Source organism: Symbiopectobacterium sp., assembly GCF_047692315.1.
Taxonomy (GTDB): domain Bacteria; phylum Pseudomonadota; class Gammaproteobacteria; order Enterobacterales; family Enterobacteriaceae; genus Symbiopectobacterium.
This window is the reverse complement of the sequence record NZ_JBLLJS010000005.1, coordinates 1-115,343: the sequence shown is the minus strand read 5'-3', so window position 1 is coordinate 115,343 and position 115,343 is coordinate 1. Positions and strand designations below refer to the sequence as shown.

The 115,343-nt window shown below is 53.6% G+C and carries 74 protein-coding genes, 34 pseudogenes, 1 riboswitch and 1 other annotated feature (1 of these 110 running past the window's edge); of the genes and pseudogenes, 36 read left to right on the top strand and 72 right to left on the bottom strand.

The window, feature by feature from the left end; genetic code table 11:
- The 8 genes and pseudogenes from murD to mraZ form a co-directional block, all read right to left on the bottom strand.
- Positions 1-521: the 5' portion of a UDP-N-acetylmuramoyl-L-alanine--D-glutamate ligase gene (murD, locus tag ACMZI0_RS02085; protein WP_415671762.1), read on the bottom strand. Its footprint begins 790 nt before the window's first position; the window shows 521 of its 1,311 coding nt (coding positions 1-521); its start codon is at positions 519-521; its stop codon lies off the left edge, out of view.
- Positions 522-525: 4 nt separating this feature from the next.
- Positions 526-1,608: a phospho-N-acetylmuramoyl-pentapeptide-transferase gene (mraY, locus tag ACMZI0_RS02080; RefSeq protein WP_415671761.1), complete on the bottom strand. Its 1,083-nt coding sequence runs from the start codon at positions 1,606-1,608 to the stop codon at positions 526-528.
- Positions 1,602-2,963, bottom strand: a complete 1,362-nt coding sequence (murF, locus tag ACMZI0_RS02075) for a UDP-N-acetylmuramoyl-tripeptide--D-alanyl-D-alanine ligase (protein ID WP_415671760.1) — start codon at positions 2,961-2,963, stop codon at positions 1,602-1,604. The genes mraY and murF overlap by 7 nt, the downstream gene beginning before the upstream one ends.
- On the bottom strand, positions 2,960-4,447 hold the full coding sequence (murE, locus tag ACMZI0_RS02070; RefSeq protein ID WP_415671759.1) for a UDP-N-acetylmuramoyl-L-alanyl-D-glutamate--2,6-diaminopimelate ligase: 1,488 nt from the start codon (positions 4,445-4,447) through the stop codon (positions 2,960-2,962). The genes murF and murE overlap by 4 nt, the downstream gene beginning before the upstream one ends.
- Positions 4,434-6,196, bottom strand: a pseudogene (locus ACMZI0_RS02065) (peptidoglycan glycosyltransferase FtsI). The gene murE and the pseudogene ACMZI0_RS02065 overlap by 14 nt, the downstream one beginning before the upstream one ends.
- Before the next feature lie 37 nt (positions 6,197-6,233).
- Positions 6,234-6,554 (bottom strand): cell division protein FtsL, encoded by a 321-nt coding sequence (ftsL, locus tag ACMZI0_RS02060; RefSeq protein WP_415671758.1) that lies wholly within the window; start codon positions 6,552-6,554, stop codon positions 6,234-6,236.
- Positions 6,551-7,492 (bottom strand): 16S rRNA (cytosine(1402)-N(4))-methyltransferase RsmH, encoded by a 942-nt coding sequence (gene rsmH / locus ACMZI0_RS02055; RefSeq protein ID WP_415671757.1) that lies wholly within the window; start codon positions 7,490-7,492, stop codon positions 6,551-6,553. The genes ftsL and rsmH overlap by 4 nt, the downstream gene beginning before the upstream one ends.
- Before the next feature lie 18 nt (positions 7,493-7,510).
- Positions 7,511-7,969, bottom strand: a complete 459-nt coding sequence (gene mraZ / locus ACMZI0_RS02050; RefSeq protein ID WP_415671756.1) for a division/cell wall cluster transcriptional repressor MraZ — start codon at positions 7,967-7,969, stop codon at positions 7,511-7,513.
- Between the two features lie 871 nt (positions 7,970-8,840).
- Between mraZ and ACMZI0_RS02045 the strand changes: the two genes are divergently transcribed.
- Positions 8,841-9,281, top strand: coding sequence for an L-alanine exporter AlaE (locus tag ACMZI0_RS02045; protein ID WP_415671794.1), 441 nt, complete (start codon positions 8,841-8,843; stop codon positions 9,279-9,281).
- 92 nt (positions 9,282-9,373) lie between these two features.
- Here the strand turns inward: ACMZI0_RS02045 and cra are convergent, their stop codons facing one another.
- The 4 genes and pseudogenes from cra to ACMZI0_RS02025 form a co-directional block, all read right to left on the bottom strand.
- Positions 9,374-10,378, bottom strand: a complete 1,005-nt coding sequence (gene cra, locus ACMZI0_RS02040) for a catabolite repressor/activator (RefSeq protein WP_415671755.1) — start codon at positions 10,376-10,378, stop codon at positions 9,374-9,376.
- Positions 10,379-10,568: 190 nt separating this feature from the next.
- Positions 10,569-11,060 carry an acetolactate synthase small subunit gene (ilvN, locus tag ACMZI0_RS02035; protein WP_415671754.1) on the bottom strand — a complete coding sequence of 164 codons (492 nt, stop codon included), beginning with the start codon at positions 11,058-11,060 and terminating at the stop codon, positions 10,569-10,571.
- A gap of 2 nt (positions 11,061-11,062) precedes the next feature.
- Positions 11,063-11,910, bottom strand: a pseudogene (locus ACMZI0_RS02030) (thiamine pyrophosphate-binding protein).
- A 317-nt stretch (positions 11,911-12,227) separates the two neighbouring features.
- Positions 12,228-14,001, bottom strand: a pseudogene (locus ACMZI0_RS02025) (AMP-dependent synthetase/ligase).
- Between the two features lie 522 nt (positions 14,002-14,523).
- On the opposite strand from ACMZI0_RS02025, the gene leuA reads away from it, so the two are divergent.
- The 4 genes from leuA to leuD are packed head-to-tail and all read left to right on the top strand — an operon-like array spanning position 14,524 to position 19,227.
- Positions 14,524-16,101 (top strand): 2-isopropylmalate synthase, encoded by a 1,578-nt coding sequence (gene leuA, locus ACMZI0_RS02020; RefSeq protein ID WP_415671753.1) that lies wholly within the window; start codon positions 14,524-14,526, stop codon positions 16,099-16,101.
- Entirely contained in the window at positions 16,101-17,195 is a 1,095-nt protein-coding gene (gene leuB / locus ACMZI0_RS02015) for a 3-isopropylmalate dehydrogenase (protein ID WP_415671752.1), read from the top strand. The genes leuA and leuB overlap by 1 nt, the downstream gene beginning before the upstream one ends.
- Before the next feature lie 2 nt (positions 17,196-17,197).
- The gene (leuC, locus tag ACMZI0_RS02010; protein ID WP_415671751.1) at positions 17,198-18,610 is read left to right on the top strand and encodes a 3-isopropylmalate dehydratase large subunit; all 1,413 of its coding nucleotides are present in this window, start codon (positions 17,198-17,200) and stop codon (positions 18,608-18,610) included.
- Between the two features lie 14 nt (positions 18,611-18,624).
- Positions 18,625-19,227, top strand: coding sequence for a 3-isopropylmalate dehydratase small subunit (gene leuD / locus ACMZI0_RS02005; protein ID WP_415671750.1), 603 nt, complete (start codon positions 18,625-18,627; stop codon positions 19,225-19,227).
- 48 nt (positions 19,228-19,275) lie between these two features.
- Here leuD and ACMZI0_RS02000 read toward each other — a convergent pair.
- Positions 19,276-20,178 (bottom strand): annotated as a pseudogene (locus tag ACMZI0_RS02000) (LysR family transcriptional regulator).
- Between the two features lie 104 nt (positions 20,179-20,282).
- On the opposite strand from ACMZI0_RS02000, the pseudogene ACMZI0_RS01995 reads away from it, so the two are divergent.
- A pseudogene (locus tag ACMZI0_RS01995) lies at positions 20,283-20,908 on the top strand (NADPH-dependent F420 reductase).
- A gap of 84 nt (positions 20,909-20,992) precedes the next feature.
- Here the strand turns inward: ACMZI0_RS01995 and sgrT are convergent.
- Entirely contained in the window at positions 20,993-21,157 is a 165-nt protein-coding gene (gene sgrT, locus ACMZI0_RS01990) for a glucose uptake inhibitor SgrT (RefSeq protein WP_264651531.1), read from the bottom strand.
- Positions 21,158-21,247: 90 nt separating this feature from the next.
- Between sgrT and sgrR the strand changes: the two are divergent.
- The 5 genes and pseudogenes from sgrR to ACMZI0_RS01965 form a co-directional block, all read left to right on the top strand.
- A pseudogene (sgrR, locus tag ACMZI0_RS01985) lies at positions 21,248-22,929 on the top strand (HTH-type transcriptional regulator SgrR).
- A gap of 24 nt (positions 22,930-22,953) precedes the next feature.
- A riboswitch (TPP riboswitch) is annotated at positions 22,954-23,083 on the top strand.
- Positions 23,084-23,163: 80 nt separating this feature from the next.
- Positions 23,164-24,141, top strand: coding sequence for a thiamine ABC transporter substrate binding subunit (thiB, locus tag ACMZI0_RS01980; protein ID WP_415671793.1), 978 nt, complete (start codon positions 23,164-23,166; stop codon positions 24,139-24,141).
- Positions 24,117-25,751 (top strand): thiamine/thiamine pyrophosphate ABC transporter permease ThiP, encoded by a 1,635-nt coding sequence (gene thiP / locus ACMZI0_RS01975; RefSeq protein ID WP_415671749.1) that lies wholly within the window; start codon positions 24,117-24,119, stop codon positions 25,749-25,751. The genes thiB and thiP overlap by 25 nt, the downstream gene beginning before the upstream one ends.
- On the top strand, positions 25,735-26,442 hold the full coding sequence (gene thiQ / locus ACMZI0_RS01970; protein WP_415671748.1) for a thiamine ABC transporter ATP-binding protein ThiQ: 708 nt from the start codon (positions 25,735-25,737) through the stop codon (positions 26,440-26,442). The genes thiP and thiQ overlap by 17 nt, the downstream gene beginning before the upstream one ends.
- A gap of 367 nt (positions 26,443-26,809) precedes the next feature.
- Positions 26,810-27,682: pseudogene (locus ACMZI0_RS01965) on the top strand (thiamine pyrophosphate-binding protein); the annotation flags it as partial.
- Here the strand turns inward: ACMZI0_RS01965 and ACMZI0_RS01960 are convergent.
- The 10 genes and pseudogenes from ACMZI0_RS01960 to ACMZI0_RS01915 all read right to left on the bottom strand — a co-directional run.
- Positions 27,643-28,095, bottom strand: a pseudogene (locus tag ACMZI0_RS01960) (ABC transporter ATP-binding protein); the annotation flags it as partial. The pseudogenes ACMZI0_RS01965 and ACMZI0_RS01960 overlap by 40 nt on opposite strands.
- Complete coding sequence (locus ACMZI0_RS01955) at positions 28,088-28,864, bottom strand: ABC transporter ATP-binding protein (RefSeq protein ID WP_415671747.1); 777 nt, start codon at positions 28,862-28,864, stop codon at positions 28,088-28,090. The gene ACMZI0_RS01955 and the pseudogene ACMZI0_RS01960, both read right to left, overlap by 8 nt.
- Complete coding sequence (locus ACMZI0_RS01950; protein WP_415671746.1) at positions 28,854-29,897, bottom strand: branched-chain amino acid ABC transporter permease; 1,044 nt, start codon at positions 29,895-29,897, stop codon at positions 28,854-28,856. The genes ACMZI0_RS01955 and ACMZI0_RS01950 overlap by 11 nt, the downstream gene beginning before the upstream one ends.
- Positions 29,897-30,652, bottom strand: coding sequence for a branched-chain amino acid ABC transporter permease (locus ACMZI0_RS01945; RefSeq protein WP_415671745.1), 756 nt, complete (start codon positions 30,650-30,652; stop codon positions 29,897-29,899). The genes ACMZI0_RS01950 and ACMZI0_RS01945 overlap by 1 nt, the downstream gene beginning before the upstream one ends.
- Positions 30,648-31,166: pseudogene (locus ACMZI0_RS01940) on the bottom strand (ABC transporter substrate-binding protein); the annotation flags it as partial. The pseudogene ACMZI0_RS01940 and the gene ACMZI0_RS01945, both read right to left, overlap by 5 nt.
- A 508-nt stretch (positions 31,167-31,674) precedes the next feature.
- Positions 31,675-32,696: pseudogene (locus ACMZI0_RS01935) on the bottom strand (substrate-binding domain-containing protein).
- Between the two features lie 29 nt (positions 32,697-32,725).
- Positions 32,726-34,119 (bottom strand): annotated as a pseudogene (locus tag ACMZI0_RS01930) (sucrose-6-phosphate hydrolase).
- A pseudogene (locus ACMZI0_RS01925) lies at positions 34,119-35,494 on the bottom strand (sucrose-specific PTS transporter subunit IIBC). The pseudogenes ACMZI0_RS01930 and ACMZI0_RS01925 overlap by 1 nt, the downstream one beginning before the upstream one ends.
- 72 nt (positions 35,495-35,566) lie before the next feature.
- Positions 35,567-36,932 (bottom strand): annotated as a pseudogene (locus ACMZI0_RS01920) (carbohydrate porin).
- Positions 36,933-37,036: 104 nt separating this feature from the next.
- The gene (locus tag ACMZI0_RS01915; protein WP_415671744.1) at positions 37,037-37,963 is read right to left on the bottom strand and encodes an aminoimidazole riboside kinase; all 927 of its coding nucleotides are present in this window, start codon (positions 37,961-37,963) and stop codon (positions 37,037-37,039) included.
- A gap of 490 nt (positions 37,964-38,453) precedes the next feature.
- Between ACMZI0_RS01915 and ACMZI0_RS01910 the strand changes: the two are divergent.
- From ACMZI0_RS01910 to rluA, 4 genes and pseudogenes are all read left to right on the top strand, one after another.
- A pseudogene (locus tag ACMZI0_RS01910) lies at positions 38,454-40,027 on the top strand (sensor domain-containing diguanylate cyclase).
- Between the two features lie 86 nt (positions 40,028-40,113).
- Positions 40,114-42,490, top strand: a pseudogene (locus ACMZI0_RS01905) (DNA polymerase II).
- Between the two features lie 172 nt (positions 42,491-42,662).
- Positions 42,663-45,564 (top strand): annotated as a pseudogene (gene rapA / locus ACMZI0_RS01900) (RNA polymerase-associated protein RapA).
- 50 nt (positions 45,565-45,614) lie between these two features.
- Positions 45,615-46,268, top strand: a complete 654-nt coding sequence (rluA, locus tag ACMZI0_RS01895; protein WP_415671743.1) for a bifunctional tRNA pseudouridine(32) synthase/23S rRNA pseudouridine(746) synthase RluA — start codon at positions 45,615-45,617, stop codon at positions 46,266-46,268.
- Positions 46,269-46,307: 39 nt separating this feature from the next.
- Here the strand turns inward: rluA and djlA are convergent, their stop codons facing one another.
- Entirely contained in the window at positions 46,308-47,225 is a 918-nt protein-coding gene (djlA, locus tag ACMZI0_RS01890) for a co-chaperone DjlA (RefSeq protein ID WP_415671742.1), read from the bottom strand.
- A 185-nt stretch (positions 47,226-47,410) separates the two neighbouring features.
- On the opposite strand from djlA, the gene lptD reads away from it, so the two are divergent.
- From lptD to apaH, 6 genes are all read left to right on the top strand, one after another.
- The gene (lptD, locus tag ACMZI0_RS01885; protein ID WP_415671741.1) at positions 47,411-49,777 is read left to right on the top strand and encodes an LPS assembly protein LptD; all 2,367 of its coding nucleotides are present in this window, start codon (positions 47,411-47,413) and stop codon (positions 49,775-49,777) included.
- 78 nt (positions 49,778-49,855) lie between these two features.
- Positions 49,856-51,163 carry a peptidylprolyl isomerase SurA gene (surA, locus tag ACMZI0_RS01880; protein WP_415671740.1) on the top strand — a complete coding sequence of 436 codons (1,308 nt, stop codon included), beginning with the start codon at positions 49,856-49,858 and terminating at the stop codon, positions 51,161-51,163.
- Positions 51,164-51,165: 2 nt separating this feature from the next.
- Complete coding sequence (gene pdxA, locus ACMZI0_RS01875) at positions 51,166-52,161, top strand: 4-hydroxythreonine-4-phosphate dehydrogenase PdxA (protein WP_415671739.1); 996 nt, start codon at positions 51,166-51,168, stop codon at positions 52,159-52,161.
- Positions 52,161-52,979 (top strand): 16S rRNA (adenine(1518)-N(6)/adenine(1519)-N(6))-dimethyltransferase RsmA, encoded by an 819-nt coding sequence (gene rsmA, locus ACMZI0_RS01870; RefSeq protein ID WP_415671738.1) that lies wholly within the window; start codon positions 52,161-52,163, stop codon positions 52,977-52,979. The genes pdxA and rsmA overlap by 1 nt, the downstream gene beginning before the upstream one ends.
- A gap of 14 nt (positions 52,980-52,993) precedes the next feature.
- A complete protein-coding gene (gene apaG, locus ACMZI0_RS01865; RefSeq protein ID WP_415671737.1) occupies positions 52,994-53,371 on the top strand; it encodes a Co2+/Mg2+ efflux protein ApaG in 378 nt (125 codons plus the stop codon).
- Between the two features lie 2 nt (positions 53,372-53,373).
- Positions 53,374-54,231: a bis(5'-nucleosyl)-tetraphosphatase (symmetrical) ApaH gene (gene apaH, locus ACMZI0_RS01860; RefSeq protein ID WP_415671736.1), complete on the top strand. Its 858-nt coding sequence runs from the start codon at positions 53,374-53,376 to the stop codon at positions 54,229-54,231.
- A gap of 47 nt (positions 54,232-54,278) precedes the next feature.
- Here apaH and folA read toward each other — a convergent pair whose 3' ends face one another.
- From folA to ACMZI0_RS01840, 4 genes and pseudogenes are all read right to left on the bottom strand, one after another.
- Complete coding sequence (gene folA, locus ACMZI0_RS01855; RefSeq protein ID WP_415671792.1) at positions 54,279-54,758, bottom strand: type 3 dihydrofolate reductase; 480 nt, start codon at positions 54,756-54,758, stop codon at positions 54,279-54,281.
- A gap of 108 nt (positions 54,759-54,866) precedes the next feature.
- On the bottom strand, positions 54,867-55,229 hold the full coding sequence (locus ACMZI0_RS01850; RefSeq protein ID WP_415671735.1) for a threonine/serine exporter family protein: 363 nt from the start codon (positions 55,227-55,229) through the stop codon (positions 54,867-54,869).
- Positions 55,133-55,336 (bottom strand): threonine/serine exporter family protein, encoded by a 204-nt coding sequence (locus ACMZI0_RS01845; RefSeq protein WP_415671734.1) that lies wholly within the window; start codon positions 55,334-55,336, stop codon positions 55,133-55,135. The genes ACMZI0_RS01850 and ACMZI0_RS01845 overlap by 97 nt, the downstream gene beginning before the upstream one ends.
- A gap of 80 nt (positions 55,337-55,416) precedes the next feature.
- Positions 55,417-55,542: pseudogene (locus ACMZI0_RS01840) on the bottom strand (threonine/serine exporter); the annotation flags it as partial.
- Between the two features lie 185 nt (positions 55,543-55,727).
- On the opposite strand from ACMZI0_RS01840, the pseudogene ACMZI0_RS01835 reads away from it, so the two are divergent.
- Positions 55,728-56,341 (top strand): annotated as a pseudogene (locus ACMZI0_RS01835) (LysE family translocator).
- 114 nt (positions 56,342-56,455) lie between these two features.
- Here ACMZI0_RS01835 and carB read toward each other — a convergent pair.
- The 8 genes from carB to ribF form a co-directional block, all read right to left on the bottom strand.
- Positions 56,456-59,680, bottom strand: coding sequence for a carbamoyl-phosphate synthase large subunit (gene carB / locus ACMZI0_RS01830; protein ID WP_415671733.1), 3,225 nt, complete (start codon positions 59,678-59,680; stop codon positions 56,456-56,458).
- Between the two features lie 14 nt (positions 59,681-59,694).
- A complete protein-coding gene (carA, locus tag ACMZI0_RS01825; protein WP_415671732.1) occupies positions 59,695-60,843 on the bottom strand; it encodes a glutamine-hydrolyzing carbamoyl-phosphate synthase small subunit in 1,149 nt (382 codons plus the stop codon).
- 431 nt (positions 60,844-61,274) lie between these two features.
- The gene (gene dapB / locus ACMZI0_RS01820) at positions 61,275-62,093 is read right to left on the bottom strand and encodes a 4-hydroxy-tetrahydrodipicolinate reductase (RefSeq protein ID WP_415671731.1); all 819 of its coding nucleotides are present in this window, start codon (positions 62,091-62,093) and stop codon (positions 61,275-61,277) included.
- A 298-nt stretch (positions 62,094-62,391) separates the two neighbouring features.
- Positions 62,392-63,342 carry a 4-hydroxy-3-methylbut-2-enyl diphosphate reductase gene (gene ispH, locus ACMZI0_RS01815; RefSeq protein ID WP_415671730.1) on the bottom strand — a complete coding sequence of 317 codons (951 nt, stop codon included), beginning with the start codon at positions 63,340-63,342 and terminating at the stop codon, positions 62,392-62,394.
- The gene (gene fkpB, locus ACMZI0_RS01810) at positions 63,323-63,796 is read right to left on the bottom strand and encodes an FKBP-type peptidyl-prolyl cis-trans isomerase (protein ID WP_415671729.1); all 474 of its coding nucleotides are present in this window, start codon (positions 63,794-63,796) and stop codon (positions 63,323-63,325) included. Before fkpB ends, ispH begins: the two co-directional genes overlap by 20 nt.
- On the bottom strand, positions 63,793-64,305 hold the full coding sequence (lspA, locus tag ACMZI0_RS01805) for a signal peptidase II (RefSeq protein ID WP_415671728.1): 513 nt from the start codon (positions 64,303-64,305) through the stop codon (positions 63,793-63,795). The genes fkpB and lspA overlap by 4 nt, the downstream gene beginning before the upstream one ends.
- Positions 64,305-67,118, bottom strand: coding sequence for an isoleucine--tRNA ligase (ileS, locus tag ACMZI0_RS01800; RefSeq protein ID WP_415671727.1), 2,814 nt, complete (start codon positions 67,116-67,118; stop codon positions 64,305-64,307). Before ileS ends, lspA begins: the two co-directional genes overlap by 1 nt.
- A 43-nt stretch (positions 67,119-67,161) precedes the next feature.
- Positions 67,162-68,103: a bifunctional riboflavin kinase/FAD synthetase gene (ribF, locus tag ACMZI0_RS01795; RefSeq protein WP_415671726.1), complete on the bottom strand. Its 942-nt coding sequence runs from the start codon at positions 68,101-68,103 to the stop codon at positions 67,162-67,164.
- A gap of 389 nt (positions 68,104-68,492) precedes the next feature.
- Between ribF and rpsT the strand changes: the two genes are divergently transcribed.
- From rpsT to ACMZI0_RS01775, 4 genes are all read left to right on the top strand, one after another.
- The gene (rpsT, locus tag ACMZI0_RS01790; RefSeq protein WP_415671725.1) at positions 68,493-68,756 is read left to right on the top strand and encodes a 30S ribosomal protein S20; all 264 of its coding nucleotides are present in this window, start codon (positions 68,493-68,495) and stop codon (positions 68,754-68,756) included.
- 231 nt (positions 68,757-68,987) lie between these two features.
- Complete coding sequence (locus ACMZI0_RS01785) at positions 68,988-69,182, top strand: hypothetical protein (RefSeq protein ID WP_415671724.1); 195 nt, start codon at positions 68,988-68,990, stop codon at positions 69,180-69,182.
- A 59-nt stretch (positions 69,183-69,241) separates the two neighbouring features.
- Positions 69,242-70,618: a hypothetical protein gene (locus tag ACMZI0_RS01780; protein WP_415671723.1), complete on the top strand. Its 1,377-nt coding sequence runs from the start codon at positions 69,242-69,244 to the stop codon at positions 70,616-70,618.
- An 81-nt stretch (positions 70,619-70,699) separates the two neighbouring features.
- Complete coding sequence (locus ACMZI0_RS01775) at positions 70,700-71,290, top strand: hypothetical protein (RefSeq protein ID WP_415671722.1); 591 nt, start codon at positions 70,700-70,702, stop codon at positions 71,288-71,290.
- Between the two features lie 325 nt (positions 71,291-71,615).
- Here the strand turns inward: ACMZI0_RS01775 and ACMZI0_RS01770 are convergent, their stop codons facing one another.
- The 3 genes from ACMZI0_RS01770 to dnaK form a co-directional block, all read right to left on the bottom strand.
- A complete protein-coding gene (locus ACMZI0_RS01770; RefSeq protein WP_415671721.1) occupies positions 71,616-72,410 on the bottom strand; it encodes a hypothetical protein in 795 nt (264 codons plus the stop codon).
- A gap of 390 nt (positions 72,411-72,800) precedes the next feature.
- Positions 72,801-73,934, bottom strand: coding sequence for a molecular chaperone DnaJ (dnaJ, locus tag ACMZI0_RS01765; RefSeq protein ID WP_415671720.1), 1,134 nt, complete (start codon positions 73,932-73,934; stop codon positions 72,801-72,803).
- A 108-nt stretch (positions 73,935-74,042) separates the two neighbouring features.
- Complete coding sequence (dnaK, locus tag ACMZI0_RS01760) at positions 74,043-75,968, bottom strand: molecular chaperone DnaK (protein WP_415671719.1); 1,926 nt, start codon at positions 75,966-75,968, stop codon at positions 74,043-74,045.
- Between the two features lie 522 nt (positions 75,969-76,490).
- Between dnaK and ACMZI0_RS01755 the strand changes: the two are divergent.
- A pseudogene (locus tag ACMZI0_RS01755) lies at positions 76,491-76,668 on the top strand (acetate uptake transporter); the annotation flags it as partial.
- Here the strand turns inward: ACMZI0_RS01755 and ACMZI0_RS01750 are convergent.
- Together ACMZI0_RS01750 and mog are read right to left on the bottom strand one after the other, a co-directional pair.
- A pseudogene (locus ACMZI0_RS01750) lies at positions 76,636-76,887 on the bottom strand (MFS transporter); the annotation flags it as partial. The pseudogenes ACMZI0_RS01755 and ACMZI0_RS01750 sit on opposite strands and share 33 nt — an antisense overlap.
- 188 nt (positions 76,888-77,075) lie before the next feature.
- Positions 77,076-77,663 carry a molybdopterin adenylyltransferase gene (mog, locus tag ACMZI0_RS01745; RefSeq protein WP_415671718.1) on the bottom strand — a complete coding sequence of 196 codons (588 nt, stop codon included), beginning with the start codon at positions 77,661-77,663 and terminating at the stop codon, positions 77,076-77,078.
- A 233-nt stretch (positions 77,664-77,896) separates the two neighbouring features.
- Between mog and ACMZI0_RS01740 the strand changes: the two genes are divergently transcribed.
- On the top strand, positions 77,897-78,523 hold the full coding sequence (locus ACMZI0_RS01740; RefSeq protein WP_415671717.1) for a GGDEF domain-containing protein: 627 nt from the start codon (positions 77,897-77,899) through the stop codon (positions 78,521-78,523).
- 58 nt (positions 78,524-78,581) lie between these two features.
- On the opposite strand, the gene tal is transcribed toward ACMZI0_RS01740, so the two are convergent.
- Positions 78,582-79,535, bottom strand: a complete 954-nt coding sequence (gene tal / locus ACMZI0_RS01735; protein WP_415671716.1) for a transaldolase — start codon at positions 79,533-79,535, stop codon at positions 78,582-78,584.
- Between the two features lie 183 nt (positions 79,536-79,718).
- Between tal and yaaA the strand changes: the two genes are divergently transcribed.
- Positions 79,719-80,492, top strand: coding sequence for a peroxide stress protein YaaA (yaaA, locus tag ACMZI0_RS01730; protein ID WP_415671715.1), 774 nt, complete (start codon positions 79,719-79,721; stop codon positions 80,490-80,492).
- 46 nt (positions 80,493-80,538) lie between these two features.
- On the opposite strand, the gene thrC is transcribed toward yaaA, so the two are convergent.
- The 4 genes and pseudogenes from thrC to ACMZI0_RS01710 form a co-directional block, all read right to left on the bottom strand.
- Entirely contained in the window at positions 80,539-81,828 is a 1,290-nt protein-coding gene (thrC, locus tag ACMZI0_RS01725) for a threonine synthase (RefSeq protein WP_415671714.1), read from the bottom strand.
- Between the two features lie 3 nt (positions 81,829-81,831).
- Positions 81,832-82,761 (bottom strand): homoserine kinase, encoded by a 930-nt coding sequence (thrB, locus tag ACMZI0_RS01720; protein WP_415671713.1) that lies wholly within the window; start codon positions 82,759-82,761, stop codon positions 81,832-81,834.
- A gap of 2 nt (positions 82,762-82,763) precedes the next feature.
- Positions 82,764-85,223, bottom strand: a complete 2,460-nt coding sequence (gene thrA, locus ACMZI0_RS01715; RefSeq protein ID WP_415671712.1) for a bifunctional aspartate kinase/homoserine dehydrogenase I — start codon at positions 85,221-85,223, stop codon at positions 82,764-82,766.
- A 97-nt stretch (positions 85,224-85,320) separates the two neighbouring features.
- Positions 85,321-85,422 (bottom strand) — a sequence feature (Thr leader region).
- A gap of 98 nt (positions 85,423-85,520) precedes the next feature.
- Positions 85,521-86,170: pseudogene (locus ACMZI0_RS01710) on the bottom strand (tRNA/rRNA methyltransferase).
- Positions 86,171-86,950: 780 nt separating this feature from the next.
- Here ACMZI0_RS01710 and arcA point away from each other — a divergent pair.
- A complete protein-coding gene (gene arcA / locus ACMZI0_RS01705) occupies positions 86,951-87,667 on the top strand; it encodes a two-component system response regulator ArcA (RefSeq protein WP_415671711.1) in 717 nt (238 codons plus the stop codon).
- Positions 87,668-87,752: 85 nt separating this feature from the next.
- On the opposite strand, the pseudogene creA reads toward arcA, so the two are convergent.
- Positions 87,753-88,218, bottom strand: a pseudogene (gene creA / locus ACMZI0_RS01700) (protein CreA).
- Between the two features lie 226 nt (positions 88,219-88,444).
- Here creA and robA point away from each other — a divergent pair.
- Positions 88,445-89,310: pseudogene (gene robA / locus ACMZI0_RS01695) on the top strand (MDR efflux pump AcrAB transcriptional activator RobA).
- Between the two features lie 12 nt (positions 89,311-89,322).
- Here the strand turns inward: robA and gpmB are convergent.
- A complete protein-coding gene (gpmB, locus tag ACMZI0_RS01690) occupies positions 89,323-89,973 on the bottom strand; it encodes a 2,3-diphosphoglycerate-dependent phosphoglycerate mutase GpmB (protein ID WP_415671710.1) in 651 nt (216 codons plus the stop codon).
- 51 nt (positions 89,974-90,024) lie between these two features.
- On the opposite strand from gpmB, the gene yjjX reads away from it, so the two are divergent.
- Positions 90,025-90,549: an inosine/xanthosine triphosphatase gene (gene yjjX, locus ACMZI0_RS01685; protein WP_415671709.1), complete on the top strand. Its 525-nt coding sequence runs from the start codon at positions 90,025-90,027 to the stop codon at positions 90,547-90,549.
- Positions 90,550-90,598: 49 nt separating this feature from the next.
- Here the strand turns inward: yjjX and trpR are convergent, their stop codons facing one another.
- A complete protein-coding gene (trpR, locus tag ACMZI0_RS01680) occupies positions 90,599-90,928 on the bottom strand; it encodes a trp operon repressor (RefSeq protein WP_415671708.1) in 330 nt (109 codons plus the stop codon).
- 98 nt (positions 90,929-91,026) lie between these two features.
- Positions 91,027-92,932: pseudogene (sltY, locus tag ACMZI0_RS01675) on the bottom strand (murein transglycosylase).
- 404 nt (positions 92,933-93,336) lie between these two features.
- Here sltY and ettA point away from each other — a divergent pair.
- Positions 93,337-94,894, top strand: a pseudogene (gene ettA / locus ACMZI0_RS01670) (energy-dependent translational throttle protein EttA); the annotation flags it as partial.
- Here ettA and ACMZI0_RS01665 read toward each other — a convergent pair.
- From ACMZI0_RS01665 to ACMZI0_RS01655, 3 genes and pseudogenes are all read right to left on the bottom strand, one after another.
- Entirely contained in the window at positions 94,796-95,134 is a 339-nt protein-coding gene (locus ACMZI0_RS01665; RefSeq protein ID WP_415671797.1) for a hypothetical protein, read from the bottom strand. The pseudogene ettA and the gene ACMZI0_RS01665 overlap by 99 nt on opposite strands.
- A 12-nt stretch (positions 95,135-95,146) precedes the next feature.
- Positions 95,147-95,872 carry a Tar ligand binding domain-containing protein gene (locus ACMZI0_RS01660; RefSeq protein ID WP_415671707.1) on the bottom strand — a complete coding sequence of 242 codons (726 nt, stop codon included), beginning with the start codon at positions 95,870-95,872 and terminating at the stop codon, positions 95,147-95,149.
- Between the two features lie 225 nt (positions 95,873-96,097).
- Positions 96,098-97,010, bottom strand: a pseudogene (locus ACMZI0_RS01655) (LysR family transcriptional regulator).
- Between the two features lie 116 nt (positions 97,011-97,126).
- On the opposite strand from ACMZI0_RS01655, the pseudogene ACMZI0_RS01650 reads away from it, so the two are divergent.
- Positions 97,127-98,117 (top strand): annotated as a pseudogene (locus ACMZI0_RS01650) (zinc-binding alcohol dehydrogenase family protein).
- Positions 98,118-98,182: 65 nt separating this feature from the next.
- Here ACMZI0_RS01650 and serA read toward each other — a convergent pair.
- Together serA and rpiA are read right to left on the bottom strand one after the other, a co-directional pair.
- Positions 98,183-99,412, bottom strand: a complete 1,230-nt coding sequence (serA, locus tag ACMZI0_RS01645; RefSeq protein WP_415671706.1) for a phosphoglycerate dehydrogenase — start codon at positions 99,410-99,412, stop codon at positions 98,183-98,185.
- A 310-nt stretch (positions 99,413-99,722) separates the two neighbouring features.
- Positions 99,723-100,379 carry a ribose-5-phosphate isomerase RpiA gene (gene rpiA / locus ACMZI0_RS01640; RefSeq protein WP_415671705.1) on the bottom strand — a complete coding sequence of 219 codons (657 nt, stop codon included), beginning with the start codon at positions 100,377-100,379 and terminating at the stop codon, positions 99,723-99,725.
- 203 nt (positions 100,380-100,582) lie between these two features.
- On the opposite strand from rpiA, the gene ACMZI0_RS01635 reads away from it, so the two are divergent.
- Positions 100,583-101,476, top strand: coding sequence for a LysR family transcriptional regulator ArgP (locus ACMZI0_RS01635; RefSeq protein WP_415671704.1), 894 nt, complete (start codon positions 100,583-100,585; stop codon positions 101,474-101,476).
- Between the two features lie 17 nt (positions 101,477-101,493).
- On the opposite strand, the gene ACMZI0_RS01630 is transcribed toward ACMZI0_RS01635, so the two are convergent.
- The 15 genes and pseudogenes from ACMZI0_RS01630 to ACMZI0_RS01560 all read right to left on the bottom strand — a co-directional run.
- Positions 101,494-102,204 (bottom strand): oxidative stress defense protein, encoded by a 711-nt coding sequence (locus tag ACMZI0_RS01630; RefSeq protein WP_415671791.1) that lies wholly within the window; start codon positions 102,202-102,204, stop codon positions 101,494-101,496.
- Positions 102,205-102,392: 188 nt separating this feature from the next.
- A pseudogene (gene argO / locus ACMZI0_RS01625) lies at positions 102,393-102,951 on the bottom strand (arginine exporter ArgO); the annotation flags it as partial.
- A 40-nt stretch (positions 102,952-102,991) separates the two neighbouring features.
- Positions 102,992-103,855 (bottom strand): annotated as a pseudogene (gene mscS, locus ACMZI0_RS01620) (small-conductance mechanosensitive channel MscS).
- A 137-nt stretch (positions 103,856-103,992) separates the two neighbouring features.
- Complete coding sequence (gene fbaA / locus ACMZI0_RS01615) at positions 103,993-105,069, bottom strand: class II fructose-bisphosphate aldolase (protein WP_415671703.1); 1,077 nt, start codon at positions 105,067-105,069, stop codon at positions 103,993-103,995.
- A gap of 135 nt (positions 105,070-105,204) precedes the next feature.
- The gene (gene pgk / locus ACMZI0_RS01610) at positions 105,205-106,362 is read right to left on the bottom strand and encodes a phosphoglycerate kinase (RefSeq protein WP_415671702.1); all 1,158 of its coding nucleotides are present in this window, start codon (positions 106,360-106,362) and stop codon (positions 105,205-105,207) included.
- Positions 106,363-106,438: 76 nt separating this feature from the next.
- Positions 106,439-107,455 carry an erythrose-4-phosphate dehydrogenase gene (gene epd / locus ACMZI0_RS01605; RefSeq protein WP_415671701.1) on the bottom strand — a complete coding sequence of 339 codons (1,017 nt, stop codon included), beginning with the start codon at positions 107,453-107,455 and terminating at the stop codon, positions 106,439-106,441.
- 317 nt (positions 107,456-107,772) lie between these two features.
- On the bottom strand, positions 107,773-108,564 hold the full coding sequence (locus ACMZI0_RS01600; protein WP_415671790.1) for a glycoside hydrolase family 88 protein: 792 nt from the start codon (positions 108,562-108,564) through the stop codon (positions 107,773-107,775).
- A 190-nt stretch (positions 108,565-108,754) separates the two neighbouring features.
- Positions 108,755-109,654: a dihydrodipicolinate synthase family protein gene (locus ACMZI0_RS01595; protein ID WP_415671700.1), complete on the bottom strand. Its 900-nt coding sequence runs from the start codon at positions 109,652-109,654 to the stop codon at positions 108,755-108,757.
- 89 nt (positions 109,655-109,743) lie between these two features.
- A pseudogene (locus tag ACMZI0_RS01590) lies at positions 109,744-111,729 on the bottom strand (YjhG/YagF family D-xylonate dehydratase).
- Positions 111,730-111,842: 113 nt separating this feature from the next.
- Positions 111,843-112,977: pseudogene (locus ACMZI0_RS01585) on the bottom strand (ABC transporter ATP-binding protein).
- 13 nt (positions 112,978-112,990) lie between these two features.
- Positions 112,991-113,562 (bottom strand): annotated as a pseudogene (locus tag ACMZI0_RS01580) (carbohydrate ABC transporter permease); the annotation flags it as partial.
- A pseudogene (locus ACMZI0_RS01575) lies at positions 113,537-113,839 on the bottom strand (sugar ABC transporter permease); the annotation flags it as partial. The pseudogenes ACMZI0_RS01580 and ACMZI0_RS01575, both read right to left, overlap by 26 nt.
- Positions 113,840-114,059: 220 nt before the next feature.
- Positions 114,060-114,230, bottom strand: a complete 171-nt coding sequence (locus tag ACMZI0_RS01570; RefSeq protein WP_415671699.1) for a hypothetical protein — start codon at positions 114,228-114,230, stop codon at positions 114,060-114,062.
- 35 nt (positions 114,231-114,265) lie between these two features.
- Positions 114,266-114,472 carry a hypothetical protein gene (locus ACMZI0_RS01565; RefSeq protein ID WP_415671698.1) on the bottom strand — a complete coding sequence of 69 codons (207 nt, stop codon included), beginning with the start codon at positions 114,470-114,472 and terminating at the stop codon, positions 114,266-114,268.
- 235 nt (positions 114,473-114,707) lie between these two features.
- Positions 114,708-114,821, bottom strand: a pseudogene (locus ACMZI0_RS01560) (Gfo/Idh/MocA family oxidoreductase); the annotation flags it as partial.
- On the opposite strand from ACMZI0_RS01560, the gene ACMZI0_RS01555 reads away from it, so the two are divergent.
- A complete protein-coding gene (locus tag ACMZI0_RS01555) occupies positions 114,789-115,034 on the top strand; it encodes an IclR family transcriptional regulator C-terminal domain-containing protein (protein WP_415671789.1) in 246 nt (81 codons plus the stop codon). The pseudogene ACMZI0_RS01560 and the gene ACMZI0_RS01555 overlap by 33 nt on opposite strands.
- Before the next feature lie 142 nt (positions 115,035-115,176).
- Here ACMZI0_RS01555 and ACMZI0_RS01550 read toward each other — a convergent pair.
- Positions 115,177-115,343 (bottom strand): transketolase-like TK C-terminal-containing protein (locus tag ACMZI0_RS01550; RefSeq protein ID WP_415671788.1); only part of this gene is annotated, 167 nt, incomplete at its 5' end.

Below are 115,343 nucleotides of genomic sequence, written 5' to 3'. Positions count from 1 at the left end.
GTGGCGGCCGCAGCGCGCAGGCTGGAGGTGGTTTCCAACTGGAAGCTCGACAGTTCCAGCACGTAAAGCTGGCACGGCTGTTTGAGCAGCGTCAGTGCAGGCAGGCCAATATTCCCGCCAACACCCACCTGCCAACCGGCCGCCTTGGCCATTTCACCCACCAGCGTGGTGACCGTGCTTTTACCGTTGGCACCAGTAATGGCAACGATCGGCGCCTGCGCTTCACGGCAAAACAGCTCGATATCGCCCACAATCTCCACGGCAGCGGCATCCGCCAGCGCCGGTGTTGCCAGTGCGATGCCAGGGCTGGCGACAATCAGGTCGGCTGCCAACAACCAGTCTTCATTTAACGATCCCAGATGGCGATCAACCTCGGCAGGCAGCTTATCCAGACCAGGCGGACTAACACGGGTATCCACCACGCGCGGCGTGACACCGTGCGTCAGGAAGAAATCAACGCAGGAAAGCCCGGTGATTCCCAGGCCAATAATGACAACGTTTTTACCCTGATAGTCCATCATAGTGTTACCGTACCTTCAGCGTTGCCAGGCCAATCAGCACCAGCATCAGCGAAATAATCCAAAAACGCACAATCACGCGCGGCTCTGGCCACCCTTTGAGTTCATAGTGATGGTGAATTGGCGCCATACGAAAGATACGCTGCCCGCGTAGCTTGAATGAACCGACCTGAAGGATTACCGACAGGGTTTCGACCACGAACACCCCGCCCATAATCACCAGCAAGAATTCCTGACGCAGCAGGACGGCAATGGTCCCCAACGCGCCGCCAAGGGCCAACGAACCTACATCGCCCATGAACACCTGTGCCGGATAGGTGTTAAACCACAAGAATCCCAACCCAGCGCCCACAATTGCCGTACAGACAATAACCAATTCACTGGCGTGGCGGATGTAAGGAATATGCAGGTAACCGGCAAAATTCATGTTACCCGTCGCCCACGCCACCAGCGCGAAGCCCGCCGCGACAAACACCATCGGCATGATCGCCAGGCCATCCAGGCCGTCGGTGAGGTTAACCGCGTTACTGGTGCCGACGATGACAAAGTAGGTCAGCAAAATGTAGAGCAAGCCCAGTTGCGGCATCACATCTTTAAAGAAGGGCACCACCAACTGCGTGGCCGGCGTGCCTTTACCGATGGCATACATGGTGAAAGCCACCACCAGTGCAATCACCGATTGCCAGAAGTATTTCCAGCGTGCAATCAAGCCCTTGGTGTCTTTGCGCACCACTTTGCGATAATCATCGACAAAACCGACGATACCGTAGCCCAGCAGCACCAACAGCACGCACCACACATACAGGTTGGAAAGATTGGCCCACAGCAACACCGAAACAATAATCGCTGCCAGAATCATGACGCCGCCCATGGTAGGCGTGCCCCGTTTACTGAAATGAGATTCTGGTCCTTCGTTGCGCACCACTTGCCCAATCTGCAATTTTTGCAGCCAGGCGATCAGGTGCGGTCCCATCCATAAGGAGATCACTAACGCGGTCAGCAGGCTGACAATGGCGCGAAACGTCAAATACGAGAAGACGTTAAAGCCGGAATAAAACTTGACCAGATGTTCGGCCAGCCACACTAACATGCTGCATTCTCCTGTAATGCGTGTACCACATGCTCCATCGCAGAACTCCGGGAGCCTTTAACCAAAATGCTGATCGTTGCGTGCGCAGACAGCAACGTTTTCAAACGCGCTACCAGCGCCGCCCGATCGGGAAAATGTTCGCCACATTCGCAGGCCGAGCTGATTGCCTGACTCAATGTGCCAATGCTCAATACCGCGTCAATGCCAGCATCACGCGCCGCTTCACCCACTTGCTGATGACACGCCTCAGCATCCTCACCGAGTTCACCCATGTCACCCACGACCAGCACGCGGTAACCCGGCATCTCTGCCAGCGTGTGCACCGCCGCCGTCATCGACCCGACATTGGCGTTATAACTGTCGTCCAGCAGCAGTTTGCTCGCCGCCAGCGTGATGGGAAACAGCCGACCCGGCACAGCCTTCAACTGCGCCAAGCCGTCTTTCACCTGCTGCAATCCTGCGCCCACTGACATCGCCAATGCGGCTGCCGCCAGTGCGTTCGCCACGTTATGTCGACCCGGCAGCGGCACGTTGACTTCCAGCGAGCCAAACGGCGTATGCAATTCAAAGAGGGTGCCCGCGCCTTCAACGCGAATATCACTGGCGTAATAGTCAGTGTTTTCACCTTGCTGCGGCGAAAATTGCCACACCGTTTTGTCGCGCAGCACGTCATGCCAACTCGACAGGTCATTGCTGTCGGCGTTAATCACCGCGATACCCTTGGTGGGCAACCCGTTGAAGATTTCCCCTTTAGCCCGCGCCACGCCTGCCAGCGATCCAAAACCTTCCAGATGGGCTGCTGCCAGATTATTCACCAACGCGCTATCCGGACGCACCAGATTGGTGGTGTAGGCAATCTCACCAATATGGTTCGCACCCAGTTCAATCACTGCGAAGCGATGCTCCAGCGTAAGGCGCAGCAGCGTCAACGGCACGCCAATATCGTTGTTGAAATTGCCGTCGGTATACAGCACGTCGCCACACTGGCGCAAAATCGCTGCCGTCATCTCTTTGACGGAGGTTTTGCCAGAAGAGCCCGTCAACGCCACCACGCGCGCAGAGGATTGACGACGCATCCAGGCACCCAGCTCGCCCAACGCCAGACGGGTATCGCCCACCAGCAGTTGCGGTACGTCGATAGGTAAGTGCTTACTGACCAACAGCGCAGCCGCGCCGCCGCGCACGGCCTGATGGGCATAATCATGAGCGTCAAACTTTTCACCGCGCAGGGCGATAAACAGGCAACCCTGCGTCAATTTCCGGGTATCGGTACACACCGTATCCACTGCCACATCTTCACCGAGGAGCGTGGCATTTAACGCTGTGGCCAGTTGCTGCAACGTGACGCGAATCATGCGATCACCCCCAGCAGACGCGCGGCAGTCACGCGATCGGAATAATCGAGGCGCTGGTTACCCACCAGTTGATAATCCTCGTGGCCCTTGCCTGCAATCAGCACCATATCATCAGGTTTGGCCTGCATAATGGCGCTGGTCACCGCTTCGGCGCGACCGTGAACGGCCAGTACCCGTCCGGCATCAACCAGACCGGCGAGAATATCTTTCACGATAGCCTGCGGCTCTTCACTGCGCGGGTTATCGTCCGTCACCACAACACGATCGGCCAGTTGCTCCGCGATGGCCCCCATAAGTGGGCGCTTACCTTTGTCACGATCGCCGCCACAGCCGAATACACACCACAGTTGCCCTTTACAATGCGGGCGGGCCGCCGCCAGCGCTTTCTCCAGCGCATCCGGCGTATGGGCGTAATCCACGATAACGGTAGGTTTACCCGGCGCTTTAAACACTTCCATCCGGCCGCAAACCGGCTGCAATTGTGCGCCCGTTTCAGCCAATCTATCCAGCGGATAACCAAGAGAAAGTAACGTTGCCAGCGCCATTAGCAGATTACTGACGTTAAATTTACCGATAAGGCGACTTTCGATACGACCGCGGCCCCAGTTGGAATCAAACGCAATCGACGCGCCTTCATCGTGATAATCAACCGCAGTGGCCTTCAGCCAGCGTCCACGGCATCCCGGTACCAGATTATTGTGCAGCGTCACCGCCACGGCATCCGGCAACTGCGCCAGCCAGCGCTGTCCCACTTCATCGTCGGCGTTAATGATCGCCTGACCCACTTTATGTTCCGAGAACAGAGACCACTTGGCGGCCTCATAGCTTTCCATATCGCCGTGGTAATCAAGATGATCGCGACTCAGGTTGGTGAAAACCACCGCCGCGAACGGCAACGCCGCAACGCTATGCTGCACTAACCCGTGGGAGGAAACCTCCATCGCCGCAAAGGTCGCTCCTTGTTCGACCAACTGATACAGCACATGCTGTACGTCGACTGCCGAGCCCGTGGTGTTCGCGGTGGGATTGACGCGCCCCAACAGACCATTACCCACGGTGCCCATAACGGCGCTGGTATCGCCCAGAAGTTGGCTCCATTGGGCTAACAGCTGTGTCGTGGTGGTTTTGCCGTTGGTGCCAGTGACCCCGACCAGCCGTAATTTTTCAGCAGGCTGCTGATAAAAGCGCCCCGCCAGTGCAGATAAACGCTGGTTCAGGTTACTCAGATACACGACGGGAACGCCGTGCATTTCACGCACGGTGCCATCGGCAGCTTCACCGTCTGCCTCTGCCACCACGGCTGCGACCCCTTGCGCAATGGCCTGGGGAATATAGCGACTCCCGTCCGCGCTGTGGCCAATCACGGCCACAAACAGATCGCCCGCCGCTGCAACACGGCTATCCAGCGTCATTTCCCGCAGTTGGCGTGGTGGGACATCCTGCACCCACGGTGCCAGTAAATCGCACAGATTACGATCTGCCACCTGAAACTCCTTTATGGTTAATCACAAAATCATTTTTATCGCCCACGGGAGCGCATCCGGCTCGATGTTCATGGTACGCAATACGCCGCCCATGATGGCCCCAAACACTGGCGCAGAGACCGCACCACCGTAGTAGTTACCCGCCTTGGAATCGTTAATTACCACCACCAGCGCGAAGCGCGGGTTGCTGGCAGGCGCAACACCGGCGGTGTAGGCAATGTATTTGTTGATATATTTGCCATCAGGGCCGACTTTTTTCGCCGTACCGGTTTTGATGGCAACACGATATCCCTTAATCGCCGCCTTGGTTCCCCCGCCGCCCGGCAAGGCAACGCTCTCCATCATGTGCACCACCGTTCGTACGATGGGTTCGGCAAAGACGCGCTCCCCTGGCACCGGTGGATCGACTTTGGTGATAGAGAGCGGACGATAGATACCATAGCTACCGATGGTGGCGTAAACGCGCGCCAGTTGCAGCGGCGTCACCATCAATCCATAGCCGAAAGAAAAGGTGGCCCTCTCTATGTCAGACCACCGTTGTTTTTGAGGATATAAGCCACTGCTTTCTCCGACCAACCCCAAATTGGTCGCTTTTCCCAAGCCAAAACGCGAGTAAGTTTCTACCAGCGCTGAGGAGGGCATCGCTAACGCCAGTCGTGAAACACCGACGTTACTCGACTTCTGTAATATCCCGGTCAACGTGAGTTCCGCGTAGCGGGCGACGTCTTTAATCTCATGACCGTTGATGTAATAGGGCAATGTGTTGAGCAGACTGTTCTCTTTCACCACGTTACGTTGCAGTGCCGTCATCACCACCATGGGTTTTACCGTCGAACCCGGTTCAAAAATGTCGGTGATGGCGCGGTTACGCATGACGTCGGTGGGGGTGCCCGACAGATTGTTCGGGTTATAGGAAGGGCTGTTGGCCATCGCCAACACTTCGCCGGTGTTCACATCCACCAGCACGGCAGTGCCGGATTCCGCGTTATTGAACGCCACCGCGTTATTCAACTCGCGGTAGACCAGCGCTTGCAGGCGTTCGTCAATGCTCAACATCAGGTTATGCGCCGCCTGGCTGTCAACCGAAGAGATATCCTCAATCACGCGGCCAAAGCGATCTTTACGCACCGTGCGCTCACCCGGTTGCCCGGTCAGCCAGCGGTCGAAGCTTTTCTCAACCCCTTCAATCCCCTGCCCGTCAATGTTGGTAAAACCAATCAGATGAGACGTCACCTGACCTGCGGGATAATAGCGACGTGATTCCTGACGCAGATAAATGCTAGGCAGCTTGAGTTTGTGGACATATTCGCTAATCGCGGGATTCACCTGACGCGCCAGATAGACAAAGCGCCCTTTCGGATTGGCGTTAATTTTTGCCGCCATCTGGTCGAGTGGCAGATCCAGCGCATCAGAAAGCGCTTTCCAGCGGGTATCGAGCGACACGCCGCCGTGTTCGTTTAACTCTTTCGGATCGGCCCAGATGGCGTTAACGGGCACACTAACCGCCAAAGGACGCCCGGCGCGATCGCTGATCATGCCGCGCGCGGTGGGAACTTCCTGCACGCGCAGGGAACGCATATCCCCTTCGCGCACCAGTTTATCCGGGTTGATCACCTGCAAATAGGCGGTGCGCAACATCAGCCCCACCATCGCCAGCAATATGCCTGAACAAAGCAACGCAAAACGCCAGCTTACAAAGCTGGCCTTATCTTCCTGTCGTTTCAACTTTCCTGTGCGCGCTGCTTTCATGCCAAATGAGTACCTATGCTCTCATGCTTAACCAGATTCACTGTTTGACTACGATATTTTCCTGCGCCGGGTCCACGTGCCCCATATGCAGTTTTTCCGTTGCGATACGTTCCACCCGGCTGTGATCGCCCAAGGCGTTCTCTTCCAGGATCAGGTTGCGCCATTCGATATCCAACGCATCACGCTCCAACAACAACTGTTCCCGCTGCGCGGTCAACAGACGCGTCTTGTGCGCCGTCGTCACTACCAGCACCGCAGACACCAACGAAGCAATCAGCAGTAGCAGCGGCAACTTGCCGTGACGAAGAATGTCCTGGCCGATAATCCCCGCCAGGCTGTGCCGCTCATTTCTTATCATTCCGGTAGCCGTTCCGCGATACGTAAAACGGAGCTGCGCGCTCTCGGGTTTTCTGCCACTTCCGCTTCCGGCGGCATCATCTTGCTAACCGTTTTCAGCGTCTGACCGCCTTGTGCACGCAGCTGTGCTTCGGTAAGCGGTATTCCCGCCGGCACCTGCGGCCCGCGGCTGTGATGACGCATAAAGCGCTTCACAATACGATCTTCCAGCGAATGAAAGCTGATGATCGATAAACGCCCTTGCGGTGCCAATACGGTCAGCGCGCCGTTAAGCGCCTGCTCGATTTCGTCCAACTCGCTATTGATATAGATACGGATCGCCTGAAAGCTGCGCGTCGCCGGGTGCTTGTGCCGCTCTTTCACCGGGCTTGCTGCCGCAATCAACTCGGCCAACTCACGCGTGCGCGTCATCGGCTCTGTGCGGCTACGTTCAGCAATCGCGCGCGCGATGCGTTTGGCAAAACGTTCTTCACCGAAGGTTTTCAGCACCCAGGCGATGTCATCGGCTTCTGCCGTTTGCAGCCATCCGGCAGCCGACTGCCCGCGCGTCGGGTCCATGCGCATGTCCAGCGGCCCATCACGCATAAAGGAGAAACCGCGCTCAGGATCGTCTAACTGCGGCGATGAGACGCCCAAATCAAGTAGCACACCGTCAATGCGCCCGGTTAATCCCAGCGTATCCACGTAGCTTGCCAGTGCTGAAAAAGGTCCGTGAACAATAGAAAAGCGTGAATATTGAATGGCCTCTGCCGCAGCAATGGCTTGAGGATCGCGATCGATGGCCACAAGGCGTCCTTCCGGTCCAAGACGAGAAAGGATCAAGCGCGAATGGCCACCACGGCCAAACGTGCCATCGATGTAAGTGCCGTCAGCGCGGATATTGAGGCCATTCACCGCTTCATCCAACAGCACCGTGGTATGGTTATAATTTTCCGGCATGTATTTCTTTCAGCATGACTACGGTGATAAATCCTGCAATCTCTCCGACAACGGAGCCTCAGAGGATTGCTCAGCGTCGATATCGTCCTTGACCTGTTGATACCAGGCCTGCTCATCCCACAGTTCAAACTTGTTGAACTGGCCGACCAGCATCACTTCTTTCGTCAGGCTCGCATGTTGCCGCAGCGTGCTGGCAATCAGCAGACGCCCGGCATTGTCCATCTGACACTCACTGGCATGCCCCAACAGCAACCGCTGCACGCGGCGCTCAGCAGGGTTCATGCTCGACAGACGCGACAATTTTTGCTCAATCACTTCCCACTCAGGCAAGGGGTAAAGCAGCAGACAGGGCTGATGGAGGTCAATGGTGCAAACCATCTGACCTTGCGATGTCTCCGACAGCGTTTCCCGATAACGGGTAGGAACGGCGAGCCGACCTTTACTGTCGAGGTTAATCAGCGTAGCCCCACGAAACATGCTCGAGTTACCCCTTCATTACCCTTTTCACCACTTTATCCCACAAATTCCCACATTGAAGAGTTTACGGAGGGTATGAAAACCTTGTCAAGCCAGAGCGGGCGCGCTTTGGAATTATTTCTGCCTCAAGATGGACATGAATGCAGTAAAAAGGAATAACAGCCGGAAATTAAGGGGGATTAACGCCATGAAAATTTGAGGAAAAATTATTTCTGGATAAACAATCAGAAAGAGAGTAATAATTCCTCATTTTTACTTAAATTTACCATTAATCATAAAACGCTCGTGACATCATCGTCGCACCCGCTATCCATAACCCGCGCCGAGCGCATGCCTGCGGCATACTCCAGCCAGATACCGGTCACATTTTTACCCTAAAAGTCGGTCAGCCCATTCCTCTTTTACAATGATGTCTGCGCGCTATTCTATTTTCTTTTTACCAATGATGCTGCCAATTTTTCTTTATTTAAGGTTACGAAAAACAATTGGGGCTTTTTACCCGCATCAACTAAATTCGCGGGTTAATTATTATATTATAAGAGTATTCCTAAAACCCATACTTTCGGCACTGCTATTTGGGTTAAGAGAGAGAGCGATTTTTCTCTCGTAAAGGGGCATCCAAACTGAAAAAACACAAGCAATTGTTTATAAATACAATTCTACGCTTAGCCGCGCTTAATAAACCGCCATGCCACCTTTCTTCTATTAAGTAGCGCCCATAAGAAAAAAGCATGAAAAAATAAAAATTAATCGCTACTTACAAGTTCAACATCCAGTGAAGTACACTACGCACATAAAATACACCAACACAATTAACTGCATTTTCCCATTTAACTGTATAACGGGTTCTCTCTGCATGTTCTCCCCTGGCATGTTCTCCCCTGAATCCCTGCTACGTAGTGCGGTGGCGGACACAGTCGCTATGGTAATCTACTGTTTTATAATGGGTATGCTAATCGAGATCCTGCTGTCTGGCATGAGTTTCCAGCAGTCGCTTTCCTCGCGACTGGTGTCGATACCCGTTAACATTGTTATTGCCTGGCCCTACGGCCTGTACCGCGATCGCATCCTGAGCCTGTCTCAGCGCTACGTGACTCACGGCACCTGGGTAAAAAATCTGGCAGATCTGTTTGCCTACGTCAGCTTGCAATCTCCGGTGTATGTCGCCATCCTATGGTTCATTGGTGCCAACCCGCAGCAGATCGTCGCAGCGGTAACCAGTAACGTTATGATATATATGGTTATGTTTGTCGCCTACGGTTACTTCCTCGATTACTGCCGCCGCCTGTTTCGCGTCGCCGTGCCGGGCTGAAAATCGGGCCGACACTGCAACTATCGCTAAAATGCAGGCAACAAAAAAGCCATCCTGTGTCAGGATGGCTTTTTATTAGGAATAATCCCAAACTAGCGACGACTGAGTGAGCCACGTCGGTAGAGACTGCGCCGAATGCGCGTCAAACCGGGCTTGGGCTTCTTCGGTTCATCCAGGCTCGCCAGCACCAGCTCCAACACCCGCTCGGCCACTTCACGATGACACTGCGCCACTGACAGCACCGGGCATTCAAGGAAATCCAGCAGTTCGTTGTCACCGAAGGTGGCAATCGCCAAATTGTTTGGCAACCGCCCGCTCTGCTTCAGGGTAATGTCCATCACCCCTTGTAACAGCGGAAATGAGGTAGTGAACAACGCCTGCGGCATGGGGTGATGCTGCAAATACTCTTCAAAAGCCGCCGCTGCCGCCGAACGCTCGTAGCTATTGGCATAGAGGAAATTCACCTGACGCGGATCCTCGGCCCACGCCATGCGGAATCCCTGCTCGCGCAAGAAACTGACAGAAAGCTCCGGCAGCGCCCCTAGATAGAGCACGGACTCCGCCGGGATCTTGCGCAGTTCCCGCGCCAGCATTTCCGCATCTTCACAATCCGCTCCCACAACGCTGGTGAAGTGCTCACGATCCAACGCGCGATCCAGCGCGATAATCGGCAAGCTATCTCCAGCCCAACGCTGGTAGAACGGATGCTCCGGTGGGAGCGCCGTCGACACGATAATGGCATCAACCTGACGTTGCAGCAGATGCTCAATGCAGCGCATTTCGTTATCTGGCTGATCTTCAGAACAGGCAATCAGTAATTGATAACCGCGCTGACGTGCCTGACGCTCAAGATAATTCGCAATTTTGGTATAGCTGGTATTTTCCAGATCCGGAATCACCAGCCCGATAGAACGGGTACGCCCAGCGCGTAATCCAGCAGCCACCGCATTGGGATGATAATTGTGCTCGCGCACCACCGACATCACTTTTTCTACGGTTTTATCACTGACGCGGTATTGTTTGGCTTTGCCATTGATAACGTAGCTGGCGGTAGTGCGTGAAACGCCCGCAAGGCACGCGATTTCATCCAGTTTCACGTTAGCCCCTTTAAATAAGCTGGATAATAAAAAATAGGGATGTCCATATTTTAAGCATGGATATCGTGTAGATCTAACCGCAGAAGCTGATAATCAGCAACCGCTTTATTGTTATTCGGGGTTATCGAGACAAAAATAAAAGGCTCGCCAGCACGACGAGCCCCTTTATCATAGATCAGCAGAGAGGAATTTAGCGCATAATCTTATCGCCGTGTGACACGCCAACGATACCGGAACGCGCAACTTCAACAATTTCTGCCACATCACGCACCGCACTCAAGAACGCATCCAGTTTGTCACTGGTACCAGCCAACTGTACGGTGTAAAGCGTTGCGGTGACATCCACAATCTGACCACGAAAAATTTCCGTACTGCGCTTCACTTCTTTCCGACCATAGCCCGTGGCCTGCAATTTCACTAACATGATTTCACGCTCAACGTGCGAACCTTGTCCCAGTTCGCTCACGCGCAGCACGTCTACCAGCTTATGCAGTTGCTTCTCAATTTGCTCGATAACCTTGGCATCGCCCACCGTCTGGATGGTCATGCGCGACAGCGTCGGATCGTCGGTCGGCGCTACCGTCAGGCTTTCGATATTATACCCACGCTGGGAAAACAGGCCGACAACGCGCGACAATGCCCCAGATTCGTTTTCCAATAACACAGATAAAATCCGGCGCATGATCAGGTCCTCTCCATTTTGCTTAACCACATTTCATCCATGCCGCCACCGCGGACCTGCATGGGATAAACGTGCTCACTGCTGTCGATGGTGATATCGACGAACACCAGCCGGTTTTTCACCGCCAGTGCTTCGCTCAGCTTGCTTTCCAATTCCTGCGGCGACGTAATGGCGATGCCAACATGCCCATAGGCTTCCGCCAGTTTGACGAAATCCGGCAGCGACTCCATGTAGGAGTTGGAATGTCTTCCTGAGTAGATCATATCCTGCCACTGCTTCACCATGCCGAGGAAGCGGTTGTTGAGGTTGATCACCACGACAGGCAAATCATACTGCAACGCGGTAGACAGCTCCTGAATGTTCATCTGGATACTGCCATCACCGGGCCAGGACACCCGCTCGATGCCAGATAGAACGCCTTCTTCAACACCGTTGGCACATCTTCAGCCTGCTTGACCAGAAAGCTGTGCTTCACGACCGGACGCGAAATACCGACCATGTCGCATTCCTGAAACGCGTCATAACCGATAAGCGATGTCGCTACCTGGCCAGATAACACCACCATCGGGATGGAATCCATGTAAGCCGTGGCAATGCCGGTAATGGCATTGGTGGCACCGGGGCCCGAGGTGGCCAGCACCGCGCCGACATCGCCGGTGGCGCGCGCGTAACCATCCGCCATGTGAACCGCACCCTGTTCGTGGCGCACCAGGATATGGTCAATGCCGCCCACGGTGTGTAGCGCATCGTAAATATCCAATACCGCCCCGCCCGGATACCCGAACACATATTTCACGCCCTGATCGATCAACGATCGAACCACCATTTCGGCGCCTGACAACATCTCCATGGGATTGCCTCTTTTCGTTCTGATAGCGGCGTCGCGGCACTGGCATCACAGCGCGACGCGCGTCATTGTCTTATCCAGAATTTGAATATAGCCGATTACCATAACGTTAGACGATGACACAGGCAAACGAGGGAAGCGAGAGGGGGCACTAGCAGGAAACGGGTTTACACCGTCGGAAAGGATTCGCTTAAGATAAAACGCTGAGCGGCGTCATCGCGGATGGTGATTATTCCGCGATGGCAGAGAATTGCAGCGAGAAATTTTCATCAAAAAAGTTAAAATTTCGTGTAGACCGCCCGCTGCATATTGACGCTATTTCATTCGCCGTACATGGCATCGATTTCCAGCTGATAGAGCTGTGCGACAATCTTACGCCGCAGCTTCAATGTCGGCGTCAATTCGCCGCTCTCCATAGAGAAAGGGGTCGCCAGCAAGGTAAAGCGTTTGACCTGCTCCACCCGCGACAGCTCTTTTTGCATCTCACGCGGGCGTTGTTCAAACAGCTCAATAATGTGACTGTGGCGTAACAGCTCAAGGCGATCGTGATACTTGAGATTGACCGACAGCGCGTACTCTTCCAGCGCTTCAAAGCAAGGCACAATCAATGCAGACACGTATTTTCGGGCATCGGCGAACGGCCACCTGCTCGATAAAGCGGTCTTGTCCTAACGTGCCTTCCAGATGCTGCGGCGCGATATATTTTCCGCCGGAGGTTTTCATCAGGTCCTTCAGCCGCTCGGTGATATGCAAGTTACCCTGCGCATCCAGTTTCCCGGCATCGCCGGTTTTCAGCCAGCCATCTGCGGTGAACGCCTCAGCGGTCTCCTGCGGGAGGTGGAAGTAACCACGCATCAGCGTAGCACCGCGCACCTGAATTTCGTTTTCGTCACCAATGCGCACTTCAATACCGGGCAGCGGTGTGCCAATAGAACCCAGACGCACTTTGCTCTCTTCCCAACAGATACCGTGGTACAGGTTTCCGTCATGCCGTAACCGTAAATGATGCGCACGCCCATCGACTGGAAAAACAGAATGATATTGTCATCCAGATGCGTACCGGCCGCGGGCATAAAGCGAACCTTACCGCCAAGCAGTTGGCGCAATTTGCTCAGCACCAGACGATCGGCTACGCGGTGCAGCAACGCCTGCAACGGCGAGCGTGATTTACCCGCAATGCGTGCCAGAAACGTTTTGCGACCCTGCGCAATAGCCCAGTTAAACAGCGTGCGGCGATACCAAGGGGCCTGTGCGACTTTTTCGTGGATGGCGCTATACACTTTCTCATAGAAGCGCGGCACCGCACACATCACGGTCGGTGAGACTGCCTGCATGGCATTGCGTACCAGATTGGTATCGGTCAGATACACATTTTGCGCACCGGTATGCATCATATAAAACGACCAGGCGCGCTCAAACACATGGGACAGCGGCAGGAAACTCAGTGAGATATCGTCCTGCGACACGCAAAGGCGCTCATCGTGCGGCTTAAGCACCATCGCCATGTTGGCGTAATCCAGCATCACGCCCTTCGGTTCGCCAGTGGTGCCGGAGGTGTAGATCAGCGTGAAAAGATCGTCCAGTCGGCGCTCATTGATGCGCTGTTGCAGCGCAGGCTGCCAGTAGGCGTCATCCACATCGGCTTCAAAGGCTGCCAGCGTTAACGCCAATGGGCAGTGATGCAGGTTTACTGTGTCATCGAGCACAATAATGCGCTTAAACTGCGGGCACTCCGGCAACAGCGCCAATACGGCATCATATTGCGGCTGTGAACCGACAAAAATGGTGCGGATATCCGCGTCATTGATGATAAACGCAGCCTGTGTGGCAGTGTTGGTGGCATAAATCGGCACGGTCACACCACGCACATACCAGCGTAGCGAGATCCGCCAGTGACCAGTTCAGCGAATTATGAGAGAACAACGCGACACGCTCTTGGGCATCAATCCCCAGCGAGAGCAGTGCACAGGCGATGCGGCGGATACGCACACCGGCCTGAAACCAGGTGAGCTGCGTTTCGCCAGCAGCAGACCATTCACGCAGTGCGGTACGGCCGGAACAATGGGCGATCTGGTGTTGGATGCGTTCAACCAAATGGTATTAACAAATAGGTAGACATAATAAAAATGAGCCTGAGAAATTTCAGCGTACAACTGTTTATTATTTTGGCGCAGTCTACTGATCTTGCCAGAAACCGCAACGATCTTTCACATTGGCATGATGGAAGGTTGACACCACGCACATCTGCTCGTTGGCGCTGCCCGTATGCTTTGGCGAAGCAAACGATTTCGTCGCGAGATAAAACCGCGCACGACGCGATTGCCACAAATGCTTGACATACCCACAAGAATCAAGTACCAATAAAAGCACGAGCGATGTCATCCCCGCGGTTGAGCGGTGTGTGGCAAATTTAATAGCTAACGAGATCAGACGAGACATCATGTTCAAACACACTTTCCTACTAGTCCTACTACTACATGCATCAACATTGCGCGGTATGCCTGTGGGTGAAAGTCAGAGCTGATTTCACGTTACACAAAACGAAGAACCCGCGCCGATGCGCGGGTTTTTTTTACCCGTTCGGCGCTCGAATAAACACGATAAGGAATCTTTCCAATGAGCCAGCAGGTTATTATTTTCGATACCACGTTGCGTGATGGTGAGCAGGCATTACAAGCCAGCCTGAGTGTAAAAGAGAAACTGCAAGTGGCCTACTCGCTGGAAAGATTGGGCGTGGACGTGATGGAGGTGGGTTTCCCCGTCTCTTCGCCGGGCGATTTTGAATCGGTGCAAACCATCGCGCGTCAGATTAAAAATAGCCGCGTGTGCGGTTTGGCACGCTGTGTCGATAAAGATATCGATGTCGCCGCCGAGGCGCTGCGCGTTGCAGAAGCCTTCCGAATTCACGTGTTCCTGGCCACCTCTACCCTGCATATCGAATCCAAACTGCGTTTGTCGTTCGAGCAGGTGATTGAGAAAGCGGTTCACTCCGTGAAACGTGCGCGTAACTACACCGACGACGTAGAGTTTTCCTGCGAAGATGCGGGCCGTACGCCTATCGATAACCTGTGCCGCATTGTTGAAGCTGCCATTAACGCCGGTGCCACCACCATCAATATTCCGGATACGGTCGGCTACACCACGCCGTATCAGTTCGGCGGCATTATCTCCACCTTGTACGATCGCGTGCCTAACATCGACAAAGCGATTATTTCTGTGCACTGCCATGACGATCTGGGCATGTCGGTTGCGAACTCCATTACCGCAGTTCAGGCCGGGGCGCGTCAGGTAGAAGGCACGATGAACGGTCTGGGCGAGCGTGCAGGCAATACGGCGTTAGAAGAAGTAATCATGGCGATTAAAACCCGTCAGGATCTGCTGAACGTCCACACCAACATCAATCATCAGGAAATCTATCGCACCAGCCAGTTGGTGAGCCAGATTTGCAACATGCCGATCCCCGGCAACAAAGCGATTATCGGCTCCAACGCCTTTGCCCACTCTTCCGGTATCCATCAGGATGGCGTGCTGAAGAACCGTTCCAACTACGAGATCATGACGCCGGAATCCATCGGCCTGAAAGAAGTGCAGTTGAACCTGACCTCCCGTTCTGGCCGCGCGGCGGTGAAACACCGCATGGAAGAGATGGGCTATCAGGACAGCGATTATAATCTGGATACGCTGTACACCGATTTCCTGAAGCTGGCCGACGAGAAAGGCCAGGTGTTCGACTACGATCTGGAAGCGCTGGCCTTTATCAACAACCAGCAGGAAGGCGCGGAATATTACCGTCTGGAAGGTTTTAACGTGCAATCAGGCTCCAGCATGATGGCGACCGCTTCCGTACAGTTAGGCTGTGGCGATGATGTACAAGCCGAAGCCGCTACCGGCAACGGCCCTGTCGATGCCGTTTATCAGGCAATTAACCACATCACGGGCTACGGCATTGAACTGGTGAAATATCAGTTGTCCGCCAAGGGCCAAGGCCGCGATGCGCTGGGACAGGTCGATATCGTTGTCGATTATCAGGGACGCCGCTTCCACGACGTGGGCCTGGCGACCGACATCGTCGAGTCTTCTGCCAAAGCGATGGTCAACGTATTGAATAACATCAAACGCGCACAGTTGGTAGAACAAGAAATTCAGCGTTTGCAGCACCACAACAAACAACAAAATAGCCAGGAAACAGTGTGATGACAAAGAGTTACCATATCGCCGTCTTACCCGGTGACGGCATCGGCCCGGAAGTCATGGCGCAAGCCCATAAAGTGTTAGACGCGGTTCGCCAGCGTTTCGGTTTGCGTATCACCACCAGCGAATATGACGTCGGTGGCATCGCCATCGATCGTCAAGGCACGCCGCTGCCGCCCGCCACCGTCGCAGGCTGCGAGCAGGCTGACGCCATTTTATTTGGCTCGGTTGGCGGCCCGAAATGGGAGCATCTGCCGCCCGTGGAGCAACCGGAGCGCGGCGCGTTGCTGCCACTGCGTAAGCATTTTCGCCTGTTCTGCAACCTGCGCCCGGCACGCCTGTATCAAGGGCTGGAAGCATTCTGTCCACTGCGCAGCGACATCGCCGCTAACGGTTTCGACATTCTGTGCGTGCGTGAACTGACCGGCGGTATCTACTTTGGTCAACCGAAAGGTCGTGAAGGCAGCGGCCAGCACGAGCGCGCGTTCGACACCGAGGTGTATCACCGTTTCGAGATCGAGCGCATCGCCCGCATTGCATTTGAGTCGGCACGCAAACGTCGCAGCAAGGTGACGTCCATCGATAAAGCCAACGTGCTGCAAAGCTCCATCCTGTGGCGCGAGATCGTCACCGAAGTCAGCAAAGACTACCCGGACGTAACGCTGGCGCACCTGTACATCGACAACGCCACCATGCAGTTGATCAAAGACCCATCCCAGTTCGACGTGATGCTGTGCTCCAACTTGTTTGGCGATATCCTGTCTGACGAATGTGCGATGATCACCGGTTCGATGGGCATGCTGCCTTCCGCTAGCCTGAACGAACAAGGTTTTGGCCTGTATGAACCGGCGGGCGGCTCTGCACCGGATATCGCGGGCAGAAACATCGCCAACCCTATCGCGCAGATCCTGTCGTTGGCATTGCTGCTGCGCTACAGCCCGGAAGCCGATGACGCAGCCAACGCCATCGAAAATGCCGTAAACACCGCGCTGGCCGAAGGCTATCGTACCGGCGATCTGGCTGGCCGTGACGGCAAAGCCATCAGCACCGATGAAATGGGTGATGCCATTGCTCGCTTTGTGGCGCAAGGGGTGTAACCATGAGCAAGACCTTATACCAGAAGTTGTTTGATGCCCACGTGGTGTACGAAGCGCAGAACGAAACGCCGCTGCTGTATATCGACCGCCATCTGGTGCATGAAGTGACGTCGCCGCAGGCTTTTGATGGCTTGCGTGCCATGGGGCGCAAAGTGCGCCAGCCGGGCAAAACCTTCGCCACCATGGATCACAACGTTTCCACCCAGACTAAAGACATCAATGCCTGCGGTGAAATGGCTCGCATCCAGATGCAGGAACTGATCAAGAACTGCGCAGAATTCGGCGTGCAGCTGTACGATCTGAACCACCCGTATCAAGGTATCGTGCACGTTATCGGGCCGGAACAGGGCATGACCCTGCCTGGCATGACCATCGTGTGCGGCGATTCCCACACTGCGACCCACGGCGCCTTTGGTTCACTGGCGTTTGGTATCGGCACCTCCGAAGTGGAACACGTGCTGGCCACACAAACCCTGAAGCAGGGTCGCGCCAAAACCATGAACATTGAAGTGACAGGTCAGGCTGCGCCCGGCATCACCGCAAAAGACATCGTGCTGGCGATCATCGGTAAAACCGGTAGCGCGGGCGGTACCGGTCACGTGGTGGAATTCTGTGGTGACGCCATCCGCGCGTTGAGCATGGAAGGCCGCATGACGCTGTGTAACATGGCGATTGAAATGGGTGCCAAAGCCGGTTTGGTGGCTCCGGATGAAACCACCTTTGCCTACCTGAAAGGCCGTCAGTTCGCACCGAAAGGGGCTGATTGGGAAGCCGGCGTAGCTTACTGGAGCACGTTGAAATCGGATGCAGACGCCGTGTTCGACACCGTCGTCACACTGGACGCCGCCGATATCGCGCCGCAGGTGACCTGGGGCACCAACCCCGGTCAGGTGATCGCCGTGAACCAGAATATCCCCGATCCTGAGTCCTTCAGCGATCCGGTTGAGCGTGCTTCTGCCGCCAAAGCGCTGGCCTATATGGATCTGCAACCGGGCATCAAGCTGACCGATGTCGCCATCGACAAAGTGTTTATCGGCTCCTGTACTAACTCGCGTATCGAAGATTTGCGCGCTGCCGCCGCTATTGCCAAAGGGCGTAAAGTGGCCGCAGGCGTGCAGGCTATCGTGGTGCCCGGCTCCGGCCCGGTGAAAACCATGGCGGAGCTGGAAGGTCTGGATAAAGTGTTTATCGAAGCCGGGTTTGAATGGCGTCTGCCGGGCTGCTCCATGTGTCTGGCGATGAACAATGACCGCCTGAACCCCGGTGAGCGCTGTGCATCCACCAGCAACCGTAACTTTGAAGGCCGTCAGGGGCGTGCGGGCCGTACCCACCTGGTCAGCCCGGCGATGGCTGCCGCCGCCGCCGTGACAGGGCATTTTGCAGACATCCGCGAATTGCCTTCGTCCGCGAATTAATAAGGAGACGCCTGATGGCTAAATTTACCCAACATACCGGGCTGGTCGTGCCGCTGGACGCCGCCAATGTGGATACTGACGCGATAATCCCTAAGCAATTTTTGCAGAAGGTCACTCGCACCGGTTTCGGCCAACATCTGTTTCACGACTGGCGTTTTCTGGATGACGCAGGGCAGCAGCCCAACCCGGAGTTTGTGCTGAATAAACCGAGCTACAAAGGCGCCACTATCCTGCTGGCGCGAGAAAACTTCGGCTGTGGCTCTTCCCGTGAGCATGCGCCCTGGGCACTGACCGACTACGGTTTTCACGTGGTTATCGCCCCAAGCTTCGCAGATATTTTCTACGGTAACTCGTTTAACAACCAGTTGCTGCCGGTAAAACTGAGCGAAGCGGATATCGACGACCTGTTCAAGCTGGTCGACGGAACGGAAGGCATTACCTTCACGGTGGATCTGGAAGCGCAGACGGTCGATGCCGGCGGGAAAAAATACCCGTTCGAGATCGACAGCTTCCGCCGTCACTGCATGATCAACGGGCTGGACAGCATCGGCTTGACGTTGCAGCATGAGGATGCCATTGCGCGCTACGAACAGCAGCAACCGGCGTTTTTGCGTTAAGCCACACAGGTTCGACAACTAAGGCACCGTAGAGCGGTGCCTTTTGTTTTAAAGGCCGGTCTGCTCGCCAAAAGCGTCCCTTAGCGCCTCCACAAAGCAACGAATCTTGACTGTTTGCCGCCGTGCCGCAGGCACTAACACATGCATCGGGCGGGCTGGGCCTTGATACTCCGGCAACACCTGAACCAAACGCCCAGCTTCAATCTCTTTGCCCAACACATCGGCGGGGCCCAATGTGACGCCGTAGCCCTCTATTGCCGCATACAACAGCGCTTTCCAGTCGTTAGCACGAAACCGCCCGGTTGGCCTGACTTCTTCACTTTGCCCTTCACGCTAGAACAACCAGCGGCACGGCACGGTGGGCGTCCACTCGCCATACACCAGACAGGCGTGATGCGCCAGATCGCTGGGTTTCTCGGGAAAACCTTCGCGCGCCACATAGGCGGGTGATGCGCAGGCAATCAGCCGATACGGCCTTAACGGCCAAGCGATCATCGAGCTGTCGGCCAGTTCACCGATGCGCACGATCACTTCAAAACCCTCCTCAATCGGATCGACCATGCGATCGTTGAGCGTCAGTTCGATCTGCGTATCCGGATAACGATCGAGATAACGGGTAATAAAGGGCGCCAGCGCATAAGCGCCAAAGGTCACAGGCGCATTGACCCGAATCGTCCCTGACGGCGTTGCTTTCATGTCCAGCGCAATAGCATCTGCCGCTTCGGCTTCCGCCAACACTATCTTGCAGCGTTCATAATAGCTGCGTCTGATATCGGTCAAACTTTGACGCCGCGTAGTCCGGTTTAGCAATCGTGCGCCCAGACGCTCCTCTAGCCAGGCAACATTCTTAGCCACCCCTTGCGGAGAAAGGTGCAACACATCTGCCACCGCGGCAAAAGAGCCCAGCTCAGCGGCTTTAACAAAGATGTGCATGCTGGTCAGCCGGTCCATCATTCACTCCGTTTGGTTGTTTATTTATGTGCCATTTGTGATTTTATCTTATTTTCGTGGTGAATTACGCTCCCTCTTGATGAATGACTCAACAGGAGAGCAGAATGAAAATAGGCATTATTGGCGCAGGCTTTGTCGGGCGGACGATTGCCACGCTCGCGGTTAAAACTGGGCATCAGGTGATGCTCAGTAACTCACGCGGCCCGCAAACGCTGTTCAGTTTCCGCTCCATGGTGGGCTGCCAGGCAGGAACGGTGCAAGAGGCCGTTCAGTTTGGTGATAGCCGTTCCTCTGACAGCAATCGATCAGTTGCCTGCAGAACTTCTGGCCGGCAAGCAGGTGCTCGATGCCGTCAACTATTACCTATTACCCAGAGCGTGGCGGCCAGGTTGATGCACTCGACAGTGCACAAACCACCACCAGCGAACTGCTGGCAAGCCATTTACCCGACGCCATCATCACCAAAGCGTTCAATGCCATTCCGATGACTCAACTGGAAAGCGACGGCCTGCCTGCAGGCAGCCCCAACTGCCGGGCATTGCCATTGGCTGGGGATAATGCGCAAGGCAAGCAGATTGCCAGTGAATTGTACGAGGCCTTTGGCTTTGATGCCGTAGACGTTGGCGCGCTCGCTGAAGGATGGCGTTTTGAACGGGGTACACCTGCGTACTGCGTGCGCATGACCAAAGAGGCGTTGCTGGCGGCACTGGAAGGCGTGCAACGCAACTGACGGGCAATAAAAATGCCAGCGGCGCAAGCCGCTGGCTGGTGAAAAGCACCATTACTCAGAAGTTTCTCTACTACCAGAACAGCACTAGAGCCAGTGCCGGTACTCTTCTTCCGACATCGCATCGGTATGCCACTGTGTCACTTGCTGTAACAGCGCCAGCTTTTGCTGGGCACTGATCCTCCTCAGCCAGCAGCCAGGGCAATGCAAGAAGTAGTGCCGGTAAAATTGATTGAGCCGTGAAATCGCCATCAGCCACCTCCGTGCTTTCCTTGTTGTGCAGTATCGCCGTAATATAGGGAAAGATAAATTGATGACTTTGGCTCACGGAGTTCCTCTTTTATGTCTTCAATACGTTTGCAACAGCAATTTGTACGCCTCTGGCAGCGCTTTCAGGGACAGGATACGGACACCACGCTCGAAGAGTTAGCCGGGGTATTACGCTGCTCGCGCCGTCATATCCGTTCACTGCTCGGGGCCATGCAGAAAGAGGGATGGCTGCTATGGCAGGCGGAAGCGGGACGCGGCAAACGCTCGCGCCTCAGTTTTATCTATATCGGGTTAACGCTGCAACAACAGCGCGCTGAAGACCTGCTGGAGCAGGATCGCGTCGAACAACTGATCCAGTTGATCGGCGATAAAGAGACCGTACGCCAGATGTTGCTTTCCCATTTGGGCCGCCGTTTTCGCCAGGGCAAACATCTGCTGCGCGTACTCTATTATCGTCCACTGCGCAACCTGCTGCCCGGTTCTGCGCTTCGACGTTCAGAGATGCATATCGTCAGGCAGATCTTCAGCGGGTTAACCAAAATAAATGAGGAAAATGGGGAAATCGCACCGGACCTCGCCCACCACTGGCAACAAATTACACAGCAACAATGGCGCTTTTATCTACGCCCGGCGATCCGGTTCCACGATGGACGCGAACTGATGATGAAGGATGTTATCGTCTCGATTATGCGTTTGACGTCGCAGGCGTTGTTCTCACATATCACACGCGTGACCTCTCCCATTCCCTTTGTTATTGATGTGGAACTGAGCGAACCCGATGGCTGGCTCCCTTGGCTGCTCGGCAGCGCACATGCCATGATCCTGCCCCACGACTGGCAGGTACAGGCAGATTTTGCGCGCCACCCTGTCGGCACCGGTCCCTATGCGGTGGAGAAAAACAGTTATATCCAATTGAAAATAAAAGCCTTTTATGACTATTCGGCTACCGGGTGCTGATCGATGAGGTCAATATCTGGGTGCTGCCAGATGCCTCCGAAGAGCTGCCCGTATCCATTCAGGTACAAAGCGACACGACCACGCGAGACGAGTTGGAAAGCCGCATGGAGGAAGGGTGCTATTTCCTGCTGTTTGATACCCGCTCCGCACAGAGCGCGAATAGCGAGGTACGCCGCTGGATCAGTCAGGTTTTCCACCCCATTGCTCTGCTCAGCCAGACCGACAATACGCGCCGCTATGACTGGTCACCGGCATACAGCCTGCTGCCACGCTGGCACCACCAGCGTCTCGTCAACCTACAGCCCAAACCCGCCGGACTGACTGAAGTGACGCTGACGTTTTATCAGGAGCACCCAGAGTACCGCATCATTGGCGAGATAATGCACGACCTGCTGGCGCAGCAGGGCGTTACCCTGCATATACAGAAAGTCGACTACGAGCAATGGTATCTGGGGGAGGCGGAAAGCGACATCTGGCTAAGCAGCGTCAATTGCTACCCACCACTGGAGTTCTCGCTGTTCGCACTGCTGTATGAGTTACCGCTGCTGCGTCACTGCCTGAGTGATTCGTTACAAGAAGATGTGCAGCGCTGGCGCGGTCAAACGCTCTCTATCGCTGACTTCAGCCAACGTCTGATTGAAAGCGGTGAGATCCACCCGCTGTTTCACCACTGGTTACAGTTGCAGAGGCAGCACAGCATGCGCGGCGTGCGCGGCGTGCGCATGAACATGTTGGGCTGGTTCGACTTTAAATCCGCCTGGTTTGTGCCGCCGGAGCACGACGCTGACTTTCCCTGATGCTACAAATCCGTTACAATAATGACGTTCTCAACGGGGTGCAGGCCGTTTGTTGATGATATCGCATTGTCAACGCACGGTATTTATGCTGAGAAAATACCCGTCGAACCTGATCCGGTTAATACCGGCGAAGGGATTTGAGAGTGCATTCGCCTGCCTCAAAGTCCTTTGCCACCCTAATACACCCAGGAGTGCAAAGTGTTACAGTCGCTATTATCCCGTTTATTGCTTCCCGTGCTCGGCCTCTCTGCCCTGCTGCTCGGTTCTGCTTCCTCTATTGCCAAGCCTGCATTGACCGTTTACACCTATGATTCCTTCGTTTCTGAATGGGGACCCGGCCCGGCCATTAAAAAAGCCTTCGAAAAAGAGTGCGACTGCGAGTTGAATTTCGTCGCACTGGAAGATGGCGTTGCCCTGCTTAACCGCTTGCGCATGGAAGGCAAAAACAGCAAAGCTGATATCGTCTTAGGGCCGGATAACAACCTGCTCAAAGCGGCATCGGATACCGGGCTGTTTACTGCACACAATGTGAAAACAGGCGAGTTAACGCTGCCGGGAGGCTGGGATAATGCCACGTTCCTGCCTTACGATTACGGCTACTTCGCATTCGTCTACAACAAAGACACGCTGAAAAATCCGCCAGCCAGTCTTGATGCCTTGATCAACAGCGAGCAACCGCTAAAGGTGATTTATCAAGACCCGCGTACCAGTACACCGGGGCGGGGCCTGCTGCTGTGGATGCAAAAGGTCTATGGCGATAAGGCGCCCGACGCCTGGCAAAAGCTGGCGCGTAAAACCGTTACCGTCACCAAAGGGTGGAGTGAAGCTTACGGCCTGTTCCTCAAGGGCGAAGCGGATATGGTGCTGAGCTACACCGCCTCTCCTGCCTATCACATTATCGAAGAGAAAAAGCATAACTACGCCGCGGCGCTGTTCAGCGAAGGCCACTATATGCAAGTTGAGGTTGCCGGGCAGTTGACCGCCAGCAAGCAGCCGGAACTCGCGAACCGCTTTATGCAGTTTATCCTCAGCCCGACGTTCCAAAGCCTGATCCCGACCACCAACTGGATGTATCCGGTCACCGGTGTGGCATTGCCGGAAGGGTTCCAGTCGTTGGCGCGCCCGGAAAAAGCGCTGTTCTTTAGCGCACAGGAAGTGGCGGATCTGAGCGGGCAGTGGATTCAGGCATGGCAACGCGCCGTCAGCCGCTGATCCCACGCTGGCTCTGGCCGGGGCTGTTCACCGCAGCATTGCTGATCGGTGTTGCCCTGCTCGCTTTTGGCGCGCTTTGGCGTCAGGCACCTGACACCCCATGGCAAACGCTGTGGGGTGACAGCTATGTGTGGTACGTGGTGCGGTTTACCTTTTGGCAGGCATTTCTCTCGGCGGTATTCTCCACGCTGCCCGCCATTGTGCTGGCGCGTGCGCTCTACCGCCGCCATTTTCCTGGCCGAACCTGGCTGCTGCGCCTGTGCGCCATGACGCTAGTGTTACCGGTGTTGGTGGCGGTATTTGGCATATTGCGCGTTTACGGGCGACAGGGCTGGCTGGCACAAGGCTTTAGCGCGCTCGGCTTCGACTACGCGTTTTCCCCTTATGGCTTGCAAGGGATCCTGCTGGCCCACGTGTTTTTTAATCTGCCACTGGCGACACGCCTGCTGTTGCAAGCATTGGAGTCCATTTCCACTGAACAGCGTCAGTTAGCGGCACAGCTGGGCATGAATGCCTGGCAAACCTTTCGTATCATTGAATGGCCCTGGCTGCAGCGTCAGATCCTGCCCAGTGCGGCACTGATTTTCATGCTCTGCTTCTCCAGTTTCGCCACCGTGATGTCGCTCGGCGGCGGCCCGCGCGCCACCACTATCGAACTGGCTATCTATCAGGTATTGAGCTTTGATTACGATCCGGCGCGTGCCGCAGGACTGGCGCTGATCCAGATGGGCTGCTGTCTGGGTTTGGTGTTGCTGAGTCAACGCCTCGGATCGTGGTTTGCCGTTGGCAATACCCAGCAATTGCGCTGGCGCAACCCACAGGATTCACTGGGCGGATGTCTGGGCGATACATTGATTATCTTCGCAGCACTGTTATTGCTGCTGCCACCCTTGCTGGCCGTAGTGCTGGACGGCCTCAACCCGGCGGTGCTGACGGTGCTAAAACAGCCCGCACTGTGGCAAACGCTGTGGACATCCCTGCGTATCGCGCTCGGTGCAGGCGCGCTTTGCGTGATATTGACTCTGATGCTGCTGTGGAGCAGCCGTGAGCTGAAACTGCGTCAGCAGCGGCAGCGGCTGGCTGGGCAATTGATGGACATCAGCGGCCTGCTGATTCTGGCGATGCCGGGTATCGTGCTGGCGACCGGTTTTTTCCTTTTTCTCAACAATACGATCGGGCTACCGGCATCACCGTATGGGCTGGTGGTCACCACCAACGCGCTGATGGCGATCCCCTATGCGCTCAAGGTGCTGGAGAACCCGATGCTCGACGTGGCACAGCGTTATAATCCCCTGTGCCAGTCTCTGGATATCCGCGGCTGGCATCGCCTGCGCCTGATAGAGCTGCGCGCCTTGCAACAACCGATTGCGCAAGCGATGGCGTTTGCCTGCGTGCTTTCGGTAGGCGATTTCGGCATTATTGCCTTGTTTGGTAATGAGCAGTTCCGCACGCTACCATTCTATCTTTACCAACAAATTGGCGCTTATCGCAGCGCAGACGGCGCGGTAACTGCACTGTTACTGATGCTGCTTTGTTTCGCGTTGTTTACCGTGATGGAGAAATTGACCCTGTGGCAAAAACGGGCGGACCGACATGCTGTCGTTGAATAAACTCACTTATCTCTATCAACAGGCCCCCATGCAGTTCGATGTGAACATCGCTGCGGGAGAACGCGTTGCCCTATTGGGGCCAAGCGGTGCGGGTAAAAGCACACTGCTCAGTCTGATTGCCGGGTTTTTATTACCGGACAGCGGCGAACTGTGGCTCAATGGCAACGATCACCGTAACACGCCGCCCGCCGAGCGTCCGGTGTCGATTCTGTTTCAGGAAAACAACCTGTTCCCGCACCTGACGCTGGAGCAAAATATTGCGCTTGGCCTGCACCCCGGTTTGCGTCTCACAGCGGCGCAGCGTCAGGCATTACAAGCGATTGCTGAACATGTGGGCTTAAGCGATTTGTTGCAACGCCTGCCCGCGCAGGTTTCCGGCGGTCAACGCCAGCGCGCCGCACTGGCGCGCTGCCTGCTGCGTCAACGCCCTATCCTGCTGCTGGATGAGCCGTTCTCCGCGCTGGACCCGGCGCTGCGTCAGGATATGCTCACGCTGGTCGATAAGGTGTGCGAAAAACAGCAGCTGACGCTGCTGATGGTCACTCACAATCTGGATGATGCGGCGCGTATTGCCCCACGCAGCCTGCTGTTGGTCGAGGGGAAAATCGCCTACGACGGCCCGACAATGGCGCTGTGTGACGGCAGCAGCGAAGCGGCGCGGATACTGGGTATCCGTGGCGCGCGTGACTGATCGTCCACGCGGTTTCGATACTCAGCATCGGGTATTCTGTGAGCTGAATAAAATTTTCAGATTTTATTCCTTGTGGGTATCGCGCCTATTGCAACGCCCGTGCTTATACTAAAATAGCTAACTAACTTACTGATTGACAGGATCCCCGTGAGACACTCCGCTGCTATGACTTCTGCACTACTACACACCGCGCATGTTGACGCGGTCGTCGTCGTGCGCGTGGTCGTGGTGGTGGTCGTCGGCGACGCGCCGTAACGGGTTCCGAATCACAGCACGATTCCCAAACCCCGCCGGCGCAAGCCGGCGGGGTTTTTCGTTTTTACCTCCCCGCTCCGCAACCGCACCGGCCCAGATGAAGGATATTACTATGCGTTATACCGGAGCACAGTTGATCGTCCGGCTGTTGGAACAGCAGGGCATCACCACGGTAGCGGGCATTCCTGGCGGTGCGGCACTGCCGCTGTACGATGCGCTGGGGCAGAGCAAAACCATTCGCCATATTCTCGCTCGTCATGAGCAAGGGGCAGGATTTATCGCACAGGGCATGGCGCGCGCCAGTGGGAAAGCTGCCGTTTGTCTGGCCTCCAGCGGCCCGGGAGCCACTAACCTGCTCACGGCGATTGCCGATGCGAAACTCGATTCCATCCCTCTGGTGTGCATTACCGGTCAGGTCTCCTCGACCATGATCGGCACCGATGCCTTTCAGGAAGTGGATACCTATGGCATTTCCATCCCCGTAACCAAGCACAACTATCTGGTACGGGACATCAACGAACTGCCGCGCGTGATTTCAGACGCGTTTCGCATCGCGCAATCAGGGCGTCCGGGCCCGATGTGGATCGATATTCCGAAAGATATTCAAACCGCCACGATCGAATTGTCTGAGCTGCCTGCCATTGCAGAACCCGATCTCACGCCCGCCATTGATGCACAAGCCATCGCGCAGGCAGCCGCGATGATCAATGCAGCCAAACGCCCGATCCTCTATCTGGGCGGTAGCATCATCAGCAGGCGATTGCACTCGCCGAACGTGCCAACCTGCCCACCACCATGACGCTGATGGCGCTCGGTGCCATGCCGACGGATCACCCGCTGTCACTCGGCATGTTAGGCATGCACGCTGCCCGTTCCACTAACCTGATTTTGCAGCAGTCAGATCTGCTTATCGTGCTGGGTACGCACGCGCTTTGACGATCGCGCTATCGGCAAAGCGGAGCAGTTCTGCCCGGACGCCAGCATCTGCTGTTCGCCGCCGCTCATGGTGCCCGCCATCTGATGGCGACGTTCCTTTAAGCAAGGGAACAGGGCGTACATCTTTTCGCACAGATAATGGAAATTGACCGGATTGTTGTACGCCCCCATTTTCAGGTTTTCTTCGATCGTCAGGTTGGTAAACACCTTGCGCCCTTCCGGCACCAGCGCCAATCCTTTGCGCACAATTTGGTGCGTTTGACTGTGCGTGACCTCTTCGTTAAGAAAAGTCACCGTTCCCGACGATTTCACCATGTTTAGGATGCCGCTCAGCGCCGAGGTTTTACCCGCGCCGTTACTGCCAATCAGCGTAACGATTTCGCTGTTGTTCACCTCGATATCGACGCCTTTCAGCCCCTGAATCAGCCCGTAAAACACCTGTAGATTTTCGGCCTTAAGCATAGTCGATATCCCCCAGATAGGCAGCGATCACCGCTTTGTCGTTGATAGCCTCCTGCGTCTTCCCGCTAAACAGAGGTTTGCCGTAGTCCAGCACCATGACACGTTCACACAGCGTGTTGACAAACGACATGTCATGTTCGATCAACAGCACCGTCAGTTTGAAGTCATCGCACATTTTGAAAATCAACTGCGCCAACTCGCTGGTCTCTTTCGGGTTCATGCCTGCAGCGGGCTCATCCAGCAGCAATGACGGTGAGGTCGCCAGCGCACGGGCGATCTCGACCTTGCGCTGGTTGCCGTAGCTGAGGTTAGTGGCCAACGCATTGGCATGCTGGGCGATGCCGATATACTCCAGAATCTTCATCGCTTCTTCTTTAGCTTTACGTTCTGCGGAGAAGAAACGCCCCATATGCAGTGCCGCCTCGATAAACGAGTAGTGAATCGCACGATCGAAACCGATCAAGACGTTCTCCAACACCGTCATGGAACCGAACAGGCGGATATTTTGAAACGTGCGCGCAATCCCTTTGTTGACCACCACGTTCGGCTTAAGCCCTGTGATGGTTGTGTCACCTAAACTGACGCAGCCCGAGGTCGGCTTGTAGTTTGAGGTGATCACGTTGAACATGGTGGTTTTACCCGTCCCGTTCGGCCCGATAAGCCCAAAGATTTCGGCCTCGTTGACGCTGAAACTGACGCCATCAATCGCGCGCAGTCCGCCAAACTGCATCACAATGTTATCGACGTTGAGAACCGTTTTATTTTCCATGGCGGCGCTTCCTGTTGATTTCCCAAATCTCCTGTTTCCCCAGTAACCCTTCACGGGCGAACAGCATGATGATCAGCAACACCAGTGAGAACACCACCATACGCAAGTCCGGGTGCGAGCCCAGATCCTGACCGAACAGGTTGAGCGGCTGATCGAGGAAACGCAGCCATTCACCGCTACCGACCACAATAATGGTGCCGAGAATAGCACCGGTGGTGCTGCCCAAACCGCCCAGCACGATGATGATCAGCAGTTGGAACGTCAGCATGAAGTCAAACAGATCGGGAGAAATGATGGTCAGCAACGACGCCAGTAGCCCGCCGCCGATACCTTCAAAAAAGGCACTGGTTGCAAAGGCATAGGTTTTCATGCGGAAGGTGTTGATGCCCATGGCGATCGCCGCATCTTCATCATCACGCACCGCCTTCATGGCGCGGCCATATTTGAAATACACCACCTGCAACACCAGTACGATGGCGACCAGTGCCACCAGCCCGCACCAGAACAGCATATTGCTGGCCTGCGGGATCTCATTGATACCAATGGCACCATTGGTGATTTGCGGATTATTGATCGCCAGAATTTTGATAATAAAACCAAACCCCAAGGTCATAATGGCCAGATAGTCACCACGCACCCGGAACACCGGAAACGAGAGACATACCGCCAGCACGGCAGCACACAGCCCGCTAATCAACAGCACCGGTAAAAATGAGGTATGGATAGCCAAAATGAACGGGCTGGGCGTAGCCATTTCGTACATGTTGGTTTTAGCATCGGCCGTTAACAGCAAAATCTCGGTCACGTAGGCACCCACGGCAACAAAGCCGTTTGGCTCCAGAGAGAGCTGCCCGGTGACTCCGTTAATCAGGTTGTAGCTCACCGCCAATACCATAAAAATGAAGATGTTGCAGATAATGCGAATGATGTAGTCGTTAAACAGGTTCTGGAAAACGCTCAGTATCAACACACTGACAACCAGCAGCGCTGCATAACAAAAAAGCTGAGAGAGAGACGTGGCTGGCATTTTCATCAGAAGCGACTCCTTTCCAGCCGTTCGTCGCCCATGATGCCGACCGGTCTGAATAGCAAAACCAAAATCAAAAACATAAATGCAAAAGCGTCTTTATAGCCGCCCAGTTCCGGCACGGCGACAACGGCCACCACTTCGGTAAACCCCAGAATAAAGCCACCGATCACGGCCCCCGTGACACTGCCGATCCCACCGAGTACCGCTGCGGCAAAGGCTTTAAGGCCGATCAACACGCCCATCAGCGGATCGATAGTCGGATAACTGGTGGCGTAAAAGATCCCGCCGAGTGCTGCCAGTGAGCTGCCGAGCGCAATGATATGGTTGGCATCGATCCCCATCAGGCGCACGGTGTTTACATCAAAGGCAACGGCGCGGATAGCCATGCCTTGTCGTGTGCGGTAGAGAATAAATAAGATCCCGGCCAGCAAAACCAGCGTCACCAGCGGCACAATCCAGGCCACGTTGGTGATGATGCTGCCCAGCGTGATCGTACGGTTGAAAAACGGCGGCGTTTCAAAGAAACGCGGGCTGCCGCCAAACAGCACGGCAAAGAGAATAGCTGCCCCGAAGGGCAGCGCAAAATAGGTGGTACCAAACAGGGCAAGAAATGCCCCCACCATCATGATATCGGCATGGGCAAAGTTGATCAGACGCAACACGCCATACACCATGGTATAGCCGATGGCGATCAACGCGTACATACTGCCCAAACTCATGCCGTTAACGACCTGTTGGAAGAAAATGGCTGCATCCATTTTTCAGGAACTGGGTGCGGAAGGCTTTGGAGAGGCCAACGGAGTAGTCGTTACTGCTGTCATACATGATGGCCGCTGTTTTGGCACCCAGGTCGCGCGATGCCAGATTGGCTCCGACGATGCCCTGAAAGCTGTCAGAAAAACACACACGGCTCACATATTGACGGCCACGGGTCATGCGGTCGTTGGTGGCGGTGGGTGAAACCAGAGGGGTTTTGGTATCTTCCGCCATTTTGGTCATTGCCAGCGTATTGGTGGAGGTCACCTCACCGATCACCGCATCCACTTTATCGCTTGAAATCAAACGCTGCATGGCGTTGGCCGCTTCTACTTTGTCGCTCTTGTCATCAATGATGATCAGTTTGATGGTATCGCCATTTTTCAGCGTCGGCTCCATTCTGTTTACCAGCTCAACGCCTTTCTGAGAGGGCTGACCATATCCGCTGAGCGGGCCGCTTAACGGTAACACTACGCCGATTTTAATTTCTTCCGCCATCACGTTGGCGGCACCCATGACAGAGGAAACCAATGCTGCTACCGTCAGTTTGACCAGTTTGTGATTCATATCATCGCCTCATCAGTAATAAGAGATTACGTCCCTTTGGTAGAATTGAGCCAGAGAGTTGGCCCTGTGCGTCTATCAGTTAGCGTGCCACAGGGATATATTCTGTTAGCGGAGAAAGAATCAGCAACAAATGTGCCAGAAGTAAAATTCGGCAATCAATTGATTGATAAAAATGGATAAAATTTGGGAAAGAATGAGGAATGGCGGACAATTGAAAAAGCGCAGTTAAGTACGTTGCACCAATTCGATTCGTGCGTGCCAGCTAAAAGTGCAGTCGGTGGAAATATAACTTTCTATTAAAAATCAATTAACCTTTTTAGCGGTCATAGACATTTTTCTTATTTGCAAAGCCTATGCTCGCTGAGCCAGTGCGAATTCATTATCACGTTTATATTTCAGCACTGGCGGCATTCATCGCATTTTAAAATTTTTAATGCTGCAAAATTATCATTAACCCCTATTTTTTATTTTCTGCTCCATGACGCCACTGTAAGGTTGCGGGCAAATAACGTTGCAACGAGGTAGGCTCTTCATCATTCACCAACTGCGTGATCATTTCGAAGCAGTGATAAGCCAGTTGGCGGCAATCCTGCTGCACAGTATCGATACGAATAGACAGAGAATCATACAGATAGTGATCGTCGAAACTCGCCAGATGAATATCACTATTGAGCAGGTTATGCTGGCTCATGTAGCGCAGTACCCCTTCCAGCAAACCACAGGCAGCGGTAAACAATGCTTTGGGCGGGCGGCCGAGTCGCGCGCACAGCGAAGCAAACATTTCATAGCCGCTGCTGGGATGGTCATTGCCGTGAATAATCCACTCCGGTTTCAATTCCACACCGGCACGTGTCAGCCCCTGCCGAAACCCTTCCAAGCGATCGCGCGTAGGTGACAAGCGAGACTGCCCGCCGAGAAAATAAAATTCATCAGAATGCTGGCGCGCAATGCGCTCGACCAATTGCGCCGTGGGAGTAATGGAATCGGTGATCACAAGCGGCAACGTTGTGTCATTCATATGCCTGTCAAACAGCACCACCGGCAGTTGCTCATTGAGCTTGATATAATCGCTGTCGCTCAGCATGCTGGCAGCCACAATCAGTCCATCCACCTGACGAGCAACCAGATTGTTGACAACAACCGTTTCCTGACCGGGATTCTCATCGGTGCAGGAGATAAGCAGCTGCAATCCTGCTTCTCGACACAAGTTTTCCAGTTCATGAGAGAAAACGGCAAAACCATAGTTGGTGATTTCCGGCACCACCAGCCCGAGCGTATGGCTACGGTTATCACGCAGCAGCCGCGCATGGATGCTGGGCTGATAATGCTGCTGCTGAGCAATGGTAAGGACGCGTTCGCGAGTTTCCTGTGCGACACGCAACTCTTGCCGCGCCCGTTAAGTACCAGACTGGCAGTCGCTTTAGATACTCCCGCCAGCGCGGCGATATCACTAATGGTGATGCGTTTGGTTTTTCTCACAACAGTGCGTCAGTTAGTAAAATAATCCCTCATTTTACCATGCATGATCGCAACGACCAGTAGCGCGCTCGCAGATTCGTAGCGCCACTCAACACCAGCGTGGCGGGATGCGCGGGGAAATAGCGGCTGCTCATCACGCCTTCCCCGCCATTGATGAAAATTTCTACGCTGGAACGATCGCACAAGATGTGCAGTTCGCGTACCACTCCCGGCCAGTAGCGGTATTGCTACTCACCGGTTACCCGGCTAAGTCTGGCCAGACGCAGACCATCGGATTGCCACGTGAGTATCAGCGTATCCGCAAAATTGAGCATGACCGGTCCCTGACTGCCCAGCTCCAGAGCCTGTGCATCCAGCACTGGGGCGTCATCAGCAACGCCTTGCCAGTTTTGCTCATTCTCACGCAATCCCTGTAATTCGCGTATCGGACGTTGGTAAAGCTTGCCATTGCATTGCGACAGCTCTCGCACGCAGGTCATCTGGTGAATCCAGCCATGCGCGGTAGTGGGTTGAGACATCTCTTCGCCATCCGGCACGCCCATCCACCCCACTAGTAGGCGTCGTCCGTCCGCGCTTAGCGCCGTTTGCGGGGCATAAAACTCGAATCCGGCGTCCATCTCCACCAAGGAACCGTGGCGGTAAGTGGCCCGATGGTAATCAAGCTCACCACATAAATAGGCGCTTGGGTAACTGTTGAGAAAACGCTTTTCTTCACGCGCCACGCCCTGCGGGCAAACAATCAGAAAATCTTTCTCACCCAGAGTGAATAGATCCGGGCATTCCCACATAAAGCCGGCATCGCCAAGCCCACCGATTCCACTGCCGGCTATCTCACCAAGCCGTTGCCACTGCATGAGATCGTCAGAGCGCAGGAGCAACACCTTTCCCTGTTTTTGGTGGTCCTGCGCGCCCAGCACCATGTACCAATGCTGCTGGTGATGCCACACTTTCGGATCGCTCACATGGCCGGTGTACCCTTCCGGCAGTGGGATAACCGGCCCCAGCTTGTCGAAACCACCCTCGGCGTTTTGCACCGCCAGACAGTGCGCCCCCCGTTATCAAACTTGACGTTGCCGGTATAGCATAGTGTCAGTACACCTTGATTATCCACCGCACTACCGGAATAACAGCCACTGCGGTCGTACTCGCGATCCGGCATCAGCGCGATAGGCTCATGCTGCCAGTGCAGCAGATCCGGCGAGCTCCAATGCCCCCAGCATTTATTTGCATGCTGGCAACCAAGGGGATTCCACTGATAAAACAGGTGATAACGCCCCTGGAAGTGAATAAAGCCATTGGGATCGTTCAGTAGTCCGGTCACCGGGGCCAAATGCCAGCCGGGGTAGTGGCTGTCTTGCTGAGCCCGTGATTGACCTTTCATCACTGCCTGCAAAATGGCAGGCAGCAGAGGTTGTAGCGTCATTACTCTGAATCCGTTTTGTATTTGAGTAAGTAAGAAACAACAAACGCCGTACCGAAAGCGATGATCATCCCGATGATATAATTAATCAACGAATTGTCCTGTACGATCGCCATACCCGGTATGCCGGTTAATCCCACTGCCGTCATGTACACATGCACAGAGACCACCCAGGCACCGCCAATCAATGCCGTGATAAACGGCTTCACAAAGCGCAGATTGATACCGAAAATTGCCGCCTCCGTAATGCCCAACAGAGCGGAAAACGCAGAGGGCAAGGCAATCGCTTTGATCTTCACGTCCCGGGTTTTAAACTATACCGTCAGGCAGGCCCCGCCCTGCGCCACATTGGCCATCGCCCAGATGGGCAGCAAAAAGTTGACGCCAATCGACGGATTGCCGAGCAGCCCCGCTTCGATGGCATGGAAACTGTGGTGCACACCCGTAATAACAATAGCGGAATAAAGCCCACCGAACAGCAATCCAACCAACCAACCTGCGTGCGCGATCAGGCTGCTGAGCACAAATGAGATGCCATCTCCCAGCGCACGGCCCGCGGGCCCGATGATCAGCAAGGCGATAAATCCGGAGATAATTACCGTGAGGAAAGGCGTCAGGATAAGATCGAGCGCATCAGGAATCACCCTGCGCAGTTGCCGCTCCACGATACTCATAAACCACACCGCCAGCAGCACCGGACACACCGCCAGCAGCACCGGAAAGACCGTGCCCTGATAGCCGATCATCGCCACTTCAAGGCCGAAGAAGTTCATGGTGTGAAAACCCGCCGCAACACCCCACCAGGCATTAGTGAGCGCGGGATGCGTCAGAATGCCCCCCAGCGTTGCACCAAGATAGGGGTTACCACCAAACTCACGCGCCGCGGTGAAGCCGATTAAAATCGGCAGAAGGCGGCGGAACTGCACATGTCCAGCATGATGTAGAGTGCATTATCCGCACTCACCCACCCGTAGGTTTTCACCATGCCGAGCAGGCCCATCAGCAAACCGGATGCGACGATTGCAGGGATAATCGGCACAAAAATATTAGACAGTAAGCGAGCAATACGCTGTAGCGGATTCAGTTTGCGCGCAGCGATGTTTGCCGCATCCGCTTTGCTGGTTTCGCCAATCCCCGCAACCTGAATCAGCGCGGCATAGACTTTGTTAACGATTCCGGTACCGAAAATAACCTGCAACTGTCCGGCATTGCGAAAACACCCCTTAACCCCATCCACTTTACCGATCGCAGTAATATCCGCCTTGGCATCTTCCACCAAGACAAGACGCAGGTGCGTCTCGCAGTGAGCGGCGCTGGCAATGTTCTCTTTTCCGCCCAGCAACGGCAACAATGATCGGGCAATCTGTTCAAAGTCCATAGCAACCTCTGTGTTTTAGTTATTTTCGTTATCAGTGCCCCTGGCGAAGTGACCTCCGCCAGGGTGATGTCATTAGAACCAGGTTTCCATCTGTACACCGAAATTCCACTCGCCACCGGCGACAAAGCCATTGCTGCCAAAACTGTCGCTTTTGGCATAATTATCCAGCCGGTGATCCCAATCCATCCAGGTAGCAAACAGACGAATCTCCGGACGTTTAAGGAATTCCCCAATGTCTCCTGCTTTTAGCGTCGGTGCGACAGTAAGCTTGTAGAAGTTACCGCTGACCGCATTGCGACTGTTGTAGCCCTGCGGCCGCAGATCCATATATTGATAGCTGCCCTCATATTGCATCTCAAAGTTACTGGTGATTTCTTGAATCAGCCGCAGGTTCAGCGTTGCCCACTCGTAGCTATCCCCTTTGACGTAGCGATCCTTGCTGGTTTGCGCCAGCAGCGCGGGCGCGATATGCCAGCCGCCGCCGAGAGGCGTGATGCCGTAGCTCGCCAGCCGCCAGGCATTCGCGTCTGGCAACAGCGCGCCGTCAGAACCGATCGATTTCACCTCCGCCCCTAACCCGTGCCCATACAGCAGCGCAGTCTTGGATGTGCTTTCGCGCACACCATAGAAACTCTCATTGTGTAACCCAAGCAGGGCGTGGACCCCGTTGTTGGCAGCATCGCCCTTCACCAGATGGTTATCCACATCGCGCCGCGCATCGTTATCCTTGGCGCGCATGCCGCTCACCATCAGTTGAACCGGCCCCTGAAAATGATTAAAGCTGAGAATGTAGTTCTGTGCCGTATTCTCGCTGTTCTCAATATCCCCGAAAGTACGGCCATAAACAGAGAAATTGCTATGGGCGTTACCATCCCAGCGCATATCGTAGATACCGGCACCGGTCCCCGCGAGGAATACCACATCGGAATCAATCCAATGGATATCGAAGTTATCGCGATCGAAGCATTTCCCCGCCCACACCGTGCTGTCTTTAAACGCCCCCGTGAAAGTCGGCAAATGGCCAAGTTCAGTAAACGCCTGACGCAGATTGAGATCGCTGCTGGATGCGGTCCAGTCGTTATAGCTGTGCTGCCCAATAGCTGCGCTGCCCATCGGCCAGCATCACCTTGAAACGAGTAGTCGCACCGCTCGCCAGCGTCCGTTTATGTTCAAGGTTTAATTCAACGTAGGTATCCGGCTCGTTACCCAGGCGCCCGACATGACCGCCGGTTTCCCCCGCAGGCGTCACCGAGGGGCCACCCTGCGTTTTTGCCGCTGCGGCCCGGTTTTCCGCCATGCTCGCGCGCTGTTCCGCAGCCTGAAGGCGCCGCTCCAGGGCCATCAGGCGCGCTTCAATACTGTTTTTGCCTGCATCAGCAATCGCAGTACCTGAGCCCATTAACAAGCCGAGGGTAAGGGTAAGAGTACTTTTTTTCATTATTTTGTCTCCCTAAGGAAGCATATGTATCGGTACATTAATTGGCTAAACCGGTTTAGTCATTGTGAAGCAAGTCGCAAAATGCCGATCAGATGCGAGGTTCCTCAGGAGAGCGATTGCTGAAGTTGTCCAAGATAAGGCAGCACAGTCATTGCGCCTTTTGCTGTGGTTGCCAGCGCACCGCAGAGCTGTGCGTAGCGAAGGTGTTTAGCAAGCTCAGTAACATCGTGTGGCAAACCGTGTTCCGCCAATCCCCACAGCAGCCCGGCGACAAAAGCATCTCCAGCGCCCGTGGTGTCCACACTCACCACCGGCCTCGCTGCATAATGGTGAATTTCACCGTTAAACCACGCGAGTACGCCAGACTTACCCTGAGTAACCAACAGCAGTCTGATGCCATTTTCCTGCGCAAGCCTGGCCATACTATGCTGTACGTCCTCACTGCCGGATATAAACAACCGTTCCTCTTCCGACAGCTTCACAACATCAGCCAGAGGCAGCGCCTGCCGCAGACACTCTCGCAGTAACATTTTGTTTGGCCAGAGATCTTCACGGATATTCGGATCGAAACTGACGAAACCGCCTTGAGCACGCATACGCGTCATCGCGCTATAGGTTGCGGTACGCGATGGCTCGGCAGACAAGGCTATCGAGCAGGCATGCAGCCATTCGCCGGTCTGAAATACGGGCAAATCCGCGGTTTCCAGAAACAGGTCCGCGCTTGGGCGTACCATAAAGGTGAACAAACGTTCCCCCTGTTCGTCCAGGGCAACAACAACGGTTGAGGTACGGTGCGCGGGATCGCAACGCAGGTAGCGGATATCAACCTGTTCATTCTGTAATGTCCGTCTCATAAAGTGGCCAAAGGGATCATCCCCCACACAGCCAATAAAACTGCTTTGTCCCTTCAACCGCGCAATGCCCACAGCCACATTGGCAGGCGCACCGCCGGGGCACTGCAACAAACGGCCCTGGCCTTCAGGGAGTAAATCCACCACTGCATCGCCCAGCACCCACACTCTTGCTGTCATGATTGTCTCCTGGTAAACCGCAAGCTAAACATTAATTAAAACGTTTTAGCTATGCATATAGATATTACGGGAGACCTGACGAATGCATAGCTTAATATTTTGATTCAAATCACAATAAAAATAGAAGGGATTCATGAATGATTAAAATAATGAGAGGAACCACGTAATAACTTTTTTAATACAAGTATGTGTTTGTATATATTATTTTTATCTCTAGCCATGTTCAAAAAGTGTTATGTTTGTTACTGATAAATGACGCACTTGCATCATTTTCTCTTCTTCTGACAATAACCCGATTAATACCACTCTCATTATTTCCTATCTGACAGATATTTAATAAAAAAATCCGCCCAGACTTGCATTTCCGAAATGCGTTAACCGCAAAGCAAGACGACAATAATTCGGCTATCCGGTAAAAGATGAAGGTATACATAATAGGCAACAACCCTTATCATGAATAACCTTTTCGCCAGGCTCTTTGTCCAGATTTATGTCTTCTAGCGTATTTCATCATGTCGGATTACGCCGTTTAATCCTGCTATTGGCGGTAATGGGCGCCCTGATCACGCTTGCGAATAGCTTTTATGCAACTTATCGCGTGCAGCGTGAATTGTTGATTACCAATACGCTGGAATCAAACCGGGTTTACGCCAGCAAACTGACCGCTGAAACGCAGACCTTTTTTGAAAATGCACAGCAGCAGTTGGCCTACAGCGCCACGATCCTTGCAGAAGACTTTAGCGACACGGTTAACCTGGTACAAGAAGCCGATCGGCTGCGTTTGCAAACCCACAGTTTTAATTCGGTACTGGTTGCTGATGCCAAAGGTGTGGTGCGCGCCACCTCACCGGATACTTTCCAGCTTATCGGGCAAAGGCTCACAACCGAAGGCGCACTGGCCGCACTTAAAGAGCGAGTGCCGTTGATCAGCCAGCCCTATGTTTCTGCGGCTGAGAACCTGATTGTTCTGATATCCAGCCCCATTTTCGATCGCGCCGGGCGCTATCTGGGATTTGTCGGTGGTTCGATCTATCTAAAAAAACTAGCATTCTGAATACGTTACTCGGACAACACTACTACCGCGACGGCCCCTATATCTATGTTACCGACAGCCAGCGGCACATGCTCTATCACAAAGACAACGGGCGTATAGGGCAAACTGAAACCAACAATTTGATCGTCCCCCATCAAGGCCCCACTAACGGCAGCCAACAGATGGTGAATTACGTCGGCGAAAAGATGCTGGCAGGTTTTGCCATCGTCCCGGCCACAGGCTGGGAAGTTGTCGCGCTGCGGCCTACGCTAGAGACACTTAAGCCACTCGATGGCTTGATGCTCAACGTCCTGCGTCACACGCTGCCATTGGCACTGCTGACCATTCTGTGCGTATGGCTGCTGGCTCGTCTGATTGCCCAGCCGTTGTGGCTGCTGGCGCGCAGCGCCAATAAGATGGATGCCAACGACATCTCTGAGGACATCGACAAGATCTCGTCCTGGTACTTTGAGGCCACACAGCTCAAGCAGGCCATGCTCATTGGTATCAACCTGTTACAGCAAAAGATTGGCAAGCTGCGCTTCGAAGCGCAAACCGATCCAATGACCGGCCTGTACAACCGCCGCGGGCTGGATACCATTCTAAAGTATTGGCAGACCCTGCACCGGGATTTCGCCATTATCGCACTGGACATCGATCACTTTAAGCGTGTTAACGATACCTTTGGTCACGATACGGGCGATGCCGTCATCAAGTTTATTGCGGAGCAACTGCGAGCAGGATCCCGTGACAGCGATATTTTGTGCCGCAGCGGCGGTGAGGAATTCTTAGTACTGCTACCGGAAACCTCGCAGGATATCGCTGAGCAGATTGCCGAACGGCTGCGTACCAGCACCGAGGAGATGTCATCGCCTGCCGGAAACATCACCATCTCACTCGGTGTTTCCCTGTGGCTAGCGGGTAAAAACGGCGATTTCACCATCGACCAGGCACTCAAGCTGGCCGATAAAGCGCTCTATCGCGCCAAACAGGAAGACCGTAATCGCGTCGTGCTGGCCCCAAGCGTGTGAAGATAACGCGGTGTAAAGATAACGCTAGACTGTAACTGTATAAATAACCATACTTAATACTTCTCTCTTGGCTGAGGTATTCAAGCATGCCGCTGGCGTCTCAGGGATTTATCCTTACCCGACACTGGCATGACACCCCGACAGGCATTCAGATTGATGTCTGGCTGGCCACCGACAGCGGCCCAATGTTGGTCTCATTGCCACCACAACAGGCGGTGGCTTTCATTCCTGCTCAGCAACAGGCGCGCGCCGAAGCGCTGTTGAATGCCGATACCACAGCGCCCCGCAAACAGACGCAACCTTCACTGCGTCCTTTAACGTTAAAGGATTTTCACCATCAGCCGCTGTTGGGTCTCTATTGCTCCCATTACCGCCAACTGCTGGCGTTAGAAAAGCGATTGCAGGAAGCGGGCATTACCGTCTATGAAGCGGATATCCGCCCACCCGATCGCTATCTGATGGAGCGTTTTATTACGGCTCCGGTGTGGTTCAGCGACCAGGCCGCCGGGCCGGGCGCGGTGGTTCAGGCGCAAATGAAGCCCAGCCCTGACTATCGCCCCACGTTAAGGCTGGTGTCGCTGGATATAGAAACCAGCCGCCACGGTGAGCTTTACTGCATCGGACTTGAGGGCTGCGGGCAACGTCAGGTGTATATGCTGGGGCCGGAGCGCCCTCTGCGCCTGACTTTGCGCTGGAATATGTCAACAGTCGCCCGCAATTGCTGGAGAAGCTCAACGCCTGGTTTGCACAGCACGATCCTGATGTCATCATCGGCTGGAATCTGGTGCAGTTTGACCTGCGCGTACTGCAAAAACACGCCGAGCGTTATCGCATTCCCCTGCGCTTAGGGCGCGGTAATCAGGAACTGGAGTGGCGCGAGCACGGTTTCAAACAGGGCCATTTCTTTGCCAGCACGGCGGGACGACTGATCGTAGACGGTATTGAGGCTTTAAAATCCGCCACCTGGAACTTTCCCTCGTTTAGCCTGGAGTATGTGTCCCAAACGCTGCTGGGCGAAGGCAAACTGTCGGATAATCCCTACCAGCGCATGGATGAGATTGAGCAGCGTTTTGCGCACGACAAGCCTGCCCTCGCCCGCTATAACCTTCAGGATTGCGAGCTGGTCACGCGCATTTTTGAAAAAACCGATCTGATGCCATTCCTGCTGGAGCGCGCCACCGTCACCGGATTGGCGGCAGATAGCAGCGGCGGGTCGGTCGCGGCATTTAGCCACCTGTATCTGCCGCGCATGCACCGCCTCGGCTACGTTGCGCCCAATCAGGGAGAGGTTGCCGTGGAGGCAAGCCCCGGCGGCTTTGTGATGGATTCAGTGCCCGGGCTGTACGACTCGGTGTTGGTGCTCGATTATAAAAGCCTGTATCCCTCTATCATCCGCACTTTTCTTATGACCCGGTAGGGCTGGTTTGCGGCATGCAGCAGCCGGATAGCGATGCGTCAGTGCCCGGCTTTCGCGGTGCCTGGTTCTCACTCCAGCAACACTGCCTGCCCACCATTGTGGAGCAGATTTGGCAGGGGCGTGATGCCGCCAAGCGCGCAGGTAACAAACCGCTGTCACAGGCGCTGAAAATCATCATGAATGCTTTCTATGGTGTGCTGGGTGCCAGCGGCTGCCACTTCTTTGATCCACGGCTTGCCTCCTCGATTACGCTGCGCGGCCATGAGATCATGCAGCAAACGCGCGCGTTGATTGAGGCGCAAGGTTATCAGGTGATCTATGGCGATACCGACTCCACCTTTGTCTGGCTTAAACGCGCGCACGATAACGAGAAAGCCATTGAGATCGGCCGCGATCTGGCACAGTTGGTCAATCGTTGGTGGCAAAACCACCTGCAACAAACACTAGGGCTGACCAGCGCGCTCGAGCTGCAATTTGAAACCCACTATTGCCGCTTTCTAATGCCGACCATTCGCGGTACGGAACAGGGCAGCAAGAAGCGCTATGCTGGTATGGCGCAGACGCCTGACGGGGAAAAAATCGTTTACAAAGGGCTGGAAACGGTACGCCCCGATTGGACACCGCTGGCACAGCAATTTCAGCAGCAGCTTTATGAGCGTATTTTCCGCCAACAGCCTTATCAAACCTGGCTGCGGGAATATGTCGAAAAAAACCTGAACGGCGAATTTGACGATCTCCTGCTCTACCGCAAACGGCTGCGTCGGCCGCTCAGCGACCACCAGAAAAACGTACCGCCACATGTCCGCGCCGCCCGGCTTGCTGATGACTATAACCGTCAGATAGGTCGTCCACTTCAGTATCAGAACGGCGGTTGGATCAGCTATGTGATGACGCTCAACGGCCCGGAGCCCATGGAAACCCGGCATTCAACTCTGGACTATACTCACTATGTTGAACGCCAGCTTCGTCCGGTGGCCGATGCCATTCTGCCGTTTTTACATGATGATTTTTCCAACCTGGTTACCGGCCAAATGGGATTATTTTAAGCGTTGAGTGGATGACGAATGCCGCGCCTTCTATTACCATACACCCCTTTCAATGCCTGGCTGAAAACGGGTATGCGTTACCACCACTAATCATTCATCTCTAAAGGGATTAACGACAGGGCTTTTCCCTGTCCGACATGCCCAACAATGACAAATATCGAGCTACGAATTTATGCTTTTTACACTTGGTCAACGCTGGATCAGCGATACGGAAAGCGAGCTGGGACTGGGCACGGTTGTTGCTCTGGATGCGCGCATGGTCACACTGCTTTTCCCTGCAAGCGGAGAAAACCGCCTCTATTCGAGAAGCGATGCCCCGATCACCCGTGTCATGTTTAATCCAGGCGATACCGTGACCAGCCATGAAGGCTGGCAGCTCAGTGTCAGCGAAACCCGCGACGAAAACGGGCTGATTGTTTATATCGGTGAACGCACAGATGATGGCACAACGGCTGAACTGCGCGAAGTGATGCTGGACAGCAAGTTGACCTTTAATAAACCGCAAGACCGCCTGTTCGCCGGGCAGATCGATCGCATGGATCGCTTTGCCCTGCGCTATCGCACGCGCCTGCACCAACAGGCTCAAGCGTTGCAGCCTTGGGGCGGCCTGCGCGGCATGCGCGCCAGCCTGATCCCTCACCAGTTGCACATTGCGCGGGAAGTGGGTCAGCGCCATGCGCCGCGCGTGCTGCTGGCCGATGAAGTAGGTCTGGGCAAAACCATTGAAGCCGGGATGGTTATCCACCAGCAACTGTTGGCCGGGCGTGCTGAACGCGTGCTGATTGTGGTGCCGGAGACCCTGCAACACCAGTGGCTGGTGGAGATGCTGCGCCGCTTTAACCTGCTGTTTTCCCTGTTTGATGATGAACGTTACGCCGAAGCCAGACTCGACAGCAGCAATCCGTTTGAAACCGAGCAGTTAATCATCTGCTCCCTCGGTTTTGTCCAGAAAAATGCCGCGCGTTTTGAGCAATTGCTCGCCGCGCAGTGGGATTTGCTGGTGGTGGACGAAGCGCACCATCTGGCCTGGAGCGAAGCAGCTCCCAGCCCCGAATATCAGGCGATTGAACAGTTGGCGCAGCGCATTCCTGCCGTACTGCTGCTGACGGCAACCCCTGAGCAACTCGGTCAGGAGAGCCACTTTGCTCGCTTGCGACTGTTAGATCCAAACCGTTTCCACGACTACCACGAATTTGTCAAAGAACAGCAGCAGTATCGCCCGGTGGCGGATGCCGTTGCCTTGCTGCTTGCCGACGAGAACCTCAGTAAAGAGGAGATGAATCTGCTCACCGAATTGCTGAGTGAGCAAGATTGTGAACCGTTACTCAAAGCGATAAACAGCAACACGGACGATCGCCAAACGGCGCGTCAGGAACTGATTGCCATGCTGATGGACAGGCACGGCACCAGCCGCGTGCTGTTTCGTAACACGCGCCAAGGCGTAAAAGGCTTCCCGCAGCGTGTACTGCACCAGATCAAGTTACCGCTGCCTGCGCAATACCAGACGGCAATTAAAGTTTCCGGCATCATGAGCGGCAGTAAAACGCCGGAAGCGCGCGCGCGACATGCTGTACCCGGAACAGATTTACCAAATGCTGGAAGGTGACGACGCTACCTGGTGGAGTTTCGATCCGCGCGTTGAGTGGCTGCCCGGCTACCTGACCGCCAATCGCGATAAAAAGATATTGGTAATTTGCGCCAAGGCCGCCACCGCTTTGCAGCTTGAGCAGGTGCTGCGCACGCGCGAAGCGATTCGCGCCGCCGTATTCCACGAAGGGTTGTCTATCCTTGAGCACGATCGCGCGGCGGCCTATTTTGCTTCGGAAGAAGATGGCGCACAGGTGTTGATCTGCTCTGAAATCGGTTCCGAAGGGCGCAACTTCCAGTTCGCTAGCCATCTGATCATGTTCGATCTGCCGTTCAATCCGGATCTGCTGGAGCAACGCATCGGACGTCTGGATCGCATCGGGCAGACGCAAGAAATTCAGGTGCTGGTGCCCTATCTGGAAAACACCGCGCAGGCACTGCTGGTACGCTGGTATCACGAAGGGCTCGATGCTTTTGAGCACACCTGCCCGACCGGGCGCACCATTTATGATGCCCATTACAGCACACTGATTGAACGCCTGAGCGCCCCTGGAGAAAGCGACGGGCTGGATGAGTTTATTCGTGCCTGCCGTCAACAACACGATGCGCTGAAGGCACAGCTTGAATTGGGCCGTGACCGCCTGCTGGAAATGCACTCCAACGGCGGTGAAGCCGCACAGGCGTTGGCACAATCCATCGCAGAGCAGGATAACGACGTAAGTCTGGTGACCTTTGCCCTGAATCTGTTCGATATCGTCGGCGTGAATCAGGAAGATCGCAGCGATAACCTGATTATTCTGACGCCTTCCGATCATATGTTGGTGCCTGATTTTCCCGGTCTGCCGCAGGATGGCTGCACCATCACCTTCGAGCGCGAGCAAGCGCTGTCGCGGGAAGATGCACAATTTGTCAGTTGGGAACATCCACTGATCCGCAATGGCATGGACCTGATTTTGTCAGGCGATACCGGTAGCTGTACGGTCTCCTTACTGAAAAATAAAGCGTTACCTGTGGGTACTCTGCTGGCTGAGCTGGTCTACGTCGTGGAGGCACAGGCGCCGAAACAGTTGCAGTTGACGCGCTTCCTGCCGCCCACTCCGCTGCGTTTACTGATGGATCGCACAGGCAAGAATCTGGCACCGCAGGTCGAGTTTGAAAGCTTCAACCGTCAGCTCAACGCAGTGAACCGCCACACCTCCAGTAAGCTGGTGAATGCGGTGCAAGCCGACGTTCACAGTATGCTACAGCAGGCTGAAGCGCTGGTTGCCACTCAGGCACAGCAGTTGATTATCGACGCGCAACAACAGGCCGATCTGCAACTGCGCCGCGAACGGGAACGGCTGGAAGCTCTGAAAGCCGTTAACCCGAACATCCGTGACGATGAACTAATCGCGCTGGAAACACAGCGGGAACAGGTGTTGCTCAACCTGCATCAGGCCAACTGGCGACTGGATGCCATTCGTTTAGTGGTGGTATCTCACCAGTAGTCAATAATGCTCGCGGCAACGGTCTCGCCGTTGCCGCGGCAGGAGCCATCATGGAACCCTATAACCCTCCACGCGATCCCTGGTTGCACGTGCTGTATCAGGATCAACACATTATTGTGGTCAACAAGCCTAGCGGGTTACTCTCCGTTCCCGGCAGAGCCCTTGAGCACCGCGACAGCATCATGAGCCGTATTCAACGGGATTTTCCTCAGGCAGAATCCGTGCATCGTCTCGATATGGCCACCAGCGGTGTCATCGCCGTTGCGCTGACCAAAGCGGCCGAACGGGAACTGAAACGCCAGTTTCGTGAGCGCGAGCCGAAAAAATCCTATATCGCACGGGTATGGGGATGGCTGGAACACGATGACGGGTTGATCGATCTGCCGCTGATCTGCGACTGGTCAAACCGTCCGAAACAGAAAGTCTGTTTCGAACAGGGAAAACCCGCGCAAACCCAGTATCAGGTGCTGGCTCGCGATGCTGATGGCACCACGCGCGTTAAGCTGATGCCGATTACCGGACGTTCACACCAGCTGCGCGTGCATCTGCTTGCGCTTGGGCACCCGATTCTCGGTGATTGTTTTTACGCCCATCCCGAAGCGAAAGCGCTGGCACCACGCCTGCTGCTGCATGCACAAGAATTAGCCATCACACATCCCACTTTCGGCACGCCGATGCATTTTCGCTGTGAGCCTGATTTTTAAGGTAATCTGGGAAAAAATGCGGGAAAAACCGGAAGGGCGTTACTTGGCGACGTGGCTGTTCTTCAAAAACTCATAAGCCGCCTGAATGTCTTGTGCCTTGCGTTTGGCCATGTCCATCATGCGCGGGGAGAGCCCCTTGCCCGCCAGTTTATCAGGATGGTGTTCGTTCATGAGTTTGCGATAAGCGCGTTTCACCGTCGCGGCGTCATCGCTGGTGCGCACGCCCAGCGTGCGACAGGCACTCTCCAGCGTGGGGCCTCGTGTATAAGGTGATTGCTGCTGACGCTGCCCACCCTGCGATTGTCCGCCATAAGATTGCCCGCCGTTGGACTGATTGCGGCGCTGGTATGATTTGCCATTCTGCTTTGACTGATGCTGCTTCGATTGACTTTGCTGTGATTGGCCTTGCTGGGACTGACGTTGCTGCCCTTCCATATTGCGCATGAAAAATTCGAATTGTTCACGGGTTACGCCCAGTTCATCCGCGAAAACATACAGTAAGCGACGTTCGTTCGGGTGCAGTTCCCCATCATTAAACGCGACCTGAAGCTGGATATCGAGAAACATTCTGATCATGTCGAAGCGGCCGAGACAAGCATCGCGCAGCTTACGCAGCTTGGTACGCACGGGAAATGCACTTGATTTTCCGTCACGAAATGCCTGCTGCGCCGCCAGACGCGCCTCACCGAACAGCTCCAGCCTGTCCATCATCAAGGTGGCAGCCTGAATATCCGCTTCGGTGACGCGCCCTTTGGATTTGGTGAGGTGCCCCATGGCCTGAAAGGTAGTAAGGAAAAACAGCGCCTGACGCGTGGACTGTGCGGAAAAAAAGTCACGGCGACGCGCAGCCCTGGCTCTGTCAACCATATGGCCCATCAGCACACCCGTAATCACTCCCCACACGCCGCCGGACATAATACCCAGTATCAAGCCCAGCAACTTGCCCCAATAGCGCATATACTTCCTCAAATCCTCATGCCGTCGGCCAAAAATTGCTTTATCATACCCATCATTTAGCGTTGCACCTAACGGCAGAGCAGAGAAACAGTGGGGAATTTACACTGGCGCAACGTAAGCCAGTGATATAGTCTCTGACCATTTGCCGGCATGATGCCCTTGATGACGGAACACCGATACCGCGTATGAAAAAATGTTTTCCAACTCTGCTGGCCAGCTTGATTGGGTCGGCGCTCTACAGCCAACACGCGTTGGCCGATCTTGCCGCCCAGTGCCGGCTTGGCGTTCCTACGTTCACACGGCCGCTGGTTACTGGCGAGCCCAATACGCTCCCGGTACATATTCAGGCTGACAAAAGCGAAGCCAACTATCCGGATAACGCCCGTTTCCTGGGTAATGTCAACATCGAGCAAGGCAATAGCCGTTTGCAGGCCGATCAGGTTGAGCTGCGCCAGACCGGCACTGACGCTACGGGAGCCCCCGTTCGTACCGTCACTGCCACTGGCAATGTCAATTATGATGACAACATGGTCATCCTGAAAGGTCCCAAAGCCTGGTCTAACCTGAATACGCGAGATACCGACGTCTTTCAGGGCGATTACCAAATGGTTGACCGTCAGGGCCGTGGCGATGCCGATAAAATGCAAATGCGCGGTGACAGTCGCTACACCATTCTGGAAAACGGTTCTTTCACTACTTGCCTGCCGGGTGATGATAGCTGGAGTGTCGTCGGTTCGGAAGTGATCCATGACAGGGATGAGCAAGTTGCTGAAATTTGGAATGCGCGCGTCAAAATTGGCGACGTTCCGGTATTCTACAGCCCTTACTTGCAACTGCCAGTGGGCGACAAACGCCGCTCCGGTTTTTTGATCCCGAACGCCCGATACAGCGGCAGCAGCGGCTTTGAACTGATCACGCCCTACTACTGGAATATCGCACCCAACATGGATGCGACCATTACGCCGCACGTACTGACCAAACGCGGCGTACAGTTGCAAAACGAGTTCCGTTACCTCGCCGCGCCGGGCACCGGTACCGTGCAGTTGGACTGGCTGCCGAATGACAGAGCCTATCGTCGTGACAACCCGGACGACAAAGATACCCGCTGGCTGTTCCACTGGCAGCACGAAGGTATCATGGATCAGGTGTGGCGCTTTAACAGCGATTACACCAAGGTCAGTGATATCAATTATTTCAAAGACCTCGATTCTGCTTACGGCTCCACGACCAGCGGCTATGTGAACCAGAAATTCAGCGTCGGCTATGCCAATCAGGATTGGGACGCCACGCTATCAAACAAACAGTTCCAACTGCTGGCAGCCAACACCAATAATGATGTCTACCGCGCCGAGCCCCAACTCGACCTCAACTACTACCGGGGGAATATCGGCCCGTTCGATATGCATCTTTATGGCCAGGCGGTAAAATTTACCAATATGAACAACAACCGCCCCGAAGCGACGCGCTTCCATGCCGAGCCTACCCTCAATCTGCCATTGACCAACCGTTGGGGTAGCCTGAACACCGAAGCCAAGCTGATGGCGACCCATTACCAGCAAACCAATCTGGAACGCTTCCGCACCGATCCCAATCCACAAATCAGCAACATCAAGCGCGATGCGCTGAAAGATTCGGTCAATCGCGTTTTGCCACAATACAAGGTTGACGGCAAACTGGTGTTCGAACGCGAAATGGATTGGCCCAACGCCTTTACCCAAACGCTGGAGCCGCGCGTACAGTACCTGTATGTGCCTTACCGCGATCAGAGCAGCATTTACACTTATGACTCCACGCTGCTGCAAAATGACTACACCGGTTTGTTCCGCGACCGCAGTTACAGCGGGCTGGATCGCATCGCGTCGGCAAATCAGGTTGCGACCGGTTTGACCACCTGCGTTTATGATCAAAATCTGGTGGAACGTTTTAATGCTTCCGTCGGTCAAATCTATTACTTCGATCGTCCCAGAACCGGGGATAGCACCACGGTAATGGACAAAAACGACGATAACGGCAGCCTGGTGTGGGCCGGTGACAGTTATTGGAAGATTAACGATTTGTGGGGCATGCGCGGCGGTTTGCAATATGACACGCGCCTCGAAAGCATTTCACAGGGCAACGCGGTGGTGGAATACCGCCAGGATATCGAGAAGTTGGTGCAGTTGAACTACCGCTATGCCAGCAGGGAATATATTCAAAACTCCGTGCAAAATCTGTTGGCAAGCCGAGCCTATCAGCAGGGCATTTCGCAGGTGGGGATCACCGCCAGTTGGCCGATTGCCGACCGTTGGTCCGTGGTTGGTGCGTATTACTACGACACCAAAGCGAATCAAATCGCCAACCAGCGTATCGGCTTTCAGTACAACACCTGTTGCTGGGCCGTCAATATGGGCTACGAGCGGAAAATTACCGACTGGAACACCAACCGGCAGTCCAGTGAGTATGACAACAAATTCTCGATCAATATCGAGTTACGGGGTTTAAGCAGCAATGAAACGCTGGGTGCGCAAAAAATGCTGCGCTCAGGTATTCTGCCATATCAACGCACATTCTGATGCTGTCGTGCGCGCGTGGAATAAACGGTAACACATCAACTTTTAATCCGCCTTGCGGGTGAAACTAACGGGAAAGGTATGAAGAACTGGAGAACGCTTATCCTCGGGCTGGCCCTCAGCGCCAATGCAGCAGTTGCTGTGCCACAGGTTGTTGATAAAGTCGCCGCCGTCGTGGACAACAGCGTCGTGCTCGAAAGTGATGTCAGCACGCTTTTACAGTCCGTGAAGATGAATGCGCAGCAAGCGGGACAACAGTTGCCGGATGAGAATACGTTGCGCCACCAGATCCTCGATCGTCTGATTATGGATAACATCATTTTGCAAATGGCAAAAAAAATGAATATCCAGATCAGCGATGCACAGTTGGATCAGGCCATCAACAATATTGCGGCACAAAACCGCATGACGCTCGACCAGCTAAAAAGCCAGCTGGCTTATGAGAATCTGACCTACAGCACCTATCGCAACCAGATTCGTAAAGAGATGACCATTGCCGAAGTGCGCAATAACGAAGTGCGCCGCCGTATCACTATCCTGCCGCAGGAAGTTGACGCGCTGGCGAAACAGATTGCCAATCAGACCGGCGAAGACGCTGAGCTAAACCTGAGCCACATTCTGATCCCACTGTCTGAGAACCCGACACAGCGGCAGGTCGATGATGCGGAAAACCTGGCCAACTCGTTGGTACAACAGCTTCAAGGCGGAGCTGATTTCGCCAAACTGGCCATCGCACACTCTGCGGATTCGCAGGCGTTGAAAGGTGGACAGATGGGCTGGGGTAAACTTCAGGAAATCCCTTCCCTGTTCGCTGAACGCCTGACGCAAGCGCAAAAAGGCCAGGTGGTCGGCCCGATTCGTTCCGGCGTTGGCTTCCATATTTTGCGCGTTAACGATATCCGCGGCGGCGATAAATCCGTTTCAGTTACCGAAGTGCATGCACGCCACATTCTGTTGAAGCCTTCCGTAGTGATGAACGACAGTCAGGCACAAGCCAAACTGGATGAGGTTGCGCAGCAGATCAAACGCGGCACCACCGATTTTGCCGCTCAGGCTAAACAGCTTTCGCAAGATCCCGGCTCGGCAAATCAGGGGGGAGATCTGGGTTGGGCAACGCCGGATATGTACGACCCGTCATTCCGCGACGCGCTGATGAAACTGCGCAAAGGGGAAATCAATGCTCCCGTCCACTCCTCATTCGGCTGGCACTTGATCCAACTGTTAGACACGCGTCAGGTAGACAAAACCGATGCAGCGCAGAAAGATCGCGCTTATCGCATGCTATTTAACCGTAAATTCTCCGAAGAGGCGCAAACCTGGATGCAAGAACAGCGTGCCGCCTCTTACGTGAAGATCGTTAACGGCAGCGACAGCAGTTCGGCGCAATAATCATGACCGTGTCTCGCATCGTCATCACGCCCGGCGAACCCGCCGGGATTGGGCCAGACCTTATCATTCAACTGGCTCAGCGCGACTGGCCGGTAGAACTGGTGGTGTGTGCCGACCCCGCATTGCTGCACAGCAGAGCGAAACAGCTTGGCCTGCCGTTAACGCTGCGAGACTACCAACCCGGTACACCCGCTATTGCGCAACGAGCAGGTTCGCTAACGATGTTACCGGTTTCGTTATCCGCAGAGGCCTCCCCCGGCGAGCTTAACGTCAGCAACGGCCTGTATGTGGTGAACACCCTGGCACGCTCCTGCGACGGTTGCCTCTGCGGTGAGTTTGCCGCGTTAGTGACCGGGCCGGTACACAAAGGGATCATTAACGATGCCGGCGTGCCTTTCAGCGGCCACACCGAGTTCTTTGCGGACCGCAGCGGCTGTGAAAAAGTGGTGATGATGTTGGCGACCGAGGAGCTACGGGTAGCGCTGGCAACCACACACCTGCCGCTGGCCGACGTTTCCCGCGCTATCACCCGTGACAGCCTGCATGAAGTGATCGCGATTTTGCAACGCGATCTCCAGCAGAAGTTTGGTCTCGAACACCCATGTATTTATGTGTGTGGCCTTAATCCCCACGCGGGGGAAGGCGGCCACATGGGGCGCGAAGAGTTGGATATCATCATCCCTGCGCTGGATGAGCTGCGCGCAGAGGGGATTAATCTGGTCGGCCCGTTGCCAGCAGATACGCTATTCCAACCCAAGTATCTAAAAGAGGCAGACGCCGTATTGGCGATGTATCATGATCAAGGGCTGCCAGTATTGAAATATCAAGGGTTTGGGCGAGCTGTCAACATCACGCTCGGCTTACCTTTTATCCGAACGTCCGTCGATCACGGCACCGCGCGCGCGCTCGCAGGTTCCGGTGACGCGGAGCCGGGCAGCTTTATCACGGCATTGCAGCTTGCCATCAACATGACTCAACACCATAACGAAACACCGTAATGAATAATCGCGTCCATCAAGGCCACTTTGCCCGCAAGCGTTTCGGGCAGAATTTTTTAAACGATCAGTTCGTGATCGAGAGTATTGTCTCCGCCATTCATCCGCAGGCGGATCACGCCATGGTGGAGATCGGCCCCGGCCTCGGCGCGTTAACGCGGCCCGTTGCCGAGCACCTTAACCAGTTTACAGTTATTGAACTGGACCGTGACCTGGCGGCACGCTTAATTGTGCATCCGCAGCTCAAAGACAAGCTGACCGTGATCCAGCAAGATGCAATGACGGTAAATTTCGCCAAGCTGTCACAACAGATTGGTCAACCCTTGCGCGTTTTTGGCAACTTACCCTACAACATATCAACACCGTTGATGTTCCATCTGTTTAGCTATACTCAAGCTATCCGCGATATGCACTTTATGTTGCAAAAGGAAGTGGTGAACCGCCTTGTCGCAGGCCCGAACAGCAAAGCCTATGGCCGATTGAGTGTGATGGCACAATACTATTGTCAGGTGATTCCGGTGCTCGAAGTGCCACCCACCGCCTTTACGCCACCGCCTAAAGTGGATTCTGCTGTTGTGCGTCTTGTTCCTCATGCCGTACAGCCTTATCCTGTAGCTGATGTCCGCGTGCTCAGCCGTATCACTACCGAGGCATTCAACCAGCGCCGTAAAACCTTGCGCAATAGTCTGGGTAATGTGTTCAGCGTAGAGCAGCTTGTCGCGCTTGAGATTGATCCCGCTGCCCGTGCGGAAAATGTCTCTGTAGAGCAATACTGCCGGCTGGCCAACTGGCTGTCTGAGCATCCGCCAACGCAGGAATAACTGGAAGTGTCGCGATGATTAATACGCCCCATGTTTGTGTTCAGGTTCAGAGTTTTTATGTCGAAGCGCAGTCCGAGCCCGATGAAAGCCGCTTTGTCTTCGCTTATACCATCACAATCCGTAATCTGGGGCGTAATCCTGTCCAACTCCATGGGCGTTACTGGATGATCACCAATGCCAATGGGCGTCAAACTGAAGTTCAGGGGGAAGGGGTGATTGGGGAACAGCCCATTATCCAACCCGGTAGCGAATTTCAATACACCAGCGGTACGGTGCTGGAAACCCCGCTGGGCACGATGGAAGGCTATTACCACATGATCGATCATGAAGGCGATGCGTTCCAGGTTCCTATTTCTGTTTTTCGTTTAGCGATCCCTTCACTGATTCATTAATTATGTCTACCTACTTAATTGGCGATGTGCACGGCTGCTTTGACGAGCTAAAGGCGCTGTTGGCGCAAGTTTCTTTCGATCCGGCGCACGACAAACTGTGGTTCACCGGCGATCTGGTTGCACGCGGTCCGGCGTCATTGGAGGTATTACGCTACGTGCGTTCGTTGGGCTCTGCCGCACAGATGGTGCTGGGCAACCACGATCTTCATTTGTTGGCGGTTTATGCCGGTATCAGCAGGAACAAACCGAAAGATCGGCTTAGCGATCTGCTTAATGCGCGCGACGTCAATACCTTGATCAACTGGCTGCGCCGCCAACCGGTGATGCTGGTTGATGATGATCTTAAACTGGTTATGGCCCATGCGGGAGTAACGCCGCAGTGGGATCTGGCCACCGCGCAAATGTGCGCACGAGAAGTGGAAGCCATACTCAGCAGTGACAGCTATCCCCTGTTTTTGGATGCCATGTATGGCGATATGCCCAATCACTGGAGCCCGGAGCTGAGTGGTTTGCCGCGTCTGCGTTTTAGCACCAACGTGTTTACCCGCATGCGTTACTGCTTCTCCGGCGGGCAGTTAGACATGATATGCAAAGAAGCGCCGTCGCAAGCGCCTTCTCTACTGAAGCCGTGGTTTCACTTGCCCAGCCCGGTTGTAGAAGGTAATGCCGAAACGCCGGGCTATGCCATCGCATTCGGCCACTGGGCATCTCTGGAAGGAAAAGGGACGCCAGATAACATCTATGCGTTGGACACCGGCTGCTGCTGGGGAGGTGAATTGACGATGCTGCGCTGGGAAGATAAACAGATCTTTACTCAGCCGTCATTGGCGCAAGGAATGGCAGCCGTTGGCGCAGAATAAGTAAAAAACGCGCGCGGCCTGATCTCCCCGCGCGTACGCGTATCCTGTTAACGCCTTTCGAGAATCTCAAAGCAGTAACTGTGCGAGTTCTCCTCATCTGCATCATGAAACTCGCTGAACACCGATGACCACGCGTCCGGTTCATACTCCGGGAAATGGGTATCGCCCTCCACTTCGGCATCGATGTGCGTCAGGTACAAGCGCGATGCGCGGGGCAGCATCTGCTGATAAATGCTGCCACCACCGATAACCATCACCTCTTCCGCCCCGGCGGCAGCCTCTAACGCCGCCTCAAGGGTCGCCACCCAGGTCACTCGCTCATCATCACCAGGATGACGACTTACCACGATATTCTTTCTTCCCGGCAACGGTTGGCCGATAGACCGAAAAGTATTACGCCCCATAATAATGGGTTTATTTAACGTCTGGCGCTTAAACCACGCCAGATCTGCCGGCAAATGCCACGGCATGGCGTTTTCCATACCGATAACGCGATCCACCGCCAGTGCTGCAATCAAACTAATCACCATGGTAAAGCCCTATAGCTCAAAAATTGCAGACACTATACGGAAAGGTGATGGGTACGTCGATACGGAGATTTTCTGATGGGCAAAATAAGCCGAATCTGAACGCCGCTACACGCCGGGACGTTTGCGATACAGCCAAATCCCCGGCAGTGACAACCCGATAGACAGCGCACCAACGATAAAAGAGGCCTTGAGAAAATGCGTGATCAGCACGCGCATCAAGGCTTCGCTGTATCCCTGATGGGAAAGTTCTACCAGCGAGATCATTGCCGTATAAGCCGAGATACCGGGAAACATCGGAATCACCGCCGCGACGGTAAACACTTTCGGATGCGCCAATAGCCAGCGCGACCAGCGAATCCCAATCACCCCGATCAATATTGCCGCCAAAAACGATCCCCACTCGATGGCATGCCCATCTGCACACACAGGAAACGTACGCCGTGTCCCGCGCCACCCAGCAATGCACAATAAGGCAGCGCTTTGACCCGCACATTGAACACCATAGCAAAACCCAAAGCTGGCACAGCGGCCAGCAGGACATCCTGCAACAAGCCCCACAGCAGCGTTATGCCCATGTGCGCAGCCCCCATATCGCCATCGCAGCTACCACACCAATGCAGGTCGCAAGCGTCAGCAGGCTGGCAACCGCCCAGCACGCCAGCCCGAGGCGTGAGGAGAGTTGCTCAACCACCATGCTCTCTGCACCGTGCTGCAACAGCATCAGCGCGCATTGGATACACAGCCGGGTGATTTCCCGTTGCTGTGGTGTTTCACTGACCATACGAAGACCCTGACTTATAAAAATTAAGACACCCTAAATAAAGCAAGGAGACTTGTTAACACAACGCGCCCAGATTGCCAATATTGCTGACAAGAATAAAATCTTATGAGTGCATCACGATCGTTACCGCGTTAAGATCGTCGGCACAACCTTTTTCTTCCTAATCACCCATTGGGACGCTGTTGATGCTTGAAACCTCACTGTTTGTCGCCACCATCGCGACGCTGGGTATGCTTTCGCCCGGCCCAGACTTCTTTCTGGTGATTAAAAACGCCGCACGCTATGCGCGCTTGCCTGCCATGATGACGGCCCTGGGCGTGATCGCAGGCGTAGCAACCCATATGGCCTATTGCGTCGCCGGGCTTGCCGTCGTGATCACCACCACGCCGTGGCTATTCAACATTTTAAAATACGCTGGCGCACTTTACTTGATCGTGATCGGTATTCAGGCATTACTCTCACGGGGCGGCAGCAAGCTGAACGTTTCTGCGCTACCGCGCCAAGAGGTCAGCTTAAAAAAGCCTTCCTGCAAGGCTATCTGTGCAATCTGCTGAACCCCAGAGCCACCCTGTTCTTTCTTGCCATGTTTACCCAGGTGCTCAGCACTCACCCCAGCATCGGGGAAAAACTGTGGTACGCCTTTATTATCTGGGAGCTCGCCGCCGTCTGGTGGCCACTGCTGATGCTCCTGTTTCAGAGCGGCCCGGTACGCCGTGCATTGGAAAAAGCGCAAAAGCTGGTCGATAAGCTGCTGGGCACAGTGTTAATCGCACTCGGTATTAAGGTGGCTCTGGGGTAATGCGTTTCCTGCGTACAATATCTATCGCCCAAATGGAACCCTCCGCGTGGCAGAGCGTTTTCTACAGACACAAAAAAGCCAGCGCTCTCGCGCTGGCTTTTTCATTAGCACAAATTAGCCTTTAATCTGTGCGTGCATCTCCTGCACCGAGGTCACTTTCTCAGTCGGATCCGCGTTCAGGGCCATCGCCGTCGCGAAGCCGCCGTTCATGGTGGTGTCATAGTGCACTTTATACTGCAACGCGCTGCGGCGAATCAGCTTGGAATCTTCAATCGCCTGACGCCCTGCGGTGGTGTTGACAATGTAAGTGTACTCGCCATTCTTGATACGGTCCTGAATGTGCGGGCGCCCTTCATGCACCTTGTTCACCAGACGCGGGTTGATACCGGCTTCACCCAGCTCAATTGCAGTACCGTGAGTCGCGTCCAGCTCAAAACCATGCTTAAGCAACTTGGCCGCCAGATCCACGACGCGTGCTTTATCCCCCTCGCGAACAGAGAGCAGAGCGCGTCCTGATTTCTTCATCGGCGAGTTGCTGCCCAGCATCGCCTTGGCGAACGCTTCTGCAAAGGTGCGGCCCACTCCCATCACTTCCCCGGTAGAGCGCATTTCTGGCCCCAAAATCGGGTCAACGCCAGGGAACTTATTGAACGGCAACACCACTTCCTTCACGGAGTAATACGGCGGGATAACCTCTTTGGTGACACCCTGCTCCGTCAGCGTCTTGCCCGCCATCACGCGCGCGGCCACTTTCGCCAGCGGTACACCTGTCGCCTTGGAGACAAACGGTACGGTACGCGCTGCACGTGGGTTCACTTCAATCAGGTAGACTTCGTTGTTCTTCACGGCAAACTGCACGTTCATCAAACCACGCACGCTCAGTTCGAACGCCAGCTTTTCTACCTGCTGACGCATCACATCCTGAATTTCCTTGCTCAGCGTGTAAGCAGGCAACGAACAGGCAGAATCACCAGAGTGCACGCCCGCTTGTTCGATGTGTTCCATAATGCCGCCAATCAGCACACGTTCGCCGTCACAGATAGCGTCCACGTCCACTTCGATGGCATCATCCAGGAAACGGTCCAGCAGTACCGGAGCATCCTTAGACACGCTGACCGCAGTCTGGAAATAGCGGCGCAAATCGACTTCGTCATAGACGATTTCCATCGCACGGCCGCCCAGCACATAGGAAGGACGAACCACCAGCGGATAGCCGATACCACGCGCCTTCTCCACCGCTTGTTCGATGGCGGTTACGGTGGCGTTTTCCGGCTGTTTCAGACCCAGACGATTCACCGCCTGTTGGAAACGCTCGCGGTCTTCTGCACGGTCAATGGCATCCGGACTGGTGCCAATCACCGGTACACCCGCAGCTTCCAGCGCACGCGCCAGTTTCAGCGGTGTTTGGCCGCCATACTGCACGATAACGCCTTTCGGTTTCTCGATGCGGACGATTTCCAGCACGTCTTCCAGCGTGACCGGCTCGAAGTAGAGGCGGTCAGAGGTGTCGTAATCGGTTGAGACCGTTTCCGGGTTACAGTTAACCATGATGGTTTCATAACCGTCTTCACGCAGCGCCAACGCGGCATGCGCACAGCAGTAGTCAAACTCGATGCCCTGTCCGATACGGTTCGGCCCGCCGCCCAGAACCATGATCTTGTCACGATCCTGATTCGGGTTAGCTTCGCACTCTTCATCATAAGTGGAGTACATATAAGCGGTATCGGTGGCGAATTCTGCCGCACAGGTATCGACGCGCTTGTAGACCGGGTGCAGGTCATATTTGTCGCGCAGTTTGCGGATTTCGTTTTCAGATACGCCTGCCAGCTCCGCCAGGCACGCATCGGCAAAACCTTTGCGTTTCAGGGTACGCAGGAAATCGGCAGTCAGCGCAGTCGCGCCCTTCTCGGTGACCTGCTCTTCCAGACGCACTAGCTCTTCAATCTGCACCAGGAACCAGCGATCGATATTGGTCAGGTTAAACACGCCATCCACAGACATGCCGGCACGGAAAGCATCTGCCAGATACCAGATACGCTCAGCGCCAGCGTCTTTCAGCTCGCGGCGGATTTTGGTCAGCGCTTCCGGATCGTCCAGATCCACTTTCGGATCGAAGCCCGTTGCGCCGACTTCCAGACCACGCAGCGCTTTTTGCAGCGACTCTTGCTGGGTGCGGCCAATTGCCATCACTTCACCGACCGATTTCATTTGGGTGGTCAGGCGATCGTTGGCACCGGCAAATTTTTCGAAATTAAAGCGTGGAATCTTGGTAACAACATAGTCAATTGACGGCTCGAACGACGCCGGAGTACGGCCGCCGGTGATGTCGTTCATCAGCTCATCCAGCGTATAGCCTACGGCCAGCTTGGCGGCAATCTTGGCAATCGGGAAGCCCGTCGCTTTGGAAGCCAGCGCAGAGGAGCGCGATACACGCGGGTTCATTTCGATAATGATCAGGCGACCAGTTTTCGGGTTAACCGCAAATTGCACGTTGGAGCCGCCGGTTTCTACCCCGATTTCACGCAGTACCGCCATGGAGGCGTTGCGCATGATTTGGTATTCCTTGTCAGTCAGGGTTTGCGCCGGAGCAACGGTAATGGAGTCACCGGTGTGGATACCCATGGCATCCAGGTTTTCGATGGAACAGACAATGATGCAGTTGTCCTTCTTATCGCGCACCACCTCCATTTCGTACTCTTTCCAACCGATGAGCGATTCATCAATCAGCAGCTCTTTAGTCGGTGAAAGATCCAGACCGCGCGCGCAAATTTCTTCAAACTCTTCACGGTTATAGGCTATGCCGCCGCCGCTACCGCCCATGGTAAAGGACGGACGAATGATGCAGGGATAGCCCACATCGGCGGCCACAGCCAGCGCTTCTTCCATGGTATGAGCGATGCCGGAACGCGCGGTTTCCAGGCCAATTTTCTTCATGGCGATATCGAAGCGGCGGCGATCTTCCGCTTTATCGATAGCATCAGCGGTCGCACCGATCATGGTAACGCCAAATTCCGCCAGCACGCCCTGACGCTCCAGCTCAAGCGCACAGTTCAGCGCAGTCTGACCGCCCATGGTCGGCAGCACCGCATCTGGACGCTTTTTTTCGATGATTTTGCGCACCACTTCCCAGTGGATCGGCTCAATATAAGTGGCATCGGCCATTTCCGGGTCGGTCATGATGGTGGCCGGGTTGGAGTTCACCAGAATGACGCGATACCCCTCTTCACGTAACGCTTTACACGCCTGCGCACCCGAGTAGTCGAATTCACATGCCTGACCGATAACGATCGGGCCCGCACCAAGGATCAGGATGCTTTTAATATCTGTACGTTTTGCCATTTTTCTGCTCCCGATTATTTACCATTGGCACGATAAGATTGAATCAGTTCGATAAAGTGATCGAACAAAGGGGCCGCATCGTGCGGACCAGGGCTTGCTTCCGGGTGTCCCTGGAAACTGAACGCCGCTTTATCCGTGCGATGAATCCCTTGCAAGGAGCCGTCAAACAGAGATTTATGCGTCGGGCGCAGCGTCGCAGGCAGCGAGTTTTCATCAACAGCAAAACCGTGGTTCTGTGCAGTGATCATCACGCAGTCAGCATCCAGATCTTTCACCGGATGGTTACCGCCGTGGTGGCCAAATTTCATTTTGACGGTTTTAGCACCGCTTGCCAGCGCCAGCAGTTGGTGGCCAAGGCAGATGCCAAATACCGGAATGTCCGTTTCCAGGAAAGATTTAATCGCCTTGATGGCGTAGTCACACGGCTCCGGGTCGCCAGGGCCGTTAGAGAGGAAAATGCCATCCGGGTTCAGTTTCAGCACCTCTTCTGCGGAGGTCTGGGCAGGCACAACCGTCAGACGGCAGCCACGATCGACCAGCATACGCAGGATGTTGCGCTTCACACCGTAGTCATAAGCCACCACGTGGTACGGCAATTCACTTTCCGCTTTGGCGGCAGGCAAGTCACCGGTCAACGTCCAGCTGCCTTGCGTCCAACCATAACGTTCCTGGGTCGTTACTTCTTTTGCCAGATCCATGCCCTTAAGGCCTGGGAACGCTTTGGCTTTTTCCAGTGCCAGCGCCGCATCCGGCGCATCTCCGGCAATAATGCAGCCATTCTGCGCCCCTTTCTCACGCAGCAAGCGAGTCAGCTTACGCGTATCGATATCGGCGATGGCAACGATGTTATTGCGTTTCAGGTAATCCGACAGGCTCTCTTCATTACGGTAGTTGCTGGCAATCAAAGGCAGATCGCGAATAACCAGGCCTTGAGCATGAACAGAGGGGGATTCTTCGTCGCTGGCGTTAGTGCCGACATTACCGATATGGGGATAAGTGAGAGTGACAATCTGGCGGGAATAGGAAGGATCAGTGAGGATTTCTTGATAACCGGTCATCAACGTATTGAAGACCACTTCCCCCACTACCGCTCCCTCTGCCCCGATGGCACGACCGTGGAATTGGGTTCCGTCTTCCAGAACCAATAGCGCTGACTTAATCAAAATACCCTCCAAGGAATAAACAATCACATTATCTGCATATTAATTCAGATTAGCCACTCCAAATCAATGCAAAAATGACCTTTTGGTAAACTTTTGGCAAATTGCGCGCATTTTAATGAGGGTCGTTCAACTTGTCCACTCCAACCGACATTTTTCTTCATTTTTTATGGCTTACAACGTAACTGACTTGTCACAGCCATAAAAAAGGCAAAGTAAACAGTTGCCCGGCTACATTTTTAGCCAGGGGGAAATATTCGACCAGTATATATCAGACAAGGCAATGGAAGGTTAAAAAAACGCCACTAACGGCATTAAAAACGAATAAAATAAAATATTTTTGACGGTTATCATCAAAAATAAAAAAAGGATGTAAAATTAAAAAATTATTTAAAATAAGCCATCCCATTCAATAAATTAAGTATCATATAAACTCAAATATCATTCAAATAAAGAACATCCCTCATATCAAAAAGACCTTCTTTTTTATCTTTCAACCAAATTGCAGCGCGAACAGCACCATTAGCAAAGGTCATACGGCTGGAAGCCTTATGGCTAATCTCAATGCGCTCGCCAACATCCGCAAACATCGCGGTGTGCTCACCGACGATATCCCCGGCACGCAAGCTGGCAAAACCGATACTGTTTGGCACGCGTTCACCAGTGTGGCCTTCACGTGCATAGACTGCACAAGTTTTCAGATCGCGCCCTAACGATCCCGCAATGGCTTCTCCCATCGCCAACGCCGTACCTGACGGTGCATCCACTTTATGACGGTGGTGCGCTTCGAGAATCTCGATATCCGTGTAGTCGCCCATCACCATGGCTGCTTTCTCCAGCAATTTCAGCATCACGTTGACACCCACGCTAAAGTTGGCGGCAAACACAATCCCAATTTCCTGGGCAGCAGCACTGATGGCCGCTTTGCCGGCATCATCAAAGCCTGTGGTTCCGATAATCATGCCTTTGCCATGCTGACGGCAGAATGCCAGATGGGTTAATGTGCCTTCAGGACGCGTAAAATCGATGAAGATGTCAAAATCATCACGCACCGCATCCAGCGAATCCTGCACGGTAACGCCCAGCGTTCCCAGCCCTGCCAGCTCTCCGGCATCAACCCCAACCAGCGATGAGCCCTCGCGCTCCAACGCCGCACCGAGCGCTGTGCCCTCCATCTGCGAAACAGCCTGGATCAGTTGACGCCCCATTCGACCACCGGCACCGGCAATCGCTACACGTATTGCATCCTTCATCGTTATCTCTCTTTTTTCACTTGCGCCGTAAAAACGTTCTCAGGTTAGCGGGCCAACGCCATGGCTGCCAGCGGATTTCACGCAGGATTAGAAATTTCTGACAAAAAGGGGGAATAATCAGTAAAAGCTATTAGTCAGGAGGCGATCGCCACACGCTGACAGATAAATCCACTCGTATATGCCTAATAGGTCATTACGCATAATCATGCAGTTTTTATGCATCAGAAAAAGGCGGGAATTAAGGTAAAAAATAGCAGGGATAACACCCTGCTATTTTTTTAGAATGCCTCACTCAGTGTCAGTCAATTTGCTTCACTTCCACGCGCAGCTCTTTCGGCACCTCAAAGACAATATTCTCTTCACGCCCTTCCAGTTCCAGCGCGACTTTTCCGCCAAATGACTTAAGGCGTTCAATCACCTGCTGAACCAGAATGTCCGGTGCAGAAGCCCCCGCGGTTACGCCAACGCATGTGGCCTCTGCAAGCCAGCGCTCCTGAATATCATTCGCGGAGTCGATGAGGTAAGCGGGTATGCCTGCTCGCTGGGCCAGTTCTGCCAACCGATTGGAGTTGGAGGAGTTTTTCGACCCCACGACCAGCACCACGTTTGCGCGTTCAGCCAGGTAGCGCACGGCTTCCTGACGATTGGTGGTGGCATAGCAGATATCGTCTTTGCGCGGGCCGATAATCTGTGGAAAGCGTTCACGCAGCGCGTCGATCACAGCGGAGGTATCATCGACCGACAGCGTGGTTTGCGTCATAAAGCAGAGGTTACCCTCATCTTTCACCTGCAAATTCCACACATCTTCTGGAGACTCCACCAGATACATGCCACCGTCATCGTTGCTGTACTGCCCCATGGTGCCCTCCACTTCCAGGTGGCCCGCATGACCGATCAGGATAGCTTCTACCCCTTTACGGCTGGCGCGCGCCACCTCCATGTGTACCTTGGTCACCAGCGGGCAGGTAGCATCAAAGACGGTCAGATCGCGATTCTTCGCCTCCGCCCGCACCGCCTGAGACACACCGTGCGCAGAGAAAATCAGGATCGCCCCATCGGGAACTTCGCCGATCTCTTCAATGAAGATCGCACCGCGTTCACGCAAGCCATCCACCACATAGCGGTTATGCACCACTTCGTGGCGCACATAAATCGGCGTGCCGTAAATTTCCAACGCGCGCTCGACAATGCTGATCGCCCGATCGACTCCCGCGCAGAAGCCACGCGGATTAGCCAGTAAGATTTGCACGCTCAACCTCCTGCGCGACAGGATCGATATCTATCACCTCAATCTCAAAGCTTACACTATGACCAGCAAGCGGGTGATTGAAATCAACCGTGATCGATTCTTCCGCCACTTCACGGATTACACCAGGCATATCATTACCCGCCACGCCGCTGAACAACATGATGGTGCCCACTTCCGGCACGCCGGTCTGGGCAAAATCGCGGCGCAGAAAGAACTGGATCAAATCCGGGTTGGACGGCCCGAAGGCCGATTCCGGCGGCAGCGTGAAACGGTGCTTATCGCCCCGGCGCAAGCCGAGGAGTTGCTGTTCCAGTGCCGGAGATAAGCTCTCATCCCCCAGGCGAAACAGCGCGGGTTTACCCCGTTCGCGGGTCGATTCCACGACGCTGCCATCTTCCAGCGTCAGCACAAAATGCAGCAATACGGCGCTGGTATTCTGTACGCTTTGCGTCATGCTTGCCCCTTCGGCTTCGCCGAGGCGTCGTGAGGTGCCAGAAAGCCTTCCAGCACCACCAGACCCGCCCCGATGCAGATGGCCGTGTCCGCCAGATTGAACGTAGCGAAGTGCCAGTCGCCGACATAGAAGTCAATATAATCGACCACAAAGCCGTGCCACGTCCTGTCGAACAGGTTCCCCAACGCACCACCGATAATCAGCGCATAGGCAATATTGCTCAGCTTCTGATCGGCACGGTTGCGGTACATCATTACCAACAGTGCCACCACGATCATGATGGCTACGCCAGCAAAAAACCACCGCTGCCAGCCGCCTTTATCCGCCAGAAAGCTAAACGCCGCGCCATAGTTGCGGGCATAGTGCAGGTTCAACGAGGGAAACAGCGCCCAGGTTTCACCCAGCTCACAATTCGCTAGCACCCAATGTTTGACGGCAAGATCTACCGCCAACACTACCAGCACCAGCCACAGCCAGCGCAACCCACTGGAACAGATCGATTTATTCATCAGACAAATTTACGCTCTTCGCCATTACCGCCCACATTTGTGGCACAGCGTCCGCATACCTCTGGGTGCGCAGCATCCACACCGATATCGGACTCGTAGTGCCAGCAACGCGGGCACTTGTGCCCATCCGCCTTGCTTAAGGCAATTTTCAGGCCAGAGAGTTCACTCGCCTGCGCATCCGCCGGAGCATCTTCATAGCGTTCAACCCGAGCCTTGGAGGTCAGCAGCGCAAAATGCAGCTCCTGTTGCAGACGGCCCAGCTTCTCAGTCAGTTCTGCATCGGCATAGAGCGTTACCGCCGCTTCCAGCGAGCCACCAATACGCTTGTCGTTACGCGCCTGCTCAATCACCTTGTTCACTTCGGCACGCACTTCCAAGATGTCGGCCCAGAATGCATCGTTCAGGGTTTCATCTTCCTCCAGCCCGAACAAGGCGTCATACCACTCTTCGGTAAACACGTACTGCGCGCGTTTGCCCGGCAGGTAGCCCCAGACTTCATCGGCGGTGAAGGACATGATCGGTGCCATCCAACGCACCAGCGCTTCCGCAATGTGGAACAGCGCGGTCTGACAGCTACGGCGTGCCACACTGTCATGCTTGGCGGTGTACTGGCGATCCTTGATGATATCCAGGTAGAACGAGCCCATTTCGATGGAGCAGAACTGCATCAGGCGTTGCACCACGCGGTGGAAATCGTAGCTTTCGTACGCTTCAACGATCTCTTGTTGTGCGGCTTGCGCACATCCCACAGCCCAACGATCCAGCACCACCATCTCTTCCGGCTTCACGCTGTGCAGCGCCGGATCGAACCCATTCAGATTCGCCAGCAAGAAACGCGCGGTGTTACGGATGCGACGATAGGCATCGGCAGAGCGTTTGAGGATCTCATCGGACACCGCGATCTCACCGGAGTAGTCGGTGGAACCGATCCACAGACGCAGAATATCCGCGCCCAGCTTGTCCATCACGTCTTGCGGCGCAATGGTGTTGCCGATGGATTTGGACATCTTGCGGCCCTGACCATCCACGGTGAAGCCGTGGGTCAGCACCTGGCGGTACGGCGCTTTGCCTTTGATCGCGGTAGAGATCATCAGCGAGGACATGAACCAGCCGCGATGCTGGTCAGAACCTTCCAGATACATATCGGCCGAATGCCCTGCAAATTCCGGGCGCACATCCACCACAGAGGCGTGGGTCGATCCGGAATCGAACCACACGTCCAGCGTATCCGGCACTTTGACATAATTGGCAGCGTCCGCCCCCAGCACGTCGGCCGGATCAAGATCCCACCATGCCTGGATACCGTCTTGCTCAACGCGTTTAGCCACCGCTTCGATCAGCTCCGGCGTGCGCGGGCGCAGCTCTTCGGTCTCTTTGTGGACAAACAGCGCCATCGGCACGCCCCAGGTACGCTGGCGTGAGATACACCAGTCTGGGCGGTTGGCGACCATTGCCTCGATACGCGCCTGACCCCAATCCGGGATCCACTGCACGCCTTTGATTTCAGACAGCGACTGCTGACGCAACCCTTTTTGATCCATGCTGACGAACCACTGCGGCGTGGCACGGAAGATGATCGGCGACTTGTGACGCCAGCAGCACGGATAGCTGTGTTGCAGTTTTTCCACATGCAGCAGCGCACCTCTGTCACGCAGCATGTCAACGATGATGTCGTTGGCTTTGAAGACGAACTTGCCGTCCAGACTCGGGTGTGTGCCCGGCAGATAGCAGCCGTTCGGGCCGACCGGGTTGGCGATTTCGAGCTGGTATTTCTGGCTGATGACGTAGTCATCCGGGCCGTGACCGCCCGCGGTATGCACCGCACCGGTACCGGCATCCAGCGTGACATGGTCGCCCAGGATCGCCGGCACATCGAAATTCAGGAGCGGGTGATTGAAACGCAGCAATTCGAGATCCGCGCCCTTGCACTCGCCCAGCACGGTCCAGCTTGCCACACCCAGGCGCGCCATTACACTGTCCACCAGTTCGGCGGCCAGGATTAGCGCTTTGCCTTCAATTTGCACGAGTTGGTAAACGAAGTCGGCATTCAGAGAAATCGCGCGGTTTGCCGGCAGCGTCCACGGGGTGGTGGTCCAGATAACCAGCGCAATCGGGCCTGCAACGGAAGCTACACCGAATTTTGCCGCAACAGTTGCAGCATCGACGGCAGCAAAAGCCACATCAATAGACGGAGAGGTTTTGTCGTAATACTCCACCTCAGCTTCCGCCAGTGCAGAACCACAATCGGCGCACCAGTGCACCGGTTTAGCTCCTTTATGCAGATGCCCGTTGTCGATGATCTTGCCGAGGGCACGAATGATATTCGCCTCGGTGTTGAAATCCATGGTCAGATACGGGTGATCCCAATCGCCCAGTACGCCGAGACGGATAAAATCTTTCTTCTGCCCGGCAACCTGTTCCGCAGCATACTTGCGACATGCCTGACGAAACTCCGCCGCGCTCACCTTCTCGCCCGGCTTGCCAATCAATTGCTCAACTTTCAGTTCGATAGGCAGGCCGTGGCAGTCCCACCCCGGCACATACGGCGAATCGTAGCCGGACAGCCCTTTGGATTTGACAATAATATCTTTCAGAATCTTGTTAACTGAGTGACCAATGTGAATGTTGCCATTCGCATACGGAGGACCATCATGCAGAATGAAGGCTTTCTTGCCCTTTTTCGCCTGACGAATAATTCCGTACAGATCCTGTTCATACCAACGTTTCAGCATGTCAGGTTCACGCTTGGCCAGATCGCCACGCATCGGGAACCCTGTTTCCGGCAAATTCAGGGTAGTTTTATAGTCACTCATTAGATTCTCGATTTAGTTTCGGCCATACCTTGGGGTATGAATATTACACCGGTGCTGCTAACCCGAAAAACCTCCGGGCCGTCAACACATCCTCGGCGATTTTCTGCGTCAATGCCTCTAGCGACGCAAACCGCTGTTCATTTCGTATTTTCTTACACAGCGCCACTTCGATGTGACGCCCGTACAGATCCATGGCGACATCCAGCAGGTGCACCTCTAACTGCTGACGTTTATCGCCGTCTACCGTTGGCCGGGTGCCAATATTGGCGACACCGGGAAACGGTGTCGGGCCGAGACCGTACACTTCGACGGCATAAACCCCACTGACTGGCGACACCTGGCGTTTCATCGGCAGATTAGCGGTAGGAAACCCCAACGTTCTGCCCAGCTCTTTACCATGCACCACGCGCCCGGAAATGCTGTAAGGGTGGCCCAACAACTCCTGCGCCAGCGGCAGATCGTCATGCAGCAATGCGTCACGGACTGCGGTGCTGCTTACGCGCTTACCACCATTACAGAACGTTGCTGTGCTAATCACCTCAAAACCATGGGCTTGCCCAGCCCTCTGTAATAACAGGAAATCACCGCTACGACCAGCCCCGAAGCGGAAGTCATCCCCCACGACGAGAAATTTTACACCGAGCTTTTCCACCAGAAGATGACGCACAAAGTCCCGTGCATCGTGTGCGGCGAAGGCGGTGTCAAATTTGACGCACAGCAGCTCATCCACACCTGCGCGCGCCAGATAGTTCACCTTGTCCCGCAGCCGTGTCAGCCGAGCGGGAGCCTGCTCAGCGGCGAAGAGCTCAAGCGGCTGTGGCTCGAAAATCATCACCATCACGGGCAAATTACGCGCCTGCCCTTCCTGCTTTAACCGCTCAAGCAGCATTTGGTGCCCACGGTGTACGCCGTCGAAATTGCCGATGGTGAGCACACAACCATAATGGCGTGCCCGAAGATTGTGTATACCGCGGATTAGCTGCATGGCGACTCAGGAACAGTTTGGTTAACGATATGGAAATCGGCGGATTATACCTTGTACAGCGGTTAAGGTTAAGGCTCGATTCACGCCTTTTGTCACGCAATTGCTCGGCAGTGCCTACCGATCGCGCCATGAACCACCTCCACTGCTTTGCCCCGCGTGAGCAAAAATTCTTCTTTCTTATCAAAACTTCGTCAGGTAAACGTGAATTTCTGTCGGGAAACACTGTATTCCAGAGCGCGAAGCTGTTAAAATCCTGCGCCATCACAACGTAACAAGCGTGGCGTACAAACGGCGCTTATTTGCACAAATCCATTGACAAAAGAAGGCAGAACGGGCATATTCCTCGGCCTTTGAATTGTCCTTGAAAGAAAATATTTGGGAGTTGGACCTTGGCTAATATCAAATCAGCTAAGAAACGCGCTGTACAGTCTGAAAAGCGCCGCAAGCACAACGCTAGCCGTCGCTCCATGATGCGTACTTTCATCAAGAAAGTATACGCCGCGATCGCTACTGGCGATAAAGAAGCTGCACAAAAAGCGTTTAATGACATGCAACCGATCGTGGATCGTCAGGCTAGCAAAGGTCTGATCCACAAGAACAAAGCTGCACGTCATAAATCCAACCTGGTTGCTCAGATCAGCGCACTGCAGTAATTGCTTGCGTAGACATCTGTCTTCCTTGTTGTAAGAAAAAACCGGCTTAGGCCAGGCCGGTTTTTTTGTTTCTGTGCATTTAACCCCACGCATCACCACGCCCTCTGCTGTTACCCTGCCATTGTCATTTTTTTATGTCGTTCCGTTCTGTAAGGCGCTTTTTTAATAGCCGAAAATAGCTTCGAAATTATGCTGGCATGTTTACAGTATCCAGCATTAATGAGGTTTCTTATGGTAGCCGCACTCCCCAAAACGAGTTCCCCCATAGTATTGAATAACCAGGAGCAAACCGCTCAACAGGCGCCATCGATAAAGATGCCGAAAACCGCTTCCTTCAACACCATGAACGGGCTCGGCAGCACAGCAGGTCAACACACCGAAGGGCAGACCCGAAATAAATGCGATGATAACACCGCCAAAAAATAACACATTTGCGCAGTGCATTAACCCATTCACGTACTGTACCCAATCTGCGTGCGGTGACAATGTTTAACCAGAAAAAACACACCGCAACGACATCTCTTGCTTCCAATACAGAGCAACACGCTTACGAGGCGGCACCTTCCAGCGCCGAATTCTCCCGACAAAAAATTATGACAACGCTTGCACATGATGCGGAGCGTCAGGTGAACAAATGCCATTTACTAAGATTGGGCGCAGAAAAGCGATCGACACGGCCAGCCATCTCCCAGCCCATGCTCGGCAAGCTACCTGCAAGCAATATCGCAGTCGCATTAACTGCCACCTCCCCCAAGGAAACACTCACAAAAGCAGAAGCGATTGTTGATAACGCCGTCACGAAATTTGGTATTGTAGAAAAAGGCATGACAGATCCCAAATATGCCAGCCAGGCTATCGACTCAGCCCTATCCGCTATCTATAGCAACCATAAAGACAATTTCTTAAAACGCCTGGAGCAGAGTGCCAAACCTGTTCAGAATGAACTGCTCAGCACCCTCCCCGATAACACGAAGCGGGAAATTCGACAGGTGCTCTCCGGTGCTCAAACCTCGCAGCCACAGCAAACAAAGACGAAAGTCACAGGCGCACTGGACAAGTTGGAGCAAATAAAAAATAAACCGTTCGTGAAAGCGTTTGGGATGAGCAAAGTCGTAAATCTACTGCAAAAAGGGATAGTCAGAATTGCGGGGCGCGGCTTGTTCAGAAACAGCCTGCAAGACGCTGTCGCCAACGCCTATCAGGAAGGGCGCAATGCCAGTCTAGCCAAGGGATCGCTAAAGGCACTTGACGCCGTGACACAAGAAATCACACAGCATCAACGTGGTTCTGCTGGAGCACGCGCAAGCAGTATGCCCTACCCCTACACCGCGCTTGAAACCGTTACCCACCAAGCGGTGCTCAATCATCTCTTAAAAACCAAGGGCCACGCGCGCGATAATGGAAACACCCTCTCAGCGGCTGCGCAAATTGCTTACCATAAAGGACTTTGTGACGGCATTCGTAACGCCTATCTGCACACTATAGGCACTGCCGCACAGGAAGCGGGCCTTTCCGGCAATGCACCAGACAGAAGCGACAAAGCCTTCACGCCAACCGGGGCCGGTGCTAATCCGTATATCAGGCCAATGTTAGACGCGGTGGCTCAGCTATATCCCGACGCCTTGATGAACCCGGAAATTAAAGAGCAACTGTCAAAACATGCCCACGATCGGTTAATAGCAGAAATAGACGTTTTATCACGAGATTTAAAACCCATACTTGTGAACATGTCGCATCCAGAGTTTGATAACAATCCGGCGTTGAAAACTAAACTACAAAATTTAATGAACCATTCTTCAAAGTGCTTCACGGATAATCTGGCAACGATTTCTACCCGTTTTGAAGGGTTGAATCCTTATTAATGCTATTGGGCCAGCGGTTTATTAAAGCGGTACGGCCCCCTCCTCGATTAATATCATATAACCTAGCTCTCAGGAGGCTATATGCGAGCAGCCATATCAAGTAACATTAGCGCATTAATGAAAAAATTTACGCTACCATTACAGCCGTCATTCACAAAAAATACATCTGTTGGCGTTATCAAACATGATTTTCAAAAAGCGTCAAACAGCACAATAAAATTCACACATTCACCCAATGAGTCATTTAAAGCCCCGGCCAACCAAATGCCGCTCAGTGAACGCAAGGTTATTTATGCGCGGAAACTCTCAGACAGTTTCGCGAGCAAACACGGTAAATGCCTACAGGATCTGAACAGCCGCTTAGCCGCAGGTCGCCCTTCGCCCATTAAAAAGCCTCTCGTTGCAACACCTGCGCCAGCACCTGTCACGGTGAGCACGTTCACTCCGCCAGCGCCCGTAAAACTGGGTAAAATGGGGATGCCACCACCGCCTATGCCGCCAGCATCGTATGTGCCGCCGAGAATCATCCAGATAGATACGGTACGTTCGGAACCTGTGGTACGAGAAAAGAAAAGCATTAAACCCGAAACAACGCCGAAATATAATTCAGTCATGGATGAGCTCAAAAAAAGATTTGAAGCCTCCAATAAAATACAAGAAAGAAGCCACTAAAACGCTTCAGAACAAAAATATGGCGCGAAATCTCGCGCCATTGAATACAAACTACGCTTTTATTTATTAGTCCGTAAAAATCTTTTCATTACTCCGTAGCGATATAGAATCCATCAAGGTAACCATCACTGCCTATGTTTCCATGTTCACTTTGATAAGATTGGTGTCTGGCAACAATGTAATCCTTACCCTTGTATTTTATATAATAAGGATGCACCAAGCCTTCAACGGGCAATATTCTTGTCGTGGTTTTTTTATCGATATCGGTTTTCCAGACACAGGCAACCCCACCATCATTGTCAAAATAGAACGTGTTTTTATCTCCCTACGTATAACGACGATCATAAGCCCATTGAGATGATTTATCATCTTGTGGATCTAATTGAGGAAGGAAAACATCAACGCCAAGATCAGGCCTGTCTGATGGGAAATAGTAAATACTGTCAGTTGCCGCAATGCGCCATTTTCCGTCGGGTGAGCCCGCTTGACTGGTACAGGTTGAGATACCACAGTACCCATTCCATTCTTCACTATTTTCTTCACTACCTTCTCTGAAAGTCGTTGCCGGAACTTCTTTTGCTGTCGAAAGCCCTTTATCCGACACCTCTATTTCAAATTGCTTTTCATAATGGAATTCACTACGACCATAAGTGATGGAATAGCTAATGATATTATCATCCGTCACATTATAGTTCACCACCGGGGTATATACGGTAGTCATCTTGTAATCATAGAGCGCAACAAGTTTTAATTCATTGCTGTGAGGCGTCGAGTCGGTATACATATAGATTTTAGCATTCGTCGAATTCGCCACTGAAAAGAATATCGCTAAATCACCATTGATAACCCTATGCGTTAAAAGACGCCAGTAACCATTATTTTCATCATACTGCCGCATATCACCACGATAACGAAATAGTCTTTTTATCTTCCACGGCGCTTCATCAATGGCGAATCCTGATGCGGTTGTCATACCTTTTTGTAACGGCTTATCCAACCATTTGCCAAACAAGGTTTTAATAGAAGAAAAATTATGAACCATTTCAATATGTTGAATCTGCCGTTGGTATTCAGATTTTATGCAGTCAACATCAGTGCCGCACGCATTTCTTCGTGCCAACCATTCACGCTACTCCCTCATCAAAGAACCTTTAGCAACACTATTATCCAAAGCGATCGCGTAACGCTTATTCGCGATGGTATCGATACCACTCAGAGAAGGCGTATTGCATATTGTCTTTTCGGTTTCATTCAGGTTTTCGAGCGAACAGTTAAATCCGGCGGCCTGAACATTTGCATAGCAGGCTAATAGTGCCGAAAACAACATGATTTTTCCCAGTTTTATCTTTTTCCCTAATTATTTCCCTATAAAATCCAATGATATTGGTTCAAAGAAATCATTAGCAAGAGCAGGGATATAAATTTGGCCTATTAGGATCATGTTGATGAAAACTCCGAGCATAAAAAAACCGGTGATGTATCACCGGTTTTTTTATCTGAGCATTTGACCTTAACGGGTCAAATCATCGAAAAACTTTTTCACACCATCGAAAAAGCTTTTGGAACGTGGGCTGTTTCTCTCTCCGGAAGGCCCACCAAAGCTCTCTTCCAGTTCTTGCAATAGCTGTTTCTGGCGATCGTTAAGGTTAACCGGCGTTTCGACCACGACACGGCACAGCAGATCCCCTTGCGCGCCACCGCGTACCAATTTCACACCTTTGCCACGCATACGGAACAATTTTCCGGTTTGTGTTTCCGCTGGCACCTTCAGTTTCACGCGGCCATCCAGCGTCGGCACTTCAATCTCGCCACCTAATGCCGCCATCGCAAAGTTGATAGGCACTTCGCAATAAAGATTGTTCTCTTCACGTTGGAAGATCGGATGTGGCTTAACCTGCACCTGAACGTACAGATCGCCCGCCGGTGCGCCGTGCTCCCCGGCCTCACCTTCACCAGCCAAACGGATACGATCCCCCGTATCCACGCCAGCGGGGATTTTCACCGATAGCGTTTTACTGGTTTCAACTCGGCCATGACCATGACATTTGTTGCAAGGATCTTTAATAATCTTGCCACGCCCATGACAGTGCGGACAGGTTTGCTGAACGGTAAAGAACCCTTGACGCATCTGCACCTGACCATTGCCGTGACAGGTTGGGCAGGTTACCGGTGAGCTGCCCGGTTTTGCACCGCTGCCATGACAGGAATCGCACTCTTCGAGCGTCGGAATGCGGATCTCTTTGGCGACGCCACGAACCGCTTCTTCCAGCGTCAACTCCATGTTATAGCGTAAATCGGCACCGCGGCTGGCACGCTGACGACGTCCACTGCCGAAAATATCGCCGAATACGCCGCCAAAGATATCGCCAAAATCTGCGCCGCCGAAACCGCCAGCAGCACCGCCGCCCATACCGCCTTGCTCAAACGCGGCGTGGCCGTACTGATCGTAAGCCGCCCGTTTCTGCGCATCCGTCAGAATTTCATAGGCTTCTTTGATCTCTTTGAATTTTGCTTCAGCGCCTTTATCACCGGGGTTACGGTCCGGGTGATACTTCATCGCCAGGCGCTTGTAGGCCTTTTTGATCTCCCGCTCATCGGCCTCTTTAGCAACGCCTAGCGCTTCGTAATAATCTTGCTTCGCCATGTTTTTTCCTGCCCTCAACATGCGTGCACGGGCGCAGAGTTTCCTCGACGCCCGTGCCTGGTTTGCCAACAACGCCTTATCAGCGTTACTGCGCCCGCCTAAGGGCGATTATTTTTTGTCTTTCACTTCTTCGAATTCAGCGTCTACAACGTCGTCTTCTTTACGCGCGGCGTCATCTGCACTGCCTGCTCCAGCAGCTTGTGCCTGCTGTTGCGATGCTTCCAGCAGTTTGGCAGACGCTTCGATCAGCGTTTGGATCTTCGCTTCGATATCCGCTTTGTCCTCATCCGCTTTGTCCTCGCCTTTTAGTGCACTTTCCAGCGCTTTCAGGGCATCTTCAATCGCGGTTTTATCGTTAGCGGCCAGCTTATCGCCAGACTCTTCCAGTTGCTTACGCGTGCTGTGCAGCAGGTGATCGCCCTGATTGCGCGTCTGAACCAGCTCTTCGAATTTACGGTCTGCTTCTGCGTTCGCTTCTGCATCACGTACCATTTTTTGGATTTCATCTTCATTTAAGCCAGAAGAGGCTTTAATGGTGATGTTCTGCTCGCGGCCACTATTTTTGTCTTTAGCGGAAACGTGCAGGATACCGTCAGCATCGATATCGAAGGTCACTTCGATCTGCGGCATACCACGCGGCGCAGCCTGAATACCATCCAGATTAAACTGACCCAGCGATTTGTTGTCATGTGCGCGTTTACGTTCGCCCTGCAACACATGGATGGTTACCGCGGACTGGTTATCTTCCGCCGTAGAGAACACCTGGCTGTGCTTGGTCGGGATGGTGGTGTTCTTGGTAATCAGCGGCGTCATCACACCACCCATGGTTTCGATACCCAGCGACAGCGGGGTAACGTCCAGCAGCAGCACGTCTTTAACGTCACCCGCCAACACGCCGCCCTGCACCGCAGCACCAATCGCCACAGCTTCATCCGGGTTGACGTCTTTGCGCGGTTCTTTGCCAAAGAAGTCAGCCACTTTCTTCTGCACCAGCGGCATACGGGTTTGTCCACCCACCAGAATTACGTCCTGTACGTCAGAAACGGACAGCCCGGCATCCTGCAATGCCACTTTCAGCGGTTCCAGTGAACGCGTCACCAGTTCTTCTACCAGCGACTCCAACTTGGCGCGCGTCACTTTGATATTCAGGTGTTTCGGCCCGGTAGCATCCGCCGTGATGTACGGCAGGTTAACGTCAGTCTGCTGCGCAGAAGAAAGCTCAATCTTGGCTTTTTCTGCCGCTTCTTTCAGACGCTGCATAGCCAACGGATCGTTGCGCAGGTCGAAGCCTTGTTCTTTCTTGAATTCATCAACTAGGTAGTTGATCAAACGGCCGTCGAAGTCTTCGCCACCCAGGTGGGTATCACCGTTGGTTGCCAGTACTTCAAAGGTTTTTTCGCCGTCAACTTCATCGATTTCGATGATGGAAATATCGAACGTACCGCCGCCCAGGTCATAGACTGCAATGGTACGGTTGCCAACTTCTTTATCAAGACCGTATGCCAGCGCAGCCGCTGTCGGTTCGTTGATGATACGTTTTACTTCCAGACCTGCGATACGGCCCGCATCTTTGGTCGCCTGACGCTGCACATCGTTAAAATACGCCGGCACGGTGATAACCGCTTCGGTGATGGTTTCACCGAGGTAGTCTTCCGCCGTTTTCTTCATTTTTTTCAGCACTTCAGCAGAGATCTGCGGCGGTGCCATTTTCTGATCTTTCACTTCCAACCAGGCGTCACCGTTATCTGCCGCAACGATGTTGTACGGCATGATGTTGGTATCACGCTGCACTTCTTCATCTTTAAAGCGACGGCCAATCAGACGCTTGATAGCAAACAGGGTATTTTTCGGGTTAGTGACTGCTTGACGTTTAGCAGGCTGACCAACCAGAATTTCACCATCTTGCGTATAAGCAATAATAGAAGGCGTTGTGCGATCGCCTTCGCTGTTTTCCAGTACTTTAGCCTGCGTACCGTCCATAATCGCTACACAAGAGTTGGTTGTACCCAGGTCGATACCAATAATCTTACCCATCTAAACATCTCCACTAAAAAGTCGTATTCGGTGTGGTCGTTCAACCTACTATGCGGGCGAAAAGGGGATTTTCAACTCAGCCAGGTGAATTTTTCAGTTTCTGCCCCCACGAGGTCTCCTCATCCACACGGCGTTCTCAGATACCACGGGCAAACTCATGCTGCCCAGCATATCCCGTTACAAGAGGTCAAACCGTTTCGGTTGGAAATAAGATGGGGACGGCAATTTCCTCATCAAGGGGGGGAGCGAAAAAAAATGCAGACGATCCCCTTTATGATCAAACTATTCCTCTTGCGCCTTGTTGTATCCGCGCAATCGTCCCGCTATCATGCCGCGCCGCAATTAAAATTTTTTTAGAAAATTTCACCGTTGCGTTGTTTTCATTGTGACATAGCTTTCACTGTTACATAGCAATGGCCTACCGGGACGACGAGCAAGGACAGCTCGCCAGAGATCAGGAAACACCGACAGAGCGCGGCATCGAGCAAGCTACACAACTCCACTATTGTATTCTGAGGATTTATGCAAACGAACTCGCTGGCGAATCCCGGGTCCGTTAGGGCTGATGGGCTTCGGGATGACCACCATTCTTCTTAACCTGCACAACGCGGGCTTTTTCCCACTTTCTTCTATTATTCTCAGCATGGGGATTTTCTACGGCGGCATTGCCCAGATCATCGCTGGGCTGTTGGAATACAAGGCCCCCCAACGGGCGGTCCAGGTAGCCTGCGGCAAAGATACCGAAGGTTTGCAACTGGCGCAGCCACTCAGGGATGTCTGGAGGGAAAAAGAGCTCGCCAATCACCGCGGCGAAAAAAACGAAAATGATGAAATCGTAAAACTCCAACGCGCCGCCCAGCGCCGCCAGGGAGAGCGTTTTGTAATCCTGACCGTTCAGTTGGCGCTGTTTTTGTAGCAATGGCTGTGCTGACGATTGTTGTGATGAAAATTGATTGTGATGGAGCGTTATCACCGTTCATAAGTTACCGAATAAGGCCAGAGTGAGAGAAAAATAATTTGCCGTCCTTGTGTAAAGCTAAGATTACTATAACGACTAAAATTTTACACTCCAGCAAAGCTGTAGCCTATGTTTAAAATTTCCCAACTTTAGCTTTTTGTGTCGCGGATCGCATTCTTGGGACGAAATGCTGCTACCACTTGCGGATCGGTTTCCACATAAGGTCCTTCCAGCAACTGTATACAATACGGTACACTGGCAAAGATTCCTGGCACCACCACGTTTCCAGCATCATCTTTCAACCCTTCCAGCGTCTCTTTGATGGATTTAGGTTGCCCCGGCAAATTCAGGATTAACGCCTGTTTGCGAATAACCCCCACCTGACGCGATAAAATCGCCGTAGGAACAAAGCGCAAGCTGATCTGGCGCATCTGTTCGCCAAAGCCCGGCATTTCGCGATCGGCCACCGCCAACGTGGCATCCGGTGTGACATCGCGCCGTGCCGGTCCTGTACCGCCCGTTGTAAGCACCAGATGACACTGACGTTCATCCACCAGCTCACACAAGGCTTGCTCAATCAACGGTTGCTCATCAGGAATGAGACGAGACTCCACGACAAATGGCGTGGTCAGCGCAGTCGCAAGCCACTCCTGCAAAGCAGGGATGCCCTTATCTTGATACACCCCGCTCGAGGCGCGGTCGGAGACGGATAACAGACCAATACGCAGTTCATTCATAACAACATCTCTGTCAGTTAAAATCTGATTTTAACAATCTTTTCCCTGCATGAGGGCAGCACATCATTTAACAAGCTACGTTATCGGTAATAATGTGAGTTAAGCGGGTTTTTATGCCGCCAAAGAAAAAAGATTGCGTTTATATTTAAAGTCACGGCCACTTAGCGCAGACACTGAGTATGTTAGCGCATTGCTGGCGGCAGCTGTACGCGCGAGTACCAAGGAAACCGTTCATGGCTGGTCTGAAATATCAATTGCTCAAACTCATCTCTCACCCGGTATCCGTCTTCTTTTTCTTTGGTTCCGTCGTTTTTTCTGCCGCCCTGTTTGTCATCTACCACGAACGTCAGGCCGAATGGGATACTCAGCGGTATAACCTTGATAATATTATCCATATATATCAATCTTATAATACCAGTAGTGAAGTGAAAGACAGCGATATTCGCTTTCTTAGCGGCTCTTTCTTGCAGGTACGCGTCAGAACGCTGGGCTTCAACACGCGCGACACACAAGCGGAATGCATCAGCCATCTGTCGCAGTTGGATTTAACCTTCAATGACATGACCGTTCTCCACCTGTGCAAAGACAAACTGCCCGCCATGGGAGAATACGCAGGCAAGGGAACCTACACCACCATCTTTCCGCTGATGTCGCCGCTGGATGACGCTTACTGGGTGGCAGAACGGGCCAGAGTGGCGGTGAGTAATGCCACCAGCGCTTCCTCTTCGGGCCAGAAGATGAAGCTCTCCGTCAGTATCGGTCTGGTGGAGTATCACATCGCGCAGGAAGATCTTGCCCAGGTAATGAAACGTGCAGATGAGAAGCTCTATCTGGCGAAACGTGAGCGTAACCGCGCGTGACCAAACAGCAATAACAAAAAGGCCGGGGAAACCCGGCCTTCTGCGTTTTCTGCTTTGATTACAGCAAGTCTTCAATCATTTTTTCCAGCTTTCCCTGATCGATAGCAAACTTGCGGATACCGTCCGCCAGTTTGTCGACGGCCATCGGATCCTGGTTGTGCTGCCAGTAGAACTCGGCTTCGGTCATTTTCGCCGGGCGCGCTTTGATCTCACCGCTGTAGGAGAGTTTGTGCGGCACATCGCCGGTGGATTCCGACAATTCTTTCAGCAACGCCGGCGCAATGGTCAGGCGATCGCAGCCAGCCAGCTCAAAGATTTCGCCACTGTTACGGAAGCTGGCCCCCATTACCACGGTTTCGTAACCATGCGCTTTGTAGTACTGGTAGATTTCAGTGACGGAGATAACGCCCGGATCTTCCTGCGGCGCATAGTCTTTCTTGTCGGTGTTGGCTTTGTACCAATCCAGAATACGGCCAACAAACGGGGAGATCAGGAATACACCCGCTTCCGCACACGCACGCGCTTGTGCAAAAGAGAACAGTAGCGTCAGGTTACAGTTGATGCCTTCTTTTTCCAACTGCTCGGCGGCACGGATACCCTGCCAGGTTGAAGCCAGTTTGATCAGGATGCGATCGTTACTGATGCCCGCATCGTTATAAAGCTTAATCAAACGTTTAGCCTTGGCAACGCTCGCTTCGGTATCATAAGAGAGGCGAGCATCCACTTCCGTGGAGATACGTCCCAGGATCAGTTTCAGGATTTCCAGACCAATATTGACGGCCAGTTTGTCCGTGGCATCGACAAGCTGCTGTTCCCGTTTGCTGCTCTGCTCACGCGCCCATTTCACCACGTCTTCAATCAAAGAGCGGTATTCAGGAATTTGCGCCGCGTTCAGAATCAGGGAAGGGTTGGTGGTAGCATCCTGCGGTTTGTAGAGCTTCATCGCGGCGATATCGCCGGTATCAGCCACGACCGTGGTCAATTGGCGTAAGGAAGTCAGTTTATCCGTCATGTTGGCATATCTCGTTGTGGGTATATGAACTTCGTCTTGTGTTTCGCACTTATAAATTACTTATGTTTCGATAATAACACGCACTGCCCCCCGTGCAAGACAGCCTTTTCCTGTTGCAGCCATTGCCCCTTTTTTCCGTGTTTTTTGCTACAGTACTTGCAACAAAGACAGGGGAGCCATGCCATGTTAATCACCATTTCGCCAGCGAAAACGCTGGATTACATCAGTCCTTTGGCCACCGAGCGCTATACGCAACCCGTGTTGCTGGACCATGCCAGCGAACTGATTGCCCTGTGCAAACGGCTCACACCCGCACAAATCGCCTCGTTGATGGGCATCAGTGACAAACTGGCGGATCTCAACGCCGGACGTTTCAGCGAATGGCAGCCCCATTTCACACCAGACAATGCACGTCAGGCACTATTGGCCTTCAAAGGCGACGTGTATACCGGGCTTGCCGCAGAAGATTTCAGCGAAGCGGATTTCGACTTTGCCCAGCAGCATCTTCGCATGTTGTCTGGGCTGTATGGCGTGTTACGTCCGCTGGATTTGATGCAGCCATATCGGCTGGAAATGGGTACGCAGCTGGAGAACAAGGCCGGCAAGGATCTTTACCACTTCTGGGGTGATACCATCACGCAGCACCTCAATCAGGCGCTACAGGCACAAGGGGATGACATTCTCGTCAACCTGGCGTCAGATGAATACTTCAAATCCGTCAATGTCAAAAAACTCAGCGGTACGCTGATAAAACCGGTCTTTCTGGATGAGAAAAACGGCAAGTTCAAGGTGATCAGTTTCTACGCCAAAAAAGCGCGCGGTTTGATGAGCCGTTTTATTATCAAAAACCGGCTGGCGCAGGTTGAGCAACTGCAAGATTTCAATCTGAAAGGTTACTTCTTTGCGGAATATGGCGAAACCGAGCAGGAGCTGATCTTTAAGCGCCACGCGCAGTGAGGGTTACCGTCCCCCGCGCTGGGCGGGGAACGATGAACAACGGAGGTTACTCCGGCAGCGCCATCAGGAACTGACGAAGTTGCGCGAAATCTGGCGCAAAGTTGTGCGACAGCAATTCCAGATCCGCACGCTGTGCCAGAGCTTCCGGCAGGTCCAGCGTTTTACCCAGAATCTCTTCTACGCTCTCTTTGAACTTTGCCGGATGCGCAGTCCCCAGGAACAAGCCGAACTCGCCCGGCTGTAGCTGGTCGCGCAGCAGACGATAAGCAATTGCCGCATGTGGCTCAAAGGTGTAACCCAACGCGTCCAGCTCATGCATGGTCGTTTTGGTCACTTCATCACTCACCGCACCAAATCCCAGCGTTTGCAGCGCCCAGTTTTTACGACGGAACAGCTCCTCTACGCGCGGCCAGTTGTTCGGCTGGCTGACATCCATGGCGTTAGAGAGCGTTGCCACCGTCGGGTTGGGAGCCCACTCGCCGTTGCTGAGATAACGTGGCACAGTGTCATTGGCATTGGTGGCGGCGATAAAGCGCTTGATCGGCAAGCCGAGGGATTTTGCCAACAGACCTGCGGTCAAATCACCGAAGTTGCCGCTCGGCACCGAAACCACCAGTTGCTGACGCGCTGCGGCAGGCAACTGTGCCACGGCTTCAAAGTAATAGCAGATTTGTGCCAGCAAACGGCTGATATTGATGGAGTTGGCAGAGTTCAGACCGATAGCCTGCTTCAACGCTCCATCATCAAACGCCTGTTTCACCAACGCCTGGCACGCATCGAAATCACTGTCGATCGCGATGGTATGGATGTTACCACCCAGCGTACAGAACAGCTTCTCCTGCAACGGGCTGATTTTGCCACGCGGATACAGGATCACTACACGCACGTTTTCCAGACCGTAAAACGCGTGCGCGACTGCCGCACCGGTATCACCGGACGTTGCCGTCAAAATGGTGACTTTTTCCCCATTGGACACTTGTGCCAGCATCTGCGCCATAAAGCGCCCGCCAAAATCCTTAAACGCCAGCGTCGGACCGTGGAAGAGCTCCAGAGAGGCGATATCTCCAGAGACCTTGGCAACAGGAGCCGGGAAAGTAAACGCCGCTTTAACACGTTGATAAACCGTTTCCGGCGCAATCTCATCACCCAGATAGGCAGAAAGAATGCGGCTGCTGCGCGTAACCAGATCCAGCGCCAGCAGGTCATCAATTTCCGTCGAACTGAATTCAGGCAGTTCCAGCGGGAAGAACAGCCCTTGCTGGCGTCCAAGCCCTTGTTTGATCGCCTGCGCGAAACTGACCTGCTCGTTGTGATCTTTTAAGTTGTAAAGTTTCATGCCTTATCCCAATTGACGCGCGCCTGTCGTGTCCAGACGGCAAATATGAACAAACCCTTCATCGTTCTGCAAATAGTTATCTTGCAGCCAACTGGCCAGACGCTGCGCTTTTTCCAGATCGTCGCACACGGAAAACAGCGTTGACCCTGAACCGGAGATACCGCACGCCAGCGCGCCGATATCTTTTGCCGCCTGACGCGCGTCGGCAAAGCCGGGCAGCAAGCGCGTGCGGTACGGTTCGGCGATCACGTCCTGCATCAACGCAGCGGCCAGCGCGGGCTGGCGGGTGTGGCAAGCGTGAATAAAGCCCGCCAGATAACGGCCATGGCTAATGCAATCCTGGCGGCGATACTGCGCGGGCAGAATGGCACGCGCTTCCGCGGTGGACACTTTGATCCCCGGATAGGCCATTACCCACAGCCAATCGTCAAACGCAGGCACCGGCTGGCTGATGATACCGTTTTGCTCGATCATCAGTTGAATACCGCCCAGGAAGCAAGGCGCGACATTATCGTAGTGCACGCTACCGGAAATACGCCCTTCCAGCTCACCCATCAGCGCCAGCAAACGCGTATCATCCAGCGGTTTGCCACAAAATTCGTTCATCGCCATCAGACCGGCGACTACTGAACAGGCACTGGAACCAAGACCAGAGCCGATCGGCATGTTCTTTTCCAGCGTCATGGCGACAGGAATGGTTTTCCCCACTTCCTGACAAAACCGTTCCCAACACTGGTAGACAATGTTCTCTTTCGGCTCACTCGGCAGCTTACCCACAAAACGACCTTCATTGCGCAAGCTGAAGCTCTCAGCCGCCGTTACGGTCACGCAATCGCCCAACAGCGAGCCATCAACAGGCGTAACCGCCGCGCCCAGCACATCAAACCCAACGCTGACGTTGCCAATCGACGCGGGCGCATAAATTTTAACCATTATTATACTCCTGACTTCCATGACAGCGTGCGCAACAGATCGGCAAAGACACCGGCCGCTGTCACATCATTACCCGCGCCATAGCCGCGCAGCACCAGCGGCAGTGGCTGGTAATACTGGCTATAGAACGCCAGCGCATTCTCACCGTCTTTCACTTTGAACAGCGGATCGTTACCGCCCACTGCGCTAATTTGCACTTTGCAGCGCCCTTCTTCAATCACGCCGACATAACGCAACACTTTACCTGCTTCCTGCGCTTGTGCCACTTTTTCACTAAATTGCGCATCCAGCTCCGGTAAACGCGCCATAAAGGTGTCAACATCGCCCGAGGCATCAAATAACGGCGGCAGCACCGATTCCACTTCGATATCGGCCAGTTCCAGCTTATAGCCCGCTTCACGTGCCAGAATCAGCAACTTGCGCGCCACATCCATACCGGACAGATCGTCACGCGGATCGGGCTCGGTGTAACCATTGGCTTTCGCCTGCAACGTAGCCTGCGACAAGCTCATCCCTTCATCCAGCTTACCGAAGATAAAGGAGAGCGAACCAGAGAGAATCCCGGTGAAACGCAGCAGCTCATCCCCAGCATTCAACAGGTTTTGCAGGTTTTCAATCACTGGAAGCCCGGCGCCAACGTTGGTGTCATACAGGAATTTACGACGTGATTTACCGGCAGCGCTGCGCAGTTGCTGGTAGTAGCTCATGGAGCCGGTGTTGGCCTTTTTATTTGGCGTGACCACATGGAAGCCATCTGCCAGGAAGTCGGCATACTGATCGGCCACCGCCTGGTTGGAAGTACAGTCCACGATAACCGGGTTAAGCAGGTGATACTCTTTCACCAGACGAATCAGGCAACCCAGATTGAAAGGTTCGCGCGCCTCATTCAGCGCTTCGCGACATGAATCCAGCGCAATGCCGTTGATATTGGTCAGCAACGCTTTGGAGTTGGCAATACCACAGACGCGCAGATCGATATGTTTCTGCTTCAGCCACGGCTGCTGGCGATGAATCTGCTCCAGCAAGGCTCCGCCCACACCGCCCACACCGATAACGAACACATCGATCACCTGATCGGTATTAAACAGCATCTGGTGTGCCACACGCACGCCAGTCACCGCCACATCGTTATCCACCACGACAGAGATGGAGCGTTCAGAAGATCCCTGCGCAATCGCGATAATATTGATATTGGCACTGGCCAACGCGGAGAACAGACGGGCGGAAAGGCCGCGCAGCGTGCGCATACCGTCACCCACCACGGAAATAATCGCCAGACGTTCGGTGATATCCAGCGGCTCCAGCACGCCGTCTTTCAGTTCCAGATAAAATTCATCTTCCAGCGTTTTTTGGGAACGCGCCAGCTCGCTTTGCGACACGCAGAAACTGATGCTGTACTCGGAAGAGGACTGTGTGATCAGCACCACGGAGATGCCCGCACGTGACATCGCAGCGAACACGCGAGCCGCCATCCCTACCATCCCCTTCATGCCGGGACCGGAAACGTTGAACATCGCCATGTTGTTCAGGTTGGTGATGCCTTTTACCGGATATTGGGTATCCGTGCTGTCCAGACCAATCAGTGTGCCGGGTGCTTGGGGGTTTTCGGTATTTTTAATCAGGCAGGGAATTTGGAACTGAGCGATGGGGGCGATGGTACGGGGGTGAAGCACTTTGGCGCCGAAGTAGGAAAGCTCCATCGCTTCCTGAGACGACATGGACTTCAGCAGTCTCGCATCAGGCACCTGACGCGGGTCACAGGTGTAGACACCGTCCACGTCAGTCCAGATTTCGCAACAGTCGGCGCGTAAACAGGCGGCCAACACGGCAGCAGAGTAATCAGAGCCGTTGCGGCCCAGTACCACCAGTTCCCCTTTATCATTACCCGCCGTGAATCCCGCCATCAGAATCACGTGATCGGACGGGATCCCTTGCTCGGCGATGCGGCGCGTGGATTCAGCGATATCCACGGTAGATTCCAGATAATGGCCCTGCGCCAGCAAGCGTTTTACCGGATCGATAACCGATACTTTATAACCACGTGCCTGGAATACGGCTTCCATGATGGCAATCGACAGTTTTTCGCCACGGCAGATGATGCTGGCGTTTACGCTATCCGGGCACTGCCCCAACAGTAAAATTCCGTGCAGAACCTGTTTCAGTTGGCCAATCTCTTGTTGTACCAGCGTGGAGAGGCGCTCATACGGGAAACCCGGCTGGGATTCCGCCAACCCTTTTAGCAGAGAAGAAAAGATGGTTTCGGCATCGTTGATATGCGGCAGAATGTCTTGGCCGGCAACGGTTTTATCAATCATCGCCACCAGGTGGTTGGTGATTTTCGCCGGGGCAGACAACACGGTGGCAACCTGTCCCTGACGCGCATTGCTCTCGATGATATCGGCAACGTGCGCAAAACGCGCCGCATTCGCCACGGAAGTCCCGCCAAATTTCAACACTCTCATTTTTATCTCTTCTCCTGAGTTTCAGTCACCAAAACGCGCCGTGCGCTTTTGGCTGCCGCTGCTGGCGGCCCGGGTCGGCGGAGCCTGCTCTCTGCCGTAAAAAAAAGCCCGCACTGTTTAGGTGCGGGCTTTTTCAGATTCTTTTCTACGCGTCAACCCGCACCGTTACTGGTAATAATGGTGGTGGTCAGGCTGATATGACGCATGCGTAAAGGACTCTCGATCAACAAATCGGTTTCTATCCTCTATTAGTTAAGGCAATCGCGACATGAAGTCAATGGATTTCTTTTTTTCATATCACTTCAGTGCCTTCTCAATATCATGCAACAGCGTGTGCAGCATGGCGGTGTCTCGCTGCTGTAACAGCCCGATACGCTGCATTAGCCAGTCACGCAGTTTCTCGTCATCTTCTACCTGCAGCGCCACCAACTGCCCAGCCTGCGCGGCTTCGGCAGGCTCAGCCTGCACCTGCATCAGTTGCGCCAACTGGTAACAATAGACCATGACGGCCTGCCCTAAATTCAGTGACGGATAGTCTGCCTGCATCGGCACGCCCGTCAGGATATCCGCCAGCGCCAACTCGTCGTTGGTGAGGCCAGAATCTTCACGACCAAACACCAGCCTGCCGAACCGACCCACTGCTGTTTCTCCTGCATCAGCCCCAGCAACTCTGCCGGCGTGCAGTAATAGTGGAACTTTGCTCGCGAGCGTGCCGTCGTGGCGACGGTAAAATCAACATCGGCCAGAGCGTCAGCAAGCGAAGGGAAGCAAGTCACATTGTCCAGAATATCACCAGCCCCGTGCGCCACCCGGCGCGCGCCGGGCTCAAGGTGCGCCTGGCTGTCAACGATACGCAGTGAATAAAATCCCATGGTTTTCATGGCTCTGGCTGCCGCCCCCACGTTCTCAGGCCGGGCTGGCGCGACCAGCACAATAAAAAACTGCACAAAACCTCCGAAGAAGAGAAAATGGCTGGCGGACGGGCGATAAGCAGTATGCGCCTGTCATCCATTTTTCCTGTTAAAATTAACAAAAATGAAACATTCGAACGCAACGCCACGGTAAAAAGCACTGATGGGGCTTCAGAATGGAGAGTTACGGTAAAAATCATTACATCCATTTAAATATCAATGCATTATCGTTTAAGCATTGATAATCAACGTGCAGCATCTCCTCTTGCACACCGCGCTGCTGAATCGTATACAAATCGGGCAGATTGTGACTTAAGCTGGCAATCTTATAAGTATTTTTCACAAAATAGTTAACGTGCTACAATGAAATTTGATATATGTCAACGGAACCGTAGATTTGTGAGCGATCAAAATCGGCGCTTACTGTTATGTTGCTGTTAACAAGGTTAAACTATGCACCACTTTAGGCGTAGTTGAGTTAGCCTGATTATCATCTGATATCGCCGGTTATCACGTAGAAAGCACTGACGCTACCCGCGTTACTGATTCACGCGGAATTTTGTCAGCGTCAGACAACCGACACGCGGAGATGTCGTTGCTTTAGCAACGTGCCGTATCGGGTGAAGTCAGGCATGCACCAGGAACGTATTTGCGTACTTTAGTCTACATTGCGAGTGTGAGCGTGTTCTTTGCGCCCCAAACTCCGGTAAGGGCCCTATAACCTCACGCCGCACCGCGCGTGCGGGCATGAAAATACCGATGGCGACTTCTGTACTTCCGAATTCTATAATTAGTTGGCAATTTTAGGTAGCAAACATGCAGACCCCGCACATTCTTATCGTCGAAGACGAGTTGGTAACTCGCAACACCCTCAAGAGCATCTTTGAGGCTGAAGGATATGTCGTTCACGAAGCCACCGATGGCGCTGAGATGCACCATATTCTTTCCGAACATGATATCAATCTGGTCATCATGGACATCAATCTGCCCGGTAAAAATGGCCTACTGTTGGCACGCGAACTGCGTGAACAGGCCAGCGTCGCGCTGATGTTCCTGACCGGACGTGATAACGAAGTGGATAAGATCCTCGGCCTGGAAATCGGTGCGGATGATTACATCACCAAACCGTTTAACCCACGCGAGCTGACTATCCGTGCGCGCAACTTGCTCTCTCGTACCATGAATCTGGGCGGAGTGAGCGAAGAGCGTCGTCTGGTAGAAAGCTACCGCTTCAATGGTTGGGAACTGGACATCAACAGCCGTTCCCTGATTAGCCCGGCAGGCGAGCAGTACAAGCTGCCGCGTAGCGAGTTTCGCGCCATGCTGCACTTCTGCGAAAACCCCGGCAAAATTCAATCCCGTGCCGAGCTGTTGAAGAAAATGACCGGCCGCGAACTGAAACCGCACGACCGTACTGTAGATGTGACAATTCGCCGCATCCGTAAGCATTTCGAATCCACCGCCGACACGCCGGAAATCATCGCCACCATTCATGGCGAAGGCTACCGTTTCTGCGGCGATCTGGAAGACTAACCCATACGGTAAGTCATTGATGACGGCCCGAAACCCTTCAGGTCTCGGCCTTTTGTTTTATGTCCCAGCATTTATTGCCTGAGAACTACTCGCTCTTGCCCCAGGGAATGATCGGCACCGCGCTCAAGGCGTTTTTCGGCGAACCATCCACCAGACGATCGGAGTAGGTCAGGTAGACCAGCGCATTGCGTTTCTCATCATAGAAACGTACCACCTGAAGTTTTTTGAACACCAGTGAGGTGCGCTTCTGAAACACCACGCTGCCGCCATCGCCGCTTTTCTTGACCTTGTCCGACAGGGTAATCGGCCCTACCTGCTGGCAGGAAATCGCCGCGTCGGAGGTGTCTTCCGCCAGACCTAACCCACCTTTAATGCCGCCAGTTTTGGCACGGCTCAAATAGCAGATAACGTTCGCAACATCAGGATCATCAAAGGTTTCCACCACAATTTTATGTGTCCGGTCCCAGCAGTTTGAAAACCGTATCTACAGAACCAATCTGTTCCGCCTTAGCGACGCTACCCACGGTCAGCAACGCCAAACAGGCTCCCATGATTAATGCGTTTTTCATCGATATTCTTCTCTGTCTGGAAACAAGTTACGGGGGCTTTTACCACCCGGACGATACCGCTACTAGATATATGGCCGAAATATGCAAATTCCACCTGATTGTTTGTTTAAATTATTCAAAAATCTTAAGCGGTGACAACGGCAAAAAGTTGCTATAATGCCCGATCTCTATGCGCTTCGTGCTTTGTGTGTTCTATCGAGGATGTTCTATGGATCAAGCAAGTATCATACGTGACCCGCTGAATTGGCTGGAAAATCACCTTGACCAACCACTGTCGCTGGATAACGTGGCAGCAAAAGCTGGCTACTCCAAATGGCACTTGCAACGCATGTTCAAGGATGTCACCGGGCACGCTATCGGCGCGTATATTCGCACACGTCGTTTGACAAAGGCCGCCATGGCACTTTGTATGACCGGCAGGCCGATCCTCGATATCGCGCTGCAATACCGCTTCGATTCGCAGCAGACGTTCACCCGTGCCTTTAAAAAGCAGTTTGCGCAGACACCCGCCTCCTACCGCCGCGCCGAAGAGTGGAACACCTATGGTATTCGCCCACCATTGCGCTTGGGTGAATTCACGCTGCCGCAGCCCGAGTTTGTCACGTTGCCGGATACGCAGCTCGTGGGTGTCACGCAAAACTGCAACTGTTCTCTGGAACAGATCTGTAATTTCCGCACGGAAATGCGCGTACACTTCTAGCGTCAGTACCTTGGCGAGGCCAAATGCATCCCCCCCTTGCTGTATAGCTTGCACCATGCCCGCCCGAGCAAAGATAAAGAAGACGAACATGATGTGCTCTATACCACTGCCGTGGAGCCAGAGCACGTTCCGGAAGGGGTTCACCCCGGCGAGCCGATTACATTACCCGGCGGCGAGTACGCATTGTTCGTCTATGAAGGCCCCACGGATGAGCTACAGGATTTCATTATCAGCCTGTAGACACCTGCCTGCCCACCTTCGAACTGACGCGCCGCGATGGCTGTGACGCAGAACGCTTCACCCCGCAAGGGACGAAAGAAGACGGACCACCGAAAGTGATCCGCTGCGAATACCTGATCCCTATCCGTCGCTAAGCGCGCTCACCGTTAACGCTGGAATTCATCCAATGCCGGGGTATCAAGATGAGACACATCCCCGGCCGTTTCCACAACCCAGCCGGATGCCAACCACGGGCTCTGCTGATAATCGATGCGGGAGAGCGAACAGTTACGCAGCCGTAAACGGCGTTCTGCGCTGGAGGGCAGCCCAAGGATGGTGCTCAACAAGCAACCGAGGGCCATTCCGTGACTGACCAGCAACGGACGACTGCCGGGCGGCAGTGCCAGGCAGCGATCGAGCGCCTGGTGCATACGCGTTGCCATCTCCGCCATGGATTCCCCCTCAGGAATACGGCCATCCGGCGTGCCATCCACCAGTTGCTTACGCCATGCTTCCTCTTGTGGGCTGAGCGTATCGATGTCGCGCATTTCCAGCACGCCCATATTCAGCTCACGCAAATTAGGGTCTTCAACCACTTCACAGTGGCGGCAAGACTGCGCAATAATCTCCGTAGTGCGGCGCGTCCTCCCTAAATCGCTGGTAAAGATATGCGTGATGCCTAGCGTTTTAACACGGTTCGCAACCTGATAAGCCTGCTGTTCACCTTGCGCGGTCAACTGACTGTCAGATTGTCCCTGAATACGCCGAGCCACGTTCCATTCTGTTTCACCGTGGCGAACAAGATATACCTGTAACATCGCTTTTTTCCATTATACTGCGTCAAATTAACTAAAAGAGTATAAACCATTATGTACCATGTTGTCGCTGCCACTACCAACCCGGCAAAAATTAAGGCTATTACACTCGCATTCACGGATGTCTTTGGCGAAGAAAACTGTCGCATCGAAGGTGTTGATGTCGACAGCGGCATTTCTCATCAGCCCTTGGGTTCCACTGAAACGCATACCGGAGCCCGCAACCGCGTTATGCGCGCCCGTCAGGTTCGGCCCGAGGCCAATTTCTGGGTCGGCGTTGAAGCTGGCATTGAAGATAGCATGACCTTTGCCTGGATGGTGATTGAAAACCCACATCTGCGTGGTGAATCACGCTCCGCCAGCCTGGTGCTGCCGGAAAGTATATTACAAGGAATCAAGGAAGGAAGAGAGCTGGGAGACGAAATGGCACGTTTGACCGGCATTCAGGACATTAAACGTCAGGGCGGCGCGATTGGGGTGTTCACCGACAGCAAGCTGACGCGCACCAGCGTCTACTATCAGGCGTTATTGTTGGCGTTGGTACCCTTCCACAACCCCATTTATAGCCAGCCGAGCTAACCCGTTTAAGGGGCGCGATGCCCCTTAACATCTGCAACGTCCCACTTATCTATTTGCCATCAGGCAGCAGTTGTGTTTCCAGCCACTGCTTCAGCGCAGGCGGTGCGGCCTTTAAACTGTTGGAACCACGCGTGATGGTAGCAATACCGGCACCCAATTCGTTTTTCAATTCACGCTGGCTCATCTCTCCTCGCATCAATTCCTGAATAATGCGCACACGCGTCGCGAGCGCCGCGCGTTCATCCGGCGTCAACAACAGTTGTAACAGAGGGTGATGCAGATCTTCCGTCACGGAAAGCTTCAGCAGCTCGACAAATTTGTGCCAATCTTCATTGCCGTGTCCAGAAAGCGCGGGATCGGTATGTGGTAAAGGGGTCATAGCAGGCTGCCATACTCGTTAACGAGTATGGCAGCCTAGCATAATCAACGGAAAATCACCGATATCGTGCATGAAAAATCGCGTCGACGGCACAAGACCTAATAACGCTGCCCCCACTCTGCTGGCGTCAATACGTTGTCATTTTGATGCAAAAAGTAGCGATAGAACGCATCGTAGGCCAGCACGTTTTTCACATAGCCACGCGTTTCCGTAAATGGAATGCTTTCAATAAAGGCAACCGGATCGAGACGCCCCGCGCTGTTTTTCAGCCAGGTGTTCACCCGCGAAGGCTTGGCATTATACGCCGCGCTGGCAAGAATGCGGTTGTTATTGAAGGTTTGGTAGACGTCATCCAGATAGGTGGTGCCCAACAGAATATTGGTTTCGGGATCGAACAGCTGGCTGCTGTTTACATAGCCGCTCACGTTGCCCTTCTTCGCTGTATGCTGCGCGGTGGCAGGCATCAGTTGCATCAGCCCGGACGCTCCCACGGGAGAGCGCGCCTAAGGGTTCCAGGCACTTTCCTGACGAGCAATCGCCATCGCATAGCTCTGCGCAATGGCTTTCCCTTGTGTCATTCGCTGGAAGGTATCACGCCATGCCAGCGGAAAACGCTCTTCCAGATTGTCCCACAGCTTGGCCACAATGGTCGCCTGCACGCTGAGATCGGCCCACCCTTGATCAAAAGTGTAACGCGCCCTGACGTGGCTTATCACTGTTTGCCACCAGCTCCCCACATTCACTGCGCGCAAGATTGTCCATACCCCAATACATTAGCTCACGCACGCGAGCAATTTCCGGCCGTTGCGCCAGGGTTTTATCCGGGGTGGACGACGCGATGGTCAACGGATAAGGGACACCTAACTTCTGCGCGGCGACCATCGGGTAGAACCCACGCGCCTGCATCAGCGATCGCAGTATGGCTTCGCCATCCTGACGCTGCCCGTTATCTAACAGCAACATGGCTTGCCAGTAGCGCCATTCATCTTTCTGTTGCGCCTCAGCCGGAAGTTTAGCGAGCCAGAAGCGCAGTCCCGCCTTGTCACCTTCACCGAGCGTCATACGTACCCTGCGCTCAATCAAGCTGGTTGATTGGCTGCGTTGCGCCACGGCATCTCGCCAGGCTGCCTGTTCTGGAGTCGCCCCCGTCCCCATCCAACGCCAGGCCACCACTTCTTCCATCTCGCGTCGATCGGCCTCGCTCATCTTTTGCAGCCGCACCAATACGCTAATAAGCGCACGGGCGCTCTCTTCACCCTGCCGGGCCAGTTGGCGGAATGCGACCAGTGTTGCATTGCGCGTGAAATCGGTTGATCCTACGCTGCGAGCAAAGCGCTCTACAGTTTTGGGATCGTTCTGCAATTTCATCAGCGCATCGCTGATGGTACGGTAATCAGGAGGAAGCTGTTTCACCAGATAGTTCACCAATCCGGTGCTGCCCTCGTTCATTGCCAACCGAATGCGCTCCAGTACGGTGATCGGCGTTTTCTCACCGGCGGCTTCCCAGACAGCAAACAGCTTATCGCAGATGGTGGGCAGCGAACGTCCGTTCAGCCAGATGGCCTTTGCGTCATCCCACACGCCCTGACGCTGTCCCGTCGCCCAGCGCGCATAGACATGATTACAGTGCGCCGCAACCGGTTTGGGTGACGTTGGTGCAAACGCCAACAGGCCCGACCAATCCTCGCGGCGAGCCAGCTCATTCACAAACAGGGATTTCAGGTTACGCGCAGGAGGTAGCGTTGGATAACGCGCCGTGAATGCACTGACTTCGCTGCTACTTACCTGCCCCAGCGATTGCGTTAACGCACGGTATTCCAGGTAAGGATAAAGTGGGTAATCGCGCAGGGTTAGCATCAACGCCTGCACGGTATCCATCTGATTGTTGTCCCAGGCCTGCTTAACTTGCTGATAGCGCTGGCGTTGGGCATCCAGCGTATCCGCCATGGCTGAGCTTGTAACCCCCTCCAGACACAGGATGGCAATGCGCGCCCAACGCCCCATGTTACCCTTCATCCAAACCACCTCATCCAAAACGGTTACCAACATGCATTTGCACATCACTGATAAATTTCGCATCATCCAGACGACATTTGCTGCTCTCCAGTTTGGCACAGGATGCACGGTGGCAATATATCGCAAAATGTAATAAAATGTCAAGAAACGTAAGGATAACCGTTTAGAAATTTCAGGTTGGGTGCGATGCGTAAAAACGCAGCGCCTGGAGCCATTTCACAGAGTGACAGACAGTAAGGGATGATGGCTGGGATCGTACGGCGAAACCAGCTACACTCCGCATCAGCATAACGATAAATCGAAGAGGGCGACGCCCCACCTTCATCGTTAACCTCGATGCAGCGCGGGCTACGCACTGCATCCTTTAACCCATAGAGAGGCGAAGTCGCAACGTGGCTCAATACGTCTATACTATGCACCGCGTCGGCAAAGTGGTTCCGCCGAAGCGCCATATTTTAAAAAATATCTCCCTTAGCTTCTTCCCAGGCGCAAAAATTGGCGTGCTGGGTCTGAACGGCGCAGGGAAATCCACCCTGCTGCGCATCATGGAGGGGATTGATAAAGACATCGAAGGGGAAGCGCGCCCGCAATCCGGCATCAAAATCGGCTATTTGCCGCAGGAGCCGCAGCTCAACCCTGAACACACGGTACGTGAATCCGTCGAAGAAGCGGTATCGGAAGTGGTCGGTGCGCTCAAGCGTCTGGATGAAGTGTATGCACTGTATGCCGTCCGGATGCAGATTTCGACAAGCTGGCTGCTGAACAGGGCAAGCTGGAAGAGATCATTCAGGCTCACGACGGCCATAATCTGGATAACCAGTTAGAACGTGCTGCCGATGCGCTGCGCCTGCCGGAATGGGATGCGAAAATCGCCAAGTTGTCCGGGGGCGAGCGCCGTCGCGTGGCTCTGTGTCGTCTGCTGCTGGAAAAACCAGACATGCTGCTGCTCGACGAGCCGACCAACCACCTGGATGCGGAATCCGTGGCCTGGCTGGAACGCTTCCTGCACGACTTCGAAGGCACCGTGGTCGCCATTACCCACGACCGTTACTTCCTCGACAACGTCGCGGGCTGGATTCTGGAGCTGGACCGCGGCGAAGGCATTCCATGGGAAGGCAACTACTCTTCCTGGCTGGAGCAAAAAGACCAACGTCTGGCGCAGGAAGCCTCTCAGGAAGCGGCTCGCCGTAAATCCATTGAGAAAGAGCTGGAGTGGGTGCGTCAGGGTGCCAAGGGCCGTCAGGCCAAGGGCAAAGCCCGTCTGGCTCGCTTTGAAGAGCTTAACAGCACTGAATACCAGAAACGTAACGAAACCAACGAGCTGTTCATTCCACCAGGTCCACGCCTGGGCGACAAAGTGGTGGAAGTCACCAACCTGAGCAAGGCCTATGGCAAGCGCCAACTGATCGACGGCCTGTCGTTCTCGGTGCCGAAGGGTGCCATCGTTGGGATTATCGGCCCGAACGGTGCCGGTAAATCAGCGCTGTTCCGTATGATGTCCGGTCAGGAGCAGCCAGATGGCGGTACCATCGAGCTGGGGGAAACGGTAAAACTGGCTTCTGTCGATCAGTTCCGCGACAGCATGGACAACACAAAACCGTTTGGGAAGAAGTTTCTGGCGGGCTGGACATCATGCGTATTGGCACCACAGAGATGCCGAGTCGCGCCTATGTTGGCCGCTTCAACTTTAAAGGTACCGATCAGGGCAAACGTGTCGGCGAGCTGTCCGGTGGTGAGCGCGATCGTCTGCATCTGGCGAAGCTGCCGCAAGTGGGCGGCAACGTCCTGCTGCTCGATGAACCGACCAACGACCTGGATATTGAAACCCTGCGCGCGCTGGAAAACGCCCTGTTAGAGTTCCCCGGCTGCGCCATGGTGATTTCCCACGACCGTTGGTTCCTTGACCGTATTGCCACCCACATTCTGGATTATCAGGATGAAGGCAAGGTGGGCGTTATCAGAGTTTTGCTTCACCGTGGCCGTCAGCTGTTCCATGCTGGCTGCCGTCTCTTCTAGCGCTGCTGCCTGCTGCTCCGTACGTGAGGGGAGATCTACGTTACCGGCGGAAATTTCCGTGGCACCCTGATGAATTGCCGTTGCACCTTCGCGCACCACGCTAACCGTTTCCGCCAACGCGGCCTGCATGTTCTGGACGTTCTGCCCCAGAATGCCAATCTCGTTACGCCCCATTTCACTGGCGCTTTAGGTTAAATCCCCGGCGGCAATACGTTGAATGCGAGTTACCAACCGATCCAGCGGAGCCAATAGCGCATTGCGAATAATCACATAGATGATCGCCGCCATAACAATAGAAGCCACAAAAGAGAGCGCCATCAGCATGCCGCGACGAGAGTTAGCCTCGGTATGCTGATTGATTTGCGGTGCGTTATCGGTCAGATAACGCACCGATTGCGCGTAGTTTTCGTCCAGTTTGCGTGCTTCATCGCTTTCCAGCGAAATCACTTCCTCGAATTCGCCTCTCTTCGCTGCCTCGATAATCAGCTTGACCGCCCTGTCGCGGTACGCGGCATAATTAACAGCCAGTTCATCATCCAATCCGGCGGGTGCGTTGAATTTATCCGGCCGGGCCAGATATTCATCGAAGCGTTTTTGTGAGCTTTTTACGCGGTTCTCCGCCAGTGTCAGCGCGCTTTTATAGCCTTCAGCATCACCAACGCGTTGCGTCGCCGCCGCCTGAACCAACAGTTGGCGAGCAACACGCAGTTGATCCATGCTGATGCTGATGCCGGCTCGCACATCAGGAACCAGATTGGCCCGGTCTAATGCATCATTACTCTGTTTGAGAAAATAACTCGCCGTGCCAATGGAGATAGCGAACAGCAATAAAATAATCGTTAACAGACTAATAAATAGCGTAACAAGTCTGATGTTATTGATATAACCTGAATTTCCTTTTATCTCGGACATGACTGTTATTCTCACTTCGACAACGGCTGGTATGGATATCCCTTCCGCAACGCATAACGAACAACCTTGGCGTTACTAAAAAAACATCGTCGGATTCATGTTTTATCGGCAATGGTGTGAAAACATCCACTTCTAGGTCGTGATCATAATCACATTTCAAATAAAGTGTTGTTATATTCCTAAAAATAAGAAATTCACTTTCACATTATATAATGCGGCACGCAATCAGGATGAAAATGGCGTCGGCGTGACATATTCCGCCAGCGCATCATGTTGCAGCACAAATTCGATAAAGCAGGCCAAAGAAGGGGAATTGAGTTTTCTACTGGGGGACACCAAATAGAGTTCATTGGGCTCCGCGCGCCATTCTGACAACACGCGTACCAAAGGCCGGGGCAGATCGACACCCTCGACAAGAAAAGCAGGCAACAGGGTGATGCCCGCGCCCGACATCGCGCATTCACGGGCATAGAGCAGATTGTCCGTAGTGTGCGTCAACGGCAACAGCCAGCGATAGTCATCACTGCCGCGTTGCAATGACCACTCCGCCCAGGCGCGATGGGCAATACATTGATGAGACTGAAGCTGCTGCGGATGGACCAGCGCAGGATGGCGCGCCAGATAGTGCGGAGAGGCCACCAGGTAACGCGGTGTCACGCCCAAGGGGCCTGCCAATCAGTGAAGAGTCCTGCGGCTTACCGGTGCGAAATGCCACGTCAAAACCTTCATCGACTAAATCCACCAGCGTGTCAGAGATGGCAATTTCCAGAGACACGGCGGGAAAGCGGCGCTGAAACTCGGTGGTCAACCGCACCAGCAGCGTAGCGCCAAAACCGGCAGGGCTGGTGATGCGAAGCCGCCCACTCGGATTATCACGCAAATGTTGAATAGCGAGATCGGCGCGCTCACTGGCCTGCATCATCTCCTGGCAGTGGATCAGATAGCGCTCGCCAGCAAAGGTCAGGCTGATCTTACGCGTAGTGCGGTTTAGCAGCCGCAGCCCAAGCTGTTGTTCGAGCTGACTGATACGCAAGCTGAGGCTGGATTTGGCCATACCGGCCTTAAGCGCCGCCTGTGTCACACTGCCGCATTCGGCCACCAGCGCAAACAACGCCATATCTTGCCACTGCCTGAACATGGGGGGTTTAAACATGATTGTTCGCCTACAACAAACACTTCGTTAATGATTGTCCATCTTATCAGCACGATGGGTTCATTCTACACTTTTCTCATCGAAACAATGAGGAACACATCATGACCGTACATGCTATTGCCGTTGACCCACAGCATCCTGAACGTTTTATCGCCATTACCCAAGAGCAGCCACAGCCGGGCCCACACGATCTGCTGGTTGAGGTAAAAGCGGTATCCATCAATCCCGTCGATACCAAAGTACATGCCGGGTTGCGTAAAAACGGGTTAACCGAACCGCGCATGCTAGGCTGGGATGCCAGTGGTACCGTGCTTGCCATTGGCGAGCGCGTCAGCGGTTTTCAGGTGGGGGATGAAGTTTGGTACGTGGGCGATATCACGCGCTCTGGCAGCAACAGTTCTCATCAGTTAATTGATGCACGTATTGTGGCGCACAAACCTGTCTCTCTCGACTGGGCTGCTGCCGCTGACCGCGCTCACCGCCTGGGAAGGGCTGTTTGAGCACCTTGAGATTCAGGACGCTGATGCAGGGAAAAACCTGCTGATTATCGGCGGTACAGGCGGCGTCGGCTCTCTTGCGATCTCACTGGCAGCACTGCGCAGTGAGGTCAAGGTGATTGCCACCGCATCTCGTCTGGATTCGGCCGAATGGTGCCGCCAACGCGGCGCGGATCTCGTCGTTGATTATCGCGATTTGGTCGGTGAGCTGAAAAAAGCAGGCATCACTCAGGTGGATTATATTTTCTGTCTGAACGACACCGACGGGCACTGGAGCGCGATAAGCTCCTTGATTGCACCGCAGGGCAAGATCTGCACCATTGTTGAGAACGAACGACCGCTGGATCAAAACGAGCTAAAGCGTAAGAGTGCCTCGCTACATTGGGAATTCATGTTTACCCGCAGCATGTATCAAACGCCGGATATGGCGCAGCAAGGGAAAATTCTGCAAGAGGTGGCGCATCTGGTAGATGCGAGCAAGCTGCAAGGTACCGCCAGTGAAGTATTGAACGGTTTAAGCGTTGAAACGCTGCAACAGGCTCACGCCAAAGTGCTGGAAGGACATATGCGCGGCAAGGTAACTATCGCGTTGTAAGTCTCTTTTAAGCAAACAGCCCCAAATGGAGCTGTTTGTGATGACGTTAAACGCTCAACGAACACTTAGAACAGCAGGCGGGCGCGAATGGTGCCAGGAATCGCCTTCATCAGTTGCAGTGCCGTATTCGCCGCATCCGTTTCCACGTCGATCACCACATAGCCGATATCCGCGCTGGTTTGCAGATACTGAGCCACAATGTTGATACCTTGCTCGGCGAAAATATTGTTGATTGCCGTCAAAATACCCGGACGGTTTTCGTGAATGTGCAGCAAACGTGCGCGATCGCTCTGAACTGGTAGGGAAACTTCCGGGAAATTCACCGCAGAAAGCGTCGAACCGTTATCAGAGTATTTTGCCAGTTTACCGGCCACTTCCGTAGCGATGTTCTCCTGCGCTTCCTGAGTGGAGCCGCCAATGTGCGGCGTCAGCAGCACGTTGTCGAACTCCAGCAACGGAGAAACAAACGGATCGGTATTGGTTGCCGGTTCTTGCGGGAACACGTCAATCGCGGCACCGGCAATGTGTTGGCTACGCAGCACTTCGCACAATGCCGGGATATCGACTACCGTACCGCGCGATGCGTTGATCAGGATAGAACCCGGTTTCATCAGCGCCAGTTCTTCTGCGCCCATCACGTTCTGGGTGCTCGCGGTTTCCGGCACGTGCAGGCTGACCACGTCGCTCATGTTCAGCAATTCGGACAGATGACGCACCTGCTGAGCATTGCCTAACGGCAGCTTGCTCTCGATGTCGTAAAAGTAGACGTGCATCCCCAGACTTTCCGCCAGGATACCCAACTGGGTGCCAATGTGGCCGTAGCCAATGATGCTCAGTTTTTTGCCGCGCGCTTCAAAGGAGCCCACAGCTTGTTTGTGCCATACGCCACGGTGCGCTTTCGCATTGGCTGCCGGAACGCCGCGCAACAGCAGCAGCATTTCACCAATCACCAGTTCCGCCACGCTGCGGGTATTGGAGAAGGGAGCGTTGAACACCGGAATACCGCGCTTGGTCGCGGAAGGCAGCTCTACCTGGTTGGTGCCGATGCAAAAACAGCCCACCGCAACCAGTTTTTCTGCGGCTGCAAACACTTCTTCCGTCAGGTAAGTACGGGAACGCAAACCGACGAAATGCGCGTCACGGATGGAGGCTTTCAGCGCTTCCGTATCCAATGCACCTTTATGGTATTCAATGTTGGTGTAGCCTGCTGCGCGCAGGTTTTCCAACGCGCTCTGGTGAACCCCTTCCACCAGGAGGAATTTAATCTTGTCTTTTTCCAGTGATACCTTTGCCATTTCCCGACCTTATTTTCAGACTTCAGATGCCAATGAGCCAGCCAATTTGCCAAACAGCCTCTGCCAACATAACAAAAATTACGCCAGCAGCAAGACAATCGATTGCTTACCCGATTCTGCCAACGGCATCACAGACTCCCTTTTACAGTAAAAAAATAGGGATAAAGCATCGCCTTGCCAGATGTGCGGGGAACAAAATAAGAAAAAGTGATATTAAGTACCAAAAGTGAGACTTTAACAATAGCGGGGTTTTTAAGCAAAAAAAATCGGACGTTAACATCATGCCAACACCCGACGCTCAGGGGAGAGATTACTTCAGGGTTTTCACCCCGTCTGCCGTACCTACCAACGCAACGTCAGCGCCACGGTTGGCAAACAGACCGACAGTCACCACACCCGCAATCCCATTAATGCGGTTTTCCACCGCAATGGCATCAGAAATATCGAGGTTGTGCACATCGAGGATCACATTGCCGTTATCCGTCACTACGCCCTGACGATAAACCGGTTGGCCACCCAGTTTCACCAGTTCACGCGCCACATAAGCGCGCGCCATGGGGATAACTTCTACCGGCAACGGAAATTTCCCGAGAATATCCACCTGCTTAGAGGCATCGACAATACAGATAAACTGACGCGCAATGGCGGCAATGATCTTCTCACGCGTCAACGCCGCGCCACCACCTTTGATCATTTGCATATGCGGGTTGATCTCATCAGCGCCGTCCACATAGATATCCAGTTCATCAACCTCGTTACTGTCGAATACCGGAATGCCTAAGCTTTTCAGTTTCTCGGTCGACGCCACGGAGCTGGATACTGCGCCTTTAATCTGGTGTTTGATTGAACCCAGCGCGTCAATGAAGTGCGCTGCCGTTGAACCCGTTCCTACCCCAACAATGGTATCCGGGCGGACATAATCCAACGCGGCCCAGCCGACCGCCTTTTTCAGTTCATCTTGTGTCATGGTCTTTATCGTGCCTGCAAATTACAGTGAGAAGAGAGAGGCGTATTATAGAGCAAGCGCCACCAGAAACGACGCCAATCGCCGCGCGTCATCCGATTATTTTCGGCCATGAGTGTGAAATGAGACAGATTTTTAGCGTGTTCAGGCGGAAAAATGTGGCATAGTGCAAAGATCAAGTTTTATCCATAGGAAATGGCACCTTCATGAAACGACCGGACTATCGCACACTTCAGGCTTTGGATGCCGTGATCCGTGAGCGCGGATTTGAACGCGCCGCGCAAAAATTGTGCATCACGCAATCCGCCGTTTCGCAACGCATCAAGCAGTTGGAAAATCTGTTCGGACAACCCCTGTTGGTCAGAACCATTCCACCGCGCCCCACGGAACAAGGGCAAAAATTGCTGGCGCTGTTGCATCAAGTGGAGTTGCTGGAAGAAGAGTGGCTGGGCAACGATGCCAGCAGCGATATCCCGCTGTTGCTATCGCTTGCGGTCAACGCCGACAGTCTGGCAACCTGGCTGTTGCCCGCGCTGCAACAGGTGCTGGTCGATTCCCCCATTCGTCTTAATCTGCAAGTGGAAGATGAAACCCGCACCCAAGAACGCTTGCGTCGTGGTGAAGGGGTGGGTGCAGTCAGTATCCAGCCGCAACCGTTGCCGAGTTGTCTGGTGGATAAACTCGGGGCGCTGGATTATCTGTTCGTCGCCTCACCGGATTTCGCCGCGCGCTACTTCCCGAATGGCGTAACCCGTTCCGCCTTGTTGCGTGCACCTGCCGTTGCCTTTGACCACCTGGATGACATGCATCAGGCGTTCTTGCAGCAGAATTTCGATCTCTCGCCCGGCAGCGTGCCCTGCCATATCGTTAACTCGTCAGAAGCCTTCGTGCAACTGGCGCGACAAGGCACCACCTGCTGTATGATCCCTCATCTGCAAATCGAAAGAGAATTGGCAAGCGGCGATCTGGTCGATCTGACGCCGGGCCTGTTCCAGCGCCGTATGCTGTACTGGCATCGTTTCGCGCCAGAAAGCCGGATGATGAGAAAGGTCACGGATGCCCTGCTCTCGCACGGGCATCGCGTATTGCGCCAATCCTGACGCCTTTCAAAAAGGCGTTACTGATTGGGTTGCAGCTCGAACACCACGTCAACCTGATCGTCAAACTGGATGCTTTGCTGTTCGTAAGTCTGCGCCACACCAGCCTCTGCGGCGACGCCCGCCGCTTTAAACATACGGGCCATGGGAACCGGCTGATAGTTGGCAACCTGGTAGCGGATGCTGTAAATCGGCCCTAGCTTGGCGTTGAATCCGGTTGCCAGTGCTTTTGCCTGGCTGGTCGCCGTTTCTATCGCCCGCTGACGAGCCTGATCGCGATAGGCTTCCGGGTTGGCAACCCCAAGCTCCACGCCACGGATTTCCGTCAACCCAGCGCGCAGCGCACCGTCCAGCAACGCGTTTAGCTGATCCAGTTGGCGTACCGTTACCGCCACCTGACGCACCGCGCGATACCCTTTCAGTTCAGAGCGACCATCTTTCAGAAAATCGTATTCAGGATGGGTGCGCAGGTTTGCTGCGCTGATGTCTTTTCTTTCAATACCGTGTTTTTCCAGATAGGCGAAATATTGCGCTACACGATCGTCCACTTGCTTCTTGGCATCAGCCACGTCTTTCGATGAAACGCTGACCTCAATCGCCAGATTCGCTATATCCGGAGTGGCATCTACGCTCGCTTTGCCAGATGTCACAATGTGCGGTCCGTTCGGCAATTCAGCGGCCTGCCCGGACAACGGAAGCGTACCTAATCCTAACAGGGCGGCTATCGCCAGTGCTTTTTAGCTTCACAGTGTCGTTTCTCCTGATTCCATTTGATATTGCGCCGTTGCACGCCAAGATTACGGCTACGCGCCTGTGCTGTGGATCTGCATACTGTCATAGGTAAGCATAGTGCACAGGCTAGGTTGGCTTAAATATAGGTGAATTCCGGAATACCGTAAAAAAACGTCAAGTTACAGCACTATTGCATGCCAGAATGTGCGAGTTGCAGCGCAATACTCCACATGATTATCCCAACAAAGGCATTAATCACGTGCTGCGCTTTGGGCGTGTTCAACCACGGGGCCAGCCAGGACGCCAGCAACGCCAATGCAAAGAACCACAGGAATGAAGCAGTAATGGAGCCCAATGCAAACCAACTGCGCGCATCGGGCGCCATCTGTCCGCCAATGCTGCCCTGTACCACGAAAGTATCCAAATAGACATGCGGATTCAGCCAGGTCAACTGCCAATACAGTGGCGATAACGCGCCAGCGGCTTTGCCGCGCAATCTCAACGCTCACCACGCTAAGCTAGCGGTTGAAGACCACTTTGAACGCGCCCCAACCGTACCAAAACAGAAAAGCAACGCCTCCCCAGGTGATCAGTGACAGCAGTAGCGATGACTGGCTCAGCAACGCACTGCCGCCAAAGATACCGGCACAGATCAAGATGACATCGCTCAATGCGCACAACAGGGCAATCATCAGATGATACTGACGCCGAATCCCCTGATTCATCACGTAAGCGTTTAGGCATCCGTGCGCTTAGCACCGGATGCCTAAAGAGGATTAACGAAAATTACTCGTGAGTTGATGCAGGCTTGCTTTGATGCAAATGCACATCCATTTGCGGATAGGGGATACCGATGTGATGGGCATCCAGCGCGCGTTTGGGGTTTTCCAGCAGATCCCAGTATACCGCTTGCGCGTTACCGTTGGTGGTCCAGACCCAGACAACAAAGTTGAGTGAAGACGCAGCCATCTCGTTCAGGCGAATAGTGACGCCTTTGTCATGCTGAATACGCGCATCTGCGGCAACAATATCACCCAGAAGGGTTTTTACCTGATCAATATCTGCATCATAGGCAACGCCCACGATCAACTCTACACGGCGATCCGGCTCACGGCTGCTATTGATGATATTGCCTGCGATGATTTTACCGTTTGGTACCACAATCACCTTGCCATCACCGGTACGCAGTGTGGTCGAGAAAATCTGACCTGAGTAACAACCCCCGCAACGCCGCCCAGATCGACGGATTCCCCCGTACGGAACGGGCGGAACATCACCAGCAACACGCCCGCCGCGAAGTTTGACAGCGATCCTTGCAACGCGAGGCCAACGGCCAAACCCGCAGCACCGAGCACGGCAATCACCGATGCCGTTTGTACTCCAACGCGGCTCAATACCGCAATCAACGTAAAGGCAATAATGCCGTAACGCACCAGTGCGGCGAGGAAATCCGCCACGGTGGTATCAATTCCCCGCGCCACCATCACTTTACTGATGCCATTCGATACCACACGCGCCACCAGCAGGCCGATAAGCAAAATGATAATGGCAGCCACCACGTTTACCGCATATTGCAACAGCAGCGCTTCGTTGTTGACGCCCCATACGGCTCAGACTTTCGGTTACATCCAGTTCTTCGCACTCTCCCATTTTTTGCATTTCTCCCTTTGAAAGGGATCGTTCACACCCAAAATAGCCCTTGAAGCAGGCCAGAAAAAATTAAGGCTCCTGATAAAAGGAGCCTCTTATTTTCATGCATTGTTTGGCAATGCACTTATTAATATAGATTACAGTACGTCGATTGCGTTCAGTTCTTTAAACGCTTTTTCTAAACGCGCAACCATTGTTGCCTGGCCAGCACGCAGCCAAACGCGCGGATCGTAGTACTTCTTGTTCGGCTTGTCTGCGCCTTCCGGGTTACCCAATTGCCCTTGCAGGTAGCCTTCGTTTTTCTTGTAGTATGCCAACACGCCTTCCCAGGTTGCCCATTGGGTGTCGGTGTCGATGTTCATTTTTACCACACCGTAGCTAACGGCTTCAGCAATCTCTTCCGCCGTGGAGCCGGAACCGCCGTGGAACACGAAGTCCAGGCTGTTGTGCGGCAGGTTGAATTTTTTGGAAACATATTCCTGCGAGTTGTGCAGGATTTTCGGCATCAGTTGCACGTTACCCGGCTTGTAAACGCCATGCACGTTGCCGAACGACGCCGCGATGGTGAAACGCGGACTGATGGCGTGCAGTTTTTCATAGGCATAAGCCACATCTTCCGGCTGGGTGTAAAGTGCAGAGTTATCAAGGTGGCTGTTGTCCACGCCATCTTCTTCACCACCGGTGCAACCCAGTTCGATTTCCAGAGTCATGTTGATTTTTGCCATGCGCTTGAGGTATTCGCTGCAAATCTCGATGTTTTCTTCCAGAGACTCTTCCGACAGGTCGATCATGTGGGAGGAGAACAGCGGTTTGCCGGTTGCAGCAAAGTGTTTTTCGCCGGCTTCCAGCAGGCCATCCAACCAGGGCAGCAGTTTTTTGGCGCAGTGGTCAGTGTGCAGAATGACCGGAATGCCGTAGTGCTCAGCCATCAGGTGAACGTGTTGTGCGCCAGAGATGGCACCGAGGATAGCAGCTTTCTGGCCTTCCGCTTTCAGGCCTTTACCCGCTGTGAACGCGGCCCCCCCGTTAGAGAACTGAACGATAACCGGTGCGCGAACTTTCGCTGCCGCTTCCAGCACCACATTGACGGAGTCGGTACCGACGCAGTTGACTGCGGGCAGAGCAAAGCCATTTTCCTTTGCTACTGCGAAAACTTTCTGAACGTCATCGCCAGTGATGACACCAGGTTTTACGAAATCAAAAATTTTAGACATGTTACGTGTCCCGTCTCGTTGGCCGTGGAGGGTTGAGATAATGATTACGGGCCGGACGCACAGCGCCCGAACCCACCGCTGCCCACTCGATGAGCAGGCAACGGGCTGCCGGGTGACACCCCCGGCAAAGCGGCATTACTGCTTAGCACGCCCTTCCAGCATGACTACCGCAGGCAGTTTTTTCCCTTCAACGAATTCCAGGAAGGCACCACCGCCGGTAGAAATATAAGAAATCTTGTCTGCAATGCCGAACAGATCAATCGCTGCCAGCGTGTCGCCACCACCAGCGATGGAGAACGCGTCGCTGTCTGCAATCGCCTGAGCGATGATTTCAGTCCCTTTGCGGAAGTTCGGGAATTCGAACACGCCAACCGGGCCGTTCCACAGAATGGTCTTGGCATTTTTCAGAATGTCAGCCAGGCGCTCTGCAGACACATCACCCAAGTCCAGAATCTGTTCATCATCTTTGATGGCAGTAACAGACTTCAAGGTTGCGGTTTCGGAGAATTCCGTTGCCACACGCACATCGCTCGGAACCGGAATATCGCAGGTTTCCAGCAGTTTTTTCGCTTCAGGGATCAGATCCGCTTCATACAGGGATTTGCCGACATTGTGGCCCTGTGCAGCAACAAAGGTGTTGGCAATGCCGCCGCCGACAATCAGTTGGTCAGCGATTTTGGACAGCGAGTCCAGCACGGTCAGCTTGGTGGACACTTTGGAACCACCAACAATAGCCACCATCGGACGTGCAGGATTGCTCAGCGCTTTACCCAGTGCTTCCAGCTCATCTGCCAACAGCGGGCCTGCACACGCGATATCAGAAAACTTGCCAACACCGTGGGTAGACGCTTGCGCACGGTGTGCTGTACCAAACGCGTCCATCACGAACACGTCACACAGCGCAGCGTATTTCTTCGACAGCACTTCGTTGTCTTTCTTCTCGCCCTTGTTGAAGCGAACGTTTTCCAGAACCACCAGTTCACCTTCGGTAACATCAACGCCATCCAGATAATCCTTCGCCAGACGCACTGGAGAAGAAATTTTTTCTTTCAGATAGTTAACTACCGGCAGCAGGGAGAATTCTTCGTTGTATTCCCCTTCGGTCGGGCGTCCCAGGTGGGAAGTCACCATGACACGCGCGCCTTGTTTCAGGGCGATTTCAATGGTCGGCAACGACGCACGGATACGCGCATCAGACGTCACTTTACCTTCTTTTACCGGCACGTTCAGATCCGCACGGATCAGTACGCGTTTACCAGCCAGATCCAGATCGGTCATCTTAATTACAGGCATGGTGAATCCTCTTGTTGATTCTCTTATAAAGTTGTGTGATCGAGATTAAAATCCCTGATAATTCAATTACATATAACTAAAAGCCACAGGCCACCATCGCTCGGATGGTATCCAACATGCGATTGGCGAAACCCCATTCGTTATCGCACCAGACCAGCGTCTTTATCAGGTGCGATCCACTGACCCGCGTCTGCGTACCGTCTACAATAGCACTGTGCGAATCGTGATTAAAATCGGCTGAAACTAAAGGTAATTCCGTATAGTCAACTATACCACGAAATGCTCCATGCGCTGAATTTTGAAAAATCGCATTGATTTCATTAATATTTACCGCTTGCCTTACCGTTACGCTCAAATCAATCGCGGTGACGTTAATCGTTGGCACACGCACTGAAATCGCCTCAAAACGGTTAGTGAACTGCGGAAAGATACGCGTAATGCCTGCCGCCAGTTTGGTATCCACCGGAATGATGGACTGGCTGGCTGCACGGGTACGGCGCAAATCGCTGTGGTAGGCGTCGATCACCGGTTGATCGTTCATCGAAGAGTGAATCGTGGTGACCGTGCCGCTTTCAATACCGAACGATTCATCCAGCAATTTAATAATGGGGATAATGCAGTTGGTGGTACAGGAGGCGTTAGACACAATGTGGTGTTCTGGCTGCAACGTCTCGTGGTTAACGCCAAACACGATAGTGGCATCGATATCGTTGGCACCGGGATGAGAAAACAGCACTTTCTTGGCACCGGCGGCCAGATGCGCCTCGCCGTGCGCACGACTGCCATACACACCGCTGCAATCCAGCACCACGTCCACGCCTAGTTCTCGCCAAGGCAGCCCCTCGATCTCACGCTGGTGCAGCAGCAGAATGGTGTCATCGCCCACGTAGAGCTGATCGCACTCCTGGCGCACATCCCAGGCAAAACGTCCATGGCTGGTGTCATATTTCAGCAGGTGCGCCATGCCTTCTGCGCTCGCCAGCTCGTTAATTGCCACCACGCTAATATCAGCCCGGCGCCCGGATTCGTACAGTGCCCGTAACACGCTTCGGCCAATACGGCCAAAACCGTTTATCGCAATACGAATTGTCATCTCATTCTCTGTATCAAGCTGAACACTCGAATAGGTAAGCTGTATAGAATAATCAGTACCAACACTGGAATAAACCGTTACGTAAGACTATTCTCGGGCAACGCCCCTGCCCTTAGCAATCCATCTGCGGGATAAATTCGCCGCTATTCGGGATCAATCGCCTTAATTACGCCAAATTAAACGATTCAGCTAGCATAATGCAAATTTTCAGCAAAGGAAATATCTCTACCAGAGCGCTTGCAGAACAGTGACGTAGTTCAAAGAAAATGCGGTATCGGCATGGCAAGAAATCGCATTTTGCCATGCCGAGGTGTTTATCAGGCAGGATCTACGCGCAGGAGAGCGGGATGGCGCAGCATCTCAGCCAATGCCAACATCGTTAATGATTGCCCATAGGAGCGTTGGCGAATGGGCACATCGGTATATTCTGGCAACGTCATAAACACCGGCGTGCCGGAAGAGACTTCTGCCAACTGCCCCTGCTGATCGATGCGCGCCAGCAATGCATCAATGGCTTTAATGCCCGCATCGGCAAAGCGGCTATCCAGAATGCCTAACCGATACCCTTTCAGAAAGGCGTAGGCGATCGCCGCCCAGCCATTGCCCCGCCCCCATAACGCACCGGCAAAGTGGTGTTTTTCTGTGAAGTGCCAGCCGTGCCGCCACAGACCGCTAACAGGATCGCTTAAAAATTGCGTATGCAGCAAGAACTGGTAGATGACCTCTTCGCAATAGGCGGGCTTGTTGAGAAGTTGCCCGGCCTTAACGTGGAACAAGCCGTCCATAAACAGGGTATCGACCCACAGTTGCCCTTCATTATTACGCGTAGCAGTGGTGTGGGCGAACCCGCCCATTTCGGTACGCAACAGCCCTTGCTCAATCCACTCGCCGTATTCATTCACCAACGCGCGCCACTTTGCATTTTCCTGTTGTTTCAACAGCGACACTAACGTCAGCATCGGCGCAACGTGGTTGACATTTTTTACTGCCGCCTCTGCCTGATGGCGTTCAAACCAGGCGCTCAGGTAGTCGACATAGGTTTGATCCCCGGTCGCTTCGTACAAGCGCCAAATGCCATATAACCCCACCCCTTGTGACCAGTCCCACAGTTCAATCTACATATCCGAACCATAGGCACCAATCGATTTGAGATAAGCGTCATCCTCACGGATGGCGATGATCTCCTGATACAGCGCGGCGAGTTTCCCGGTAATGACTGATTTATCCAGCATGTGTCTCTTCCTGAATGTTGGGCTACAGAGACGCGCTTAACGGCAACGTCTCTGTAACGCGGGGAGGCTATTCCCCAATAGCGATATCGACCTCACGCAGCTGCTGTTTCATTTCTGGGCTGGGCGGCGTCGCAGGTGCAGACACAGCAGCCGAAATCAGTGAGCCGGTAAGATGAATCGCTTCTTTTATCAGGCCGGTAAATGGAACTTCGAGGGTGTAGATCTTCGACAACACGGCCAGACGGCGCAACAGCGCTTGCACCGCAACCATATCTTTGGCCAGAAATGCTTGATAGATGCCACAGGTAATTTCCAGTGCAAAATTGGAGGTGGCTGGGATCACGCCATCGCCGCCGAGCAACAGCGTATCGATAGCATACTCATCAAACCCGCAAAAAACCAGAAAATTAGGATGACGGCCTTTCACTTCCGTAATCACCTGACGAATATGGCTCATGCAATCGACAGTATCTTTGATACCCACAATATTGGCGCAATTGTCAGCCAGGCGACCGATCAATTCGACAGAAAGATTCTGTCCGGTCAATACCGGGAAGTTATATAACAGTTGCGGAATAGCCACAGCATCAGCAATAGACTTATAGTGATTATAAAGGCGTTCATCAGACATCAGCGCGTAATAAGGATTCACAATCATCACCGCATCAGCGCCAATATCTGACGCGTGTTGCGTTAATGCAATAGCCTCTGCCGTGGAACAGGATGCCGTACCGATAATAACCGGTTTGCGCCCATTCACTTTTTCTACGCAAAATTCAGCAATCGCTTTGCGCTGCTCCTGGGAGAAATTGGCAAACTCTCCCGCACTCCCCAAAAATAAAAAACTGTTTATGGCAGAGTCAATTAATCTTTCAATTAATATTCCCATACCTTCCGGATCAAATTGACCTTTTTCATCAAGAATTGTTGGAACCGGAGGAATAACACCCGCAAGTGTTTTAAACATAAGTCACCACCTTTTTCCGTATGTGGAAAATAATATTATCGCTATAATGGAGGTGGGCGCGCAGCAGGCCGCCCGAATTAAAACCAAAATCAATTACTGTTATTTTCTTCTAACGCTTTCAGACCAGCATTGATAACTTCAAGAATCTTATCGGTGTCGTAAATGCAGCCCTTCCTGGTTCCCCCACTGGCAGCCTGCAAAGCGGCCCACAAACGAGTGTCATCGGGTAAGTCTGGATGCGCCCGTAATTCAGGATGTACCGGGCGTCTCGCCAGCACGGCGGCACCTTCTTCGGGAGATAGCGGATGCCCTTCTGTACCAATAAAATTAATGGAGCCGACCAGCTGATTCCGGTCAATGATCATTTCAATGATGTCGCCATCGCGCAGCTTGCCAATCGGCCCCCCGCCAAGGCTTCCGGCCCGATATGACCGATACAGGCACCGGTCGACACGCCAGAGAAACGCGCATCAGTCAGCAGAGAAACATATTTGCCATAACAGAGAGATGTTTCAGCGCTGACGTGAGCTGGTAGGTCTCTTCCATCCCGGTTCCCGACGGCCCGCCGCCAATAACCACCATCATGTCACCCGCCTGAATCGCCCCCTGCTTGATGGCACTGATCCCCGCCTTTTCTGAGGTAAATACTTTAGCCTTGCCGGTGTGACGGTAAATGCCCTGCTCATCCACCACCGAGGCATCGATCGCCGTCGATTTAATCACGGAACCTTCCGGGGCAATGTTACCGGAGGGGGAGGTAATGGTGGAGGTCAAACCGCGCGCCTTGGCTTGCTCTGGGCTCATGATCACTTCATCAGGCTGGACACCATCGCATTCCACCAGCAATTCGCGGAAACGGCGTCGACGTTCAGAGCGTTCCCACACATCGAGATTATCGCCCAGGGTTTCGCCCGTCACCGTTAGCACATCCTCATGCAGCAACCCGAGTTTGCGCAGATGCAGCATCACTTCCGGTACGCCACCGGCCATAAAGGCCCGAACGGTAGGATGGTAGTCCGGTCCATTGGGCAACACACTGACCAGTCGCGGTACTTTGCGGTTGATTGCCATCCACTGCTCAACGGTCGGTGTTTTGCAGCCCGCTGCATGGGCAATCGCAGGAATATGCAACAACAGGTTGGTTGAGCCGCCAAAGGCTGCGTGTACCGTCATCGCATTCTCAATAGCTTTGTCGGTAATAATGTCCTTGGTGGTTAACCCTTTGAGCTGCATCAGCAGCGCTGCTCTGGCAGACTGTCTGGCGATGTCCAGCCACACTTCCTGCCCGCCGGATGGCGCCAGTGCAGAATGGAGCAATGCCAGCCCTAATCCTTCTGCCACCACCTGCGACATCCCCGCAGTACCAAGGAACTGACAGCCGCCCCCCCCGGAGAGGCGCAAGCCCGGCAGCCCAGTTCGGCGGCCTCTTTCAGGCTCAGTTCATGATTGGCAAAACGGGCACCAATCGTCTGAATTTTACCGGCATCCTCACCGTGCGTCGGCGGCAACGTTGCGCCACCGGGAACGATGATGGTCGGTAAATGGTGCGTCGCCGCCAGCGCGATCATCATCGCAGGCAACCCTTTGTCACAGATCGCTACACCAATCACGGCTTTACGGGTGGGCAAAGAGCGAATCAACCGCCGAAAGACCATGGCCGCATCATTACGGTAGGGCAAGGAGTCAAACATGCCGGTTGTCCCTTGCGAACGACCATCACAGGGATCGCTGACATAAGCGGCAAACGGCACGCCATTCTCTTTGGCGATGGTTTCTGCGGCAGCGCGCATCTGCAAGCCGATTTCCCAGTGCCCGGTATGGTATCCCAACGCAATGGGGCGGCCATCCTCTGCGCGAATACCTCCTTGCGTGCCAAGGATCAACACTTCGGTGCCGAGCAGTCGGTTTGGATCCCACCCCATTCCCGCGTTGAGCGTTAAGCAAAAAATATTCCCGCTCGGTGAATCCACCAGCATTTCTGGTGTTAACGGCAGTGCCCCAGCCGGACCTTCTGCATGCGTCTTGATATTGTAGATACCGGGATCTGCGCTATTAAAGATAACGTTAAGCGACATGATGGGAACTCCTTAATAACCCGTATGCCTTACCCAAAAATACAACCGAAAAACCATTATCCTGCCGATGGCTTTGTGATGCTGTTAAGCCATCGGTATTTGAGGAAATATGACTACGCCAGAGAAATATTTCGTTCCGTTTTTGCATCAAAGATATGGCACTTATCCATATCAAACTGGAAATAGACCGTCTTATGCATAGCGTTGGCGATAATCACTCTGGCCTGATCCGAAGGCATACGGCAGGTCAGTTCAAAATTATCCACCTTTAAATACATAAAGAATTCGTGGCCCATATTCTCCACGCGAATCAATTCGCCCTGAGAATGGTTTTCGACAAACTGTGTTAATGAAACGCTGACATACTCTGGGCGCACACCAAAAAACACATCCTGACCGAGATAGGCTCTAACGTTATCCTGCTGCGATGCATTAAGCGCCAATGTAGAATTTCCGACAGCCAATGCCACCTGCCCGTCCCGCTCCACCAGCTTGCTCGGTTTGATGTTCATTTCCGGCGCGCCGATAAAGCCTGCTACGAACATGTTTTTCGGGTAGTGATAGAGGTTATCCGGCGTATCGACCTGCATGATGTGGCCCAGCTTCATCACGCAGATACGGTCACCCATGGTCATGGCTTCGGTCTGGTCATGGGTAACGTACACGCTGGTCGCGGGTTTGCCGCTTTTCTTCGACTGCTTGTGCAGATCAGAGATACGGATACGCATGGAGGCACGCAGTTTGGCGTCCAGGTTGGATAAGGGTTCATCAAACAGGAACACATCCGGTTTTTTCACGATGGCGCGACCGACTGCGACACGCTGCGCCTGACCACCGGATAACTGGCGCGGCAGACGGTCCATCAACTCTTCAAGTTCAAGAATCTTGGCCGCTTCGTTAACCTGCTCGTCGATCTTCTCTTTCGGCAATTTCGCCAGTTTCAGACCGAATGCCAGGTTCTCGCGCACCGTCATATGTGGGTAGAGCGCATAGTTCTGGCTGGAACACCATCGCGATACCGCGATCTTTCGGCACCAGATTATTCACGATGCGCTCACCGATACGGACTTCACCGCCGCTAATTGTCTCCAGACCCGCCAACATACGCAGGGTGGTGGATTTCGCACAGCCCGATGGCCCGACGATAACCATGAACTCACCGTCTTTGATGGTCAGGTCGATACCGTGAACCGCTTTGAAACCGTTGGAGTAAACTTTCTCCAGTTTGTTAAACGTAACTTCAGCCATGATAAATCCTCAATTAACCTTTAATTCCGCTGCTGGTGACGCCCTGTACGAAGTAGCGTTGAGCAAAGAAGAAAATAATGATGGGCGGCAGAATAGAGATACTCGCCATCGCCAGAATTTCATTCCACGGCGCGCCTTCCGTCACGTCGATGGACATTTTCAGTGCCAGTGCTATCGGATACTTATCTACGCTGTAGACGTAGATAAGTGGACCGATAAAATCGTTTATGGACCACATGAACTGGAACAGGGCCACAGAAATAATGGCCGGTTTGAGGATCGGTACTACCACATACCACAGCACCTGAAAGGAGTTGCAGCCATCGATCTGCGCCGCTTCTTCCATGTCACGCGGTACACCGCGCAGGAACTGGATCAGCATGAATACGAAGAACCCCTGCGTTGCAAAGGCCAACGGAATATACAGCGGCATGTAACTGTTCAGCATGCCCATTTCACGGAACATGATGTATTGCGGAATCAACAACACGGTACTGGGCAGCAACATGGTGGTAATCAGCGTGGCAAACCAGAATTTCTTCCACGGTCAAAGCGGGCAAAACCGTAGGCCACGATGGTTGAAGTTGAGGATGAACGCAATGCCTAATGCAAACGCCAGCTTCTACAATGGAATGGTCAGAAAGACATAGGCAAAGGTCACGCCCATGGATTTCCAGAACAATGCGTCTTCCGTCAGCATATAACGGTAGTTTTCCACCCCGTTAAATACCGGCGGATTCATTAAATCATATTCAGTAAAGCTCAGTACAAACGATGAGACAAAGGGGAATGCCGTAAATATCAACAGCCCTATAATATAGGGTGAGACATAGGCCAGTACCAATAGCTTGTTTTCATTCATGGGTACTTACCTGTTGAGATGCGAGAGGGTAAATTTATTTACCCCTTCACAAATAAAAACCCTGGTGTTGAATATCCCCGCTGATTGACTCATATCAACGGGAACGTGCGTAACAAATAAAAAAGACATTCTTATCGCCGGATGTGAGTGTGGCATTCACCCGGCGCTATTTATTTTTTGCAGAAAATCAGCGTTTTCTGTCAAATATTATCAAACTTGATCAGATGATTCTTTTCAGTACACGTTCACCGGCTTTCGGGAAACTCGTAGCGACGTCTTCGATAGACATTTTGCCGCAATCATATTGTTGGAGATAATCCAGGAATACGGACAGCAGCTTTTGGTTCTCAAAATAAGGTGAGACTTTTACATCGCCGGTCAGTTTATTCACTTGCTCCAATGACTAAGCTTGAATATCACCGCTTTTCAATATGCCCTCTTTTCCAGCGTCGCTACGGCGATTTTGCTGAGAGGGATGCCGCGTTGCGGCCCCATGGTTTTGATACCGGCAGGATCGTTAAGCATAAAGTTAATAAACTTGGCTGCTTCTTCTGGGTGCTTGGTGCTGTTCCCGATAGAGAAAATCTGTGAGGGTTTAAAGAGCAAACCGGAGTCTTTAGCACCTGGCAACATTGGATACGGTCCGTCCAAGAACCAGCTGTGACGGCGCTTTGAGGCTATCAGCATAGGTGCCTTCCGTCGTCCAGATATAGGTTCCACCCAGTTTGCCTTCCAGCCACGGGCGGATCTCCCAGGCGTTGGCTTTACCAAATGCGGTAAAATACTTCATGGAAGGGATAACGTGGTTATCCACCAGTTTTTTATACAAACCGAAGAATTCCAGCCACTGCTCCGGCGTGTAATTAAATTGCTTTTTCTCTTCATCGATGGTCATGGGCTTTTCACTGATAACATCACAACCCAGCTCCATAGCACGCACAATATAGTGATGGTGTGTGCGGTCAATGGAGGTGACGATGACGAAAAGGCTTTGGAAAAAAAGCTCAGTCATATAAGCTGGCAAACGAAAACCGCCAGCACACTCACAACGCCAGAAGCCTATCGCCAGCATCTGATCAGTGTGCGTCAGCAAGGATGGGCGTTTGATAACGAAGAAGATATCGTCAGGCCGCCTCGATTACCGACAGCAGCGGGCAGGTCATTGCCGCCATCAGTGCCGTTGGCACGGTGTTAGATATCGATCCGGCAAAGTTACAGTGGATTATCGATCCCCTGTGTCGCACTGCCGCCCATATCTCTTGGCAACTGGGGAAGCGAATCAGGCATAAAAAAACGGCGTCTATCAGACGCCGTTTTACACTGTTAAACGCGGTGGCTTATTTCAGCAACGCGCTGGCTTTTGCCACCACGTTATCAACCGTAAAGCCAAACACCTCGAACAGTTTTTCCGCCGGAGCCGACTCGCCGAAGCTGGTCATGCCCACAATCGCGCCGTTCAGGCCGACATACTTGTACCAGTAGTCTGCAATCCCCGCTTCGATCG

Bases quoted from the DNA above. Each gene is read 5' to 3' on its own strand.
- rsmA (WP_415671738.1), top strand. From the start codon at position 52,161: ATGAATAATCGCGTCCATCAAGGCCACTTTGCCCGCAAGCGTTTCGGG.
- ACMZI0_RS01780 (WP_415671723.1), top strand. From the start codon at position 69,242: ATGTTTAACCAGAAAAAACACACCGCAACGACATCTCTTGCTTCCAAT.
- ACMZI0_RS01775 (WP_415671722.1), top strand. From the start codon at position 70,700: ATGCGAGCAGCCATATCAAGTAACATTAGCGCATTAATGAAAAAATTT.
- fkpB (WP_415671729.1), bottom strand. From the start codon at position 63,796: ATGACGCAAAGCGTACAGAATACCAGCGCCGTATTGCTGCATTTTGTG.
- trpR (WP_415671708.1), bottom strand. From the start codon at position 90,928: ATGACCCCTTTACCACATACCGATCCCGCGCTTTCTGGACACGGCAAT.
- ACMZI0_RS01555 (WP_415671789.1), top strand. From the start codon at position 114,789: ATGGTGTGTGCGGTCAATGGAGGTGACGATGACGAAAAGGCTTTGGAA.
- thrB (WP_415671713.1), bottom strand. From the start codon at position 82,761: ATGGTTAAAATTTATGCGCCCGCGTCGATTGGCAACGTCAGCGTTGGG.
- thrC (WP_415671714.1), bottom strand. From the start codon at position 81,828: ATGAAACTTTACAACTTAAAAGATCACAACGAGCAGGTCAGTTTCGCG.
- mraZ (WP_415671756.1), bottom strand. From the start codon at position 7,969: ATGTTTCGTGGGGCTACGCTGATTAACCTCGACAGTAAAGGTCGGCTC.
- ribF (WP_415671726.1), bottom strand. From the start codon at position 68,103: ATGCAGCTAATCCGCGGTATACACAATCTTCGGGCACGCCATTATGGT.
- serA (WP_415671706.1), bottom strand. From the start codon at position 99,412: ATGGCAAAGGTATCACTGGAAAAAGACAAGATTAAATTCCTCCTGGTG.
- murF (WP_415671760.1), bottom strand. From the start codon at position 2,963: ATGATTCGCGTCACGTTGCAGCAACTGGCCACAGCGTTAAATGCCACG.
- thiQ (WP_415671748.1), top strand. From the start codon at position 25,735: ATGCTGTCGTTGAATAAACTCACTTATCTCTATCAACAGGCCCCCATG.
- dnaJ (WP_415671720.1), bottom strand. From the start codon at position 73,934: ATGGCGAAGCAAGATTATTACGAAGCGCTAGGCGTTGCTAAAGAGGCC.
- ACMZI0_RS01945 (WP_415671745.1), bottom strand. From the start codon at position 30,652: ATGGATGCAGCCATTTTCTTCCAACAGGTCGTTAACGGCATGAGTTTG.
- ACMZI0_RS01565 (WP_415671698.1), bottom strand. From the start codon at position 114,472: ATGTTGCCAGGTGCTAAAGACTCCGGTTTGCTCTTTAAACCCTCACAG.
- ACMZI0_RS01595 (WP_415671700.1), bottom strand. From the start codon at position 109,654: ATGTTTAAAACACTTGCGGGTGTTATTCCTCCGGTTCCAACAATTCTT.
- epd (WP_415671701.1), bottom strand. From the start codon at position 107,455: ATGACAATTCGTATTGCGATAAACGGTTTTGGCCGTATTGGCCGAAGC.
- carB (WP_415671733.1), bottom strand. From the start codon at position 59,680: ATGGCAAAACGTACAGATATTAAAAGCATCCTGATCCTTGGTGCGGGC.
- ACMZI0_RS01635 (WP_415671704.1), top strand. From the start codon at position 100,583: ATGAAACGACCGGACTATCGCACACTTCAGGCTTTGGATGCCGTGATC.
- ACMZI0_RS01915 (WP_415671744.1), bottom strand. From the start codon at position 37,963: ATGACAGCAAGAGTGTGGGTGCTGGGCGATGCAGTGGTGGATTTACTC.
- pdxA (WP_415671739.1), top strand. From the start codon at position 51,166: ATGACCGTGTCTCGCATCGTCATCACGCCCGGCGAACCCGCCGGGATT.
- thiP (WP_415671749.1), top strand. From the start codon at position 24,117: ATGGCAACGCGCCGTCAGCCGCTGATCCCACGCTGGCTCTGGCCGGGG.
- apaH (WP_415671736.1), top strand. From the start codon at position 53,374: ATGTCTACCTACTTAATTGGCGATGTGCACGGCTGCTTTGACGAGCTA.
- ACMZI0_RS01950 (WP_415671746.1), bottom strand. From the start codon at position 29,897: ATGAAAATGCCAGCCACGTCTCTCTCTCAGCTTTTTTGTTATGCAGCG.
- mraY (WP_415671761.1), bottom strand. From the start codon at position 1,608: ATGTTAGTGTGGCTGGCCGAACATCTGGTCAAGTTTTATTCCGGCTTT.
- ACMZI0_RS01665 (WP_415671797.1), bottom strand. From the start codon at position 95,134: ATGGGGCGTAACGAGATTGGCATTCTGGGGCAGAACGTCCAGAACATG.
- fbaA (WP_415671703.1), bottom strand. From the start codon at position 105,069: ATGTCTAAAATTTTTGATTTCGTAAAACCTGGTGTCATCACTGGCGAT.
- ACMZI0_RS02045 (WP_415671794.1), top strand. From the start codon at position 8,841: ATGTTCTCCCCTGAATCCCTGCTACGTAGTGCGGTGGCGGACACAGTC.
- pgk (WP_415671702.1), bottom strand. From the start codon at position 106,362: ATGCCTGTAATTAAGATGACCGATCTGGATCTGGCTGGTAAACGCGTA.
- djlA (WP_415671742.1), bottom strand. From the start codon at position 47,225: ATGCGCTATTGGGGCAAGTTGCTGGGCTTGATACTGGGTATTATGTCC.
- ACMZI0_RS01785 (WP_415671724.1), top strand. From the start codon at position 68,988: ATGGTAGCCGCACTCCCCAAAACGAGTTCCCCCATAGTATTGAATAAC.
- surA (WP_415671740.1), top strand. From the start codon at position 49,856: ATGAAGAACTGGAGAACGCTTATCCTCGGGCTGGCCCTCAGCGCCAAT.
- gpmB (WP_415671710.1), bottom strand. From the start codon at position 89,973: ATGTTACAGGTATATCTTGTTCGCCACGGTGAAACAGAATGGAACGTG.
- ACMZI0_RS01955 (WP_415671747.1), bottom strand. From the start codon at position 28,864: ATGGAAAATAAAACGGTTCTCAACGTCGATAACATTGTGATGCAGTTT.
- lspA (WP_415671728.1), bottom strand. From the start codon at position 64,305: ATGAATAAATCGATCTGTTCCAGTGGGTTGCGCTGGCTGTGGCTGGTG.
- rluA (WP_415671743.1), top strand. From the start codon at position 45,615: ATGGAACCCTATAACCCTCCACGCGATCCCTGGTTGCACGTGCTGTAT.
- thrA (WP_415671712.1), bottom strand. From the start codon at position 85,223: ATGAGAGTGTTGAAATTTGGCGGGACTTCCGTGGCGAATGCGGCGCGT.
- tal (WP_415671716.1), bottom strand. From the start codon at position 79,535: ATGACGGATAAACTGACTTCCTTACGCCAATTGACCACGGTCGTGGCT.
- ACMZI0_RS01660 (WP_415671707.1), bottom strand. From the start codon at position 95,872: ATGTCCGAGATAAAAGGAAATTCAGGTTATATCAATAACATCAGACTT.
- dapB (WP_415671731.1), bottom strand. From the start codon at position 62,093: ATGAAGGATGCAATACGTGTAGCGATTGCCGGTGCCGGTGGTCGAATG.
- ACMZI0_RS01740 (WP_415671717.1), top strand. From the start codon at position 77,897: ATGGCTGGTCTGAAATATCAATTGCTCAAACTCATCTCTCACCCGGTA.
- dnaK (WP_415671719.1), bottom strand. From the start codon at position 75,968: ATGGGTAAGATTATTGGTATCGACCTGGGTACAACCAACTCTTGTGTA.
- rpiA (WP_415671705.1), bottom strand. From the start codon at position 100,379: ATGACACAAGATGAACTGAAAAAGGCGGTCGGCTGGGCCGCGTTGGAT.
- leuB (WP_415671752.1), top strand. From the start codon at position 16,101: ATGACAAAGAGTTACCATATCGCCGTCTTACCCGGTGACGGCATCGGC.
- yaaA (WP_415671715.1), top strand. From the start codon at position 79,719: ATGTTAATCACCATTTCGCCAGCGAAAACGCTGGATTACATCAGTCCT.
- mog (WP_415671718.1), bottom strand. From the start codon at position 77,663: ATGAATGAACTGCGTATTGGTCTGTTATCCGTCTCCGACCGCGCCTCG.
- leuA (WP_415671753.1), top strand. From the start codon at position 14,524: ATGAGCCAGCAGGTTATTATTTTCGATACCACGTTGCGTGATGGTGAG.
- rsmH (WP_415671757.1), bottom strand. From the start codon at position 7,492: ATGCCGGAAAATTATAACCATACCACGGTGCTGTTGGATGAAGCGGTG.
- arcA (WP_415671711.1), top strand. From the start codon at position 86,951: ATGCAGACCCCGCACATTCTTATCGTCGAAGACGAGTTGGTAACTCGC.
- ACMZI0_RS01845 (WP_415671734.1), bottom strand. From the start codon at position 55,336: ATGGGCATAACGCTGCTGTGGGGCTTGTTGCAGGATGTCCTGCTGGCC.
- leuC (WP_415671751.1), top strand. From the start codon at position 17,198: ATGAGCAAGACCTTATACCAGAAGTTGTTTGATGCCCACGTGGTGTAC.
- sgrT (WP_264651531.1), bottom strand. From the start codon at position 21,157: ATGGCGATTTCACGGCTCAATCAATTTTACCGGCACTACTTCTTGCAT.
- leuD (WP_415671750.1), top strand. From the start codon at position 18,625: ATGGCTAAATTTACCCAACATACCGGGCTGGTCGTGCCGCTGGACGCC.
- apaG (WP_415671737.1), top strand. From the start codon at position 52,994: ATGATTAATACGCCCCATGTTTGTGTTCAGGTTCAGAGTTTTTATGTC.
- lptD (WP_415671741.1), top strand. From the start codon at position 47,411: ATGAAAAAATGTTTTCCAACTCTGCTGGCCAGCTTGATTGGGTCGGCG.
- ilvN (WP_415671754.1), bottom strand. From the start codon at position 11,060: ATGCGCCGGATTTTATCTGTGTTATTGGAAAACGAATCTGGGGCATTG.
- yjjX (WP_415671709.1), top strand. From the start codon at position 90,025: ATGTACCATGTTGTCGCTGCCACTACCAACCCGGCAAAAATTAAGGCT.
- ftsL (WP_415671758.1), bottom strand. From the start codon at position 6,554: ATGATAAGAAATGAGCGGCACAGCCTGGCGGGGATTATCGGCCAGGAC.
- ileS (WP_415671727.1), bottom strand. From the start codon at position 67,118: ATGAGTGACTATAAAACTACCCTGAATTTGCCGGAAACAGGGTTCCCG.